The organism is Sphingomonas insulae (genome assembly GCF_010450875.1).
GTDB classification, from domain to species: Bacteria; Pseudomonadota; Alphaproteobacteria; order Sphingomonadales; family Sphingomonadaceae; genus Sphingomonas; species Sphingomonas insulae.
Genome location: NZ_CP048422.1, coordinates 365,001 through 475,996, shown reverse-complemented (window position 1 = coordinate 475,996; position 110,996 = coordinate 365,001). Strand labels below are relative to the sequence as shown.

General features: G+C 68.3%; 111 protein-coding genes and 1 pseudogene (2 of these 112 cut by a window edge). 58 read left to right on the top strand and 54 right to left on the bottom strand.

The features are described from left to right. The 6 genes from GTH33_RS03785 to GTH33_RS03760 form a co-directional block, all read left to right on the top strand. Positions 1–394: the 3' end of a S41 family peptidase gene (locus GTH33_RS03785; RefSeq protein WP_163957158.1), read on the top strand. 941 nt of this gene lie to the left of the window's left edge; 394 of the gene's 1,335 nt are visible here — the last part of the coding sequence; the start codon falls outside the window, past its left edge; the stop codon is at positions 392–394. Continuing rightward, positions 391–885, top strand: coding sequence for a disulfide bond formation protein B (locus GTH33_RS03780; protein ID WP_163957157.1), 495 nt, complete (start codon positions 391–393; stop codon positions 883–885). Before GTH33_RS03785 ends, GTH33_RS03780 begins: the two co-directional genes overlap by 4 nt. Positions 886–909: 24 nt before the next feature. Beyond that, positions 910–1,446, top strand: coding sequence for a demethoxyubiquinone hydroxylase family protein (locus GTH33_RS03775; RefSeq protein ID WP_163957156.1), 537 nt, complete (start codon positions 910–912; stop codon positions 1,444–1,446). An 11-nt stretch (positions 1,447–1,457) separates the two neighbouring features. After that, positions 1,458–1,940, top strand: a complete 483-nt coding sequence (locus GTH33_RS03770) for a hypothetical protein (RefSeq protein ID WP_163957155.1) — start codon at positions 1,458–1,460, stop codon at positions 1,938–1,940. An 81-nt stretch (positions 1,941–2,021) separates the two neighbouring features. Next, positions 2,022–2,534 carry a DUF2306 domain-containing protein gene (locus tag GTH33_RS03765; RefSeq protein WP_163959576.1) on the top strand — a complete coding sequence of 171 codons (513 nt, stop codon included), beginning with the start codon at positions 2,022–2,024 and terminating at the stop codon, positions 2,532–2,534. Between the two features lie 4 nt (positions 2,535–2,538). Beyond that, entirely contained in the window at positions 2,539–3,945 is a 1,407-nt protein-coding gene (locus GTH33_RS03760; RefSeq protein ID WP_163957154.1) for a hypothetical protein, read from the top strand. Here the strand turns inward: GTH33_RS03760 and GTH33_RS03755 are convergent. Further along, positions 3,936–4,574, bottom strand: a complete 639-nt coding sequence (locus GTH33_RS03755; protein ID WP_163957153.1) for a DedA family protein — start codon at positions 4,572–4,574, stop codon at positions 3,936–3,938. The two genes, GTH33_RS03760 and GTH33_RS03755, sit on opposite strands and share 10 nt — an antisense overlap. Before the next feature lie 75 nt (positions 4,575–4,649). Here GTH33_RS03755 and GTH33_RS03750 point away from each other — a divergent pair, with 75 nt between their 5' ends. Beyond that, the gene (locus GTH33_RS03750; protein ID WP_163957152.1) at positions 4,650–5,444 is read left to right on the top strand and encodes an aldo/keto reductase; all 795 of its coding nucleotides are present in this window, start codon (positions 4,650–4,652) and stop codon (positions 5,442–5,444) included. A gap of 245 nt (positions 5,445–5,689) precedes the next feature. On the opposite strand, the gene GTH33_RS03745 is transcribed toward GTH33_RS03750, so the two are convergent. The 3 genes from GTH33_RS03745 to GTH33_RS03735 form a co-directional block, all read right to left on the bottom strand. After that, complete coding sequence (locus GTH33_RS03745) at positions 5,690–7,093, bottom strand: UdgX family uracil-DNA binding protein (RefSeq protein WP_163957151.1); 1,404 nt, start codon at positions 7,091–7,093, stop codon at positions 5,690–5,692. A 195-nt stretch (positions 7,094–7,288) separates the two neighbouring features. Next, the gene (locus GTH33_RS03740) at positions 7,289–7,774 is read right to left on the bottom strand and encodes a hemerythrin domain-containing protein (protein ID WP_163957150.1); all 486 of its coding nucleotides are present in this window, start codon (positions 7,772–7,774) and stop codon (positions 7,289–7,291) included. Between the two features lie 61 nt (positions 7,775–7,835). After that, positions 7,836–9,083 carry a putative DNA modification/repair radical SAM protein gene (locus tag GTH33_RS03735; protein ID WP_163957149.1) on the bottom strand — a complete coding sequence of 416 codons (1,248 nt, stop codon included), beginning with the start codon at positions 9,081–9,083 and terminating at the stop codon, positions 7,836–7,838. Positions 9,084–9,221: 138 nt separating this feature from the next. Between GTH33_RS03735 and GTH33_RS17990 the strand changes: the two genes are divergently transcribed. Continuing rightward, positions 9,222–9,386 carry a hypothetical protein gene (locus GTH33_RS17990; protein WP_166753233.1) on the top strand — a complete coding sequence of 55 codons (165 nt, stop codon included), beginning with the start codon at positions 9,222–9,224 and terminating at the stop codon, positions 9,384–9,386. A 3-nt stretch (positions 9,387–9,389) separates the two neighbouring features. On the opposite strand, the gene GTH33_RS03725 is transcribed toward GTH33_RS17990, so the two are convergent. The 4 genes from GTH33_RS03725 to GTH33_RS03710 form a co-directional block, all read right to left on the bottom strand. Further along, the gene (locus GTH33_RS03725) at positions 9,390–12,788 is read right to left on the bottom strand and encodes a chromosome segregation SMC family protein (RefSeq protein ID WP_163957147.1); all 3,399 of its coding nucleotides are present in this window, start codon (positions 12,786–12,788) and stop codon (positions 9,390–9,392) included. 309 nt (positions 12,789–13,097) lie between these two features. Then, positions 13,098–13,826, bottom strand: a complete 729-nt coding sequence (locus tag GTH33_RS03720) for a thioredoxin domain-containing protein (protein ID WP_163957146.1) — start codon at positions 13,824–13,826, stop codon at positions 13,098–13,100. 21 nt (positions 13,827–13,847) lie between these two features. Further along, on the bottom strand, positions 13,848–14,513 hold the full coding sequence (locus GTH33_RS03715; RefSeq protein ID WP_243848493.1) for a DsbA family protein: 666 nt from the start codon (positions 14,511–14,513) through the stop codon (positions 13,848–13,850). Then, complete coding sequence (locus GTH33_RS03710) at positions 14,513–15,025, bottom strand: DUF721 domain-containing protein (protein ID WP_243848492.1); 513 nt, start codon at positions 15,023–15,025, stop codon at positions 14,513–14,515. Before GTH33_RS03710 ends, GTH33_RS03715 begins: the two co-directional genes overlap by 1 nt. A gap of 56 nt (positions 15,026–15,081) precedes the next feature. Between GTH33_RS03710 and GTH33_RS03705 the strand changes: the two genes are divergently transcribed. From GTH33_RS03705 to nudC, 3 genes are read left to right on the top strand one after another with little or no spacing between them, the layout of a single operon-like run. Then, positions 15,082–16,122: an A/G-specific adenine glycosylase gene (locus GTH33_RS03705; RefSeq protein WP_163959575.1), complete on the top strand. Its 1,041-nt coding sequence runs from the start codon at positions 15,082–15,084 to the stop codon at positions 16,120–16,122. Continuing rightward, positions 16,119–17,471, top strand: a complete 1,353-nt coding sequence (locus GTH33_RS03700) for a serine hydrolase domain-containing protein (RefSeq protein ID WP_163957143.1) — start codon at positions 16,119–16,121, stop codon at positions 17,469–17,471. Before GTH33_RS03705 ends, GTH33_RS03700 begins: the two co-directional genes overlap by 4 nt. 11 nt (positions 17,472–17,482) lie before the next feature. Continuing rightward, positions 17,483–18,361, top strand: coding sequence for an NAD(+) diphosphatase (gene nudC / locus GTH33_RS03695; RefSeq protein ID WP_163959574.1), 879 nt, complete (start codon positions 17,483–17,485; stop codon positions 18,359–18,361). A gap of 49 nt (positions 18,362–18,410) precedes the next feature. On the opposite strand, the gene GTH33_RS03690 is transcribed toward nudC, so the two are convergent. From GTH33_RS03690 to GTH33_RS03660, 7 genes are all read right to left on the bottom strand, one after another. After that, complete coding sequence (locus GTH33_RS03690) at positions 18,411–19,721, bottom strand: glycoside hydrolase family 130 protein (RefSeq protein WP_163957142.1); 1,311 nt, start codon at positions 19,719–19,721, stop codon at positions 18,411–18,413. A gap of 95 nt (positions 19,722–19,816) precedes the next feature. Beyond that, positions 19,817–21,043: a DUF885 family protein gene (locus GTH33_RS03685; RefSeq protein ID WP_163959573.1), complete on the bottom strand. Its 1,227-nt coding sequence runs from the start codon at positions 21,041–21,043 to the stop codon at positions 19,817–19,819. A gap of 62 nt (positions 21,044–21,105) precedes the next feature. Then, a complete protein-coding gene (locus GTH33_RS03680; protein ID WP_163957141.1) occupies positions 21,106–24,876 on the bottom strand; it encodes a LamG-like jellyroll fold domain-containing protein in 3,771 nt (1,256 codons plus the stop codon). Positions 24,877–24,992: 116 nt separating this feature from the next. Next, positions 24,993–26,327 carry an MFS transporter gene (locus GTH33_RS03675; RefSeq protein ID WP_249054993.1) on the bottom strand — a complete coding sequence of 445 codons (1,335 nt, stop codon included), beginning with the start codon at positions 26,325–26,327 and terminating at the stop codon, positions 24,993–24,995. Positions 26,328–26,348: 21 nt separating this feature from the next. Beyond that, the gene (locus GTH33_RS03670) at positions 26,349–27,152 is read right to left on the bottom strand and encodes a 2-keto-4-pentenoate hydratase (protein WP_163957140.1); all 804 of its coding nucleotides are present in this window, start codon (positions 27,150–27,152) and stop codon (positions 26,349–26,351) included. A gap of 87 nt (positions 27,153–27,239) precedes the next feature. Continuing rightward, entirely contained in the window at positions 27,240–28,676 is a 1,437-nt protein-coding gene (locus GTH33_RS03665) for a mannitol dehydrogenase family protein (protein WP_249054992.1), read from the bottom strand. After that, the gene (locus tag GTH33_RS03660) at positions 28,673–30,139 is read right to left on the bottom strand and encodes a UxaA family hydrolase (RefSeq protein ID WP_163957139.1); all 1,467 of its coding nucleotides are present in this window, start codon (positions 30,137–30,139) and stop codon (positions 28,673–28,675) included. Before GTH33_RS03660 ends, GTH33_RS03665 begins: the two co-directional genes overlap by 4 nt. A 138-nt stretch (positions 30,140–30,277) precedes the next feature. On the opposite strand from GTH33_RS03660, the gene GTH33_RS03655 reads away from it, so the two are divergent. The 6 genes from GTH33_RS03655 to GTH33_RS03630 all read left to right on the top strand — a co-directional run bounded on the left by GTH33_RS03655 (position 30,278) and on the right by GTH33_RS03630 (position 37,287). Next, on the top strand, positions 30,278–31,309 hold the full coding sequence (locus tag GTH33_RS03655; protein ID WP_163957138.1) for a LacI family DNA-binding transcriptional regulator: 1,032 nt from the start codon (positions 30,278–30,280) through the stop codon (positions 31,307–31,309). 92 nt (positions 31,310–31,401) lie between these two features. After that, entirely contained in the window at positions 31,402–32,874 is a 1,473-nt protein-coding gene (gene uxaC / locus GTH33_RS03650; RefSeq protein WP_163957137.1) for a glucuronate isomerase, read from the top strand. A 9-nt stretch (positions 32,875–32,883) separates the two neighbouring features. Then, a complete protein-coding gene (kduI, locus tag GTH33_RS03645; protein WP_163957136.1) occupies positions 32,884–33,723 on the top strand; it encodes a 5-dehydro-4-deoxy-D-glucuronate isomerase in 840 nt (279 codons plus the stop codon). A gap of 149 nt (positions 33,724–33,872) precedes the next feature. Next, the gene (gene kduD, locus GTH33_RS03640) at positions 33,873–34,625 is read left to right on the top strand and encodes a 2-dehydro-3-deoxy-D-gluconate 5-dehydrogenase KduD (RefSeq protein WP_163957135.1); all 753 of its coding nucleotides are present in this window, start codon (positions 33,873–33,875) and stop codon (positions 34,623–34,625) included. Positions 34,626–34,745: 120 nt separating this feature from the next. Next, positions 34,746–35,756, top strand: a complete 1,011-nt coding sequence (locus GTH33_RS03635; protein WP_163957134.1) for a sugar kinase — start codon at positions 34,746–34,748, stop codon at positions 35,754–35,756. Continuing rightward, on the top strand, positions 35,743–37,287 hold the full coding sequence (locus tag GTH33_RS03630) for a carboxylesterase/lipase family protein (protein ID WP_163957133.1): 1,545 nt from the start codon (positions 35,743–35,745) through the stop codon (positions 37,285–37,287). The genes GTH33_RS03635 and GTH33_RS03630 overlap by 14 nt, the downstream gene beginning before the upstream one ends. 9 nt (positions 37,288–37,296) lie before the next feature. Here GTH33_RS03630 and rarD read toward each other — a convergent pair whose 3' ends face one another. Beyond that, positions 37,297–38,187, bottom strand: a complete 891-nt coding sequence (gene rarD / locus GTH33_RS03625) for an EamA family transporter RarD (protein ID WP_163957132.1) — start codon at positions 38,185–38,187, stop codon at positions 37,297–37,299. A 119-nt stretch (positions 38,188–38,306) separates the two neighbouring features. Next, a complete protein-coding gene (locus GTH33_RS03620) occupies positions 38,307–38,723 on the bottom strand; it encodes a cupin domain-containing protein (RefSeq protein ID WP_420853560.1) in 417 nt (138 codons plus the stop codon). Positions 38,724–39,009: 286 nt separating this feature from the next. On the opposite strand from GTH33_RS03620, the gene GTH33_RS03615 reads away from it, so the two are divergent. From GTH33_RS03615 to GTH33_RS03605, 3 genes are read left to right on the top strand one after another with little or no spacing between them, the layout of a single operon-like run. Next, a complete protein-coding gene (locus tag GTH33_RS03615; RefSeq protein WP_243848490.1) occupies positions 39,010–42,045 on the top strand; it encodes a TonB-dependent receptor in 3,036 nt (1,011 codons plus the stop codon). Continuing rightward, positions 42,045–43,001 (top strand): alpha/beta hydrolase, encoded by a 957-nt coding sequence (locus GTH33_RS03610; RefSeq protein ID WP_163957131.1) that lies wholly within the window; start codon positions 42,045–42,047, stop codon positions 42,999–43,001. Before GTH33_RS03615 ends, GTH33_RS03610 begins: the two co-directional genes overlap by 1 nt. 46 nt (positions 43,002–43,047) lie before the next feature. Next, entirely contained in the window at positions 43,048–43,275 is a 228-nt protein-coding gene (locus tag GTH33_RS03605; protein ID WP_163957130.1) for a hypothetical protein, read from the top strand. A 45-nt stretch (positions 43,276–43,320) separates the two neighbouring features. On the opposite strand, the gene GTH33_RS03600 is transcribed toward GTH33_RS03605, so the two are convergent. From GTH33_RS03600 to GTH33_RS03590, 3 genes are all read right to left on the bottom strand, one after another. Further along, a complete protein-coding gene (locus tag GTH33_RS03600) occupies positions 43,321–44,658 on the bottom strand; it encodes a M20/M25/M40 family metallo-hydrolase (protein ID WP_163957129.1) in 1,338 nt (445 codons plus the stop codon). Then, positions 44,658–45,173, bottom strand: a complete 516-nt coding sequence (locus GTH33_RS03595; RefSeq protein ID WP_163957128.1) for a hypothetical protein — start codon at positions 45,171–45,173, stop codon at positions 44,658–44,660. The genes GTH33_RS03600 and GTH33_RS03595 overlap by 1 nt, the downstream gene beginning before the upstream one ends. Positions 45,174–45,494: 321 nt before the next feature. Next, positions 45,495–45,899 carry a helix-turn-helix domain-containing protein gene (locus GTH33_RS03590; protein WP_243848489.1) on the bottom strand — a complete coding sequence of 135 codons (405 nt, stop codon included), beginning with the start codon at positions 45,897–45,899 and terminating at the stop codon, positions 45,495–45,497. A gap of 315 nt (positions 45,900–46,214) precedes the next feature. Here GTH33_RS03590 and GTH33_RS03585 point away from each other — a divergent pair, with 315 nt between their 5' ends. After that, the gene (locus GTH33_RS03585; RefSeq protein WP_163957127.1) at positions 46,215–46,736 is read left to right on the top strand and encodes a gamma carbonic anhydrase family protein; all 522 of its coding nucleotides are present in this window, start codon (positions 46,215–46,217) and stop codon (positions 46,734–46,736) included. On the opposite strand, the gene GTH33_RS03580 is transcribed toward GTH33_RS03585, so the two are convergent. From GTH33_RS03580 to hppD, 5 genes are all read right to left on the bottom strand, one after another. Then, entirely contained in the window at positions 46,733–47,698 is a 966-nt protein-coding gene (locus GTH33_RS03580; RefSeq protein ID WP_163957126.1) for an alpha/beta fold hydrolase, read from the bottom strand. The genes GTH33_RS03585 and GTH33_RS03580 overlap by 4 nt on opposite strands. A gap of 39 nt (positions 47,699–47,737) precedes the next feature. Continuing rightward, positions 47,738–48,094 (bottom strand): Rieske (2Fe-2S) protein, encoded by a 357-nt coding sequence (locus tag GTH33_RS03575; RefSeq protein WP_163957125.1) that lies wholly within the window; start codon positions 48,092–48,094, stop codon positions 47,738–47,740. After that, positions 48,091–48,720, bottom strand: coding sequence for a maleylacetoacetate isomerase (maiA, locus tag GTH33_RS03570; protein WP_163957124.1), 630 nt, complete (start codon positions 48,718–48,720; stop codon positions 48,091–48,093). The genes GTH33_RS03575 and maiA overlap by 4 nt, the downstream gene beginning before the upstream one ends. After that, the gene (hmgA, locus tag GTH33_RS03565) at positions 48,717–50,012 is read right to left on the bottom strand and encodes a homogentisate 1,2-dioxygenase (protein WP_163957123.1); all 1,296 of its coding nucleotides are present in this window, start codon (positions 50,010–50,012) and stop codon (positions 48,717–48,719) included. The genes maiA and hmgA overlap by 4 nt, the downstream gene beginning before the upstream one ends. An 82-nt stretch (positions 50,013–50,094) precedes the next feature. Continuing rightward, positions 50,095–51,159, bottom strand: coding sequence for a 4-hydroxyphenylpyruvate dioxygenase (gene hppD / locus GTH33_RS03560; RefSeq protein WP_163957122.1), 1,065 nt, complete (start codon positions 51,157–51,159; stop codon positions 50,095–50,097). An 80-nt stretch (positions 51,160–51,239) separates the two neighbouring features. On the opposite strand from hppD, the gene GTH33_RS03555 reads away from it, so the two are divergent. Further along, positions 51,240–51,689, top strand: coding sequence for a MarR family winged helix-turn-helix transcriptional regulator (locus GTH33_RS03555; protein ID WP_163957121.1), 450 nt, complete (start codon positions 51,240–51,242; stop codon positions 51,687–51,689). Between the two features lie 244 nt (positions 51,690–51,933). Beyond that, complete coding sequence (locus tag GTH33_RS03550; RefSeq protein WP_163957120.1) at positions 51,934–54,621, top strand: TonB-dependent receptor; 2,688 nt, start codon at positions 51,934–51,936, stop codon at positions 54,619–54,621. 173 nt (positions 54,622–54,794) lie between these two features. Here the strand turns inward: GTH33_RS03550 and GTH33_RS03545 are convergent, their stop codons facing one another. After that, positions 54,795–56,333: an ABC transporter permease/substrate-binding protein gene (locus GTH33_RS03545; RefSeq protein ID WP_163957119.1), complete on the bottom strand. Its 1,539-nt coding sequence runs from the start codon at positions 56,331–56,333 to the stop codon at positions 54,795–54,797. Next, positions 56,330–57,094, bottom strand: a complete 765-nt coding sequence (locus tag GTH33_RS03540) for an ATP-binding cassette domain-containing protein (protein WP_163957118.1) — start codon at positions 57,092–57,094, stop codon at positions 56,330–56,332. Before GTH33_RS03540 ends, GTH33_RS03545 begins: the two co-directional genes overlap by 4 nt. Before the next feature lie 61 nt (positions 57,095–57,155). Between GTH33_RS03540 and GTH33_RS03535 the strand changes: the two genes are divergently transcribed. Next, positions 57,156–57,944, top strand: a complete 789-nt coding sequence (locus tag GTH33_RS03535) for an SDR family oxidoreductase (protein ID WP_163957117.1) — start codon at positions 57,156–57,158, stop codon at positions 57,942–57,944. A gap of 1 nt (position 57,945) precedes the next feature. Here GTH33_RS03535 and GTH33_RS03530 read toward each other — a convergent pair whose 3' ends face one another. Then, a complete protein-coding gene (locus GTH33_RS03530; RefSeq protein ID WP_163957116.1) occupies positions 57,946–58,239 on the bottom strand; it encodes a 4a-hydroxytetrahydrobiopterin dehydratase in 294 nt (97 codons plus the stop codon). Between the two features lie 48 nt (positions 58,240–58,287). On the opposite strand from GTH33_RS03530, the gene GTH33_RS03525 reads away from it, so the two are divergent. The 3 genes from GTH33_RS03525 to GTH33_RS03515 are packed head-to-tail and all read left to right on the top strand — an operon-like array spanning position 58,288 to position 59,890. Beyond that, a complete protein-coding gene (locus GTH33_RS03525) occupies positions 58,288–58,698 on the top strand; it encodes a metallopeptidase family protein (protein WP_249054990.1) in 411 nt (136 codons plus the stop codon). Positions 58,699–58,703: 5 nt separating this feature from the next. Then, the gene (gene ccmA, locus GTH33_RS03520; protein WP_420853558.1) at positions 58,704–59,249 is read left to right on the top strand and encodes a heme ABC exporter ATP-binding protein CcmA; all 546 of its coding nucleotides are present in this window, start codon (positions 58,704–58,706) and stop codon (positions 59,247–59,249) included. Further along, on the top strand, positions 59,249–59,890 hold the full coding sequence (locus GTH33_RS03515) for a heme exporter protein CcmB (RefSeq protein WP_163957114.1): 642 nt from the start codon (positions 59,249–59,251) through the stop codon (positions 59,888–59,890). The genes ccmA and GTH33_RS03515 overlap by 1 nt, the downstream gene beginning before the upstream one ends. Positions 59,891–59,908: 18 nt before the next feature. On the opposite strand, the gene GTH33_RS03510 is transcribed toward GTH33_RS03515, so the two are convergent. From GTH33_RS03510 to GTH33_RS03475, 9 genes are all read right to left on the bottom strand, one after another. Continuing rightward, a complete protein-coding gene (locus GTH33_RS03510; protein ID WP_163957113.1) occupies positions 59,909–60,109 on the bottom strand; it encodes a hypothetical protein in 201 nt (66 codons plus the stop codon). Between the two features lie 135 nt (positions 60,110–60,244). Beyond that, complete coding sequence (locus GTH33_RS03505; protein ID WP_163957112.1) at positions 60,245–61,114, bottom strand: class I SAM-dependent methyltransferase; 870 nt, start codon at positions 61,112–61,114, stop codon at positions 60,245–60,247. A 4-nt stretch (positions 61,115–61,118) separates the two neighbouring features. Beyond that, positions 61,119–62,510 (bottom strand): threonine synthase, encoded by a 1,392-nt coding sequence (gene thrC, locus GTH33_RS03500; RefSeq protein ID WP_163959568.1) that lies wholly within the window; start codon positions 62,508–62,510, stop codon positions 61,119–61,121. A 480-nt stretch (positions 62,511–62,990) separates the two neighbouring features. Beyond that, a complete protein-coding gene (locus GTH33_RS03495; protein WP_163957111.1) occupies positions 62,991–63,572 on the bottom strand; it encodes an SURF1 family protein in 582 nt (193 codons plus the stop codon). Continuing rightward, entirely contained in the window at positions 63,569–63,967 is a 399-nt protein-coding gene (locus GTH33_RS03490) for a DUF983 domain-containing protein (RefSeq protein ID WP_163957110.1), read from the bottom strand. Before GTH33_RS03490 ends, GTH33_RS03495 begins: the two co-directional genes overlap by 4 nt. Next, positions 63,967–64,899, bottom strand: a complete 933-nt coding sequence (locus GTH33_RS03485) for a cytochrome c oxidase subunit 3 (RefSeq protein WP_163957109.1) — start codon at positions 64,897–64,899, stop codon at positions 63,967–63,969. Before GTH33_RS03485 ends, GTH33_RS03490 begins: the two co-directional genes overlap by 1 nt. 34 nt (positions 64,900–64,933) lie before the next feature. Continuing rightward, a complete protein-coding gene (locus GTH33_RS03480) occupies positions 64,934–65,488 on the bottom strand; it encodes a cytochrome c oxidase assembly protein (RefSeq protein WP_276508910.1) in 555 nt (184 codons plus the stop codon). Beyond that, entirely contained in the window at positions 65,485–65,619 is a 135-nt protein-coding gene (locus GTH33_RS18270; RefSeq protein WP_276508898.1) for a hypothetical protein, read from the bottom strand. Before GTH33_RS18270 ends, GTH33_RS03480 begins: the two co-directional genes overlap by 4 nt. Further along, entirely contained in the window at positions 65,616–66,530 is a 915-nt protein-coding gene (locus GTH33_RS03475) for a heme o synthase (RefSeq protein ID WP_163957108.1), read from the bottom strand. Before GTH33_RS03475 ends, GTH33_RS18270 begins: the two co-directional genes overlap by 4 nt. A 147-nt stretch (positions 66,531–66,677) precedes the next feature. On the opposite strand from GTH33_RS03475, the gene GTH33_RS03470 reads away from it, so the two are divergent. Continuing rightward, complete coding sequence (locus GTH33_RS03470) at positions 66,678–67,571, top strand: iron-containing redox enzyme family protein (protein WP_163957107.1); 894 nt, start codon at positions 66,678–66,680, stop codon at positions 67,569–67,571. 34 nt (positions 67,572–67,605) lie between these two features. Here the strand turns inward: GTH33_RS03470 and GTH33_RS03465 are convergent, their stop codons facing one another. From GTH33_RS03465 to coxB, 4 genes are all read right to left on the bottom strand, one after another. After that, positions 67,606–68,991: a DUF1501 domain-containing protein gene (locus tag GTH33_RS03465; RefSeq protein WP_163957106.1), complete on the bottom strand. Its 1,386-nt coding sequence runs from the start codon at positions 68,989–68,991 to the stop codon at positions 67,606–67,608. Between the two features lie 5 nt (positions 68,992–68,996). Further along, the gene (locus GTH33_RS03460; RefSeq protein ID WP_249054989.1) at positions 68,997–70,694 is read right to left on the bottom strand and encodes a DUF1800 domain-containing protein; all 1,698 of its coding nucleotides are present in this window, start codon (positions 70,692–70,694) and stop codon (positions 68,997–68,999) included. A gap of 464 nt (positions 70,695–71,158) precedes the next feature. After that, a complete protein-coding gene (ctaD, locus tag GTH33_RS03455; protein ID WP_163957104.1) occupies positions 71,159–72,820 on the bottom strand; it encodes a cytochrome c oxidase subunit I in 1,662 nt (553 codons plus the stop codon). Between the two features lies 1 nt (position 72,821). Further along, entirely contained in the window at positions 72,822–73,961 is a 1,140-nt protein-coding gene (gene coxB, locus GTH33_RS03450) for a cytochrome c oxidase subunit II (RefSeq protein WP_420853557.1), read from the bottom strand. 215 nt (positions 73,962–74,176) lie between these two features. On the opposite strand from coxB, the gene pyrE reads away from it, so the two are divergent. The 8 genes from pyrE to GTH33_RS03410 all read left to right on the top strand — a co-directional run bounded on the left by pyrE (position 74,177) and on the right by GTH33_RS03410 (position 81,046). Beyond that, positions 74,177–74,758: an orotate phosphoribosyltransferase gene (pyrE, locus tag GTH33_RS03445; RefSeq protein WP_163957102.1), complete on the top strand. Its 582-nt coding sequence runs from the start codon at positions 74,177–74,179 to the stop codon at positions 74,756–74,758. Continuing rightward, entirely contained in the window at positions 74,755–75,486 is a 732-nt protein-coding gene (locus tag GTH33_RS03440) for a pyridoxine 5'-phosphate synthase (protein WP_163957101.1), read from the top strand. Before pyrE ends, GTH33_RS03440 begins: the two co-directional genes overlap by 4 nt. A 297-nt stretch (positions 75,487–75,783) precedes the next feature. Then, positions 75,784–76,194, top strand: a complete 411-nt coding sequence (gene acpS / locus GTH33_RS03435) for a holo-ACP synthase (protein ID WP_163959566.1) — start codon at positions 75,784–75,786, stop codon at positions 76,192–76,194. Then, complete coding sequence (lepB, locus tag GTH33_RS03430; protein ID WP_163957100.1) at positions 76,191–77,135, top strand: signal peptidase I; 945 nt, start codon at positions 76,191–76,193, stop codon at positions 77,133–77,135. Before acpS ends, lepB begins: the two co-directional genes overlap by 4 nt. Position 77,136: 1 nt before the next feature. Then, complete coding sequence (locus GTH33_RS03425; RefSeq protein ID WP_163957099.1) at positions 77,137–78,201, top strand: AI-2E family transporter; 1,065 nt, start codon at positions 77,137–77,139, stop codon at positions 78,199–78,201. Positions 78,202–78,457: 256 nt separating this feature from the next. Continuing rightward, positions 78,458–79,318, top strand: a complete 861-nt coding sequence (locus GTH33_RS03420; RefSeq protein WP_208404236.1) for a hypothetical protein — start codon at positions 78,458–78,460, stop codon at positions 79,316–79,318. Further along, positions 79,318–79,845, top strand: coding sequence for a DUF2141 domain-containing protein (locus tag GTH33_RS03415; protein WP_163959565.1), 528 nt, complete (start codon positions 79,318–79,320; stop codon positions 79,843–79,845). Before GTH33_RS03420 ends, GTH33_RS03415 begins: the two co-directional genes overlap by 1 nt. A 13-nt stretch (positions 79,846–79,858) precedes the next feature. After that, complete coding sequence (locus GTH33_RS03410) at positions 79,859–81,046, top strand: glycosyltransferase (protein WP_163957097.1); 1,188 nt, start codon at positions 79,859–79,861, stop codon at positions 81,044–81,046. Here the strand turns inward: GTH33_RS03410 and GTH33_RS03405 are convergent. From GTH33_RS03405 to ubiG, 3 genes are all read right to left on the bottom strand, one after another. Further along, entirely contained in the window at positions 81,022–81,744 is a 723-nt protein-coding gene (locus GTH33_RS03405) for a DUF2334 domain-containing protein (protein ID WP_163957096.1), read from the bottom strand. The genes GTH33_RS03410 and GTH33_RS03405 overlap by 25 nt on opposite strands. Then, a complete protein-coding gene (locus GTH33_RS03400) occupies positions 81,744–83,207 on the bottom strand; it encodes an ArnT family glycosyltransferase (RefSeq protein WP_163957095.1) in 1,464 nt (487 codons plus the stop codon). Before GTH33_RS03400 ends, GTH33_RS03405 begins: the two co-directional genes overlap by 1 nt. A gap of 125 nt (positions 83,208–83,332) precedes the next feature. After that, a complete protein-coding gene (gene ubiG, locus GTH33_RS03395; RefSeq protein WP_243848486.1) occupies positions 83,333–84,100 on the bottom strand; it encodes a bifunctional 2-polyprenyl-6-hydroxyphenol methylase/3-demethylubiquinol 3-O-methyltransferase UbiG in 768 nt (255 codons plus the stop codon). Positions 84,101–84,158: 58 nt separating this feature from the next. On the opposite strand from ubiG, the gene GTH33_RS03390 reads away from it, so the two are divergent. The 12 genes and pseudogenes from GTH33_RS03390 to GTH33_RS03335 all read left to right on the top strand — a co-directional run bounded on the left by GTH33_RS03390 (position 84,159) and on the right by GTH33_RS03335 (position 93,667). After that, positions 84,159–85,436 (top strand): aspartate kinase, encoded by a 1,278-nt coding sequence (locus GTH33_RS03390; protein ID WP_163959564.1) that lies wholly within the window; start codon positions 84,159–84,161, stop codon positions 85,434–85,436. 50 nt (positions 85,437–85,486) lie between these two features. Beyond that, positions 85,487–86,472: pseudogene (locus GTH33_RS03385) on the top strand (NAD(P)H-dependent flavin oxidoreductase). A 121-nt stretch (positions 86,473–86,593) separates the two neighbouring features. Next, positions 86,594–87,346, top strand: a complete 753-nt coding sequence (locus GTH33_RS03380) for a hypothetical protein (protein ID WP_163957093.1) — start codon at positions 86,594–86,596, stop codon at positions 87,344–87,346. 43 nt (positions 87,347–87,389) lie between these two features. After that, positions 87,390–87,854, top strand: a complete 465-nt coding sequence (locus GTH33_RS03375) for a YbgC/FadM family acyl-CoA thioesterase (RefSeq protein WP_163957092.1) — start codon at positions 87,390–87,392, stop codon at positions 87,852–87,854. Beyond that, positions 87,851–88,543: a protein TolQ gene (gene tolQ, locus GTH33_RS03370; protein WP_163957091.1), complete on the top strand. Its 693-nt coding sequence runs from the start codon at positions 87,851–87,853 to the stop codon at positions 88,541–88,543. Before GTH33_RS03375 ends, tolQ begins: the two co-directional genes overlap by 4 nt. A gap of 58 nt (positions 88,544–88,601) precedes the next feature. Next, positions 88,602–89,045 (top strand): protein TolR, encoded by a 444-nt coding sequence (gene tolR / locus GTH33_RS03365; protein WP_163957090.1) that lies wholly within the window; start codon positions 88,602–88,604, stop codon positions 89,043–89,045. Beyond that, positions 89,045–90,031 (top strand): cell envelope biogenesis protein TolA, encoded by a 987-nt coding sequence (locus GTH33_RS03360; RefSeq protein ID WP_163957089.1) that lies wholly within the window; start codon positions 89,045–89,047, stop codon positions 90,029–90,031. Before tolR ends, GTH33_RS03360 begins: the two co-directional genes overlap by 1 nt. Before the next feature lie 180 nt (positions 90,032–90,211). Beyond that, positions 90,212–91,603, top strand: a complete 1,392-nt coding sequence (gene tolB / locus GTH33_RS03355; protein WP_163957088.1) for a Tol-Pal system beta propeller repeat protein TolB — start codon at positions 90,212–90,214, stop codon at positions 91,601–91,603. Between the two features lie 56 nt (positions 91,604–91,659). Then, positions 91,660–92,181 carry a peptidoglycan-associated lipoprotein Pal gene (pal, locus tag GTH33_RS03350; RefSeq protein WP_163957087.1) on the top strand — a complete coding sequence of 174 codons (522 nt, stop codon included), beginning with the start codon at positions 91,660–91,662 and terminating at the stop codon, positions 92,179–92,181. Between the two features lie 193 nt (positions 92,182–92,374). Then, entirely contained in the window at positions 92,375–93,205 is an 831-nt protein-coding gene (locus tag GTH33_RS03345) for an SPFH domain-containing protein (RefSeq protein ID WP_243848497.1), read from the top strand. Positions 93,206–93,215: 10 nt separating this feature from the next. Then, positions 93,216–93,422, top strand: coding sequence for a type II toxin-antitoxin system antitoxin (locus GTH33_RS03340; protein WP_163957085.1), 207 nt, complete (start codon positions 93,216–93,218; stop codon positions 93,420–93,422). Further along, on the top strand, positions 93,419–93,667 hold the full coding sequence (locus tag GTH33_RS03335) for a hypothetical protein (protein WP_163957084.1): 249 nt from the start codon (positions 93,419–93,421) through the stop codon (positions 93,665–93,667). The genes GTH33_RS03340 and GTH33_RS03335 overlap by 4 nt, the downstream gene beginning before the upstream one ends. Positions 93,668–93,684: 17 nt before the next feature. Here GTH33_RS03335 and GTH33_RS03330 read toward each other — a convergent pair whose 3' ends face one another. From GTH33_RS03330 to GTH33_RS03320, 3 genes are read right to left on the bottom strand one after another with little or no spacing between them, the layout of a single operon-like run. Continuing rightward, the gene (locus tag GTH33_RS03330) at positions 93,685–94,545 is read right to left on the bottom strand and encodes a S1/P1 nuclease (RefSeq protein WP_163957083.1); all 861 of its coding nucleotides are present in this window, start codon (positions 94,543–94,545) and stop codon (positions 93,685–93,687) included. 48 nt (positions 94,546–94,593) lie between these two features. Beyond that, complete coding sequence (locus GTH33_RS03325; protein WP_163957082.1) at positions 94,594–95,523, bottom strand: isoaspartyl peptidase/L-asparaginase family protein; 930 nt, start codon at positions 95,521–95,523, stop codon at positions 94,594–94,596. Then, on the bottom strand, positions 95,520–96,674 hold the full coding sequence (locus GTH33_RS03320) for an acyltransferase family protein (RefSeq protein ID WP_163957081.1): 1,155 nt from the start codon (positions 96,672–96,674) through the stop codon (positions 95,520–95,522). The genes GTH33_RS03325 and GTH33_RS03320 overlap by 4 nt, the downstream gene beginning before the upstream one ends. 64 nt (positions 96,675–96,738) lie before the next feature. On the opposite strand from GTH33_RS03320, the gene ispG reads away from it, so the two are divergent. Genes ispG through GTH33_RS03295 form a run of 5 tightly spaced genes read left to right on the top strand, consistent with a single transcriptional unit; the run spans position 96,739 to position 99,906 of the window. Beyond that, a complete protein-coding gene (gene ispG, locus GTH33_RS03315) occupies positions 96,739–97,881 on the top strand; it encodes a flavodoxin-dependent (E)-4-hydroxy-3-methylbut-2-enyl-diphosphate synthase (protein WP_163957080.1) in 1,143 nt (380 codons plus the stop codon). A 36-nt stretch (positions 97,882–97,917) separates the two neighbouring features. Continuing rightward, the gene (locus GTH33_RS03310; protein ID WP_163957079.1) at positions 97,918–98,163 is read left to right on the top strand and encodes an AbrB/MazE/SpoVT family DNA-binding domain-containing protein; all 246 of its coding nucleotides are present in this window, start codon (positions 97,918–97,920) and stop codon (positions 98,161–98,163) included. Beyond that, positions 98,160–98,546, top strand: coding sequence for a type II toxin-antitoxin system VapC family toxin (locus GTH33_RS03305; protein ID WP_163957078.1), 387 nt, complete (start codon positions 98,160–98,162; stop codon positions 98,544–98,546). Before GTH33_RS03310 ends, GTH33_RS03305 begins: the two co-directional genes overlap by 4 nt. Further along, positions 98,543–99,436, top strand: a complete 894-nt coding sequence (locus GTH33_RS03300; protein ID WP_163957077.1) for a DMT family transporter — start codon at positions 98,543–98,545, stop codon at positions 99,434–99,436. Before GTH33_RS03305 ends, GTH33_RS03300 begins: the two co-directional genes overlap by 4 nt. Further along, complete coding sequence (locus GTH33_RS03295; RefSeq protein ID WP_163957076.1) at positions 99,433–99,906, top strand: GNAT family N-acetyltransferase; 474 nt, start codon at positions 99,433–99,435, stop codon at positions 99,904–99,906. The genes GTH33_RS03300 and GTH33_RS03295 overlap by 4 nt, the downstream gene beginning before the upstream one ends. Here GTH33_RS03295 and GTH33_RS03290 read toward each other — a convergent pair. The 5 genes from GTH33_RS03290 to GTH33_RS03270 all read right to left on the bottom strand — a co-directional run bounded on the left by GTH33_RS03290 (position 99,903) and on the right by GTH33_RS03270 (position 103,840). Next, on the bottom strand, positions 99,903–100,307 hold the full coding sequence (locus GTH33_RS03290; RefSeq protein ID WP_163957075.1) for a putative 2OG-Fe(II) oxygenase: 405 nt from the start codon (positions 100,305–100,307) through the stop codon (positions 99,903–99,905). The genes GTH33_RS03295 and GTH33_RS03290 overlap by 4 nt on opposite strands. A 45-nt stretch (positions 100,308–100,352) precedes the next feature. Further along, the gene (locus GTH33_RS03285) at positions 100,353–100,568 is read right to left on the bottom strand and encodes a hypothetical protein (RefSeq protein ID WP_163957074.1); all 216 of its coding nucleotides are present in this window, start codon (positions 100,566–100,568) and stop codon (positions 100,353–100,355) included. 22 nt (positions 100,569–100,590) lie between these two features. Continuing rightward, positions 100,591–101,172 (bottom strand): inorganic diphosphatase, encoded by a 582-nt coding sequence (gene ppa / locus GTH33_RS03280; protein ID WP_163957073.1) that lies wholly within the window; start codon positions 101,170–101,172, stop codon positions 100,591–100,593. 35 nt (positions 101,173–101,207) lie between these two features. Continuing rightward, on the bottom strand, positions 101,208–103,124 hold the full coding sequence (locus tag GTH33_RS03275; RefSeq protein ID WP_163957072.1) for a M61 family metallopeptidase: 1,917 nt from the start codon (positions 103,122–103,124) through the stop codon (positions 101,208–101,210). Between the two features lie 65 nt (positions 103,125–103,189). Beyond that, a complete protein-coding gene (locus tag GTH33_RS03270) occupies positions 103,190–103,840 on the bottom strand; it encodes a DUF1345 domain-containing protein (protein ID WP_163957071.1) in 651 nt (216 codons plus the stop codon). Positions 103,841–103,889: 49 nt separating this feature from the next. Between GTH33_RS03270 and hisS the strand changes: the two genes are divergently transcribed. The 4 genes from hisS (at position 103,890) to GTH33_RS03250 (ending at position 108,794) form a co-directional block, all read left to right on the top strand. Then, positions 103,890–105,134, top strand: coding sequence for a histidine--tRNA ligase (hisS, locus tag GTH33_RS03265; protein WP_163957070.1), 1,245 nt, complete (start codon positions 103,890–103,892; stop codon positions 105,132–105,134). Between the two features lie 118 nt (positions 105,135–105,252). Then, positions 105,253–106,332, top strand: a complete 1,080-nt coding sequence (gene prfA, locus GTH33_RS03260; protein ID WP_163957069.1) for a peptide chain release factor 1 — start codon at positions 105,253–105,255, stop codon at positions 106,330–106,332. Positions 106,333–106,690: 358 nt separating this feature from the next. Further along, on the top strand, positions 106,691–107,515 hold the full coding sequence (gene prmC / locus GTH33_RS03255; protein WP_163957068.1) for a peptide chain release factor N(5)-glutamine methyltransferase: 825 nt from the start codon (positions 106,691–106,693) through the stop codon (positions 107,513–107,515). 280 nt (positions 107,516–107,795) lie between these two features. Further along, complete coding sequence (locus tag GTH33_RS03250; protein WP_163957067.1) at positions 107,796–108,794, top strand: DUF4167 domain-containing protein; 999 nt, start codon at positions 107,796–107,798, stop codon at positions 108,792–108,794. 76 nt (positions 108,795–108,870) lie between these two features. On the opposite strand, the gene GTH33_RS03245 is transcribed toward GTH33_RS03250, so the two are convergent. After that, positions 108,871–109,152 (bottom strand): hypothetical protein, encoded by a 282-nt coding sequence (locus GTH33_RS03245; RefSeq protein ID WP_163957066.1) that lies wholly within the window; start codon positions 109,150–109,152, stop codon positions 108,871–108,873. 87 nt (positions 109,153–109,239) lie between these two features. On the opposite strand from GTH33_RS03245, the gene GTH33_RS03240 reads away from it, so the two are divergent. Further along, the gene (locus GTH33_RS03240) at positions 109,240–109,668 is read left to right on the top strand and encodes a CBS domain-containing protein (protein WP_163957065.1); all 429 of its coding nucleotides are present in this window, start codon (positions 109,240–109,242) and stop codon (positions 109,666–109,668) included. Between the two features lie 19 nt (positions 109,669–109,687). Here GTH33_RS03240 and GTH33_RS03235 read toward each other — a convergent pair whose 3' ends face one another. Beyond that, positions 109,688–110,996, bottom strand: partial view of a lipopolysaccharide biosynthesis protein gene (locus tag GTH33_RS03235; RefSeq protein ID WP_163957064.1) — the 3' portion only. Its footprint extends 179 nt past the window's final position; the window shows 1,309 of its 1,488 coding nt (coding positions 180–1,488); its start codon lies beyond the right edge, outside the window; its stop codon occupies positions 109,688–109,690.

Here is a 110,996-nt window from a genome sequence, read left to right as displayed (position 1 = left end):
CTTCGGCAAGGGTTCGGTGCAGACGCTGCTGCAACTCGGGCCCCAGACCGCGCTGCGCCTCACCACCGCGCGATATTATACGCCGTCGGGGCGCAGCGTGCAGGAAGGCGGGATCGAGCCCGATATCCGCGTGCCGCAGATCAGCGATCCCGACTTCAAGACGCGGCCGATCTTTCGCGAGGCCGACTTGCGCCGTCACCTGATCAACGAGGTGAAGGCGGATAACAAGGTGCTCGAGGAGGACACGAAGGACGATCCGCGCTTCGCGATGACGCCCGACCAGCTCAAGAAGCAGGGCATCGATGACTTCCAGCTCTATTATGCGCTGAAGACCGTCGCGCGCCTCGGCGGTGCGGCACAGGTCGCCGCCGCAACGAAGCCGAAGGTCAAGTGAGCCGCCCGCTCACCGCCGACGAGCGTCGCGCCCGGGCGCTCGCGCTGCTGTTGCCCGCGGCATTGCTGGCGGGGGCATGGACCTCGCAGCTGATCGGCCACCTGTATCCGTGCGAGATGTGTCACTGGCAACGTTGGCCGCATTATGCCGCGCTGCCGTTCGCGCTGCTTGCCTTCCTCGTGCCGCAGCGGAGCATCGCCAAGGCGCTGGTGATCGTCGCCGCGCTGCTGATCGCCATATCCGGTGCGATCGGCATCGCGCACGCCGGCGTCGAATATCACTGGTGGAACGGCTTCACCGCCTGCACCCAGACCGTCGACCTGCGCGGGTTGGGGCCGGAGGCGCGGCTGGACGCGCTGATGCGCGCGCCGGTGGTGCGCTGCGACGTCGCGCAATGGACGCTGGCCGGTATCTCGCTCGCAGGGTTCAATGCGATCCTGTCAATCGGCGGCGCGGGTCTTATCTTGTGGTGGATGAGGACATCCCGATGAGTATTGGCCGATGAGCGCTGCCCGATGAACCGCTGGAAGCCGGGCGACCGGCGCGAACCGACACAGGCGATGATCCGGGTCGATCAGGCCGGCGAATATGGTGCGACGCGGATCTACGCCGGCCAATTGGCGGTGCTTGGCGATCGCCATCCCGCCGCGCGTGCGATCCACCATATGGCCGCGCAGGAAGAGCGTCACCGCGCCTTCTTCGACGACATGATCGTCCGGCGCGGCGTGCGCCCCACATTGTTCCAGCCGTTCTGGGACAAGGCGGGCTTCGCGCTCGGCGCGATCACCGCGGCGATCGGCCCCGACGCCGCGATGGCCTGCACCGCTGCGGTGGAAACGGAGATCGACCGGCATTATCAGGCGCAGCGGGACGAACTCGGCACCAGCGATGTCGAACTGTCGGATGCGATCGCCGACTTCCAGGCGGAAGAGCTGGAGCATCGCGATCACGCGCTTGCCGCGGGCGCCGAGAACGCGATCGGCTATCCGGTGCTCAGCGGCTTCATCCGCCTGGGCTGCAAGATCGCGATCGCGGCGGCGAAGAGGATTTGAGAGGAGTGACGATGCGTACCTTCATCACGGCCACGCTGATGCTCGCGGCCGGTCCGGCGCTGGCGCAACAGGCGCTCCCGGCCGGTCAACAGGTCAGTCAGCAGCCCGCGCTGCCGGGCGCGGCGAAGCCTGTCGTCATCAGTACGCCGGGCGAGGTCGCCAAGCGGGCACCGGTGAACGGCGTCCTCGTCCTCTACGGCAACGAACGCTGCCCGACCAACAACGATGGCGACGAGATCGTCATCTGCGAACGCCGCAGCGCCCGCGAGCAATATCGCGTGCCCAAGGAGCTTCGCGAATTCGAGGTGACGCCGCAGAACGAGAGTTGGGCGGCGCGTGCGCAGGGGACGTTGGACGCGGGTGTCGGCGCCAACAGCACCGGCAGCTGTTCGACGGTCGGCGCCGGCGGGCAGACCGGCTGCTTCCTGCAAAATGCCCGCGCGGCTCGCAAGGAGAACCAGGCGCGCAAGGTCGAGGAAGCCCGGGTTCCCTGACGCGGACGGTTGCGATCCACCGGCCGGTTTGTCTTCGCGCGCCGTTGCGGTAGCGTGCGGGCGGGACAAGGGGGCGAGATGATGGCGACAGCGATAGGAGCGGCCGGGCCGGCATCGAAGCCGCTCGCTGCGGACGGTTACGAGAAATGCCTGTCGGTCGCCGCGACGATCCTGCTTGGGGCGGTCGGCCTGGCGCTGATGCGCGGCCGACCACATTGGGGCGAGGTTCCAGGCATCGTCTGGGCGCATATCGCCACCATCCTTGTGGCGTTGGCGCTGACCCCCGTGATCCTGCTCCAGCGGCGCGGTGACCGACGCCATCGCAGGCTCGGCGCGATCTGGTCGGTGGCGATGCTGCTCACCGCCGCCCTGTCTTTCGGGGTTCGGGTCGGCCGGCCGGGCGCATTCAGCGTGATCCATATCCTGTCGGTCTGGGTGCTGATCCAAGTGCCGATCCTGTGGCGGGCGGCCCGCACCCACAACGTCGTGCGCCATCGGCGCAGCGTTCGCGGTATCGTCACCGGCGCGCTGCTGATCGCCGGCGTCTTCACCTTCCCGTTCGATCGCCTGCTGGGGCAATGGTTGTTCGGCTGACCTGATGCGAACCGTCCGTATCGTCTTGTTCGCGCTGGTCTGGTTCAGCTGCGCATGGTTCGGCTCGTGGGAGCTCAACGCCAACAACGCAACGCGCCTGTTCGCCGCTATCAGCCTGGTCGAGGACGGCGATGCGACCATCGACCAGTTCGCACCGCTGACCATCGACAAGGCGGCGTTCGACGGCCACGCCTATCTCGACAAACCGCCGGGAATGACATTGATGGCGCTGCCGGCGGTATGGCTGGCCGACACGGTGACCGGCGAACGGTCCGCGCGGTTCGGGGCCGCGCCGGCGGGGCCGGACTTCGAACGCTATCTACGGCTGCGCACGCGTCTGGCGGCGGCGATCGGCCCGGCGGTACTGACCGCGCTGTCCGCGGTGCTGCTGTTCGACATGGCGTCGGGGATGACCGGCAGCGCGGCGGCGGGCCTGTTCGCCGCACTGGGTTATGCCCTTGGCACGCCGGTGTGGGGCTGGTCGACGACGCTGCTCGGCCATGCCGTGGTCGCCGACCTTTATGTCGTGGCGCTCTGGGCGATCTGGCGAAGCACATCCGCAGGCGGCGGAGCCATGCGCTGTGCCCTGACCGCCGGGCTGGCGCTGGGCTGGGCGGCGGTGGTCGAGCATCAGGCGGTGCTCGCCGCGCTGCCGATCGTGCTCTGGGCGATGTGGCAGTCTCGCTTGCGGCCGGATCGCTGGCGACTCCTCGTCGTCGGTGCGGCGGCGGGGATGGCCGCGCTGCTGCCGCTGGGGGCCTATAACCTGATCGCATTCGGAACGCCGTTCCGCATCGGTTATTCCGGCGTCGTGGGTTGGGAAGGGATGCATCAGGGCCTGTTCGGGCTGGGCGTCCCGCGATTGCGGGCGTTGCAGGCGATCCTGTTCAGCTTTCGCCTTGGGCTGGTCTGGGTCGCCCCGATCCTCGTCCTCGCGCCGCTCGGCCTATGGTTCTGGCTGCGGGATCGACAGCGGCGTGGCCTAGCGCTGACGGCCGCCGCCACGGCGTCGATCGTGCTGCTGGTCAACGCGGCGTACGTCTATTGGGATGGCGGCAATACCACCGGGCCGCGGTTCGCGATCCCGGCGATCGGGCCACTCGCACTCGGGCTGGCAGCGGAGTGGATGCGGTCGCACGGTCGCGGCGAACGGCTGGCCATGGCGCTGGTGCTGGCGCTGTCGGTCGCGGTGAACGCGGCGATCGCATCGGCCGATATCTTCGCGCCGCCGGTGACGGCCTTTCCGGTGTGGCAATGGGTCATCGCCGGCAATTTCGCCAACGGTTACCTGCGTACCGTGCCGAGCGAATGGTTCGGCTCGTCCACCTGGGCGGGATTCTATTGGTGGGCGGCGCTGGCGCTGCCGACGATCGGCTGGCTGGCGTGGCGGGTCCGCCGACCTCAGGCGTGAGGCGTGCGCTTCAGGCCCCGGACGCGATGCCAGACGTAGAAGACGACGAGGGCGACTAGGACGATACCGATCAGCAGGTCCGCTTGATGAAAGGCGGCCTTGACGCGGGGGTCGCTGTTCCATTTGTCGCCGAGCTTCATGCCGACCCACGCGAGGCCGAAGCACCACGGCCAGCTGCCGATGAAGGTATAGACGTGGAACGGCACCAGCCGCATCCGGGCGACCCCTGCGGGAAAGGCGATGAAGCTGCGGATCACGGGCAGCAGGCGGCCGATCAGGACCGCCAGGCTGCCCCAGCGCGCGAAGAAGCGATCCGCCGCATCCAGCTCACCCGGCCCGATCAGCACGTAGCGGCCCCAGCGCTCCGCCATCGGTCGGCCGCCGCGCTTGCCGATTTCGTAGGCGACGATCGAGCCGAGGTTGCAGCCGATCGCCCCGGCAGTGGCGGCGAGATAGAGGTCGAAGCGGCCGGTCGAGACGAGATAGCCGGCAAAGGGCATGATGATCTCGGACGGGAGCGGGATACACGCGCTCTCGATCGCCATCAGGATGGCGATGCCGACATAGCCGCCGCTGGAAATCACCGAGATGGTGAAGGTGGCGAGGACGCCCAGGATCTTTTCGAACATGGGCGTGGGGCTTGGCGGATCGGCGCGCGGAAGGGAAGGGGGGAACCGACCGCCGGATGATGCGCTCATGTCGCCATGACCGATCTGACCTTCAACGATGGCCGCACCATGCCCCGGCTGGGACTCGGCACCTGGAAACTCCCCGACGGGCAGGCCGCGGCGGTGGTACGCCGCGCACTCGACGTGGGCTATCGCCTGATCGACACCGCCGCCATCTATGGCAACGAGCGGGGCGTCGGCGATGGCGCGCAGGGCAGCGAGGCGTTCGTTACCACCAAGCTGTGGAACAACCGGCAGGGTGATCCGGCAGCGGCGCTGGACGAAAGCCTGGCGCTGCTGGGGCTGGATGCGGTCGACCTGTATCTGATGCACTGGCCGGTGCCGAGCGCCGGCCGGTATGTCGATGCGTGGAAGGCGATGGTCGACCTGCGCGATGCCGGCAAGGCGCGATCGATCGGCGTTTCGAACTTTCTGCCCGAGCATCTCGACGCGATCATCGAGGCGACGGGCGTGACGCCGGTGCTGAACCAGATCGAGCTTCACCCCCGTTACCAGCGGCGCGAGGAACGCGCGTATCACGAAGCGCATGGCATCGTGACGCAGTCGTGGAGCCCGTTGGGGCAGGGCGGCGATCTGTTGCGCGATCCGGGGATCGTCGCGGTGGCGCAGAAGCATGGGCGATCCGCGGCACAGGTGGTGATCGCCTGGCACCTCGCCCACGGGTTTTCGGTCATCCCGAAGGCGGCGGACCCGGAGCATATGAGCGACAATTTCGCGGCGCTCGACCTGACGCTGGGCGAAGACGACGTTGCGGCGATCGATGCGTTGGAGCGCGGCGAGCGGATGGGCGAGGACGCGCTCGCGATGTGAGCGAAGTTGAACAACATAAACAAGTTGGACACTCGTGAGGAAACAATCGCAGTCGATTGTTTCCGAATTTGCGACCATGAGAAGGAGCAGATTCGAGCGTCGGCATTAGCAAGATGATGGCGTGTAGGACAGCGTGCCGGGATATGCCCGCTCATCCAAGGACTTACGACCCGAAGATGCCAACGGCCCGCCGCCGAATCGCTATGCATCGATGCCGCGCCGTCCCCCGTCGGCGGCACGCTGTGCTACACCAGCGCGGCCTGCGCCATCTTCAGGTCCTCGACGAATTTGGCGTATTCCTCCTGCTTCTGCGCCTCATCGGGCAACCGGAGCAGATAGCTGGGGTGGACAGTGATCCACGCTTCGCCACCATCGGGTAGCTGGACCGGGCGACCGCGTTCGCGGCCGATCGTCACCGTGCGGCCGAGCAGCGAGCGGGCGGCGGTGGCACCGAGCGCGACGGTGACCTGCGGACGCACCAGCATACGTTCCTGTTCGATCCACCAGCGACAGGCGGTGATCTCTCCGGTGTCGGGCTTGGCATGGATGCGGCGCTTGCCGCGTTGTTCGTATTTGAAATGCTTGACCGCATTGGTGACATAGACGCGGGCGCGGTCGATCTGCGCGTCTGCGATCGCGCGGTTGAACACCTGTCCCGCCGGGCCGACGAACGGGGTACCGGCGAGGTCCTCCTGATCGCCGGGCTGTTCGCCGACGAACATCATCGCGGCATCGACTGGCCCTTCGCCAAAGACGATCTGCGTCGCGTGCTTATAAAGGTGGCAGCGCGTGCAGCTTGCCGCCTCGTCGCGAAGCGCGGCCCAGGCCGCCTGCGCGTTGCCGCCCATCCCGGATTCCACTTTGTCGCGTGCGGTATCGATCATGCCACTCTCCCGTGCCTGCGCGCCCGCGATCAGTTGTCCGACCAGCGCGGTTTCCGGCATGTTCTTCCAGTATTTGCGCGGCATTTCCTTCAGCATGGCGCCGACCTTCACGCGCGCGGGATTGAAGATGCTGGCGTAATAGGTCTTCCAAACCTCTTCGGTCGGATCGCCCTCGGGCGCGTCCGCCTTGCTGGCGCCGGGACCCTCGGACAGCGCCTGCCCGTCCCAGTGCAGCGCGACCTCCGGCGTCAGGATCGACCAGCGCATGCTGGCGAAGCGGTTGACGAAGAAGGCGGCGTTGGCGCGGACGATATGGTGTTCGGGCTCGAACCACGCGACGTAGCGGCTAACCCCGTCATCGTCCTGCACCTCGCGGAACCGCAGGAATGCGCGCATCTTGTGGATGTCGCGGCGGACGTTCTTGGCGAGCACTTCCAGTCGGCGGATCAGCGGGTCGGCGTGATCTTCCACCAATTTGGGTTCGCGGCGCAGACGGAAGAGGGCGGTGTAGAGGAGGGCGAAGCGTTCCGGGTCGTCCGCCATGACGACGCTGCGGGCGAGATCGATGAAGGCGCGCGGGACGGAGAAGGGGCTGGGCGCCTGCGGTGGCGGCGTGTCGGCGGGCGCGGTGGCGAACAGGTCTTCGGGCGTGTCGCCGACCTGCCAGACGACGTCGTCGGGCGGCACCTGCTGCGCCGCGAGTGCGCGGGCGGTATCGCGCCATGCGTCGAAGTCGTCGGGGGCGGGCAGGACGGCTATGCGCATGGGTTGGGGCGTTCGTCCGATCGATGACGGTGAAAGGGTGGCTCGGGATATTCGCGTTCGTCCGGCGAAGACCGGGGTCGGTGTGGCCGACCGTATTGGTGACCGGTGTTTCTATTATCCGGGTAGCGCGCCCGACCGGGCCCCGGCCCTCGCCGGGGACAGGGCGGATTGCCTTATCGGGCGCGCCGCATGCCGTCAGTCGCGCTCGTCGCCACCCGGCGGATTGGCCTTCGCCAGCTTCAGTTCCTCGGGCTTGCGCTTTTCGTAGATGCCGGCAAGCTTGTCCTCGGTCGCATCATCCAGTTCCTCGGCCGCGGCCGGGAACATCTCTTCTTCTTCCTCGGTGATATGATGCTCGTAGCGGCGACGCATATGGAAGAACTTCTCGCTCCACGCATCCGAGCCGAATTCCTCGTCGGCCATTTCGCCGAGCAGGTCGTCGACTTCCTTGTGCTCGCTGACCGAATGGCGGGCATCGTCGCGCAATTCGGGATTGCGCAGCATCGTCGCGTACAGCGATTCCTCCTCGGCCGCGGCGTGGCTCTGGATTTCGAGGCGGAACGCTTCGAACAGCGACTGGCGTTCCTTGCCGGCGCCCTGCATGTCCGCGAGCCGTTTCAGCATATCACGCTGCTTGTCGTGGTCGCGCTTCAGGTCCACGTAAATCTCTGCCAAAGCCATGATGGTCTCCTTCGCCGCACCAACCGGCGAATGCGGCACTCGTTTCACCCGCGATTCATTCTCACGCGGCGAACAATTCGAATTGCTGCCTCCTGGGCGCGACCAGCGGCTTCAGGTCGCCGCGATCGGTGAGGGCGATCGGGCGCCAATCCTCAGCGATGATGAACGGGCGCATCTTGGCGATGCTGACGGTCAGGCGGGCGACGTCGTCGAGGCGCAGGCGACGCCAGCGCCGGCTGGCGACGATGCGATCGACCGCCTTCACCCCCAGCCCGGGAACGCGGAGCAGCATCTCGCGCGGGGCGCGGTTGACGTCGACGGGGAAGCTCTCGCGGAACTTGAGCGCCCAGGCGAGCTTGGGATCGATGTCGAGCGGCAGCATGCCGGTGGATTCGTCGGCGGCAGCCACCACTTCATGCGGGCTGTAATCGTAGAAGCGCATCAGCCAGTCGGATTGGTACAGGCGGTGTTCGCGCATCAGCGGCGGACGTTGCAGCGGCAGGACCGTGCTGGCGTCGGGGATCGGGCTGAACCCACTGTAATAGACGCGGCGCAGGCCGAAGCGGTCGTAGAGCGTCGAGGCGCGGGTGACGATCTCTCCATCCGTCGCCGCGTCGGCGCCGACGATCATCTGCGTCGACTGGCCGGCAGGAGCAAAACGGGGGGCGGATTTGTACTTTTTGCGCGCATCGCCATTGTCGGCGATCGACGCTTTCACGTCCTTCATCGCGCCTTCGATCCGGGCACCGTCCTTTTCGGGAGCGAGCCGCTTCAGGCCGCTGACGGTGGGCAGTTCGACGTTGATCGACACGCGGTCGGCATACAGCCCGGCCTGATGCACCAGCTCAGGGTCGGCATCGGGAATCGTCTTGAGGTGGATGTAACCGCGGAAATGATGGTCTTCGCGCAAGGATCGCGCAACCTCGACCATCTGTTCCATCGTGTAGTTGGACGATTTGATGATGCCCGAGGACAGGAACAGCCCCTCGATATAATTGCGCTTGTAGAAGGAAATGGTGAGGTTCACGACCTCCTGCGCCGTAAAGCGCGCGCGGCGGACATTGCTGCTCTTGCGATTGATGCAATAATGACAGTCGAAGATGCAGCTGTTGGTCAGCAGGATCTTCAAAAGGCTGATACAGCGGCCATCCGGCGCGTAGGCGTGGCAGATGCCCATGCCTTCCGTCGAACCCAGCCCCTTGCCGTCGCGGCTGTTGCGCTTGGCGGTGCCCGACGAGGCGCAGGATGCGTCGTATTTCGCGGCGTCGGCGAGGATCGCGAGCTTTTCACGGGTGTCGAGCTGCGCCATCCGTTCGATATACGTTCCATGGTGGCGAGCGGCAAGGGTGGCGCCGGATACATCATGTTGATCGACCGCAACATGGCTGCAATCCTCGGCTGGCAAAGACGATGGGACAGGGGCGACAGCGCAAGAGGATCAGCCGCCATGGACCGCAATGACACGTCGTACCTGTCCGATCGTTCGTTCGTCGAAGCGGTGCGGTCGATCCAGGCGTCGCATCCGGCCGCGGCGGCGGCGCATCACGCCATGTGCCGTGCGTATACCGAACAGGTGCTGGCGCGGCTGGCCGCAGGGCGCGCCGGGCGCTGAACCTTATTCGGCGGCGAGCAGGCTGGTCGCACCGCCGAGGTCGACCGACACCAGGCGGCTGACGCCGCGTTCCACCATGGTCACCCCGAACAGGCGATGCATGCGGCTCATGGTCACCGCATTGTGGGTGACGATCAGGTAACGGGTGTCGGTTTCCTCCGTCATCCGGTCGAGCAGGCCGCAGAAGCGGTCGATATTGGCATCGTCGAGCGGCGCGTCGACTTCGTCCAGGACGCAGATCGGCGCGGGGTTGGTGAGGAACAGGGCGAAGATCAGCGCGACCGCGGTCAGCGCCTGTTCCCCGCCCGACAGCAACGTCAGCGATTGCAGGCGCTTGCCGGGCGGTTGTGCCATGATCTCCAGGCCCGCCTCCAGAGGATCGTCGGAATCGATCAATTGCAGGTGCGCAGCGCCGCCATCGAACAGCGTGGTGAACAGGCGGCGGAAATGACCATCGACCGCCTCGAACGCCGCGAGCAGGCGCTGCCGGCCTTCGCGATTGAGCGTACCGATCGAACCGCGCAGGCGGTGCACCGCCTGGCCCAGTTCGTCGCGCTCGGCGGCGTTGCTCTTGCCGTCGGATTCGAGGTCGGCGAGCTCGCGTTCCGCGACGAGGTTGACCGGTCCGATGCGTTCGCGGTCGGCGGCGAGGCGTTCGTGGGCGTGCGCTTCGTCCGCAGGCGAGCGGACGGAGGCGACGTCAAAGCCCAAACGTTCGGGCAGCACCGGTGCGGGGCATTCGAAGCGTTCGCCGGACAGGCGGCCCATCTCGACGCGGCGCAGGTCCTGATTTTCCAGCCTGGCGGCGGCGCCGGCGCGATGTTCGCGGGCGTGGGCGAGCGCTTCGTTGGCATGGCGTTGCGCGTCCGCCGCCGCGCGAAGCGTGCGCTCGGCGTCGCGCTCCGCGTCGGCCAGCGTTTCGGCCTGCGTACGGGCGGCAGTGTGCTCGGCATCCTGCGCGGCAATGGCCGCGTCCAGCGCGGCGGGGCGGGCGGCGATGCCTTCCGCTTCCAAGGCGAGCGCGGCGTCGCGCTTGTCCATCTCGGCGATGCGCCTGGCGGCCTCACCGGCGCGGGCGCGCCAACTGCGGCCATCGGCCTGCGCGGCGGCGAGGCGTTCGCGGTTCGCCTGGACGGCGCGGCCTAGCATGGCGCGTTGTTCGCGGGCCTGGGCGACGGCGGCGCGGCACCGATCGGCCGCGTGGGAAAGCGCGGCGACCGCGGCGGCGGCGTCGCGGCCGTCCGGCAACGCATCGCGGGCAGCGCGCGCGGTGGCGAATTCGGCCTGCGCCTCGGCCAGGTCGCCGGCGATTCGGGCTGCGCGGGCGTCGAGATCGGCGCGCTGGCCGGCGAGCCGTTCGAGGGCGGCGGCGGCGCGATCCTCGGCACGTTCGGCATCGCGGCCGGCGGCTTCGGCCTGGGCGAGGGTGGCGCGCACGGTCTGGGCGGCGGCGCGAGCGACGGCGATGGCCTTGTCGACCCGCGCCCGCGTCGATTCGGCGGTGTCGACCGCGGCGGCGGCGGCGGGGCGGGCGGCGTGGAGCGTGTTCAAGCGGTTGAGCCGTTCGAGCCGTTCGGCCGCCGCCGCGCCGCTGCCGCTCGCGACGAAGCCGTCCCAGCGACGCAGCTGTCCATCGCGGGTGACGAGCCGTTGGCCGGCGGCGAGCATTTGTCCGGCGTCCGCCTCTGCGACGAGCGTTTGGGCGAGGCGGCGGGCGAGGGCGGGCGGTGCCTCGACATGGTCGGCGAGCGATATGGTGTCCGCGGGTGCTGCGGGATCGCCGGGTTGCGGTGCGGTGCCCGTCCAGGCGGCAAGTCCGACCTCGAGATCGTCGCCCAGCGCCGCGGCGAGTGCGCGTTCAAAACCGGGAGCGGGGACGAGATGATCGAGTAGCCGGTCACGGCCGGATCGGTGCGTCGCCTTGGCAAGGGCGGTGGCTTCGCTGTCGAGCGCGGCGAGTTCGGCGCGGGCGGTCGCGCGTGCGGCCTCCGCGGCGTCGCGGTCGGCGATGGCGGTGCGTTCCGCGCCATCGGCCTGGGCGAGATCGGCGCGCGCAGTGTCGGCGGTGGCGAGGGCGGCGCGGCGGCGGTCGGCAGCGGTGTCGCGGCCGGCGGCGAGCGCGGCGACATCGCCCAGCGCGGCGATCGCGTGCGCCACCTGTGCGGCATCGCGCGCGGCGCGATCGGCGCGCCCCTGCGCGGCGGCCAGGGCGGCGGTGGCGACGCGGGCGTCGGCGGCCTCGCTCGCCTGGCGGCTCAACCCCTGCGCCAAAGCGACCTCGGCATCGCGGGCGCGACGCTCGGCCTCGGCAAGCGTCGCATCCAGCCGCGGCGCCTCGTCGGCGGCGGTCAGGATCGCGTGGTCGAGTGTCTTTCCCTCATCAGTCAACGCGGCGAGCGCGGCGGCGGCATCCGCGGCCAGCGTACCTTCCCGCGCGCGGTCGTCGGCGATGCGGCGGCGGGTGTCGGCGAGGTCGGCCACGCGGCGGGCGGCGGCGGCGCGCTCGCTGCGCAACGTCGCGAGCGCGTGGCCGGCATCGCTCGCCCGGTCGCGCGCGGCGAGTGCGGCAGCGCGGGCGTTGGCGACGGCGTCCGCCGCGGCGTGTTGCGCGGTCGCCGCGGCGCGTTCGGCGGCGGTGGTGTCCGCGACACGGGCTTCGGCGACCTGCGCTTCGGCACGGGCGGCATCGGCGGCGGCGACGGCGTCGCGCCAGCGGGCGAAGATCATCCGGGCCTCGGCGATGCGGATTTGCGCGGACAGCGTGCGATAGCGTTCGGCGGCACGCGCCTGGCGGCGGAGTGCGGCGGCACGCGCGTCCTGGTCGGCGATCAGCGCGTCGAGGCGGACGAGGTTCGCCTCGGTCGCACGCAGTTTCTGTTCGGCATCCTTGCGGCGGACGTGGAGGCCGGCGATGCCGGCGGCCTCCTCCAGCATCGCGCGGCGTTCGGCGGGCTTGGCGGCGATGACCGCGCCGATGCGATTCTGGCTGACCAGGGCGGGGCTATGCGCGCCGGTGGCGGCATCGGCGAACAGCAGGGTCACGTCCTTCGCGCGCACGTCGCGGCCGTCGATCCGATACGCGCTGCCGGTGCCGCGCTCGATGCGGCGGACGACCTCGCGTTCGTCGGGATTGGCCGCATCGCCGGTGTCGAGCAGGATCGACACTTCGGCAAAGGCGCGCGGCGGGCGGGTGGCGGTGCCGGCGAAGATCACATCGTCCATGCCGGCGCCGCGCAGCGACTTCGCGCTGTTTTCGCCCATCGTCCAGCGAAGCGCTTCCAGCAGGTTGGACTTGCCGCAGCCGTTGGGGCCGACGACGCCGGTCAGCCCCGGCTCGATACGCAGATCGGCAGGGTCGACGAAGCTCTTGAAGCCGGCGATGCGGAGCCGCTTGATCTGCACTGTCAGGGCGTGCCGGGTTGCGGGTGGGGTTTCAAGCTCTGAGCGTGGCGGAGCGCGTCGGGAAGAAGGTGGGTTCGCGCGGAGACACAGAGATGCGGAGAAGAAGAAGGCGCCAGCGGCGCTGTCGTCCCTCCTGTGCGATCTTTGCGCGCCAATGGTGTCACGCGAAGGCGCGAAGGAATCAGGTCCCTTCGCGGAAGCGGGGGAGATGCCACGGGTGGAGCACCTCCGCGTCTCTGCGTCTCCGCGCGAACCCCTTCTTCTCTTCGCGGCTTCGCGGCTTCGCGGCTTCGCGTGATCCAGACCTGATTAGGCGCCCGCCGCTTTCAGCAATGGCTCGAGCTGGCCCCAGGTCACCGCGTCGGCCTTCTTGCCGTTCAGGATCAGCGTCGGCGTGCCGCTGACGGTACCGTCGGCGCTCTTGTCCTGCGTCTGCTTGGTCCAGCGATCGATCTGGGTCATGTCGGCCAAACAGGCGCGCGCCTTGGCCTCGGGGATGCCGCGCTGCTTGGCGAAATCGACCAGGCCCATCTGTTCGGCCATGATGCGGATCGCGTCGACCGGCTTGGCGGCCTGCAATTGCGCCTGCATCGGCTGCGGCATCGCCTGCAGCTTGGTGTTGAAGCCGTCCTGCGCCTGATACATCTGGTCGAGGATCGGGAAGAACGCCGCAGGCTCCGTGCAATTGCCCAGCAGCGCCGGCGGCAGGTCGGGTGCGCCGTGAACGAGGAATTCACGATATTCGAAGCTGACCTTGCCCGATTTGACATAGGTGTTCATCAGCGGACCGAAGCTTTCGCGTGCCAGCGCCCCGCAGGTCGGGCACAGGCGCGAACCGTATTCGACCAGCTTGATCGGCGCGTTCGGATTGCCGACGATCGTACCCTGCTCGGTGCGCGACACGGTGTCGGTCCAGTTCTGCCCCGCCGGTGCACTGACCGCCGCGACGGGCGATGCCGGCGCGCTGGGCGTGCCGGTTTCCTTGGAACAGCCGGCGAGCGCCAGCGGCAGGACGAGGAGGGATGCGAGCAACTTCATGACATTACGCTCCATATACGATCACTTGGCCCCTTTGGCGCGCAGCACCGGTTCCAGCTGCGCCCAGGTCGATGGCGGCTGCAATTCGCCGTTGAGGTAGAAGGTCGGCGTGCTGCGCACCTCGATCGGTGCATCACCGGTCATCGCGGTGATGCGATCGATCGCCGCCTTGTCGGCGAAACACGCCTTGACCGCTGCCGGCGTCAGGCCGCGCGCGCGCATCGCCGCGACCAGTCCCGATGCGTCGGCATAGGTGCGCGCCTGCGCGACCAGCGGTTGCTGGTCGATCGCCGGATGCGCCTGCTGATAGGCGACGATCTTGTCCAGCCAGGTTTTCTGGGTCGCAAAGATCATCGCGTGGGCCGCAGCGAAGCCGCGCGGACCGGCGCAGCGTGCCAGGATCGCCGCGCCCAGATCGGCGGAATCGCGGATCAGGTGACGATATTCCAGGCTGAGCTTGCCCGATTTCACCATCTGCCCCTTCAGCACGGCCGCGCTTTCGTTGGCGAAGTCGGCGCAATGCGAACAGGTGTAGCTGCCGTATTCGATCAGCTTCACCGGTGCGGCGGGGTTGCCGAAGACATAGGCGCCCTTCGCGGTCGGTCGGACGACCTGACTCCAGTCTGTCGCAGGCGCGGCGGCGACCAGCGTGACGGCGATGGCAAGGGGAGCGAGCAGACGCATCATCAACTGACCTTGGGAAGGCCGCGGGTGGCATGGACCCCGGCGGCGAGCGATTCGAGGACGGCGCGCAATTCGGGATCGCCGATGACCTTCAGGCCCTCGCCGATCTCGGCCGGTGCGGGTTTCAGCGACGGCGGCGCGGCGCGCGGCACCGGCTTTGCCACCTCGCCCTGCCGGATCGTCAGCCGGGCGACCGCGGCATAGCCGAAGAAGCGGTTGACCCGTTCGACGATTTCGGGCGCGATATGCTGCATCATCGGCGCATGCGCGCCACGCACGACGATGGTGAGCACGCCGTCGGCCTTCTTGCCGGGCGGGAAGCGCAACGATTCGGGGTTCGAGGCGGCGGCCCATCGCGTCCCCACGATCTCTGGCCAACGAGTGACCAACGCACTCTGGACGAAGCCGAATCGCTTGAAGGCGGCGCCGTGGATCGCGGGCAGCAGTTCGCTGACCGCGCGGGCGCGGTTCTGGCGGGGGACTTCGACAGTGGGGGCGCCGGCGCGCTTGCTCATTGGCCGACCCATGCCATAGCCGGCGCGTGGACGCTACACGCTCTTGCCCCGATCCGATGACCAATCCGCAGGCGGTCGCACCGCTGCTGCTCGCCTGGTACGACCGGCATCGCCGCGCGCTGCCGTGGCGGGCGTTGCCCGGGACGACGGCGGATCCGTATCGCGTCTGGCTGTCGGAGGTGATGCTCCAGCAGACGACCGTCGCGGCGGTGAAACCGCGGTTCGAGGCATGGGTGGCGCGCTGGCCCGATTTCGCCAGCCTGGCCGCGGCGGACGATGCCGACGTGATGGCGACATGGGCGGGGCTGGGCTACTACGCCCGCGCGCGCAATCTGGTCGCCGCGGCGAAGGCCGTCGTCGCCGATCACGGCGGCGCGTTTCCCACGGACGAGGCGACGTTGCGGACGCTGCCGGGCCTCGGCGCCTATACCGCGGCGGCGGTCGCCGCGATCGCCTTTGGCCGGCGCGCGGTGGTGGTCGACGCCAACGTCGAACGCGTGGTGGCGCGGCTGTTCGCGATCCGCGATCCGTTGCCGGGGGCGCGGGTGGCGATCCGCGCCGCGACGGACCGGGTGACGCCGGATGCGCGGGCGGGCGACTTCGCGCAGGCGATGATGGACCTGGGGTCGGGCATCTGCACGCCCAGGGCGCCATCGTGCCTGCTGTGTCCGCTCAATGCGGAATGCGCCGGGTATCGGCAAGGCGCGCCCGAACGGTTGCCGGCGAAGGCGACAAAAAAGGCGAAGCCGCGGCGATATGGCACGATCTTCTGGGTGCAGCGCGGTGATGACGTGCTGCTGGTGCGCCGGCCGGACAAGGGGCTGCTCGGCGGCATGCGCGCGTTGCCGACCGGACCGTGGGTCGAGGTCGCGCCGGCGCTGGACGGGGCGCCGGTCGATGCCGAATGGGCGATGCGCAACGTAGCGGTGAGCCACGGTTTTACGCATTTCGACATCGAACTGACGCTTGCCGTCGCAATGGGGCAGGCGCATCACGCGGTAGACGGCGAATGGTGGCCGATCGCGGACCTGGATCGTGCGGGCCTGCCGACCCTGTTCGCCAAGGCCGCGGCCGCGATACTGAGGAGGGACGCATGAAGCGGGTGTACGGGATCATCGGGCTGGGTCTTGCAGGGTTGATCGCGACGGCGGCGGTCGGCGGGCAGGCATTGCGGCAGGACGCGCCGGCGCCGGTATCGGCAACCGCCGACACGCTCGGGCGAATGGTCCTGCCGACGACGCAGGCTCTGCTCGACGGCTACGTCCGCGACGGCAAGATGCCGGGGATCGTCGCGGCCTTCGGCGTCGGCGACCGGCCGACGTGGTTCGTGTCTGCCGGCAAGCTCGCCACTGATCCCGGCGCCGCGCAGGCGACGCCCGACAGCCTGTGGCGGGTGTATTCCATGACCAAGCCGGTGACGGCGATGGCGGCGATGATGCTGATCGAGGAGGGGAAGATCGGCCTCGACGATCCGGTGTCGAAATACATCCCCGCCTTCAAGACGATGAAGGTCGCGACCAGCCCGGAAACCAGCCTCGCCAGCGTGCCGGCAAAGACGCCGATCACGATCCGCATGCTGCTCACCCATACATCGGGCCTAACCTACAACATCATCGCCAAGGGTGCGCTGCTGAAGGAATATGAGCGGCTCGGCATCCTGCCGGCGCAGGTCAGCATGTCGATCGAGCCGATGATGCGGCGGACCCGCCCGGCGACGCTGGCGGAATTCGCGAACCGCGTCGCCCAGGCGCCGCTGATCGCGCAGCCCGGCACGGCCTGGAATTATTCGGTCGGGCTCGACGTGATGGGCCGGGTGATCGAGGTGGCTTCGGGGCAGCCGTTCGATACGTTCGTCAACACCCGAATCTTCGCGCCGCTGAAGATGACGTCGAGCTACTGGACCGTGCCGCGGAACGAGGCTGGGCGGCTGGCGACCAATTACGCCTGGACCGCCGATGTGCTGGCGCCGCTCGATCCCGCCGCGACGTCGGTCTATCTGCAACCGCCCAGCTTTCCCTATGGCGGCGCCGGGCTGGTGGCGTCGGCGCGCGATTACGACCGGTTCCTGCACATGCTGGCCGACGAGGGTACGCTGGACGGCGTGCGGATCATGAAGCCCGAGACGGTGCGGCTGGCGATGTCCAACCTGTTGCCGGCCGGCGTTACCTTCGGCGGCGTCGGCGGCGCGACGGGCGGGGCGGCCACCAACGCGACGCCGATGGGCTATGGCGCGGGCGGGTCGGTGTATCTGGCGGACGGGCCGGGCGGCATGCCGTCCAAGGGAACCTATGGCTGGGGCGGCGCGGCGGGAACCATCGCCTTCGTCGATCCGGTGAAGAAGGTGCGCGGCACGATCATGGTCAATTACTTCCCCGCCGATCGCTGGCCGGTGCGGCAGGAGGTGGTGCGCGCGATGGCCGCCGACCTGTCGCGGTTCAAGCGATGACGCCGATGCCCATGCCGATCCCGGGCTTTACCGGCGGCCTGCTCGATCGTGCCGACGCGCTGCGCCACGATCCCGTCGCGCTGTCGGCGAAGCTGGACTGGCGCGCACGGCTGCTGAAGCTCGACGGACTGGTGCCGGACGTCGAGGATGGCCGGCTGGCGTGGACCAGCATCGCCGACCTGCCGGAGGAGGCGGAGGTGATCCTGCTCGGCCTCGATGCGCAGGACCGGGCACATGTCGCCGCGCTGCTGCCGGCGAGCGGCGAAGGCACGACGCCGGCGATGCGGTCCCCGGCGCTGATGACGATGCTGGCGACGCTGGAGCCGGGCGAGGCGGCGACCTATGCCGCGGCGCGCAGCGTGCTCGACTGGCATGCGCGGCACCGGTTCTGCGCACGCTGCGGATCGACGACGCACCTGTTCCGTGCCGGCTGGGGCCGGCAGTGCGACGCCTGCTACACCGAACATTTTCCGCGCGTCGACCCGGTGGTCATCATGATCGCCGAACACGACGGCCGCGCGCTGCTGGGCCGCGGCAAGGGTTGGCCGGACGGGCGCTATTCGGCACTCGCCGGCTTTCTGGAACCGGGCGAATCGGTCGAGGAGGCGGTGGCGCGCGAGATCCACGAAGAGGCGGGCGTGCGGGTGTCGAACGTGCGCTACGTCGCGAGCCAGCCGTGGCCGTTCCCGTCGTCGCTGATGATCGCCTGCACCGGTGTGGCGGAAGACGATGCGATCACGCTCGATACTAACGAACTGGAGGATGCGATGTGGGTGCCGCGCGACCTGGTCCGCGCCGTGCTGGCGGGGGAGCCGGGACCGTTCGTCGCGCCGCCACCCTATGCGATCGCCCATACGCTGCTGTCCGTATGGGCGGCCGAGGGACGATGACCGCGCAACAGCACACGAACGCCAGCACGGTTCGTTCGCGCGGCCCCGTTCACCGCATCGCGGCGAGCAGGTCGTCCAGCGGCGCGGTGGCGAAGGTCGTCATGTCGTCGGCCAGCGCATAAGGGAGCAGGAGGGTACGTCCCCGCACCAGCCCGCCGCACGAATAGACGACGTTCGGCACGTAGCCGTCCCAGGTTTCGCCGTCCGGCTGGATCAACGGTTCGGGCAATCGCTTCAGCACCTTGGTCGGATCGTCCCGGTCGAGCAGGGCCGCACCCAGGCAATAGCTGCGGACGATGCCGACGCCGTGGGTGATGACCAGCCAGCCCTCATCGATCTCGATCGGCGACCCGCAATTGCCGATCTGGACGAATTCCCACGGAAATTCGGGCGTCATGATGCGGACCGGATCGTTCCACTCCAGCGGCGTGTCGCTCTTGGCGAACCACAGGTTCTCGTTGTCGTGGCGGAACAATGCGGCAAACTGGCCGTCGATCTTGCGCGGGAACAGCGCCATGCCCTTGCCGCCAGCGACCGGTCCGCCGACCGGATGCATGTGGAACAGGCGAAAATCGTCGGTCTGCAACAGCTCCTGCCGCGCACCCTCGCTGCCGACGGCGGTGTAGCTGCCGATGTAGGTTTCGCGCCCGTCGTCCTCGCGGAAACGGACCAGCCGCAAATCCTCGATACCGCGGTTCTGGCTTTCGATCACCGGGAACAGCACGGTTTCGGAAATCTCGCGCGCATCGCCGCAATTGAGCTGGATCAGCGCGTCGGCACCGATCTGGCGGACGAGTTCGGGGTCGGGCTGTTCGATCAGCGGCGGCACGCCCTGATGGCTCGGCGCATCGATGACGAGGTCGTCGTCGTCCGGCCCCCAGGTGCCGGTGCGGAACGTCACCGACGAGAGATGCCCTTCGCCGATCCCGCGCAGCGACAGGACGAAGCGGATTCCGCCCTCCGGACAGACGCTCTGGTCGGGATGCGCCACGATGCTGGGGTTGAACAATGCCGCGGCCTCGAACGAATATTCCGCACTGAAATAACCGCCGATCAGCATCTTGCGCTGGTCGGACACGTCGCTGTCCAGCTTCAGCTGACCCGCGACCTCGTCGAACCGGCGCAGCAGGAGTGCCGGCACCTCGCGATGGCGGCTGCCCAGCCCGTCGATGATGATCTCGACCAGCGCCTGCACCTCGTCGTCGGACATGGCCAGTGTCCGCGCGACGATCCGGTCGCCGCGCGGCTTGCCCTCGACGCGGAACGGATCGGGGTCGCCGGGCAGGAACGGGCGGATCACGGTGCGTTTGGGATCGGGAAGGAGCGTCGGTTCGAGATGACGGACGAAGGAAGCAGCCACATTACCCTCCGGGATGCGCAAAGCCTGATTGCGCATGCGTGGCCATCAGACGCGCGAAAGGCGTGGCGGGTCCCGGCAACGGGCGGATTAGCGCGTTAGGAAATGTTGCCGATCGCATCGCTGCGCATGCGGCCATGACGCAGCAGCCGCTGGTGTACCGCGATGCGGGCGGCCCCGCGCCGCCCGCCGACGGCATCGGCGATCGCCAGCCACGCCATCGCCTCTGCCACGCGTGCGGCGGGTTCGGCGGCGATGCGCGGCAATTCGGTGGCGAAGGGCGCGAAATAGGCGGGCTCGCCCTGCCATTCGACCAGCCGCGCCCGGGCCGCGTCGAGCGACCAGCCGTCGAGATGGATGCCGAGGTCGACGAGCGCGCGCGCGACGCGAAAGATCAGCCAGTGGAGATGGCCGAGCATCACGCGCGGATCGGCGAAGGCGCCGTCCTGCGCGGCGAGCGCTTCGGCATATATGCCCCAGCCCTCGACGAAGCTTGCGGCATAGTCGATACGCAGCGGATGCGGGGGGACGATGCCCTCCAGCCCGAGCTGGATCATGTGGCCGGGCAGCAATTCGTGCGCGACGACGCTGGGCAGCGTCCACGCCGGGCGGCGGCGCAACTGCTTCAGGTCGACGATATAGACGCCCTGGCGGGCCGGCGTCGGTGCCAGGCGATAGCCGTTGCGGCCGGCGGCGATCTCCTGCGGCGACAGGCTGCGGACGGCGACGTCGGTGCACCAGGCGGGAACGGGACCGATCGTCAGGGGAATGCGCATGCGGGCGGCGCCAAGCGACCGCGCCATGTCTGCGACCGCGACGTCGGGGTCCGCATAAAGGAAGCGGTCGTCCTGCCACAGCCGCGTGTAGCGTTCGCCGATGCTGCCGGCGGTAAGGCCCAGTGCGGTGAACTGCGCGGCGGCGCGGGCGTGGAGGCCGGCGAGTGCGCTGGTCAGTCGCGCGCGCGCGGCCTGCGGCGTGATCGGCCCGAGCGGACGGGCGAGCAGCAGCGCATAATGCGCGGGCGTGATCGGTGCGGCGACCGGGCGATAGCCCTGCTGGCGACCGCGCGTGCCGGGCAGCGCAGCGAGCTGTGCGTCGATCGCCAGCCCGGCGCGGGCGGTGATCAGGTCCAGTCGCTGCGACGGGTGCAGCGCGCGCGCATCGAAGACGGCGATCCGGGCGAGCGCTTCGCGAGGTGGCATTTGCGCGGCGTCGTCGAGCGCGACGCGAAGGGTCATATCCGGTTGCTGTAGATCGCGCGTGCAGGCCGCGAGCATCGCCGCGCCGACGCCAGCGATGACCGCCCGGCGATGGGGTGCGTCCATCCGCCGGCCGGTGTTCCCCGACTGCGCCGCGGCCTTCGCCGGGGAACTGGGTAACGGCAATGTCACCGTGCCACGACCGGCACGGCATTGTTGAGCAGCGTCACTTCCGGCGCATCCCCCGCAAGGGCGACGCGCGCGGTCAGGCCGGTCGCGTCGCCCGGTGCGGTCAGCCGCACGGATATCGTGCGCGGCTTGAGATCGTTGGGCGCCTCCAGCGGCGGGATCGCCGCGCGCGCGACGACGCGGCCGTCCGCGGCGACCAGCGTCGCCACGCCGGGACCGGACGGCACCGACCCAAGGCCGTGCACGGTCAGTGTCACGTTGCGGCCCTTCACGACGATATCGTCCGTGCCGATGCCGATGTCCGGGCGCCCCTCCACCGGCATCGCCGGCTGGACCAACGTCGCCTCGATCACCGTCGTCGTATGCGGGGCGAAGGTCACGGCGGTGCCCAGGCTGCGTTCCAGCGGTACCGCCACCGGCGTGCCGGCGGGGACCAACGTCCTGCCCTCGTCGCTGCTGGTGCTGGTGCGCAGCCGCCAGGTGCCGGCGGTGACGTTCCACGTCGACATCGTCGCTTGCTGCGCGACGTCGCTGGTGTTGTAGGCGATCACCTTGAACGCCTCACGCGTCGCGCCGGGAACCAGGATCGCGACCTGCTCCGCCGCGCCCGGCGTCGCGAACCGCCAGCTGACGGTATTGCCCGGCCAGGTCTGGTTACGCCGCAGGGCGATGCCGCCCAGCCGTTCGCGCTGCAGGATGTCGTTGGGCTGGTCGACGCGATCGGACCACCAATGCCCCTCGGTATACATATATTGATGCTGCGCCTTGTCGGTCCAGGCATCGGCATGCAGCGCAGCCAGGATTCCGGTGTCGCCGGTTGCCGTCCAGGCGGCGTAGCGCGCGAACGGGTCGTTGCCCGTCGCCTTGGCCAGCTTCGTGCGCAACGCCGCGCCGCCCGGCATCAGATCGAACGCGTTTTCGTTAAATTCGGACAGCCCGCTGCCCGATTTGCCGACCCGCGCCATGACCGGGCGCAGATATTTGTCGTCCCCGGTGAAACGCCATGCCGCCCACGCGCTCTGCAACGGCGTCGACACGCCGCCGCCATCGCCGACGCGCGTGGCGTCGGTGTCCCAGTTGATCTCGTTGGGATAGCTCCAGCTGCCATCGGCGGCCTGCTTGCCGTGCGCCATCCAGCCGTCGATCACGCCGGTGACCAGTCCGCGTGCCGCCGGGCTGCCGTTGTACAGGCCCAGCAGGACCGGGCCGTGCAGCACGGTGAAGCTATAGGGCTTCTGCCACGCGAACGCGCCCTGGCGGTACATCTTGCGGCCGCCGTACCAATTGGTGGCGAAATGCATGTGGCCGGCCGGATTCTTCAGGACGACGCCCTGCAAGGCGCGCGTCGTGTCCATGATCCGCTCGACCGCCTTCGGCTCGCCCCAGTTGAGGTACAATCGCTGCGCGTCCGAATTGAGGCCTTCTTCATAGGCGTGCAGTTCGTCGGTGGTGATGTAGCCGAGGCCGTTCACCCGCATGCCGTTCTTGAACACCGCATCGGACACCGCGCGGAGCGAGGCGTTCACCTTGTCCGGCTCGACGCCCATCAGCGCAAGGCCGGGCCATTGCTGCGTCAGGTCGGTGTCATCCGAAATGCCGCCGCCGAAATCCCCGTACGGCACCTGGCGATGGTCGATCCACCACGTCACGAAATCGCGCGTGATCTTCAGGTCGTCGAGCTGTCGTGCCGCCCAGGCGGGAACGCCGGCGGGGATCGGCGGTAGAGCCACGGCGGGCATGTTCTCGGGCCGGTAATTGATGTCCGCCCAATAGGCGCGGCCCTGCACATGGTCGGGATCGACACGCAACAGGTCGCCGATGTCGGCGAACAGCCGCCGGTACAGCCCCTCGCGCTTCGATGCGGTGTGTTCCTCCACCAGGAAGCCCCAATTGTCGCGGACCTGGTTGAAGCGGTCGGCGACATGCTCCCTGATCGCCTCGGCACGCGGCTTGAAGACGAGGCGGATTTTCGCGCCGTTCAGGCTCTGCGCGTCGAAGTCGGGCGCGGCGGAGGCGACCGTCAGGTACAAGCTGTCGCTGGACAGGATGCGATCGCGCAGGTCCAGCCACAGCGTCCGGGCCTCGCCGGGGCGGACGGATACCGACAGGTCGATCATCGCGCGGCCGGGCCAGATCGGATCGGCGATGCGAATGTTGAGCGGGATCAGCCCGCGCGCATCGGGCCTGACGGCCATCGCGGGCAGATCGATGGCGATACCATCGAGGCCGTCGTGGATGTTCTGCCAGCCAAAATCCCATGCCCGGGCGAGCGGCTTGTCCGGATAGGCGTCGCCGAAGCTCGCCGGGATTAGAACATGGACGATCGGCTTGCCCGGCGCGCGCCGTGTTGCGCCGTCGCCCGCGCCCGCCGCGCCGGCACCGACTGCGACCTTCATCCCCGATGACGGCATCGCCAGCACGGTCGCGCGCTCGTCCGCGGGATAGCGTCCGGCGATATAGGCGTTCAGATCGTCGAGGATCGCCATTCTGGGCGAAGCGGCGGCATCCACGGTGTAGCTGAGCTTGAAGCTGCCCGCGGGTTCGGGCGCGGTGCCGACGTCATAGGCCCAAAGCTCCTGGATCGGCTGTTCCTGCATGACGTTGGTGAAGCTCAGCACGCCGCCGGTGCGCGGCGCGATCGCATCGACGCTGCGCACGACGCCCCTGGCGCGGGTGGTCAGGCGGGTGCCGTTCCAGCTCAGCGTGCCATAGGCTGCGCCGCGCAATTCGATGCGGTTGAACCGCTGGCCCTCCGGCACCGTCAGGTCGTAGCGCTTGCCGCCCTCGACATAGGTGTTCCAGTCGGGCAGTTCGAAATAATCGTCGCGGCCGGGCAGCCTCGACCGATTGTAGACGCCGGGCCAAGTCGTCTCGGCGATGCCGTCGACGCCCTTGTACATCCATTCCTTCAGGTCCTTGGCATCGGCGAATTCGATGCGGCGGACGCTGGTGACCGGGTCGGACAGCAGCGGCGGCGCGCCCTTGTCCCAGCCATAGCGGTGCAGCCAGGCGGTGCGCTGCGCGGCGGTGTCGACCGGCGCCAGCGTCGGCTCGCGCTTGGCGGCGAGCGCGGCGACATCGGCACCGGCCAGCATCCGGTCATAGACGCGGATTTCGTCCAGATCGCTGCCGCGCATGAAATTGTAGCGGCTTTGCACCTGATGCGGGCTGATGACGCGGCCCGCCATGCCGAACTGGTCGAGACCGGAATCGAGGTCGGCCTGCTGCGCCAGTCTGGCGACTTCGCGGCCATCGACGAACAGGCGCACGCCGACGGTCTCGTCCCAGGCGAAGGCGATATGCTCCCATTGCTCGGGGCCAGGCGGCGTCGGCATCCGCCACGACACGCGCAGCCGCGACAAATTGGCATCGGTGACGAAGGCGTCGAAGCCGTGGCCGTTCCAGTCGATGCGCAGGAACGCCATGTCCCAGCTGGTGTGGTCGGCGAAACCGGCGCGAAAGATCACGAACGGGGCGTCGGTAACGGGTTCGCGCGCGCGCCAGAAGAAGGCGAGCGTGCCGCGCTGGGCGATCATGTTTCCCGGTGCCTTCCACGCGACATAGCCTTCGTCCGCCCAGCGCGCCGCGCCGCCGATCGCGCCATCGGGGGTGACGGTGACGGCGCTGCGGAAGTTGGGGACGGGATCGCCGCCAGCGGTGTCGGCGGTGAGGTCCTTGTCCGCCGAGACGCGGAACAGCAGGCCATCCTGCGCGGCGGCCGGGGTGGCGAGCAGCGCGGTGGCGATGGCGAGTAACGAGGTGGGGTTCATGCAGCCTCTCCGGGGGCAATTCACCCTCACCCTGCGCCGTTTTCGGCGTCTATCCCTCTCCCGGGGGGAGAGGGCGGGAGGCGCGCAGCGCCGGAAGGGTGAGGGTGATGTACGTGCTAGGCAGCATCCACCCGCGCCAGCCGCGGGCTGAGCAGGTGGATGACGATCACCGCGATCAGATACGTCGATCCGGCCACCGCGAAGATCGGGGTGTAGCTGTGCGTCGTCTCGAGGATGTAGCCGGTGAACTTCGACATCATCATGCCGCCGATCGCCCCGACGGTGCCGCCGATGCCGATCACCGATCCCACCGCGCCGCGGGGAAACATGTCCGACGGCAGCGTGTAGAGGTTCGCCGAGAACGCCTGGTGCGCGGCGGTGGCGAGGCCGACGATCGCGACCGCGATCCAGACGCTGCTGGCGTATTGCGCGAAGAAGATCGGCATCACCAGGATCGCGCAGACCAGCATCGTGATCTTGCGTGCCGCATTGGCGGTGAAGCCGCGCTTCATCAGTCGCGACGACGACCAGCCGCCCGCCACCGAGCCGATGTCGGAGATCAGGTAGATCGCGACCAGCGGTGGCCCGAAGCTCTTGAGGTCGAGATTGTAGGTCTTGGCGAGGAAGTCCGGCGTCCAGAACAGGAACAGCCACCACACCGGATCGATCAGGAACTTGCCGAGTGCGAACGCCCAGGTTTCCTTGTAGCGGATGAGGCGCCCCCACGAGATCGGCTCGACCGGATCGGCAGGATCGCTTTCGATATAGGCGAGCTCGTCGGCGCTGACCTTGGTGCTTTCGCGCGGGCGGCGGTACAGCGCGATCCACGCGACCAGCCAGCTGAGGCTGGCGATGCCGGTGATGACGAATGCCATGCGCCAGCCAAGGCCCAGGTCGATGACGATCCACGGCACCACCAGCGGCGTGACGATCGCGCCGATATTGGCGCCGGCGTTGAACACGCCGGTCGCCAGCGCGCGCTCCTTGGCGGGAAACCATTCTGTCACCGCCTTGATCCCGGCGGGGAAGTTGCCGCTCTCGCCGATGCCCAGCACCATGCGCGCCAGCGAGAACTGGAACGCCGAATTGACGAAGCCGCACAGGATGTGACCCGCGGTCCAGATCACAAAGGCGAGCGAATAGCCGATGCGGGCGCCGACCACGTCGACGATCTTGCCGAAGCTCAGATAACCGATCGCATAGGCGGCCTGGAACCAGAAGATCACGTCGGCATAGGTCGTTTCCGACCAGCCGAGTTCGGCCGAGATCGTCGGCTTCAGCACCCCGATCATCTGGCGATCGACGTAGTTGATCGCGGTCGCCGCGAACAGCAGCGCGCAGATCACCCAGCGATAGCGGCCGATGGTGGTCGCGGCGGCGGCGATCTGCGCCTCCCGATCCCGTGCAAAACCTCGCTCGTTCGTCCCCGTCATATCGTTCTGGGCCATCATCTCTCTCCGGTGTCGGGCCTCTTAGCGGGCCTTGATCGTGCAGCCGACCGTGTAGCGGCCGTCGAAGGTGGCGGTGACGCTATCGCCGACCGCGACCGGGTGTACGCCGGTGACCGCCCCGCTCGATATCCACTGGCCGGGCGTCAGCTGGATGCCGCGCGCCGCCATGTGTTCGAACAGGAAGCGGGCGGCGCCGATCGGCCCGTCCAGCATCGCCGCGGCAGTCGCGGCGCCGATGCGCGCGCCGTTGATGTCGAGCGTGATCGGCCATTGGTTGAGGTCCTGCGACCGCCAGTCGGGGATCGCATCGCCGACGACCAACCCGTAATTGTTGCCGAAGTCGGAGATGGTGACCGTCGCCCCGTACGCGTTGATGCCGGGGAAGGGCGAACTCGCGATCTCGATCCCGACATGCACCGCATCGATCAGGTCGCGCGCTTCGTCCATGGTATAGCTGGTCTTGGCGGGATCGGGTGCGGTGCCGATGCGGATCAGGAATTCCGCTTCCGCAGCGCCGAAGCCGTCGGCGAAGATCGGCATCGCCAGGCTGTCGTCGCCCGCCTCGACCACGGTATCGGCAAAGATCGGGCCGCTCAGCCGGTCGATGCCGTCCACCGGCGGGTTGATCCGTCCGACCTTCCAGCCGACGACCTGGCCTGTGGCAAGGTCCAGCGCGGCATCCTGCACGCGATACGCGGTGGCGAGATCGGCGGGGATGTCGCCCGGATAGTCGGGCAGCGCGCGGCCGTCGCGGCGGGCATCGACGAAGGCGCGGGCGATATCGTGGACGGGATCGCGTTCGATCTGGGTGTCGGTCTGCTGCATCGGCTCGGGCTTGCGCCCCCCTCTCTCGCTATTTTTGATCGTTGCGTGATGGGTATGGGAAACCGGTGTCAATGACAAGCGTGCGGTTCAGCGGAACAGGACGTCCCACCGCTTTTCATGCGCGGCGACGGCGGCGCGTTCGATCGCCGCGAGCAGTGGTGGATCGCCGGCGATCTGCGACGGCAGGCCCAGCCCGGATTCGGTCAGGCGGCGGACCAGCGTCACCGGATCGGCGCCCTGCGCGGCAGCGGTCAGGCGATCCCCCGCCGGATCGACGATCGCCTGTCCCCGCGCGGTGCGCGCGATCAGGAAGGCGATCCAGCCGCCCAGCGCCGCGACCACGTGCGTCGGCATCCGGCCATTGGCGCGGTTCGCCGCCAGCGTATCACCCAGGCGATAGGGCAGCTTCTGCGAACCGTCCTGTGAGATCTGGTCGAGCCGGTGGACGATCGCCGGATTGCGGAACCGTCCCATCACCTGCTGCCGGTATTCGTCGAGGTCGAGGCCCGGCACCGCGGGCAGCATCGGCATGATGTCCTGCCGGACCATCGCATCGACGAAGCTGGCCAGTTCGGCATCGCCCATCGCCTCTGCCACACTCGCATGACCGCGCAGCAGGCCGAGATAGGCGAGCGTCGAATGCGCGCCGTTGAGGATGCGCAGCTTGGCCTTCTCATACGCTGCGACATCGCCCGTGACGGTCGCGCCCGCACCCGCCAGGTCGGGGCCGACCGGCACGCCGATGTCCTCGATCACCCATTGTGCGAAGCGTTCGCGCTGGACCGCGGCGCGATCCTCCAGCCCGGTCGCGTCCGCTACCGCGGCGTACAGCGCCTCGTCGGAGGCGGGCGTGATCGAATCGACCATCGTCGATGGCACCCGCACCTCGCCGGCGATCCAGTCGGCGAGTGCGCCGTCGTGCACGCGGGCGAAGGCGACGAGCGCTGCGTGCAGCTTGGCGCCGTTGCTGGCGAGGTTGTCGCACGGCATCGGCACGAACGGCGCCACGCCGGCGGCACGCCGCGCGCCGAGGCCGGCGACGATCCAGCCGACCACGCTCTGCGGCACCGCCGCGCCGCCCAGATCGTGGACGATGTCCGGATGGCCCATGTCGAGCGTGCCGTCGCGTGCCAGGCAATAGCCCTTTTCGGTGACCGTCGTCGTCACCAGCGCCGCCGCGGGATCGGCGAGCAAGGCATGTGTCGCCGCCGCCGCGTCCGGCGCGAGAAAGCGGCGATGCGCCCCGATCACGCGCATCGCCGGGTCGGCATCGCGGATCGCCAGCGTGTAGAGCCCGTCCTGTTGCTCCAGCGCCTCCACCGTACCGCGGGACCGCATCGACACGGCGGCGATGCCCCAGCGGGGATCGTGCTGCAGCACCGTGTCGATATAGGCCGCCTGGTGCGCGCGATGGAATGCGCCGGGGCCGAAATGGACGATGCCGACCTGCGGATCGGGCCGGCCGCGCGGGCTGGGGATCGTGGCGGGCAGCTGGTCGAGCGTCGCGGCGGTCAGTCGGATCACAGCGTCACACCCCGTTTCCAGATCGCGATCTCGCGTTCGTCGTTCCGTTCGGCCGCGGTCGGCGCGCCCGAGGCTATCGCGCAGATGCGCGCGATCAACGCGGCCTCTGCCGCCTCGAACCCCTCCGCCAGCACGGCGCCGGCGTCGAAATCGATCCACCCGGGCTTGCGTGCCGCGAGGTCGGAATTGGACGCGATCTTCACCGTCGGCACCGGAAAGCCCAGCGGCGTGCCGCGGCCGGTGGTGAACAGGATCGCGGTCGCGCCCGCCGCGGCAAGCGCGGTGGAGGACACCGCATCGTTGCCCGGCGCTTCCAGCAGCGTCAGGCCGTCGCGGTGGATACGCTCGCCGTAACCGATCACGTCGGTGACGGTGGTGCGTCCCGCCTTCTGCACCGCGCCGAGCGATTTTTCCTCCAGCGTGGTGATGCCACCCGCGACGTTGCCGGGGGAGGGGTTTTCACTGATCGGTTCGCCGTGATCGATGAAATACTGGCGAAAGCCGTTGATGACGCCGACCATCCGGTCGAACACCCCCGCATCGGCGGCGCGGTCCATCAGCATCTGTTCGGCGCCGAACATCTCCGGAATCTCGGTGAAGACGACGCGGCCGCCGGCTTCGGCGACGCGGTCGCTGATCCGCCCGACCAGCGGATTGGCGGTAAGGCCCGACAGGCCGTCCGAGCCGCCGCACTTCACGCCCAGCACCAGTCGATCGAGCCCGACCACCTGCCGCGGCATCGCCGCCTGCGCCGCCAGTTCGGCCACCAAGGCGCAGCCTTCCTCGACCTCATCGGTGCTGAACTGCGCGGTGAGGTAGCGGATCGCCCCCCGCCGCTCCTCGGGGATCGCGGCGAGCAGGGCATCGACCTGGTTCTCCTCGCAGCCCAGCCCGACCAGCAGCACGCCGCCGGCATTGGGATGACAGGCAAGGCTCGCGAGGATGGCGCGGACGCCGTCGAGGTCCTGGCCTAGCTGCGAACACCCATGCGGATGCGTAAAGGCATGGACGCCGTCGATCTGCCCCGCCAGCGCGGCGCCGGCCTGTTTGGCGATCCGTTCGGCGGTGCGCGCGACGCAGCCGACCGTCGGCAGGATCCAGATCTCGTTGCGCGTCCCCACCCGGCCATCGGCACGGACATAGCCTTCGAACGTCGCGTCTGTCAGTGCATCGGCAACCGGTACCGGCTTGGGATCGTAGACATAGCTGCCGGTGCCGGACAGGCCGGTCGCCAAATTGTCGCTGTGGACGTGTTCGCCGGGCGCGATCGCGCGGCGCGCCACCCCGATCGGGAAGCCGAACTTGATGACCGGATCGCCCGCCGCGATCGGCACCAGCGCGACCTTGTGACCCCGCGGCACGGCGGCGCTCAGCGCCACGTCGCCGATGCGGTCGCCCGCCCCGGCATCGTCCAGCATCGTCGCCACGCTGTCACCCGCTGCGATCGTCAGCGCCTTGGTCATCGATCCTCTCATTCTTGCCGGGATACCGGTGTCATCGTCATGGCGCAGCAATCGCCGCGGCGCAAGTTGGCGGGGCCGGCGGGATGGGCCGGCGGGATGGGCTGGCGGGATGCCACACCCGCAGCTAACGTAGCGGCCATGCGCAAGACCGGCCAGCCTACGATCAACGACGTGGCCCGGATCGCGGGCGTCTCGAAGAAAACCGTCAGCCGCGTCATCAACCGCTCGCCGCTGCTCAACGACGACACGCGCAAGCGGGTCGAGGATGTGATCGGCGACCTGGGCTATATCCCCAACCCGCAGGCCCGCGCGCTGGCGCTGCGCCGCAACTTCCTGATCGGGCTGGTCCACGACAATCCCAATGCGCAGACCGTGATGAACGTCCAGCAGGGTATGCTGGAAGCGTTGCACGATACCGAATTCGAGATGGTGGTGCGCCCGGTCGATCGCGGATCGGCGACGATGCTGGAGGACCTGCGCCACTTCCTCGAGCGCCAGCGCCTGTTCGGCGTGCTGCTGATGCCGCCGATCAGCGAGAACGACAGCGTCGCCAGGCTATGCGTCGATATCGGCTGCCGCTATGTGCGGATGGGGTCGGCGGCGCTCGACGGACCATCGCACATGGTCGCCTCCAACGATCGCGAGGCGGTGCATGCGGCGACCGACTATCTCCTGGCGCAGGGGCACCGGCGGATCGGCTTCGTCGGCGGCCCGCACGGCTTCCGATCGGCGCGCGAACGGCGCGCGGGGTTCGAGGAGGCGCTGGCCGCCGCCGGCATCGCCTTGCCGCGCAGCATGATCGCCGATGGCAATTACACCTTCGAATCGGGGCTGGTCGCCGCCGAACGCCTGCTCGACGTGATCCCGCGCCCCACCGCGATCTTTTCGAGCAACGATGAAATGGCGGCGGGCGTCATCCATGCGGCGCGGCAGCGCGGGCTCGACATCCCGCGCGACCTCTCGATCGTCGGGTTCGACGACACGCCGATCGCCGCGCACGTCTGGCCGCCGCTGACGACGGTCCGCTGGCCGATCGCGTCGATGGCGCGATCGGCGGCGCTGAAGCTGATCGCCGGCGAACAGGAAGGCGAGGCGGATGTCGAGGAGCCCTCGCTGTTCCTGTCGACGCTGATCCGACGCGGCTCGGTCGCATCGCCACCGCATGGCTGACCTGGCATGGGTAGGCGGATGACGGTTGCATGGTCACCTGACACCGGTTACCAGACTGGCGATCGTGGAACACGACGGAGAGGAAATCGGCTGTGACCCGGCGCCTGAACTTGCATCCCGATCGGCTGTTGCCCGCCGATCCGACCACCCGCGACATTGCGCGGACGCTGTATGCCGATGTCGCCGACCTGCCGATCGTCAGCCCTCACGGCCATACCGATCCGACGTGGTTTGCCGACAATGCCAATTGGACAGATGCGACAACGCTGCTGCTTGCGCCGGACCATTATCTGTATCGCATGCTGTACAGCCAGGGTGTCGACCTCGACGCGCTGGCGATCCCGCGCCGCGACGGCGTTCCGGCGACCGATACCCGCGCCGCCTGGCGTGTGCTGGCGGACCATTATCACCTGTTCCGCGGCACGCCGTCGCGGATGTGGCTCGACCATGTGTTCAGCGAGGTCTTCGGACTCGACGTCGCCTTCGAACCTGCCACGGCCGACCATTATTTCGATGCGATCGGCGAAAAGCTGGCGACGGAGGCATTCCGCCCGCGCGCGCTGTTCGACCGCTTCCGCATCGATTTCCTCGCCACGACCGAGGGCGCGCACGACAGCCTCGACGCGCACCGCCGCATTCGGACGAGTGGCTGGCAGGGGCGCGTCGTTACCACCTATCGCCCCGACGGCGTCATCGATGTCGAGCATGAACAGTTCGCCGGCGCGATGCGGCGTTTCGCCGACCTGACCGGCGAGGACGTCTACAGCTGGCAGGGCTATCTCGCCGCGCATCGCAAGCGCCGCGCCGACTTTCGCGCCGCCGGTGCGACCGCGACCGATCACGGCCACCCGACCGCGGCGACCGCGAACCTGTCGACCCCCGAATGCGAGGCGCTGTTCGCGCGCATCAACGGTCCCGACTGGACGCCCGCCGATGCCGAGCTGTTCCGCGCGCAGATGCTCACCGAAATGGCGGGGATGAGCGTCGAGGACGGCATGGTGATGCAGATCCATCCCGGCAGCGTGCGCAACCACAATGCCGGGCTGTTCGCCAGTCACGGCCGCGACAAGGGCGCCGACATTCCGGGCCGGACCGATTACGTCCATGGCTTGAAGCCGCTGCTCGACCGGTTCGGCACCTCGACCGACCTGTCGATCATCCTCTTCACGCTGGACGAGAGCGTCTACGCGCGCGAACTGGCACCGCTGGCCGGTCATTATCCCTGCCTGAAGCTGGGGCCGAGCTGGTGGTTCCACGACAGCCCCGAGGGCATGCGCCGGTTCCGCGAGATGACGACCGAGACCGCCGGCTTCTACAACACCGTCGGCTTCAATGACGATACCCGTGCATTCCTGTCGATCCCGGCGCGCCACGACGTCGCGCGGCGGATCGACTGCGGCTTCCTCGCCCGCCTCGTCGCCGAACACCGGCTGGAGGATTGGGAGGCGGCGGAGCTTGCCCAAGAGCTGACCAGCGGCCTCGTCCGCCGCGCCTATCGCATCGACGAGAGCGGTGATAAAGGCGTGGGAAGCCATTCCACTATTTGCAACAGCGTCGCCGCTTAAGGAGCCTTCATGTTCGACCGTACCTATTACGCCACCCATCCCGACATGATGGAGTGCGTGTCCAACGACGAACTGCGCGACCGTTACCTGATCCAGGGCCTGTTCCGCGCCGGTGAATGCGTGCTCAACTACACCCACGCCGACCGCTTCGTGATCGGCGGCGTGGCGGTGGAGAGCGGCTCGGTCGCGTTGCCCGCGCAGGAGGAGCCGGCATCGGCAAAGGGCCATCCCTTCCTCGAGCGCCGCGAGCTGGCGGTGGTCAACGTCAGCAACGTCGAAGGCACCGTGACCGTCGATGGCGAGACGTTCACGCTCGGCAACAAGGACTGCCTGTACGTCACGATGGGTGCGAAGGACGTCCAGTTCTCCGGCGACGGCGCGCGCTTCTACCTCGCCTCGTGCCCGGCGCATAAGGCGTTCACCACGCGCAAGCTGTCGATCGCCGACGCCAATGCGCTGGAGCGCGGCAGCCTCGAGGAATCGAACGAGCGCACGATCTTCCAGCTCGTCATTCCCGGCATATGCGACAGCGCGCAGCTGGTCATGGGCCTCACCGTGCTGAAGCCGGGTTCGGTGTGGAACACGATGCCCCCGCACATCCACGAGCGCCGCAGCGAAATCTATTTCTACTTCGAGCTCGACGGCCCGAACGACCGCGTCATGCATTTCATGGGCGAGGGTGAGGCGATGCGCCACATCGTGATGGCGAACGAGGAAGCGGTGATCTCGCCGCCGTGGTCGATCCACATGGGGTCGGGTACCAAGGCCTATGCCTTCATCTGGGCGATGGCGGGCGAGAACCAGGACTACACCGACATGAGCGTGCTGGATATCTGCCAGCTGGCGTAACGCCGTCAAAGCCCCCCTCCCTCGCAAGGGGAGGGGCCGGGGGTGGGTCGTGTCCGGGTGGTGCGGCGACCCCGAGCGTCCGGCGCACCGCCGCGCGATCATGCCACCCACGCCCAGCCCCTCCCGCGCGGGACGGGAAGGAGACCAGAATGAATCCCTTCGATCTGTCCGGCAAAGTCGCCGTCGTCACCGGTGCCAACACCGGCATCGGCCAGGCGATCGCCGTCGCCCTCGCCACTGCCGGGGCGGATGTCGCCTGCGTCGGCCGCACGCCCGCCGAGGACACCGTCGCCCGCATTCGCGACCTCGGCCGCAAGGCGGAGATCGTGTCCGCGGACCTGTCCTCGATCGAGCCGGTCGGCCGCGTCGTCGACGAGACGGTGGCAAAGCTCGGCGGGCTCGACATCCTCGTCAACAACGCCGGCATCATCCGCCGCGCCGATGCGGTGGATTTCACCGAAGAGGATTGGGATGCGGTCGTCGACACCAATCTGAAATCCGTGTTCTTCCTCTGCCAGGCGGCGGGGCGGCACATGATCGCCAACGGTGGCGGCAAGATCATCAACATCGCCTCGATGCTGACCTTCCAGGGCGGCATCCGCGTGCCGAGCTACACCGCGTCGAAAAGCGGGATCGGCGGCCTCACCAAGCTGCTCGCCAACGAATGGGCAGCCCGCGGCATCAACGTCAACGCGATCGCGCCGGGCTATATCGCCACCAACAACACCGCGGCGCTGCAGGCGGACGAGACGCGCAACAAGGCGATCCTCGATCGCATTCCGGCGGGCAAGTGGGGCGATGCCGACGACCTCGGCGGCGCGGCGGTGTTCCTCGCGAGCCGTGCGGCGGATTATGTACAGGGGCATATCCTGGCGGTCGACGGCGGCTGGCTGGCACGGTGATACGATAACAGACGGACCTCGCCCCTCGCCGCCTTCGGCGTCTTTTCCCTCTCCCCACGGGACAGGGAGGGAGGCGCGAAGCGCCGGAAGGGCGAGGGCAGCGCAAATGGGAGAGACACGGTGGCCAAGTTCCTGGCGTTCGGCGAGATCATGTTGCGGTTGTCGCCGCCCGGGCGCGAACTGCTGCTCCAGACGCCGAAGTTCGACGTATGGGTCGCCGGTGCGGAAGCGAACGTCGCCACCGCGCTCGCCAGGCTCGGCCATGACGTCGGCTTCGCCAGCATGGTGCCGGACAACGACCTCGGCCGCTCCGCCATTGCGACGTTGCGCGGCCATGGCGTCGATACCGCCGCGATCCAGCTCGGCGGCGACCGGATGGGTCTGTATTTCGTCACCTCCGGCGCCGGCATGCGCGCGACCGAGGTGATCTACGACCGCGCCTGGTCGTCCTTCGCGCAAGCGCCGGTCGCGGCCTGGAACTGGGACGCGTTGCTCGATGGCGTCGACTGGTTCCACCTGTCCGGCATCACCCCCGCACTCGGCCCGGTCCCGGCGGAAAGCGCGATCGCCGCCGCCAGGGCCGCCGCGGCGCGCGGCATCCCGATCTCGTTCGATGGCAATTACCGCGCCAAGCTGTGGGAGCGGTGGGACAGCGACCCGCGCGGCATCCTGACCCAATTGGTCGAGCTGGCCGACCTGATGTTCGGCAACCACCGCGATATCGCGCTGCTGCTCGACACGGACTTCGGCGAGCATGACGGCGAAGACCGCCGCCGCGACGCCGCCGAGGCCGCCTTTGCCGCCTTCCCGAAGCTTAAGACGATCGCCTCGACCGCGCGCCACGTCGAGAACGTCGACCTGCACCGGGTGTCCGCCCGCATCGACACGCGCGACGGCCATGCCCAGACCGAAGAGGTGGTGCTCGCCGGGATCGTCGATCGCATCGGTGGCGGCGACGCCTTCGCCAGCGGCGTGCTGCACGCGCTGCGTTCCGGTGGCGACATCGGCGCGGCGGCGGCGACCGGCCTCGCACTCACCGCGCTCAAGCATTCGCTGCCGGGCGATGCCTCGCTGTTCCGGCAGGCGGATGTCGATGCCTACCTGGCCGGCGGGCTCGATGTCCGCCGCTGATGGCCTCACCCGGCGCGGCGCGATCGGTGTCGCGGCGGCGACGTTGCTGACCGCCGGCGCGCGGGCGCAGACGCCGGCGGTCGTGCGCGCACCCGCCGGCGATTTCGTCGGGACCATCGACGGCGGCGTCCATGCGTTTCGCGGCATCCGCTACGGCCGCGCCGAACGCTTCCGCGCACCGCGGCCGGTGGTGTCGCCGGGGCAGACGGTCCGCGCGCAGGCCTTTGGGGCGGTGTGCCCGCAAAAGGGGTCCTACGGTCCGCAGTCGGAAGATTGCCTGTTCCTCAACGTCTGGACCGCGGAGCCCCGCCGGACGGCCGCCAGGCCGGTAATGCTCTACATCCATGGCGGGGCCTATTCGAACGGCAGCGTCACCGATCCGCTCAACGACGGCCAACGCCTGGCCGCGCGCGGCGACGTGGTCGTGGTCACCGTCAACCATCGGCTCAACGCTTTCGGCTATCTCTACCTCGCACGGCTCGACCCGCGCTTTCCGGACAGCGGCAATGCCGGTCAGCTCGACCTGATCCTCGCCCTCCGCTGGGTCCGCGACAATATCGCGAGTTTCGGCGGCGATCCGGACCGCGTCATGGTCTTCGGCCAGTCCGGCGGCGGGGCCAAGATCGCGACGATGATGGCGATGCCCGCTGCCAGGGGGCTGTTCCACCGTGCCGCGACGATGAGCGGGCAACAGGTCACCGCCTCCGGCCCCCTCAACGCGACCATGCGGGCAAAGGCGTATCTGGCGAAGCTCGGCGGCGGCGATGTCGCGACGATGCCGACCGCAGCGCTGGTCGATGCGCTGGATGCGACCGATCCGATCCTGGGCGGCGGTGTCTATTTCGGTCCCGTGCTCGACATGACGTGGCTGACGCGCCACCCCTTCTGGCCCGATGCCGCGCCGCAGGGGCTGCGCATCCCGATGATGCTCGGCAACACCCATGACGAAACGCGCGCGTTCATCGCGCTCGGTTCGGCAAAGGTGCAGGGGCTGACCTGGGACAACGTCGCCGCGCGGATGGCACCCGAATTGCGGATCGACATCCTGCCCGAATGGGTCGTCGCCCAATATCGCGCGCACTTTCCGACGTGGACGCCGCTGGACGTCTTCTACGGCGCGACCACCGCGGGACGCAGCTGGCGCGGGCAGGTGATCGAGGCGGAGGAACGCGCAAGGGCGGGTGCACCCGCGCATGTCTATCAGGTCGATTTCGCCTCGCGCGTCGATCCCCGCCGCGGCGCATTCCACACGATGGACATCCCGCTGGTCTTCGGCACGCTGGATGCCAAGGGGTCGGACACCGGCACCGGCGCGGATGCCCGCACCGCGAGCCAGGCGATGCAGGACAGCTTCGTCGCCTTCGCAAGGACCGGCGATCCCAATCATGCCGGGCTGCCGCGCTGGCCCGCTTATGCGCTCGATACGCGTGCGACGATGATTTTCGATGCCCGTTCGCGGGTGGAAAACGATCCGCGCCGCTGGGAACGGGAATTGTTCGCCCGCGTGCCCTACATTCAGCCCGGTACGTGAGGCGGCGAATCAGGCGGCCGTGACCCGCCGCGCCGCCGCCACGCTGCTCCACGCATACAGGCCGCACCCGATCCAGATCAGCGCGAACGTCGCCAACTGCGCCGGCCGGATCGGCTCGTGATACACCAGCACCGCCTCCAGGAACTGGAGCGTCGGTGCGATGAACTGCAGCAGCCCCATCGTCGTATAGCGCAGGCGTTTGGCCCCCGCGGCGAACATCAGCAGCGGCGCCGCCGTCACCGGACCGGCCAGGATCAGCAGCATGTCCATCGTGCCGTCGCGACCGAAGGCACCGGTGCCGTTGCCGCCCGCATACAGCAACACGCCGAGCGCCAGCGGCGCCAGGATTGCGGTCTCCACCGTCAACCCGCCCAGCGCGTCGATCGCGGCGACCTTGCGGATCAGGCCATAGAAGCCGAAGCTGAGCGCCAGACTCAGCGAAATCCAGATCGCCCCACCACCGCTCAGCGCCAGGATGAGCACGCCGATCCCTGCCAGCCCGATCGCGGCGCCTTGCAACCGGTCGAGCCGCTCGCCGAGCAGCAGCATCCCGAGCGCGACGTTGACCAGCGGGTTGATGAAATAGCCAAGGCTCGCTTCGACCAGATGGGCGTTGTCGACCGCCCAGATGTACACGAACCAGTTCACCGCGATCAGCGCCGCGCTTGCCGCCAGCATCGCCAGCACCCGCCCGCGCGCGACGGCCAGCAGCGGCCGCAACCGCCTGGACGCCAGGATCACGGCGGCGAGCAGCAGCAGCGACCACAGCACCCGATGCGACAGCACCTGGGCGGGCGGCACGTCCTTCAACAGGTGCAGGTAGAGCGGCAATACGCCCCACAGCGTATAGGCGCCGATGCCATAGAACAGCCCGGCGCGGGTGTGCGTGGTGTCTCCCATCGCCGCGCTGTGGCCGGTCCGGTGCGGCAACGCAACGCGGTGGTCGCTTGCGGCTGCGCCCTGCCGGGTGGCGCACCGGAACCGGTCGGCCGGCCCGGCAACCGGCGTCGTACGCGGGGTCAGCGTGCGACGACGACCGGATAGGCGACGATCAGCGTCAACGGCATCTTACCCACCTGTCGGATGCCGACCGTCGCGCCGGTGTACAGATACGCCGCCATGCCCGCCTTCAACGGCTGGCGCTCATTCCCGGATGACACCGATCCTTCGCCCGACAGGACGTAATAGACCTCGTCATGGGCCAGCGGATGCGGCCCGATCGCGGCGCCGAGGTGCAGCACGCGCTTGCGGAATTCCATCGTCCGGCCCGGCACCGAATCGCTGATCCGATAGGCCGTGCTCATGCCCATGCTGCCGTGCGGCGTCGGCTCGTCGCGCATCACCGACGCCTCGTCGATCACGACCATCGGCCGCACGGGCGAGGCGGTCGTGGGCGCCGGGGCGGGCGCTGCCGCTGGTGCAGGGACCGCCTGCATGGCCGCGATCATCGTCGCGGCGAGGATCATTGTCATCATGGTCTCCATCTTTGCGGTTTGCGGGATGTTGACATGCGTCCATTGGCGCAGCATGCTTGTGACACCGGTTACCTAGCGGATGCAAGGGCTGGGGCGAGACCATCAAGAGATGGCCGTCATGGGGAGGATGGGCAGCTAAGTCACTGCCAAGGCGCCACTCTCTCCAAGAACAAGTCGACGGCGACCGATCCGGTCGACGTCCGCGAGGAACGAAGGCCGTACAGGGCCGCATGGGGAGTGATAGAAGATGATTGGACGTTCGACGGTTGCCCGCCGCGGTGCAGGCCGCATGGTTGGCGTGTCGACCGGCGCGTTGATCCTGGGGATGTTGCTGCCCGCCGCCGCCTTTGCGCAGGCGGCCACCATCCCCGCGACGCCCGACCAGCCCGGCAGCCCGCCGCACACCGATCCGGCACCGGCGCAGACCGCCGTCGTTCCCGCTGGCGGCGCCGACGAACCCGGTGCCGACGTCCAGGCGCAGACCACCGCGCCCGACGGCACCGAAAGCGGTGCGGACATCGTCGTCACCGGCTTCCGCCGCAGCCTCGATGCCGCGCTCAACGTCAAGCGTGAATCGGTGTCGTCGGTCGATGCGATCGTCGCCGAGGACATCGCAAAGTTTCCCGATCAGAACCTCGCCGAATCGCTGCAGCGCATTCCCGGCATCTCGATCCAGCGCGACGCCGGCGAAGGCCGCGCGATCACCGTGCGCGGTCTTGGCGCGCAATTCACCCGCGTGCGCGTAAACGGGCTGGAAACCGTCGCGACGTCGACCGACGGCGCCTCGTCCAACCGCGATCGCGCCTTCGATTTCAACGTCTTCGCTTCCGAACTGTTCAATTCGATCGTCGTCCACAAGACGGCGGAAGCAAGCCTGGACGAAGGATCGCTGGGCGCGGTGGTCGACCTCAACACCGGCAATCCGCTGGGCGGCAAGACCGGCTTCACCGGCGTATTGTCGGCGCAGGCGAGCTATAACGACCTCTCCAAGAATTTCGGCCCACGCCTTGCCGGGCTGCTGTCGTTCAAGAACGATGCCGGCACCTTCGGCGTCTCGGTCTCGGCGGCCTATCAAAAGACCAACAACTTCGAATTGGGCAACAACACCGTGCGCTGGGCGCAGGGCGTGTTCGATTCGGTCGGCGGCACGCCGTGCTTCACCGCACCCAACCGTGGCGGCGCCTATACCAACAATGCGACCTGCGATCGGGTCGCGCTTGCCTTCCACCCGCGCATTCCCCGCTACGGCTCCGTGCGCCACGATCGCGAACGGCTGGGTATCACCGGCAGCGTGCAATGGTCGCCCAGCGATTCGACCAAGGTGTCGATCGACGGCCTCTATTCGCGCTTCAAGGAAACGCGGGAGGAAAAGTGGGGCGAGGTGCTGCTGCGCTCGAACGAGCGGCAGATGGACATCAGCAACTACACGATCGATTCGAACAACAACCTGATCGCCGCGACGATCAACGATGCGTGGGTCCGCACCGAACATTATCTGCGCCGGTCGCAGACCGAATTCTACCAGATCGGCGGCAGCTGGGATCAGGACGTGACGGACCGGTTCCGCTTCACGCTGCTCGGCGGCTATTCGAAATCCGATGCGACGATCCCGGTCGAAACCACCTTCGTGTTCGACGACCGCGACGCGCAGGGCTTCACCTACGACTATACCAACTCGCGCAGTCCGCTCATCAGCTTCGGCACCAGCGTCACCGACGCCGCCAACTTCCAGCTGGCCGAAATCCGCGACCGCCCGTCCGAAACGGTCAACGACTTCCGCACAGCGCAACTGCGCACCGAATGGGACGTCACCGAAGGCTTCCAGATCAAGGCGGGCGGGCTGTATCGGCGTTTCGCGTTCGATACCAAGGGCTTCTCACGCGATGCGGTCGTCTGTCCGACCGCGGGCGGACGCGACGTCGTGCTCGGCACGATCACCTGCACCGCCAGCTCCAATATCGGGCCGACCGGCGTCTATGGCTTCCCGGCAACCAACCTTGGCGAGCTGTTCAACCTGGGCAAGGCCGGCCAGCCGAGCGGCGCGACCTCGCAGTTCCTGATTCCGAACATCGCGGCGGCGGCACAATATACCGGCCTGTACAATCGGACGGCATCGGTGCTGGTCGGCGACACCCGCAGCGTGTCCGAAGAGGTGACCGGCGGCTATGCCGAATTCGACGTGAAGGGCGATATGCTCGGCCTGCGCTATGCCGCCAATGCGGGCATGCGCTACGTCCACACGGCGCAGAAATCGACGGGTCTGTCGTCGTCGACGGTCAATGGCGCGACGGTCAACACGCCCGCCACGGTCGAGCGGAGCTATGACGACTGGCTGCCCGCGATCAACGTCGCGCTGTTCCCGACCGACCAGGTCATCGTGCGCGGTGCGATCAGCAAGGTCATCACCCGCCCCTCGCTCGGCAGCCTGACGCCGGGCGGCTCGGTCGACGGGTTTAACTACCGCGTCACCTTCGGCAATCCGCAGCTGGAACCGTTCCGCGCGACCGCGTTCGATCTGTCGGCGGAATATTACTTCGCCCCGCAATCGATCCTGTCGGTCGCGTTGTTCAAGAAGAACATCGAAAGCTTCACCGTCTCGCAACCGCGCAGCGGCACGTTCGCATCGACCGGATTGCCGCTGTCGGTCATCCCGGCAAGCTCGCCGGCCGCACAGAATCCGGAAGGCCAGCTGTGGACGATCACCCAGCCGATCAACGGCACCGGTGCGTCGCTGAAGGGGATGGAGATCGCGCTGCAATCGACCTTCCGCTTCCTGCCGGGCTTCCTGCGGAACTTCGGCTTCCTGGCGAACGCGACCTTCGTCGGCTCGTCGGCCGGCTATACGCAGGGCGGACCGGCGACGACGGTGTCGCGCGGCGTCGTCAACCCGGCGACCGGCGCCGTGGTGACCGCGGGCGGCGTCCTTGGCGCCCTGCCCAACGTGACGCAGCGTGCGACCCTGTTCGGCCTGTCGAAGCGCGCCTACAACGGCACGCTGTATTACGAGGACGCCAAATTTTCGGCGCGCGGTTCGATCAGCTATCGCAGCCCGTATATCGATGCGGCGTCCGCGACCGGCAATCTGTTCGAGGGCTATAACAAGACGATCAACGTCGATGCGTCGCTGCGCTACAAGCTGACCCCGAACATCGAAGTGTCGCTGGAAGGGACCAATCTCACCGACCAGTATCGCGATCGCTACGTCGATCTTCAGGCGAACCGCAACTACGAATACAATCACTTCGGGCGCACCTTCCTGGCCGGCGCCCGGATCAAGATGTGATGATCGACCGGCGGCAGGCGCTGCTCGGCACGCTTGCCGCCGGCATTGCGGCGGGCGCGCCGGCGGCGGCCCTGCCCGATCCCGGCGAAACCATCGATCTGTGGCCGGGCGTTCCGCCGGGCATGCCCGCGGTACCGCCGGCCGAAGCGGTGATCAAACGCAGCACCGATCCGGCGCGCGCCGACCGTGCGATGGTCCATATCGCCCGGCCACGGCTGGCGGTGTTCCGGCCCGCACGCGCCAACGGGTCGGCGCTGCTGGTCGCGCCCGGCGGCGGCTACGCGCGGGTGGTGATCGACAAGGAGGGGTTCGAGGTCGGACGCTGGCTCGGTGCGCGCGGCTGGACGGTGTTCGTGCTCTTCTATCGTCTGCCCGGCGATGGCTGGGCGGCGGGACCCGATGTCGCATTGTCCGATGCGCAGCGGGCGATGCGGCTGATCCGGTCCCGCGCCCGCGATTACGGCATCCGGACCGATCGCGTCGCGGCGATGGGCTTTTCCGCCGGCGGCCATGTCTGCGGTGATCTCGCCACGCGCCATGCAGTGCGGACCTATACGCCTCTGGATGCCGCCGACCGGCTCGATGCACGGCCGGATCTCTTCGCACCCATCTATGCGGTCCAGTCGATGACCCGTCCGCTCGCCCATGCCGGGTCGCGCGACCTGTTGCTCGGCACCGCGGCGTCACCGGCGCTGGAAGCGGCGCACAGCCCCGCCCGCAACGTCTCCGTGCGTACGCCGCCCTGCTTCCTGGTCCATGCCGAGGATGATCCGGCGGTCAATGTCGGCAACACGCTCGAATGGCGCGCCGCGCTCAGGCGCGCGGGCGTGTCGGTCGACACGCATCTGTTCGCGACCGGTGGCCACGGGTTCGGCCTGCGCGGCGTCGCCGGCAAGCCTGCCGCGGCGTGGCCGACCCTGTTCGAAGGCTGGGCGCGAAGCCACGGCCTGGGCTGACGGGCCGCGCTTTCCTCCACCGGCGCCGATCGTTAAGGGCGGCGCGATGACCAGCGGCGAACTTCAAGACCTGTTTCTGTCCACGCTCGTCCGCCGCGCCGGCGGCAACCGGCGACGCTGGCGGCTCGTATTGGGCGATATCAAGGTCTACGACACCGCCACCCATCCGCATTGCAACTGGTCGCTGACCCCGACCGGGTCCGCCGGCGAGAACGATACCGTAGAACGCCTCGCCGACGAACTGCGCGTCAGCCACCCGATCGTCCGGCGCTGACGCCCGCGCGCTGCGGAACGGCGGCGCTGCACATTGTCGTGGAGATCAATGCGCCGCGCGCGACCCTGCCGAGCGGCGCTCGGCGCTCAGGCGCGACATCAGGATCGCGGCGCGCTTGGCCTGGCGGCGGATCGAGGCGAGGTCGACGACCTCGTCCGGCGTATGATCGCCCCGGCTGGCGGTGCCGAGCCCGACCAGCCCGTCGACGTCGGCGGCGACCCACGAAATGTCGCCGGCACCCCGCTTCAACGGATCGAGCGCCGGCATCTCCGCCAGCCCCAGGTCGCGATTGACCCCGTTCAGCCGCGCCAGCAGCGCCTGGTTCCCGGCGGTCGGTGCCATCGCCGGATAACCGCTCTTGAACGTGATGGTCGCATCGGTGCCGGGTGCATGGTCCGCGACGATGGCGGTCATCTTCGTCCGCACGCGCTGCGTCTGCTCCTCGCTCAGCGTGCGGAAATCCCCGCTCGCGATCGCCTGCGCGGGGATGATGTTGCTCTTGCCCTGCGCGGTCGCCTTCGATCCGCCGGTATCGATCGCGGCGGTGACGCCCGCGGCGAGCAGGCCGGTGTTGAACGTGAGATTGGGTTCGGGCAGCTGCGTGCGGAACGCGGCCAGGATGCGCGCCGCCTCGTTCGCCGCTCCATCGCCGAACGCCTCGCTGAAGATCCGCGAACTGTGGCCGCTCTTGCCGGTGACCGCCAGCGTCCAGTCGTTGACGGATCGTCGCGCGATCGACCCCATGTCGCGGCCATCCTCCACCGCCAGCCCCTCGAAATCCAGCGCGACGTCGGCGCGCTTGCCCGCGGCGATCAGGTCGGCTCGGGCGATCGCGACCGGATCGCCCGAATCCTCTTCGTCGCCGGTCAGGACGATCTCGATATTGGCCGTCTTCAGCGTGCCGGCGGCCTGCATCGCGCGCAACGCGGCGAGCATCACGACCATGCCACCCTTGTCGTCGCCCGCACCGGGGCCGCTCGCCTCCTCGCCATGGCGGACGAAACGCTGGAAGGGCGAATCCGCTTCGAACACCGTGTCCAGATGGCCGATCAGCAACAACCGCTTGGTGCCGCCCTTGCCGGCATGCACGGCGATGACGTGGCCGGCACGGCCGGTCTGCGGCAACGGCTTCCACGTCACCGTAAAGCCCAGCCCGCGCAGCTGCTCGGTCATCATCGCGCCGACCTTCGCCACGCCCGGCAGGTTCATCGTGCCGCTGTTCTGGTTGACCAGCCGCTCGAGCAGCGCGACCGACCGCTCGTATTCGGCGTCGACCGTCGCCGCCATCCGCGCTTCCGATGTCGTCAGGCGCGGCGCCGGATCTGCGGCAACGGGGGCAGGGGCAGGCGCAGCCAGAAGCAAAGGCAGGAGCAGCGCCAGCATCAACGCGCTACCGTCGCCACCATCAACGGCAATGCCCGCGTCTTGCTACCGCTGACCTGGAGCAGGTAGCGACCGGGCGTGAGGTCGAAATCGACCATCTTGCGGATCGGCGAACAGGCGGGGCCATGATCGTGCGCGACGGATATCAGCGCGCGGTCGCCCTGCACGACGTCGATCCATGCCCCGCCGCCCAGCGCCACCCGATATCGGCCGGCCCGTGCGACGGTAAAGGCGAACAGGCCGCCGAAGCTGCCCGGTGCTGCGGCCTTGTCCGGGGCGTGCGCATAACGAAGCGTGTTGGTCGCGACGAGCGTCGCGCGTGCACCGCCGCCGATGGTGAGCATCGGCGCGCCGGCCGCGCCGGTTCCCGCCGCCACGGCAACGCCCGGCTCCCAGCCGGCAAGCGCCGCCGGCAATGGCGGCGGGGTGCAGGGCGTCGCCGCCCCGGCCTGCATCGGCGGCGCCAGCGCGAGGCTCGCGATCCACCCTGCCATCGTCAGCCCAGCCATCGTCATGGTCGCATGTCCTTGTCGTCAGGACGACACGATAGCGGATCGGCGCGCGCTGTCACGGCCGGCGCGCACGATCGTCGCGCTACGGGAACGGCCAGGGCGACAAATGGGTGATACCATGCCGACGTCCGAAAAGGGGCGTGATCCTCGGTGCCGGGCGCCGTCGGCCACGATCGACGGCTATCGGCTTCACGTGCGACGCCGCGATGCGAAGCGCCCTGCGCGTGCCGGTCTACGCGCGGTCTCCGGGGTGTTCGCCGGTCGTCGACGCAGCGGGGCAAGTCGCCACCTTACCGTCGATCGCCTTGCGGCGCTGCTGCCCGATCAGCGATCCTGCATGTCGGGCCGGGCGAGCGGCAGTGCGACGATCTCGTCCAGCCACGTGCGGATCGTGCTGCGGCCATGCGCGCTCAATGCCAGCATCGTGACGCGGCGGTCGCTGATGTCGTCGCTGCCGTTCACCAGCCCGCGATCCTGCAGCAGCTTGATCCAGCGCAGCGCCGTGGTGCGCGGTACGCCGGCGGCGGCACAGCAGGCGTTGGTGGTCACCGTCGCGCCGTTCAGCCCCTCGGCAAACAGGAACAACATGATGTCGAGACCGGGATTGGCGAACAGCGACGCTTCCAGGTGGGTACCCAGCTTGCGCCGGGCGGATGCGATGCTGCGGGCGAGCTGCGCCAGCGTCGCATCGCGCTCGCCCTGTCCCTCGACCATGGGCGATGCGGCCATGGCGGCGATCGTGTTGCCACCGGTTTCCCTGCCGTGCTGACCAGCGACAGTCTGTTGGCGTAGTCCGGCATCCATGTCGTCGTCGCTCCCGTAAAACGCAGCACGGCATAACCGGACATAGTCCGAAATCAAGCCGTGACGTTTGGTACCGTTCCGGCCGGCGGCTGCCTTACGGCAGATGCGGACGAACGATTCCGTTACGCTAGCGGCGATGTGTCCCGCTGTCACGGGCCACGTCGTCTGGCGGTTGCGACGCAGGATATTCGACTGGCGGCGCGGTTCGCGATAAGCCGCCGGATCATCAGGAGAAACGCCATGACCTGCTATGCGCTGGACGGGGTCGCACCCCTGTTGGAGGACGACGTGTACATCGCGCCCGGCGCGCATGTGATCGGCCGCGTCCTGTTACGGCACCGCGCATCGGTGTGGTTCGGCGCGGTACTGCGCGGCGACAATGATCCGATCGTGATCGGCGCGGACAGCAATGTGCAGGACGGCGCGATGATCCATGCCGACCCCGGCGTGCCGACGTCGATCGGTAGTGGTGTCACGATCGGCCACCATGCCATCGTCCATGGCGCGACCATCGGCGACAACAGCCTGATCGGCATGGGGGCGACCATCCTTAATAATGCGGTGATCGGCGCCGACAGCATCGTGGGCGCGAACGCGCTGGTGACCGAAGGCAAGACCTTCCCCGACGGATCGCTGATCGTCGGCGCGCCGGCGCGCGTGCTGCGTGCGCTGACCGATGCGGAGATCGCGGGCCTGCGCCTGTCTGCGGCCACCTACGTCGCCAATGCGCGGCGCTTCGCGACGGGCCTGAAGCCCGTCTAGGCGCATCGCGCGGAGGCATCGGCGACGAAGCGTATCGTCGCCTCGGGTGCGGTCACCGGAATCATGTGACCGCCGGGAATGATCGTGATCCGGGCGGCGGGGATCATGGCGGCGGTGGTCTCGCCGTGCAGCGATGCGGACAGAATGGCATCGTCGCGACCGAACAGGATGGCGGTCGGGACGGCCAGCGTCGCATAGCGCGCGGCGAGCGCGCCCATGTCGGCATGCGCCGCCGCCAGGTCGGCCGCCGCCGCCGCGATCGCATCGGGCCGCTGCGCCAGCGCACCGCCGCCACGCGTGGCGAAATCGGCCGGCGGTGTCTCCGGCGCGAACACCGCCTGCAGCGTGCGCTCCGCGGTCAGGCGGCTCATCGGCGTCCCCAGCGTCCGCGCCATCAGCCGGCGCATCGTCGGCGGGATGGCGGCAAGGCCCTTGAACGCCTCCGGCACGTCGTCCTGCGGCTGGCTCAGCGGCGCGATCAGGGCCAGCCCGCGGACGAGGTCCGGCCGGTCCAGCGCCAGCGCCAGCGCCACCGCGCCGCCGAGCGAGTGGCCGACCAGCAATGGCCGATCCAGCCCCAGCGTCTCGATGAAGCGCGCGATGATCGCGGCCTGTTCGACGATGTTCGGCTCGCCATCGTCGTCGGCGGTCGAATAGCCGGAACCGGGCCGGTCGACCAGCAGCACGCGATGGTCGCGGGCGAGCGGTTCCAGCATCGCATAGCTGAAGTTGCGCAGCTGTCCTGCCAGGCCGTGGATCATTACGATCGCCGGTCCGCTGCCACGATCGACATAGTGCAGCCGGGCGCCGTCGACCTGCACGTGGCGGCCATCCTGCGGCACCAGCCGCTCCGCCTCGCGGGCGATGCGGTCGGAATAGAACGACAGGCCCAGCCCGCCCGCGGCGGTCAGTGCGGCACTGCCCAGCAACGTTCCCAGGGTCCACCGCGTGCCGCTCTGCATGTCCTGCCTCCCTCGCCAAAGAGCAGCAGGTGTATCACGTCAGGCGGTGGTGACGATCCCGTTCGTGACGGTCACCGGCCATGCCGTCAGATGCTGGCCCGCGCATGGCCCGCCGACGCACAGCCCGTCGTCGATGCGGAACAACGCGCCATGCCAGCTGCATGCGATCAGGTCGCCGCCGGGGCTGAGGTAATCGTCCAGCTGCTGCGCCAGCGGGACGCCGGCATGCGGACAGCGATCGACATAGCCGACCGCCGCGTCCCCCTGCCGCACCACGAAGCCGTGGAACCGCCCGGCCCGCATCTGGAGGACGAAGTTGCGCGCCTTGCCGTCGGCGATGTCGGTCAGCGGCGCCAGCGCGACCCCCGCCGGCGTCGCGGTCAGCCGTTCGCTCACCGGTCGGCGTCGGGCTGGCGGGTGGGGTGCGCGGCTTCGGCCAGGTTTGCGGTCCGCGCACCGGCCGCGACCAGCCGCGGATAAGGTGCGGTATCGACCCCGAATCGCTCCGCCGAATAGAGCGCCGGCACGACGACGCAATCGGCCAGCGTCGGCGTCGCGCCATAGGCGAAGCCATCGCCATGCCGCGCGATCAGCGTTTCCAGCGCGGCGAACCCGTCGGTCATCCAGCGCGCCATCCAGGCATTCATCTGGTCTTCGGACGCGCCGATATCCTGCCGCAGCGCCTTCAGCGTGCGCAGGTTGTGGAGCGGATGTACGTCGGTGACGATCGCCTGCACCATGCTGCGCACGATCGCGCGCCCATCGGCGTCCGGGGGCAGCAGCGCAGGCTCGGGGAACCGGTCTTCGAGCCATTCGAGGATCGCGACGCTCTGCGTCAGCACCAGCCCGTCCACCTCCAGCGCCGGCACCAGCCGCTGCGGGTTGAGCGCGGCATAGGCCGGGTCGGCCTGTCCGCCGGTGCGCAGGTCATGGTTGACCTGCTCGTACGCCAGCGCCTTCAGCGTCAGGGCGATCCGCACGCGATACGCCGCGCCCGACCGCCAATAGCCGTGCAGGATCACGGCAACCTCGCCTTGGGGAAGTCCGCCCACACCGCATCGTAGTCGAGCTGGCTGTGCTCCAGTGCGTAGCGGGTCGGCCTGTACGGCCAGCAGCTTTCCAGCATGAACGCCATCGTCCCCTCGATCTTGTGCGGCTTCAGGTCGGCCGCGGACGCGCCCTGCCAGCTGGCGAGGTCGGGACCATGACCCGCCATCAGATTGTGCAGCGAGATCCCGCCGGGCGCGAAGCCTTCGGCCTTGGCGTCATAGGCGCCGGTGATGAGGCCCATCGCCTCGCTCATGATGTTGCGGTGGAACCACGGCGGCCGGAACGTTCCCTCCGCCACCATCCAGCGCGGCGGAAAGATGACGAAATCGGCGTTGGCGCGTCCGGCCACGTCGCTGGGCGAGGTCAGCAGCGTAAAGATCGATGGATCGGGATGGTCGAAGCTGACGGTGTTGATCGTGTTGAACCGTGACAGGTCGTACCGCCATGGCGCCAGGTTGCCGTGCCACGCCACCACGTCGAGCGGACTGTGGTCGAGCGTCGTCGTCCACAGCGATCCCATGAACTTCTGGACGACTTCGGTCTTGTTGTCGCGATCCTCGAACCATGCCACCGGCGTTTCGAAATCGCGCGGGTTGGCGAGGCCGTTGGCGCCGATCGGCCCCAGGTCGGGCAAGCGGAACAGGCTGCCGTGGTTCTCGCAGACATAGCCCTTCGCCGCACCGTCCGGCAGCAGCGCGCGAAAGCGCACCCCGCGCGGCACCAGCGCGATCTGGCCGGGCGATACCATGATCCGGCCCAATTCGGTCAGCAGCTCCAACCGCCCCGCCTGCGGCACGAACAGCAATTCGCCATCCGCATCGATGAAGACGCGGTCGACCATGTCGGCACTGGCCGCATAGACGTGGAGCGCAACGCCCTCCAGATCGGCGGGGTCGCGGTTGGCGAGCATCGTCGTCATGCCGTCGATCAGGTCGACGCCGGGCGCAGCGTCCGCGATCGGATCCCACCGCAGCCGGTTGGGGGCGAGCGGCGCATCGCTGGTGCCGGGCGCGAACCGTTCGGCGCCTGCGTAGCGGGTATAGGGCGGATGCTCCGCGGTCGGCCGCATCCGGTACAGCCACGACCGCCGGTTCTCATGCCGCGGCGCGGTGAAGGCGGTGCCGCTCAATTGCTCGGCATACAAGCCGAACGCCGGCCGCTGCGGCGAATTGCGCCCGATCGGCAGCGCACCCGCCACCGCCTCGGTCGAGACATGGTTGCCGAAGCCGGGGATATAGGCGCTGTGGGGGTGGTGGTCGGTCATTGTTCTGGCGTCCTCTCCTGTTCCACCACCCCTGAAACCCCCCTCCCGTCGGGAGCGGGGAAGCTCGCGCAGCGCTCCCTGATTACGCGTCGACCGTAATCACCCCGCGCCGGATCTGATCCAGTTCGATCGATTCGTACAACGCCTGAAAATTGCCGTTGCCGAATCCCTCGTTGCCCTTGCGCTGGATGATCTCGAAAAAGATCGGTCCGACCATCGTTTCGGTGAAGATCTGCAGCAGCAGGCCCTCTTCGCCGACGTTGCCGTCGATCAGGATGCGGTTCTGGCGCAGCCGCTCCAGATCCTCGCCATGGTTCGGCACGCGCTTGTCGACCAGTTCGTAATAGGTCTCGATCGTGTCCTGCAGCCTGACGCCGCGGGCGCGCAGCTTTTCCACCGTCGTGTAGATGTCGTCGGTGGTCAGCGCGAGGTGCTGGATGCCTTCGCCGTTATAGTCGCGGATGAATTCCTCGATCTGGCTCTTGTCGTCCTGGCTCTCGTTCAGCGGGATGCGGATGGCGCGGTCCGGCGCGATCATCGCCTGGCTGAACAGGCCGGTCGCCTTGCCCTTGATGTCGAAATACTTCTGCTCCTCGAAGCCGAAGATCTGGCCGTAGAACGCCGACCACGTCCGCATCTGGCCGCGCCGCACGTTGTGGGTCAGGTGATCGAGCAGATCGAGGCCGACATTGTTCTCGGCCTCCGCCTCGGCGGCGCCGGGCGTCTGGTCCCAATCGTCGTACACGCTGCCTGCCGATCCGTGACGGTCGACCAGATACAGCAGCGACCCGCCGATCCCCTCCAGCGCCGGAATACCCTCCAGCGCCGCACCCGCGGGGGCGGGCCTGGCACCGCGCGCGATCGCCGCGTCATAGGCGGCCTGCGCATCCTGCACGCGGAACGCCATCGCACTCGCGGACGGGCCGTGTGCGGCGCGGAAGTCGGCGGCGTGGCCCGCCGCCTCGCGATTGAGCAGCAGGTTGATGCGCCCCTGCTTGTAGCGGGTCAGCGCCTTCGTCGGATGCGTCGCGGCGACGACGAAGCCCAGCGCCTCGAACTGCGCGGCGAGCGCGTCGGGGTCGGGCGACGTGAATTCGCAGAATTCGAACCCGTTCAGCCCCATCGGGTTGACGTCCATATGTTCCATCGTGCGCACTCCGATTGGTATCATTCGTTACCAACCATGTGCGTTATTGCCAAACTGGTGTCAACTGATACGACGTTGCGATGGAGCCCAAGCGCCTCTCCCTCGACGACTTCATTCCCTATCGCCTGTCGATCACCTCGAACCTCGTCAGCGATTCGATCGCGCGGGCCTATGAATCGCTGTTCGGCCTGACGATCCCCGAATGGCGGCTGGTCGCGGTGATCGCCGAAACCGGCGGCATCACCCAGCAGGCGATCGGCGCCAAGACGCTGATGGACAAGGTCACGGTGTCGCGCGCGGCGATCGCACTGGTCGACCGCGGCCTGCTCGCGCGCCAGGCGAATCCGGAGGACCGCCGCTCGCACCTGCTCGAACTGACCGACGCCGGCCGCGACCTCTACGCCGCGGTCGCGCCCAAGGCGCTCGACCTCGAAAGCCGCATCTTCGCCGCCTTCGACCCGGCGGACGTCACGCAATTCATGGACATGCTCCGCCGTATCGAGGCGGTGACGCTCACGATCGGGCGGTAGGGCGGATCGGCCGAAACGGGGGTTCAAGGGCTCCGTCACCCCGGACTCGTTCCGGGGTCCATTGTGCCGCAAGCGGATGACGCGATACTCCAGCCGCACACCTCGCCGCGGGGTGGAACCCGAACGAATCCGGGGTGACGACGCCTTTGCGGAAACACGTGTCACGCCATTGCCGATCATCCGGCACATTTGTGCGACATTTGCCGTTTAGAGGCCCCGACACGGTACGAACAAGGGGCAGTCTATGCGTTGGTTGGCGGGAATGATGATCGCGGCGAGTTGGCCGGCGATGGCGGCGGCGCAGCAGATGCCCGCCCCGGACACCCAGCCCGCACCCGCACCCGCACCCGCTACCGAAACCGGCACCGCGCCGCAGGACCAGCCCGCCGCGGTCGCCGCCGATTCCGCGGTTCCCGCCGCCGCCGCGGCGCAGGCGCCCTCGACCCCGCAACCCACCGCGGCACAGTCCGACGCCGACGAGGGCGACGAGAACGAGATCGTCGTCACCGGCCGCCGGCCGCCCGGGGCGGTGGTGGGCGACATTCCCGCCGAACAGATCCTCAGCCCGGCCGACATCCGCAGCTATGGCGTCAGCAGCGTCTCGGACCTGCTCACCGAGCTCGCACCGCAGACGCGCAGCGGCGCGGGTGGCCCGCCGGTGGTGCTGCTCGACGGCAAACGCATCTCGGGCTTCCAGGAAATCCGCGACATCCCGACCGAAGCGATCCTGCGCGTCGATATCCTGCCCGAAGAGGTCGCGCTGAAATACGGCTATACCGCCGATCAGAAGGTGGTGAACTTCGTCCTGCGCCGCCGCTTCCGCTCGACCACCGTCGAACTCGCCGATCGTCAGGCGACCGACGGTGGCCGCAACACGCCACAGGGCGAACTCGACCTGCTCACCATCCGCAGCGGCGCGCGGCTCAACATCCACAGCAAATACCAGCAAAGCTCGGGCCTGACCGAATCGGAACGCGACATCGCGCTCGCCACCACCGAAGGCGCCGCCACCGGCTTCGACCAGCGGCCGTATCGCACCCTGCTGCCGTTCGCGCGCAGCTTCGGCACCAACGCCACCTATGCGCGTCCGCTCGGCGACGTCACCGCCTCGCTCAACGGCGAACTCACCGCGACGCAAAGCGTCGGCCGCTTCGGCCTGCCGCTCGATGCCGCCGGCGCGCCGCTCGGCGACAATGCCCTCGAACAGCGCAATAACGGCGTCACCGGCCATGTCGGGACCAGCCTGAACGGCCGTCTAAGCCCGCGCTGGATGTGGACCGTCACCGGCGCATACGACCGCGCCGACAATCGCACCGTCACCGAAACCGGGATCGGCACCGCCAACCGCGCCCGCTCGATCTCCAACACGGCAGAGGTGGAGGCGCTGGTCAACGGCCCGCTGTTCACGCTGCCCGCCGGCGACGTGTCGACCGCGATCCGCGTCGGTGCCGACACCAGCGACTTCAGCAGCCGGTCGGTACGCGGCCTGACGACGACGACCGGTGACATTTCCCGCGACAGCGTCGATGGCCGCATCAACATCGACGTGCCGATCGCCAGCCGCAGCCGCGCGGTACTCGGCTTCCTCGGCAATCTGTCGGTGAACGGCAATGTCGCGGTCAACCGCCTGTCGGATTTCGGTACGCTCACCGCCTACGGCTATGGCCTCAACTGGGGCCCGGTAGAGGGCGTGCGGGTGATCGGTTCGATCAACCAGCAGGATATCGCGCCCAGCGCCGCACAGCTCGGCAACCCGATCGTCACCACGCCCAACGTCCGCGTGTTCGACTTCGTGCAGGGGCAGACGGTGACGGTGACGACGGTGACCGGCGGCAACCCCGGCCTGGCGTCCAGCGACCGGCGCGTCACCCGCCTCGCGCTCAACCTGAAACCATGGAGCGACAAGGACCTGACGCTCACCGCCAATTACACCAAGCAGGACGTGCGCAATCCGATCCAGGCGCTGACCTCGCCGACCGCGGCGTTCGAGGCCGCGTTCCCGGATCGCTTCATCCGCGACGGCGATGGCAATCTGGTGCGCGTCGATCGCCGCTCGATCAACTTCGCCCGTTCGGAAAGCGAACAGATCCGCTGGGGGATCAATTTTTCGAAGCCGATCAAGTCGAAGATCCAGAAACAGATCGAGGCGTTCCGCGCCGGCACCGGCCCCAATCCGTTCGCCGGCTTGCGCTTTCCCGGCGCCAACGGTCGCCCCGGTGAAGGCGGACCGGGCGGCGGGCCCGACCGCGCGCGTGAGGGCGGATCACGCGACGGCACGCCGCCGGCCGACGCGCCACCCGCGGGTGGTCCGCCGCCCGCGGCCGATGGCCAGCAAGCCGCCGCGACGCCGGGTGAGGGCGGGCGGCGTGGCCCCGGTGGCGGCGGGGGCCGCGGCTTCGGCGGTGGCGGCTTCGGTGGCGGGCGGGGTGGTCAGGGCGGTGGCCGCATCCAGTTCGCGCTCTATCACACCTGGCACCTGACCGAACGTGTGACCGTCGCCAACGGCGGACCGGTGCTCGACGCACTCAATGGCGACATCATCGGATCGTCGACCAGCGACGGCCAGTCGCGCCATGAATTCGAAGGGCAGGCGGGCTATTCGAACAACGGTATCGGCGTGCGGCTGTCGGCGAACTATGCCACCGGCACGCGTGTCAACGGCGGCACCGCGGCGAACCCGCAGCCGCTGCGCTTCGAAGGGCTGGCCACCGCCGACCTCCGCCTCTTCGCCGATCTGGGGCAGCAACTCGAGCTGGTGAAGGCGCACCCCTGGGTCCGGGGCGCGCGGGTGACGCTGTCGGTCGACAACGTCTTCAACACGCGCCAGCAGGTGCGCGATGCGACCGGCGTGACCCCGATCACCTACCAGCCCGACTATCGCGATCCTTTGGGGCGCACGGTGCGGCTGAGCCTGCGCAAGCTGTTCTTCTAGGGTGCGAAGAAGGTTGGTCCACGCGGAGGCGCGGAGGCGCGGAGAAGAAGGATGGTTACGCGGCGCAGCCGCTGTCATTCCCTCATGACCGCGAGGGGAGAATGCCTGCGGCGCTTCGCTCTGCTTCCACAGGCCCTCTCTTCTCTCCGCGCCTCCGCGCGAACCAACGTTCTTCAAAGCCCGATGCGCGTCGCCAGCCAGTCCGCCGCCTGTTCCGGCGTCCGTTTGTCGGTGTCGCGGTCGACCTGATAATTCGCCTCGCGCATCGCGCCCACCGCAATGCGTCCGACCAGCGGCGCCAGCGCGGCGGCGAACCGCGCATCCTTCGCCCGCTTCGGCGCGATCATCAGCAGCGCGTCATAGCTCGGGATCGCATGGCGCGGATCGGCGAGCACCGTCAGCCGGTCCGCCGCGATCCGCCCGTCGGACGAAAAGGCGGAGATGACATCCGCCTCGCCGCTCGCCAGCGCCCGGTACATGAAGGTCGGCGCATAAGGCGTCATCGCCTTGAACCGCAACGGATAGGCCTTGCGCACCGCCGCCCATTCCGGCCGCTCCAGGAACTCCAGGTCGCTGCCCAGCGTCAGCCCCGGCGATGCGCCGACCAGATCGGTCAGGCTGGCGATCCCGCGCCGCTTCGCGTCATCGCCGCGCATCGCGAAGGCATAAGCGTTCTCGAACCCCAGTGACCCGATCAGCCGTACGCCGCTCGTCGCCTGCGCCCACCGCCCGACTTCGGCCACCATCGCCTTGGGGTCGGGAACGTCGGTGCGCCGCATCGGTCCGGTCCACAGCGTACCGGCATATTCGACATAGACGTCGACGTCGCCGCCGCTCAGCGCGCCATAGATCACCGCCGACCCCAGGCCGTCGCGATAGCGGACCGTATAGCCCGCCCGCTCCAGCCGGTCGCCGATCAGCCGGGCGAGGATATATTGCTCGGAGAAGTTCTTGGCGCCGATCGTCACCACCGACCCGCTGTCGGCGCGATGCCACAGCGGCGCGGTGGCGAACAGCAGCCCGGCGATCAGCGCGGCGCAGGCCCCGATCCACAACGGCCGCCGGCGGCGGGCGATGCCGCGCTCGATCAGTCCGATCAGCGCATCGGTCGCCAGCGCCAGCCCCGCTGCCGCGAAGCAGCCTGCCAGCACCAGCGCCCAGTTCTGCGTCTGAAGACCGGCAAAGATCATGTCGCCCAGGCTCGGTTGCCCGACGGTGGTCGACAGCGTCGCCGCCCCGATCGTCCACACCGCCGCGGTGCGGATGCCGGCGATCAGGACGGGCGCGACCAGTGGTGCCTCGACCAGGCGCAGCGTCTGGGCCGGCGTCATCCCCACCGCCTGCGCCGCCTGCCGCACCGCGGGGTCGATGCCGGTCAGTCCGGCGACGCCGTTGCGGATGATCGGCAGCAGCGCATACAGCGTCAGCGCGATCAGCGACGGCAGGAACCCCAGCGCCGGTATGCCGCCGCCGACCAGCGCCGACAGCCACAGCAGCAGCGGATAGAAGAGCGCCAGCAGGGCGAGGCTGGGTATGGTCTGCACCAGGCTGGCGAACCCCAGGATGACGCTGCCCGCGCGCGGTCGCCGACCCGCGACGATGGCGAGCGGCAGGCTGATGACGATCCCCAGCAGCAGCGCGGCGGCCGACAGCAGCACGTGCTGCGCCAGCAACGGCGGGACCCGGCCCAGCGCGTCGACGAACGCGTTCATGCCGTCCGCTCCTGCGCCAGCGTCCGCAGCCGGTCGGCCTGATGCCGCGGCACCGCGACCAGCGCCTGCGCCGCCTCGCCCCCGCCGCCGTTCAGCAATGCGGCCGGCGTCGCGTCGGCGACGATCCGCCCCGCCTGCATCACCAGCACCCGGTCGGCCAGCAACAGCGCCTCGGCCATGTCATGCGTGACGAGGATGGTGGTCAGCTCCAACCGGTCGTGCAGCGCGCGGATTTCGGTGCCGAGCGCGTCGCGCGTCACCGGATCGAGCGCCCCGAACGCCTCGTCGAGCAGCAACAGCTTCGCTCCCGGCGCCAGCGCCCGCGCGATCGCGACACGCTGGCGCTGGCCGCCGGACAGCGCCTCGGGCATGCGGGTGGCGATTTCGCGCGGCAGGTCGACCAGATCGAGCAGCCGGGCCACGTTGGCGGGGGGATCGCCGGCGATACGGGGTCCGATGCCGATATTCTCGGCGACGCTCATGTGCGGGAACAGGCCGATGCTCTGGAAGACATAGCCGATCCGCCGTCGCAATGCCGGTGCCGGCCCGTCCGCGACGTCGACGCCGTCGATCAGCACGCGCCCGGCGGTGGGTGCGATCAGCCGGTTGATCGTCTTGAGCAAGGTCGATTTGCCCGATCCGGACGCGCCCACCAACGCGACGAAGCTGCCGGCGGCGATGCTGAGGTCGACGCCGTCGACCGCCAGCGTCTCGCCATAGGCCTTGCTGACGGCGTCGAAACGGAGCGATTGTGCTGGCATCGGCCGCGACGATGCGGGATGCCTTCGCCAAAGTCCAACGATTGGACGACAGGAGAGACGGATGAACGAAGTGCGTGCGATCTTCATCACCGGTGGCGGGTCGGGCATCGGCCGTGCCGTCGCCCGGCTGTTCGCGGCTCGCGGCTGGCGGGTCGGGATCGCCGACGTCAACGAAACCGGGCTTGCCGAGACCGCGGCGATGCTGCCCAAGGGCATGATCGAACACTACCTCATGGACGTCCGCGACCGCCACGCCTGGACCGCGAACCTCGATGCCTTCACCCGGACGAGCGGCGGCCGGCTCGACGTCTTGTTCAACAATGCCGGGATCGGCACCGGCGGGCCGCTGGCGGACGCAAGCTTCGATGACATCGATCGCACGGTCGCGATCAACTTCACCGGCGTGTTGAACGGCGCCCGTATCGGCCATGCCTATCTGGCGAAGACGCCGGGGTCGGTGCTGCTCAACACCTCGTCGGCATCGGGCATCTACGGATCGTCGGGCCTCGCCACCTATTCGGCGACCAAATTCGCGGTGCGGGGGTTGAGCGAGGCGCTGGATGGAGAATGGTTCCGCGAGGGCATCAAGGTCCGCTGCCTGTTGCCGAGCTTCATCGAAACCCCGCTGCTCGACGGCGTCGCGGGCGGCACCAACCGTTCGATCCGCGAGGCGGTGACCGGCGCCGGCCTGGAACTGACCCCGGTCGACGCGGTCGCCGAAGCGGCATGGAAGGCCGTACACGGCGATGCCGTCCACACCTATGTCGGAAAGACCGCCGACCGCCTGCGCTTCGCCGCCCGCTGGATGCCCGGCGTGTTGCGCAAGCGGATGCGCCGGTCGCTACGCTGATCTATTCGTCGACGATCGCGTCGATCGCCTCGGCCATCTCTACGTCGCGTCCTGACAGGCCGCCGGCGTCGTGCGTGGTCAGGAGGATTTCGACGCGATTGTAGACGTTGCGCCATTCGGGATGGTGGTTCGCCTTTTCCGCCATCAGCGCCACTTGCGTCATGAATCCGAACGCTTCGACGAAATCGGCGAAGACGAGGCTGCGGGTGATCGCGTCGCGGGCCTCGTCATAGTCCCATTCCGGCAGGCCATCGAGCGCATCGGCGCGTTCGGCTTCGCTCAAGGGTTCGATCATGCGCGTGTTCCTTGCTGGACGGGTCGGGGACGGGGTATGGCGACACGCATGAGCGGGCAAGATGCTAATGGACCGGCGCCGGACGCGATGCGGATCGAAGATATCGCACGCGACACGATCGCACGGCTGCCACAGGCGTTCTTGGCACATTTGAAGGACGTGCTGCTGCTGGTCGAAGAAGAGGCCGACGATTCCACGCTCGCCGCACTGGGACTGGAGCATCCGCTGGACCTGACCGGCCTGTACCACGGTCGGCCGCTGGGCGAGAAATCGTCGATGGATTCGGGCACGATGCCCGATCGCATCCACCTGTACCGCCAGGCGATCCTGGCGGAATGGGTCGAGACGGGCGTACGGCTCGACGACCTCGTCCGCCACGTCACCATACACGAGATCGGCCACCACTTCGGTCTGTCCGACGACGATATGCACGCGTTGGAAGATGCGGTGACGGATTGAGCGGATTGGCGTTGGCCGATGTCGCCTGCATCCGTGGCGGGCGGCTGCTGTTCGAGCGGCTGGGTTTCGCCCTTGCGTCCGGTGAGGCGGCGCTGGTGACCGGACCGAACGGCGTCGGCAAATCGAGTTTGTTGCGGATCGCGGCGGGGCTGCTGGCGCCGTCGGCGGGAGAGGTCGTCCGCGATGGCGCGGTGGCGTGGCTGGGGGAGGCGCATGCGCTCGACATGGAGCGACCCCTTGGCGCCGCACTGGCGTTCTGGGTCGGTGCGCAGGCGGAGCCGGCCCTGGCAGCTGTCGGGCTTGGCCATCTGGTCGACGTGCCGGTGCGCGTGCTGTCGACGGGGCAGCGGCGGCGGGCCGGACTGGCGCGGGTAATCGGGATGCGGGCGCCGATCTGGCTGCTCGACGAGCCGGGCAACGGGCTGGATGGCGACGGCGTCGGCCGGCTGGAGGCCGCGATCGCCGCGCATCGTGCCGGAGGCGGTATCGCGGTCGTCGCGACGCATCAGCCGATCGCATTGCCCGGTGCGATGCCGGTGCGGCTCGGCTGATGCGGCTGCGCAGCCTGATCGGGCGGGACGTGCGCCGGGCATGGCAGGGTGGCGGCGCCGCCTGGCCGGTCGGATTCTTCCTGCTCGTCGCCTGCCTGTTTCCCTTCGCCGTCGGGCCGGATGCCGCGCTGCTGGCGCGGATCGGCGGCGGGGTGATCTGGGCGGCGGCATTGCTTGCCGCATTGCTGCCGATCGAGCGGCTGGTCGGCCCGGATGTCGAGGCGGGGGTGATCGACCAGCTGACGGTCCGCGGCATGCCGCTGGCGATGATCGGGCTGGCCAAGACGATCGCGCACTGGCTGGGCTTCGCGCCGCCGCTGATGGTGGCCGCGATCGTGGCGGCGGGTCTGTTCGACCTGTCCGCCGCGACGCTGTGGCGGGTCGAACTGGGACTGCTGATCGGCACGCCGGGGCTTGCCGCACTGGCGGTGGCGACATCGGCGCTGGTCGCCGGGTTGCGTGGCAGCGGTGCGGTGGCGGGGCTGGTGATGCTGCCACTGGCGATCCCGCTGCTGATCTTCGGTGCGGGATCGCTGGACGGCGGGCTGGGGGCGGTGAAGTTGCTGGCGGCGGTCAGCCTGTTGCTGACGGCGGGTGCGCCCTGGATCGTCGCCGCAGCGATCCGGGCCGGCATGGATTAACGGGCCGGGCAGTTCACATCACGACCGATGATCCGAAGCATAGACCATGGCGGCGGCAGTTCCGGTCGCGGGTTTCAGGCGAAACCATTCGGGACGATCGATCGCGGTAAGAAATGCGAGCACAGTAAGGCCGAACATCAGTAGCGCAAGTCTGCCCCACAACGGGTTGAGGGGCTGATCGTCATGGGCGGTATTAGAACGGTCGTCGTTGGTCTGCATCGCTGCGCCTCCTTGGGGATGGGCAACACCATATGCGCATCAGAATTCTTCTACACCGCGAGCGTTCCGTAACGAATTCTTGCTGCGATGCAGCAGGTGACGGGAACGCGACGAATCCCCTCGACGGCCGGCGGGCTAGCGGCTCCAGCGCGCCCAGATGGCGGTCGGCAGCGCCAGTCCGCGCGATTCCTCGCGGACGCCCAGTTCGCCCGCCTCGACCGTGCCCGGCAGGTCGGCGAACAGCTGGCTGAGCAATTCGCCGATCGCCAGCGCCGACATGCGCACGGCATAGACGGTGAGGAACAGGAAGCGGCTGTCGGCGTCGATCAGCTTGCGGCAGTCGGCGATCAGGCGGGGCAGATCCTCCTCCAGCCGCCATATCTCGCCTTCCGGTCCGCGACCGTATTTCGGCGGATCGAGCAGGATGCCGTCATAGCGGCGGCCCCGGCGGACTTCGCGCGCGATGAATTTCGCTGCGTCGTCGATGATCCAGCGTACCGGCGCGTCCTGCAGGCCGGACAGGGCCGCATTGGCCCTCGCCGCCTCGACCGATTTCTTGGAGGCATCGACATGGACCATTTTGGCGCCCGCGCTCGCCATCGCGAGGGTGCCGACGCCCGTATAGCCGAACAGGTTCATGCATTCCGCACCGGGCTTGTCGGCGACGCGTTCGCGCATCCAGTTCCACACCGGCGCCATGTCGGGGAAGAAGCCGAGGTGACGGAACGGCGTCGTCTGCGCGGTGAAGCGAACCTCGTTCCACTTCAGCGGCCAGCCGTCGCGCGGCACGGGTTCGGCAAAGACCCAGCGGCCGCCGCCATCCTCGTCGCTGGCGGGGACGAATTCACCCTTCGCCCGCCAGTCCGCGGTCGCTGGCGCCCACATCGCCTGCGGTTCCGGGCGGACGAAGCGGAAGCGGCCATAGCGTTCCAGCTTCTTGCCATGCCCCGAATCGATCAGACCGTAATCCGCCCAGGGTTCGCCGATCAGCGTGTCGAGCCTCATCGCGTCAGCCCCGCGGTACCGCGCGTTCGGCGATATAGGCGGTGACGGCCTCGAACGTGGCGGGCAGGCTGGCGAACCGCTCCTCGCGGTCGAACAGGTCGCCGATGCGGCCGGGCAGTGCGGGGCGCTGGCCGGTGGCACGTTCCACCGCGTCGCGGAACTTGGCGGGATGCGCGGTGGCGAGCGTCACGACCGGCACGTCGCTGGCATGGCGGCGTGCGGCGGCCAGCGCGATGGCGGTGTGGGGGTCGATGACTTGCCCGGCCTGTTCATGCGCCCAGCGCATCGCCAGCGTCATGTCGTCGAGGTCGACGCGGTCGCTGGCGAACAGGTCGGCCCCGGTGTGCTGCGCATTGGTCAGCCGCATCGCACCGGAGGATTCGAAGCCCTGCATCTGCGTCGCCAGCGCAGCGCCGTCGCGGGCGCCGAGATCGAACAGCAGGCGTTCGAAATTCGAGCTGACCTGAATGTCCATCGACGGCGTCGGCGTTTGCTGGACGACGCCCTTGCTGTAGTCGCCGGCGCTGATCGCACGGTGGAGGATGTCGTTGACGTTGGTCGCGACGATCAGCTTCGACACCGGCAGGCCCATCTTCGCCGCGACGTACCCGGCGAAGACGTCGCCGAAATTGCCCGTCGGCACCGAAAAGGCGACGGCGCGATCGGGTGCGCCGAGGCGGACGGCAGCGTAGAAATAATAGACCACCTGCGCCATCAGCCGCGCCCAGTTGATCGAGTTCACCGCCGACAGCGTGAAGCGGCCCGAGAAATCCGCATCGTTGAACATGCGCTTCACCAGCGCCTGCGCAGTGTCGAAGTCGCCGTCGATCGCGATGTTGTGGACGTTGGGCGCGAGCACCGTCGTCATCTGGCGGCGCTGCACGTCCGACACCCGGCCGGCGGGGTGGAGCATGAAGATGTCGACGCCCTGCCGCCCGGCGAGCGCATCGATCGCCGCCGACCCGGTGTCGCCGCTGGTCGCGCCAACGATGGTGAGGTGGGTGTCGGTGCCGGTCAGGAACCGTTCGAACAGCAGGCCGAGCAGCTGGAGCGCGACGTCCTTGAACGCCAGCGTCGGGCCGTGAAACAGTTCGAGCAGCCACTGATCGTGGTCGAGCTGGACCAGCGGCGTCACCGCAGCGTGGCTGAAGCGGCCATAGGCCCGGGTGCAGAGGTCCTTCAGCTCTGCCGCGGTGAGCGCGTCGCCGACGAAGGGGGTCATCACCGCCACCGCGGTATCGACGTAGGACAGATTGGCGAGGCCGGCGATCTGATCGCGGGTCAGGCTCGGCCACGTCTCCGGCAGATAGAGGCCGCCGTCGGAGGCCAGCCCGGCGAGGGTGACGTCACGGAAATCGAGGGCGGGCGCGGCCCCGCGGGTGCTGACATAGCGCATCGCGGCTGGGTAGCGGGCGCGGGCGCAGGGGGCAATCGCGCGATTCTTGCCCGGGGCCATGGTCGGGCTATCGCACCGGCGCCGCGGCGGATGCGCCACGTGCCGATTCGGACCTGCGGAAGTTGCCGAAGTTGACGGTACGTCCGGCTCGAAAACGCCATCCGCCCCGGTGCCGGAGGGCATGCGGGCGGATGGGTGGTGGTGGCCGGACATAAGGGGAACGTATCCTGCTGGCGGCGTGTAGGACAGCGCGGATATTCTGTGCGTCTCAGGCGCGCGCGATCATCGGGTTTGGCGCGACGCAGGCTGAAAATTCCCCCGTCACCCCGGACTGGTTCCGGGGTCCACGGTGCCGCGCAGGCAGCGCTTGAGCCGCCCGCCGTTTGCCTCGCCGCAGGGTGGACCCCGGAACCAGTCCGGGGTGGCGGGGGATATTGGCCTGCGTAACCTGATGGCGATCCATCGCTTCAGCGACGGCGGCTATCGCCGCCGCCGGACCGCCAGGACGTAGATCACCACGGCGATGGCCGCGAACAGGAACCATTGCACGGCATAGGACAGATGGTTGTTCGGCACCGACGACAGATCGGGCCTGCCATTCGCGCCGAGGCCGGGGGCAGGGGTGTCGGCGACCAGCATCAGCCGCTGCGGGCTGTGATCGAACAGCGAACCGATCAGCGAACGCGCATCGGGCGCGTGGCTGATGAAGCCGGTGACCGCGCCGCCGTTCCACCGGCCCTTGAACATCGGATCGGGGGTGGTGCCGAGCTGGACGATGAGGCCATTGCCGCAATCGGCGATCAGCCGGAACCCGGCGGCACCCGCGCCGGCAAGGCGCTGGCGGTCGGGGCGCGTGCAGGTGGCGTAGGTACGGCGGAACAGCAGCGTCTCGTCGGGTGCGTTCGGAAAGGCGATCGCCGGGCGGGACGGGTTGGCGGCCAGCTGGGCGAGATAGGCCTCTTTCCGGGGTGCCCGGTCGAGCAGCTGCCACAGGCCGAGGGCGATCATCGCGGCGACGGCGAGGCCGACGACGATCGTGGAGACGATCGGAAAGCGCTTCATGCCTCGGGGTCGGCTCCGGTGTCGATCCGCCCTTCGCGCGCGGCATTGCGATATTCGGCGGCGATCAGCGCGCCCTTGGCGAGGCGCAGCGACCCGACGACGCCGGCGAGCGTCACCGGTATCCAGATCAGCATGTGGAGCCAGAGCGGCGGGTGCAGCGTCAGTTCCAGCGCGATCGCACCGGCGACGACGATGGTACCGAGGATGAGGGTGAGGAACGCCGCGGGGCCGTCACCGACGTTGAAGCGGCCGTAATCGAGCCCGCAGGCGCGGCACCGGTCGGCGAACCTGATCCAGCCGGCGAACAGGGTGGGCTGTGCACATCGCGGGCACAGCCCCTTCAGCGCGACCTCGACGATAGCCGGCGTGGTGGCCGGTGAGGTCGCGTCGGCCATCAGCCGCCGTGGACCGGCGCGCCCCAGCCACCCCAGACATAGACGGTGACGAACAGGAACAGCCACACCACGTCGACGAAATGCCAGTACCAGGCTGCGGCTTCGAAGCCGAAGTGCTGGCGAGGCGTGAAGTCGCCCTTGTAGGCGCGGATCAGGCAGACGATCAGGAAGATCGTGCCGATCAGGACGTGGAAACCATGGAAGCCGGTCGCCATGAAGAAGGCCGCGCCATAGTTCAGCCCCTTGAAGGGGAAGGGCGCGTGCATATATTCATACGCCTGGATCGAGCTGAACAGCGCCCCGAGCACGACCGTCAGCCACAGCCCCTTGAGCACGCCGTCGCGGTTGCCGACGCCGAGCATGCCCCACAGGCCGGTCTTTTCACCGCCGCGTTGATTGTGGATCAGCGCATGGTGCGCCCAGGTGACGGTGGTGCCGCTGGTCAGCAGGATCAGCGTGTTGAGCAGCGGCAGTTCGAAGGCGTCGATGACCTCCAGCCCCTTGGGCGGCCATTGTGCGGCGATCGCCGTCGCGCCCTCTGCCGCGCGTTCGACCTGGCCGTCGACGAAGCTCATCGCGGTCGGGAACAGGCTGAAATCGAAGAAGGCCCAGAACCAGCCGACGAAGAACATGACTTCGGAAGCGATGAACAGGATCATACCGTAGCGGAAGTGCAGCTGGACGACCGGGGTATGGTCGCCGTGATGCGCCTCCCTCACCACTTCGGCCCACCAGCTGTACATGGTGAACAGCACGCCGGCGAGGCCGATCAGGAACATCCAGCCGCCGCCGTTCGCCTTTTCGGCGGACAGGTGGCCGCCATGCATCCACATGATCGCGCCGGACGCCATCACCAGCGCCGACAGCGACCCGAACAGCGGCCAGATGCTGGGGGGCAGGATGTGGTAATCGTGGTTCTTGGCGCCTGCCATGTCGTTTCCCTGTTCTTATCCTCTTGACGCTGCTCTAGCCCGCCGTTTTCGCGGAATCCACCGGGTAAAATGTGTAGGAGAGCGTGATCGTCTCGACATCCCTGGCGTCGGGATCGTCCATGATCTTGGGATCGACGAAGAAGATGACCGGCATCCGCTGCGTCTCGCCGGGCTGCAGCGTCTGCTGGGTGAAGCAGAAACACTGGATCTTGGTGAAATATTTGCCCGCCTGGCTGGGCGTGACGTTGAACGTCGCGGTGCCGGTGATCGGCTTCGCATCGGTGTTGGTCGCGGTGAAGAACGCCATGTCGCGCGCGCCGATCCTGACCGTCTCCGATCCCGCTTCGGGGCGGAAGCGCCATTTCATGCCCGGCGCGACATTGGTGTCGAAATCGATGCGGATCAGCTTGTTGACCGCGCCCGGTGCTTCCTGCCCGCGCTGGGTGGTGCCGTTGAGGCCGGTGACCTGGCAGAACATGCGGTACAGCGGGATGCTGGCCCAGGCGACGCCGGTCATCAGACAGATGCCGATGACCGCGAACATCGCGGTGCGCAGCTGGCGGCGGGTGCTGTCCGTGGTGTCGGTCACATCATGCCTTCACGGATTTTCACGATCGCGACCGCGAAGATCAGCATGACGAACGCACCAAGCAGTAGCGCCATGACGATCGCGCGCGATTTCTGGCGGCGGCGGATGAGGTCCTGTTCGTCGGGGGTCATGCGAACACCCACCGATCGACGACGAGCGCGCCGAACACCACGAAGAGGTAGAGGATGGAATAGCTGAACAAGCGCTTCTCCGGTTTCATGGTGTCGTCGGCACCGGTGGTGCGCGTCGCCACGATCAGCGCCAGCACACCGAACAGGATGGTGGTGGCGGTGGCGATGCCGCCATAGATCGGCCCGGTCAGGCCGAGCGGCCAGGGCGCGACGGCGGCGATCGCCATCGGGATGGTGTAGAGGCCGATGTGGGTCCTCGTCACCCGTTCGCCCGCGACGACGGGCAGCATCGGCACGCCGGCATTGGCGTAATCGGTCTTCACGAACAGCGCGAGCGCCCAGAAGTGCGGCGGCGTCCACAGGAAGACGAGGCCGAACAGCAGCAGCGGCAGCAGCGCGACGTCGCCGGTCGCGGCGGCCCAGCCGATCAGCGGCGGGAACGCCCCGGCCGCGCCGCCGATGACGATGTTCTGCGGCGTCCGCCGCTTCAGCCAGACGGTGTAGATGAGGACGTAGAACAGGATCGACACGGTCAGGATCGCCGCCGCGGCGACGTTCACCGCGACGAACATCAAGATGACCGAAAAGGCCGCGAGGCCGACGCCGAAGTGCAGCGCCGCCTGCCGGTCCATCCGCCCGTCGGGCAGCGGCCGCTTTTGCGTCCGGCGCATCTTGGCGTCCAGATCCGCCTCGTACCATTGGTTGAGCGCGCCCGCCGCGCCGGCACCCAGCGCGATGCACAGGATCGCAGTAAAGGCGATGATCGGGTGGATGGTGTGGCCATTGACGGGCGGTGCCGCCAGCATGCCGCACAGGCCGGTGAAGACGACGAGGGTCATCACCCGCGGCTTGGTCAGCGCCAGGAAGTCGCGCCAGTCGGCGGGGGGAAGAAGGGGCGTCGCGGCCGTCATATACCGCCCGCTATACGCACGGCGGGGGCGGGGGGAAGGGCGCGACGATCACCGCAACGATCGTGCTGATCCAGGTCAACCGACTCGGACAGGCGTGGAACGATCGGTGGTTCAGGCGGTTAGCCAGCCCCACCAGGGGAGATGACGATGGCAACCCGTATCGCCGACGCAGGCAGTTCCGCGTCGCAGTTTCTGACGGACAGTTTCCAGCGCGGACTGGCGCACTGGAACCGCGAACGGCTGGAGCCGGCATTCCCCACCGACGACTGGCAGCGCGTGCTGGATCGCGACGTGCGCATGCAGCGGCTGGAAGGCGGGTTCCTCGAGGAATTGCGCGAGGAGGTGCAGGCCGAGGCGGCCGCGGCGCCGACCGACGTCGAGGGCTTCATCGCGTGGTTCGAGGCGTTGAAGCAGGATGGTCCGGGCCAGTACGACCCCTTGTTCCCCTGGCTTGCCGAAGAGGCGAACCTCGACCAGCTGCGCTGGTTCTTCGAGCAGGAAGCGGCGGGCGAGGCGGGGTTCGACGACCTGGTCGCGATGACGCAGGTCAAGCTGCCGACGCTGCCCAAGCTGGAGCTGGCGCGCAACTATTGGGACGAGATGGGCCGCGGCAACGCCAAGGGCATGCACGGGCCGATGCTGGATGCGCTGGTGGACACGCTGGCGGTGAACCCGGTGATAGAGAACACCTTGTGGCAGAGCCTGTGCCTGGCCAATGCGATGACGGCGATGGCGACCAGCCGCCGTTATGCGTGGCATTCGGTCGGCGCGCTGGGCGTGATCGAGCTGACCGCGCCGGACCGGTCGGCAGCGACAGCCAAGGGCCTGCGACGCATGGGCTTTTCCGACAAGGAACGCCGGTATTTCGACCTGCATGCGGTGCTCGACATCAAGCATAGCGAGGACTGGAACCGCGAGGCGATCCGCCCCGCGGTCAGCGAGGATCCGCGCCGCGCGACGGCGATGGCCGAGGGTGCGCTGATCCGGCTGAAGTGCGGCCAACGCTGTTTCGAGGCCTATCGCGCCGTGTTGATGGGCTGATCGCCGACCGCCTCCCCAGGGTCGGGCGGCGGCATCACACGAAGCCGAGGTTCCAGCTGGACGGGTTGTAATTGCCCATGTTGGGCAGCACGGTCGTCAGGTCGCCGTTGCCGACGCCGAACCAGCTGGCGAGCGTAGCGGCATATTGATCGACGCTGGTCGTCGGCAACAAGCGGCCCTGGCCGACGTCATCGGCGGTGCCGTTGCCGATCGCCGGGGGCGTGCCATAGAAGCGCCGGCCCTTCACCGCGCCGCCCATCACGATATGATGGCTGCCCCAGCCATGGTCGGACCCGTCGTCGTTCGACTGCAGCGTCCGGCCGAAGTCGGAGGCGGTGAAGCTCGTCACCTTGTCCGCCACGCCCAGTGCGACCGTCGTATCGTAGAAGGCGCGCATGGCGTCGGCGACCTTGCCGATCAGGCCGGGGTGTTGCGCGACGAGGTTGTCGTGAAGGTCGAACCCGCCGATCGAGACGAAGAACACCTGCCGCCTGGCCCCCAGTTCCGACGATACGGAGATCAGCCGCGCGACCATCTTGAGCTGGTCGGCGAGCGCGTTGCCGGTCGGGAACAGCGTGAACCCCGACGCCGGGGCGCCGGCCAGCGCGCCGCTGACCTGTGCATAGGTGTCGAGCGCGCGCTTGCTGACGCGGGCGTGTTCGGTGGCGAGCATGTGCGGGTTGCTGCCGGTCATCAGGTTGCGCAGCGTCGCCGCCGCCGTCGTCGATCCGTAGAGCGAGGAGGCATTGTTGATGAGCGGGATCGGGCCGCCGGTACCGACCGCATATTGCACCGCCGATTTGCCGGTCAGATAGACCGCGTTGCCGCTGGCGTTGATGCAGGTCAGCGTCGCCGCGCCGTTGCCGGACTGGAACAGGTCACCGATCTGCCCGCCCCAGCCGCTGGTCGCGCCTTCGGGGTTGGAGGCCTGGAAATAGCTCTGCTGGTCGTTGTGGCTGAACAGCTTGGGCGGCAGCTTGACCGTGTTCTGCTGATATTGCGCCTTCGTCGTCGGCTGGACGAGCGTGCCGACGTTGAGCGTCACCGCCAGCTTGCCGGCATCGAACAGCGGCAGCAGCGATCCCATCGTCGGTGCCAGCGCATATTGGCGCCCGCCGGGCAGGCCGATCGTCGGGTTCAGCATCGTCGCCGCCAGCGAATCGCGGTTGTGGGCGATGTTGGCGCGCGCCGCCTGATATTGCGCATAGCCGGCAGCATCATAGGGCGGCAGCGTGTTGGCGTAATCGTTGCCGCCGTACAGGAAGATGCAGACCATCGCCTTGTAGTCGGTTGCCGTCGCCGCGGCCGCTTCGCCGATCGCAGCGAGGCTGGTGACGAACGGCGTCGCCACGCCGGCGACGCCGAGCGCGGCGGAGCGTTTGAGGAAGGCGCGGCGCGAGGCATCGTGATGGAAGGACATGGGACTCACCGCAGCGTGAGGAATTCGGGGGAGGCGAGCGTCAGCAGCAGCGCGATGCCGACCCGGTTGATCGGGCCGTTGGTCGCGGTGGCGGCGATGCTGTCGACCGCGGCGCGGATCGCCGTGACGGTGGCCGCACCCAGCTGACCGGCGGCGAGGACCAGATTGACCTCGTCGACCAGCGCGGCGCTGTCGGACGCCCTGGCGACGAGGTCGGTATAGTCCGGCTTGGTGTCGCCGGCGCCATTGGCGACGAGCCCCTGCATGTAGTTGACGTAGGCGACGACGCTTTGTTCGTTGGTGATCTGGAATTCCGGCGCGACCAGCCCGGCGCTGCTGATGCCGGTCGCGGGCGGCGCATAGGCCGGGCGGAAGAAGTTGAAGACGGTGGCGCTGCGTCCCATCGACTGGCCGAGCCGGGACGACTGGCTGGACGTATCGCCGAACGCCCACAGGTTGCCGGGCGAGGCGACCTTTGCAAAGCGTGCCCAGCCCGTCAGCCGCATGACCGGTTCGCGCAGCTTGCCCGCGGTGGTGCTGGCGAGGGCGGCATCGCTGCGCGCATCGGTATCCAGCAGGATCGCCTTGATGACCGCCTTCATGTCGCCGCGCACCCCGGCGCCATTGTCGGCGAACACCGCCGCGACGCGGCCGACATAGGCGGGGGCGGGATTGCTGGTGACGAGGCGCTGGATCAGCTGTTTCGACACGAACGGGGGCAGATTGGGATGCGCGAAGATCGTGTCGAGCGCCTGTTTGACCGCGGCCATGCCGCCGCCGCTGGTCGATGTGCCGAGGAAGCTGGCGCCCCCCGTTTCGTTCAACGCGGCGTTCATCACCAGCGGCTGGCGATACCGGTCGGGCGTGGTGCTGACGGTGGTCGCGAGGCTCAATCCGGTGAACACGCGGGCGAGGCCGGCGACGTCCGCCGGCGTATAGGTTTCGAGGGGTGCGCCGCCGCTGCTCTTGACGCTGCCATCCGGGTTGAGCTGATAGAGCCCGAGCGTGAACAGCTGCATCAGTTCGCGCGCGTAATTCTCATCCGGTTGCGCGCCGGTGGTGGCATTCGCCTTGCGGTTGCCGAGGAAGGTGAGGAACGAGCCCATCGCCGCATTGGTGGTGATCGCATCGAGGATGGTGCGATAATTGCCGAACGCATTGTCGAGCAGCAGGTCGACATAGGCGGCGGTGGCGAATTGTTTCCAGTTGAGATTGACGCCGCCGATGCCGACGACGAGCAGATCGAGCAGCGCCATGCCGACGCGTTGGCGCAGCTGGTCGGGCTCGACGATCATCTGTCGCCATAGCGTCACGTCGAAACCCGTTTCGGCGTTGATGTTGGTCGCGGCGGCATAGCCGTTGGCGACCAGCCAGTCCCAATGCGATATCGCGCGGGGTAGCGCGAACTGGTCGTCGATCCACCCTTCGTAGCGGCGCGCGACCACGGTATCGATCATCGGACGGGTCGCGCCCATCGTCGCCTGCGCCAGGAAGCGGCTGGCCTGGGTCGCGGTGATGGTGGCGGGCGCGACGACGACGGGCGCACTGGGCGGCGGGGTCGCGGTCGTGCCACCGCCGCCGCTGCCACAGGCCGCGAGCAACAGGGCAGGGGCGATGGCGCCGCCCAGCCTGAGCGGATCGGTGGCGCCGTCCGCGTCTTCGACACGTGGGGCGAACGCGTCCGCCTGTTCACTATCCAGCACTGATGCAGATCCCCCGACCCGTCCGCCCGCGATCCTCCCCGGGGCGAAGGTGCATCGTATCAGACATCCCATGCGCCGACGATTTACGAAGATGCTTAATCCGGATCGGTTCGGCGTGATCCGCCGTGGGTTGGTCGCGGGCGTAACGATCGATCGGCGATCTCAATTGTCACCGTCACTGCATCGTCACGCCGGACCGGTTCCGGGGCCACTGACCGGCGAGGAGAATGGCCGGGGGCTTATGCAGTCCGCCCTGTGGACCGTGGGCCGCGGGTATGGGGCAGGATTGACGATCGCTACGAAAAAGCCCCGGCGGTGAGGCCGGGGCTTGTCGGTCGTAGTCCGGAGAGGCCCGTCATGGGAGTGAATCCCATGACGTCGATCGCGGCATGGCCGCGTCGGCCGGGCCGGTGCGTGCGGCTTGGCCGCATCGGCGCGTAGCCTTGGCTACGCGCCTCGCACCGTCAATCGACGCGCGGCAGGGTTTCGAACTGGTGATACGGCGGCGGCGAGGACAAGGTCCATTCCAGCGTCGTGGCACCTTCGCCCCAGGGATTGTCGGGCGCCTTCGGTCCCGCGATCAGCGAATAGATCACGTTGACGAAGAAGATCACCATGCCCGCGGCCATGATCTCATAACCGTGGCTGGCGAGCGCGTTCCACGTCGCATAGGCGTCCGGATAGTCCGGATAGCGACGCGGCATGCCCTGAAGCCCCAGGAAGTGCATCGGGAAGAACAGCACGTTCACGCCGACGAAGAATACCCAGAAGTGCGCCTGGCCGAGGAACTCGTTGTACATCTTCCCGAACATCTTCGGGAACCAGTAATAGAAGCCGGCGAACAGACCGAACACCGCGCCGAGGCTGAGCACGTAGTGGAAGTGCGCCACGACGTAATAGGTGTCCTGCATGTAATCGTCGATGCCGCCGTTGGCGAGCACGACGCCGGTGACGCCGCCGACCGTGAACATGAAGATGAAGCCGATCGCCCAGACCATCGGCGTCTTAAACGACAGCGAACCGCCCCACATCGTCGCGATCCAGCTGAAGATCTTGATGCCGGTCGGCACCGCGATCACCATCGTCGCCGCGGTGAAGTACATCTTCACGTTCACCGACAGGCCGGTGACGAACATGTGGTGCGCCCAGACGACGAAGCCGACGACGCCGATCGCGACCATGGCATAGGCCATGCCGAGATAGCCGAAGACGGGCTTGCGGCTGAACGTCGCGATGATCTGGCTGACGATGCCGAAGCCCGGCAGGATCATGATGTACACTTCGGGATGGCCGAAGAACCAGAACAGATGCTGGTACAGGATCGGGTCGCCGCCACCGGCGGGATCGAAGAAGGTGGTGCCGAAGTTGCGGTCGGTCAGCAGCATCGTGATCGCCGCGGCGAGTACCGGCAGCGCGAGCAGCAGCAGGAAGGCGGTGACGAGCACCGACCACACGAACAGCGGCATCTTGTGCAGCGTCATGCCCGGCGCGCGCATGTTGAAGATGGTGGTGATGAAGTTGATCGCGCCGAGGATCGACGAGGCGCCGGCGAGATGGAGCGACAGGATCGCCATGTCCACCGACGGTCCGGGCTCGCCATAGGTCGACAGCGGGGCGTACACCGTCCAGCCGGTGCCGGCGCCGCCGAAGAACGGCGAGGCGAGCAGCAGCGAGAAGGCGGGGATGAGCAGCCAGAAGCTGACGTTGTTCATCCGCGGGAACGCCATGTCGGGCGCGCCGATCATGATCGGCACGAACCAGTTGCCAAAGCCGCCGATCATCGCCGGCATCACCATGAAGAACACCATGATGAGGCCGTGCGCGGTGATGAGTACGTTCCACAGGTGGAGCGCATGGTCGAGGCCGCCGTCGCCGCCGGGCAGGAAGTTCGCCCAGCCGACCAGATACTGGATGCCCGGCTGCGCGAGTTCGGCGCGCATGAGCCCCGAGATCGCGCCACCGATGATCCCCGCGACGATCGCGAAGATCAGGTACAGCGTCCCGATGTCCTTGTGGTTGGTCGACATGAACCAGCGGGCGAAGAAGCCCGGCTTATGGTCCGCATCGTGATGCGCATGATCGTCGTGCGCGACGAATGCGGATGGGTTGAGTGCGGTATCGGTCATCTTACTGTCCCGCGTTGCCGGTGGCCGGATTGCCGGTCGCACCCTGCGAAGAGGTTGGAGCGGTGGTGGTGGCGTTCTCGACCGGGCCAGTGGCGGCGTCGGCCGCATTGCCCTGCGCCTCCTTCGCCGCGGAGCCCTCGGCGCCGGGCTGCGGGATCACCTTGTCGCTCGGCTGGCCGGGCGTCGGCATCGTGCCGCCCTTGGCGCGGACCCAGGCGGCGAACTGTGCCGGCGCGACTGCCTCGACCGCGATCGGCATGAAGGCGTGGCGCGCGCCGCACAATTCGGAACACTGGCCGAAGTACAGGCCCGGCTTCTTGATGGTGAAGCTGGTCTCGTTGAGGCGACCCGGCACCGCATCGAGCTTGATCCAGAAGGCGGGGACCGCCCAGCTGTGGATCACGTCCTGCGATGTGGTGATGAGGCGGATCGGCACGCCGACCGGCAGCACGATGCGGTTGTCGGCGGCGAGCAGGCGCGGGCCGTCGGCGTCGGTGCGGAACCGCTCGCCCTTGGCGACCTGGTCCTTTTCCTTCAGCATGTTGGCGGTGATCTCGAACCCGCCGTTATCGGGATATTGATACGACCAATACCATTGGTTGCCGATCGCCTTCAGCGTCACCGCGCCGGCCGGCGCGGGCTTGAACTGCGCCTGGAGCAATCCGATCGACGGCACCGCGATCATCACCAGGATGACGACCGGCGCCAGCGTCCAGATGATCTCGATCGCGGTGTTGTGGCTGGTCTTCGATGGCACCGGGTTCGCCGCCTTGCGGAAGCGGATGACGACGTAGATCAGCAGCAGCAGCACGAACACGCTGATGACGGTGATCAGCGGGAACAGGATCGAATCGTGAAACCAGTGGGCGAATTCGCCATTGGTGGTCACCTGCGGCTGGATGCCGATGCGGCCGTCGACCGGGTGGCCGACGCCGGGTTCGATGGTGGTCGCGGGTGCGCCGTCCTGCGCCAGCAGCGGCGAATTCGGCGCGGCGGGTGCCGTCGCGTTGGCGGTGGTGGGGGCGATGTTTGATACGCCGGCCGGCGCGGCGGCACCCTGCGGCGCGGGCGCGGCGTGCGACGCGGCTCCCAAGCCTGCGAGCGCCAGCCCGGTGGCCAGTGCGATCCCCTTGAACCTCATGCGCATGCGTGTCGTCACCCCGTCCAGATTCCCTCGCCCGCCCGGCGAACGGGCCGTTATGGGCGCAAGACTGCGCCCCTTTTGCCATGGCCTATACGCGGCGGTGTCGTCCGCCTCAAGCGCTGCCCATATGTTTATGACTCCACGCTGCTTGGCCTCGGCGCGGCGACCACCTATGAGCGGCCGATACCGACGTATTCCTTGCGAGACCGCCGATGACCGACGACGACGTGCTGGCCGAATTCCGTGCCGCCGATGCCCTGCTGGAGGGGCATTTCATCCTGTCGTCGGGCCTGCACAGTTCGCGCTACCTGCAATGCGCCCGCGTGCTGATGGACCCGCGCCGGGCCGCGCGCCTGTGCGAGGCGCTGGTCGCGCGTATCCCGGGCGAGATCAAGGCGCGGATCAGTGCCGTCGTTTCGCCCGCGATGGGCGGCGTGATCGTGGGGCACGAGATGGCGCGGGCGCTGGGGGTGGAGGCGATGTTCGTCGAGCGGCCGACCGGCACGTTCGAATTGCGCCGCGGATTCCGGCTGGAACCGGGGCAGGAGGTGCTGATGATGGAGGACGTCGTCACCACCGGGCTGTCGAGCCGCGAGGCGATCGTGGCGATCGAGGCGGCGGGCGGGCGGGTGATCGCCGGCGCGTCGCTGGTCGACCGGTCGGGCGGCACCGTCGATCTGGGCGTGCCGTTCCACCCGCTGGTCCGGCTCGACGTGCCGACCTATGCCGCCGATGCGCTGCCGGCCGACCTCGCGGCCATTCCCGCGGCCAAGCCGGGCAGCCGGGCGGCGTGAGCGGGCCGCTGCGCCTCGGCGTCAACATCGACCACGTCGCCACCGTGCGCAATGCGCGTGGCGCTGGCTATCCCGATCCGGTGCGCGCCGCCCTGCTGGCGGCGGAGGCGGGGGCGGACGGCATCACCGCGCATCTGCGCGAGGATCGCCGGCACATCACCGACGACGACATCGCGCGGCTGTCGGCGAAACTGACCGTGCCGCTCAACCTCGAGATGGCGGCGACCGACGAGATGCTCGCGATCGCCCTGCGCCATCGCCCCCATGCGGCGTGCATCGTGCCGGAAAAGCGCGAGGAGCGGACGACCGAGGGCGGCATCGATGCTGCCGGACAGCACGACCGCTTGGCGCCGCTGGTCAGCGAACTGGGCGCGGCGCGCATCCGCGTGTCGCTGTTCATCGAACCCGACGCGCGGCAGATCGACGCGGCGATCCGGCTGGGTGCGCCGGTGGTCGAGCTGCATACCGGTCGCTACGCCGAGCTGGACGGCGCGGCGCGGACCGAGGAGCTGCGCCGGCTGTCGGACGCGGCGGCGCTGGCGGCCAAGAACGGGATCGAGGTGCATGCGGGCCACGGCCTGACCTTCGACAACGTCGGCCCGATCGCGGCGATCCCGCAGGTGCGCGAGCTCAACATCGGCCATTTCCTGGTTGGCGAGGCGCTGTTCGCCGGGCTCGGCGAGAGCGTGCGGCGGATGCGCGAGGAGATGGATGCGGCGCGTGGCTGATGGTCGTTCCTCGAACTTCGGGGAAGGGGTAATTCACGCGAAGCCGCGAAGCCGCGAAGGAGGAACGATGGTTCGCGCGGAGGCGCGGAGGCGCGGAGTAGAGGGTGAGCCGATGCACCGGGACGGGCCGCGGCTGCCGGCATGCAGGGCGCCCGCGGCGCAGCATGTGTGGTGCGCCAGGGCTCCGGCCCGATCGCCCTCCCTTTCGTCTCCGCGCCTCCGCGCCTCCGCGCGAACCCAATCTTCGCGTCTTCGCGTCTTCGCGCGAACCCCTCTTATTCTCTCAGGACCCGCCGCGTGATCGTCGGCCTCGGCTCCGACCTGTGCAACATCGAGCGTATCCAGCAGTCGCTCGACCGGTTCGGCGACCGCTTCGAACACCGCGTCTTCACCGATCACGAGCGCGCCAAAGCGGCGCGGCGACCGTTCACCAAGGCGGGGACGCTGGCCAAAAGGTTCGCCGCCAAGGAGGCGTTTTCCAAGGCGGTCGGCACCGGTTTCAAGGCCGGCGTGTTCATGAAGGACATCGGCGTCGTCAACGCCTCCGGCGGCGCGCCGACACTGGTGCTGACCGGCGGGGCCAAGCAACGGCTTGACGCGTTGATCCCACACGGCCACGTCGCGGCCGTACATTTGACCCTGACCGACGATCATCCCTGGGCGCAGGCCTTTGTGATAATCGAGGCGATAGCGGATCCCAAGGCATGAAGGAAGCGGTGTTGGACGGCAATCAGCCCACCGAGGTGGCGACCAATCCGCCGGCGGAGGCCGCGCCGAAGAAGACGACCGACTGGTGGGGTGAGATCAAGGGCATCTTCTGGCTGATCCTGATCGTATTGGGTTTCCACAGCTTCATCGCCAAGCCGTTCTACATCCCCTCGGAATCGATGCTACCGGGCCTGCGCATCGGCGACCGGCTGGTGGTGTCCAAGTTCGCCTATGGCTGGTCGTTCGTCTCGCCGACGATCCCCAACCCCGTCGCGATCTTCAAGAGCGTGGTGCTGCGCCAGCCCGAGGAAAGCTGGAGCGTCGGCCTGCCGTTCGTCCACGGCCGCCTGTTCGGCAGCCTGCCGCAGCGCGGCGACGTCGTCATCGTCACGCCGCCGGGAACGCGGAACGATTATATCAAGCGCGTCATCGGCCTGCCGGGCGACACGCTGGCGGTGCAGGGCGGCACGGTGATCCTCAACGGCAAGCCGATCGCGCGCGGTCCGATGCATTACGTCGACCTGCCCGTGGACACCAACAGCCCGTGCAGCGACAGCGAATATTACGGCGCGCGGCGCCCCGCGCCCGGCGGCGGCTATGTCTGCCACATGCCGATCGTCACCGAAACGCTGCCCAATGGCCGCCATTACGACACCGTCGACATGGAGCCGGACAGCCCGGGGGACAATTTCGCGACGGTGACGATCCCGGCGAACCACGTCTTCCTGATGGGCGACAATCGCGACCGGTCGGCGGACAGCCGCTTTCCGCTGTCGCAGCTGGGGCTGGGCGGGCCGGTGCCGTATGAGAATCTGGGTGGCCGGGCGGAATTCCTGACCTTCAGCCTGGATGGCGATGCGACGTTCAACCCGCTGACCTGGTGGGGATCGCTGCGCTCCGGCCGCGCCGGCGTCTCGCTCCATCCTGCCGAAGGACGATAACATGGCCGACGTGCCGCGCGTGCAGGACGCCAGCCCCAACGAGCTGCGCGACCCGTTCATCCGCCAGGAATTGAAGCGGGCGAGCGTGTGGCTGGGCCTCGCCGGTGGAATCGCGCTGGCGGTCATCCTGGTCCAGCCGCTGCTCATCATCTTTGCCGGACTGGTCTTCGCCGCGTTGCTGGACGGCGGCGTACGCCTGCTCGGCAAGGTGCTGCCGATCGGGCGCGGCTGGCGGTTGCTGATCGTGGTGCTGCTGACGATCGCGTTCCTGATCGGCACCTTCTATCTCACCGGGGTGCAGGTCGCCGACCAGTTCGGCCAGTTGCGCACCACGCTGGAGGCGCAGGCCAATCGCGCGGCGGGCTGGCTCAGTTCGCAAGGGCTGATGCCCGGCGCCTCCGACGTCAGCGGCATCGCGCGACAGGCGTTGAGTTCGGTCGGGCGGATCACATCCTGGGTCGGGACCGCCTTCGGTGCGCTGACGACGATGTTCATGATCGTCGTCATCGGCCTGTTCGTCGCGATGGATCCCGGCACCTACAGCCGCGGGCTGGAATGGATGGTCCCGCGCAGCAATCGCGCGGAATTCGCGGTCGTCCTGCAACGCATGGGCAAGACGCTGCGCCGCCTGCTCGCCGGACGCCTGCTCGGCATGGCGGCGGAGGGCGTGCTGACCTGGATCGCATTGTCGATCGGCGGCGTGCCGATGGCGATGATCCTCGGCATCCTCACCGGCCTGCTCGCCTTCATCCCCAACATCGGCGCGTTCATCAGCGGCGCCCTGATGATCGCGGTCGGCTTTTCCGCGGGCAGCGATGTCGGGTTCTGGGCGATCGGCACCTATGTCATCGTGCAGGGCTTCGACGGCTATGTCCTGTTGCCGATCGTCGCTAAGAAGACGGTCGACCTGCCGCCGGCGCTGACGCTGGGCGCGCAGATCATGGCGAGCGCGCTGTTTGGCATCCTCGGCCTAGCGCTGGCCGATCCGATGACCGCGATGGTCAAGACGGCGCTGGAACGCAGCGCGGAACGTGAGTCCGAAATGGATAATTCCGAGCCGGCATGACCGCGGCGGGCATCGCGCCAAGTCTTTGCCCGCCAATGGCTTACCGTCCAGAACGCCGGAATGGACCCGGGCCGAGGCCGTGTAACGGCCCCGCGTGACACCCCAATGAAGCCGAATTCATGTGCGCCGACCATCGATTGAGGGTAAGTCGCGGCACCTTTATCGTTCGGATCAACGGGTGCAGATCGACCACAGTGCAGGCCGCCCTCGCACCCAAATCGTGCCGGCGTCCCCCGACATCGCGGGACTACAACCCTTGAAGACCATCAAGAGTCGATGGCCGGCGATCATCGGCGCAATCGTGACGCTGGCGATGCTGGCGGGCCTCGGCCATGAGCTGCTGAGTTCGGGGCTGGCCGGCCTCAGCCGCGCGACGCCCCGCAACCCGTTGTTCTACGCGGCCTTCGCGGCGCTCTATTTCGTGCCGCCGCTCGCCGATTACCTGATCTTTCGCCGCCTGTGGCGGATTCCGGCGTCCGGCCTCGTCGCGCTCATCAAGAAGCGGATCGCGAACGACGTGGTCATGGGCTATTCGGGCGAAGCGTATTTCTACGCCTGGGCGCGGGCCCGGACGCAGCTGGTCGCGGCGCCGTTCGGGGCGGTCAAGGACGTGTCGATCCTGTCGGCGATCGCCGGCAATGCGGTGACGCTGGCGATGATCGCGGTGGCGCTGCCGGTCGGCCGCGACCTGATCTCGCCCGACATGATGCGGCTGGTCTATGGCTCGCTGGCGGTGATCTTCGGCACGTCGCTGCCGTTCCTGATCTTTTCGCGCAAGGTGTTCTCGCTGCCCCGCGCCGACCTGTGGATGGTGTTCGGCATGCATTGCGTGCGGCTGATCCTCAGCACGCTGCTGCTGGCGATCGCATGGGCATTGGCGATGCCCAGCGCGGCGATCGGCACCTGGCTGTTCCTGTCGGCGGGACGGCTGCTGTTCTCGCGCCTGCCGCTGCTGCCCAACAAGGACCTGCTGTTCGCCAATTTCGCGATCCTGATGATCGGGCAGGATCAGGCGCTGTCGGAACTGATCGCCTTCACCGCGGCGGCGGTGCTGCTGGTCCATGCGGTGCTGATCCTGGGGTTCGGCGTGCTCCATCTTGCCAGGAGGACATCGTGATGAAGCTGTTGCCGACGGCGGCTGCGCTGCTGCTGTTCGCCACGTCGGTGCCGGGGCCGGCGCATGCGCAGGTGCTGGGCAGCGATGCGGCGGCTTGCAGCCCCGGCGGCGGACCGGCGATCCTGATCGAGGCGGTGGGACTGAAGGACCGCAAGGGCCGGATGAAGCTGGAACTGTATCCCGCCAACGAGACGGATTTCCTGGAGGACGACGACAAGCTGATCGCCGCAGGCAAGACGTTCCGCCGGGTGTGGACGGGCATTCCCGCCGCCGGGCCGGTCGCGATCTGCATCCGCGTGCCGCGACCCGGTCGCTATGCGGTGCTCGCCACCCACGACCGCGACGGCAAGAACAAGTTCAACTTCTTTTCCGACGGGGCCGGGTTCCCGGGCGACGGCAAGCTCGGCATGTCGCGGCCCAAGGTCGATCGCGCGATCGTCGAGGTCGGCACGGGCACCGCCGAGCGTGTCGTACGCATGCAATATCTGCGTGGTCTCGGCGGGTTCGCGCCGATCAAGGACGACTGATGCAGGTCCGGTCATGAGAATCGTCGACGTCAACGAAATCTATTCGCCGACCGGCGGCGGCGTGCGCACCTATATCGATCGCAAGATCGAGGTGCTGGCGGCGATGGGACACGAACTGATCGTGCTCGCCCCCGGTCGCGAGGACCGCATCGAGGAGCGGCCCGGCGGCGGCGCGGTCCATTATATCAAGGCGATGGGCATGCCCTTCGACGCCAATTACGGGCTGTTCTGGGACGCCGAACCGCTACGCCGGCGGCTCGACGCGCTCGACCCGGACGTGGTGGAGAATTGTTCGCCGTGGCGCAGCGCCTGGGTCGTCGCCGGGTGGGAGGGGCGGGCGATCCGCTCGTTCTTCATGCACAACGACAATCTCGAGGCCTATGCCAAGCGCTGGTTCAAGCCGGTCGCATCGAGCGGCCGGATCGAACGGGCGTTCGCCTGGTACGACCGCTACCTCGGCCGTTGCCTGGCCGGCTACGACACGGTGGTGACCAATGGCCCGTCGCTGACCCGGAAGCTGGCGGGACGCGGCGTGCGCGTCGATGCGACGATGCCGCTGGGGATCGAACGCGGCCATTTCTCGCCGACGTTGCGCGACGAGGGGCTGCGCGCGGCACTGCTCCAGCAATGCGGCCTGCCGGCGGAGGCGCAATTGCTGCTCGGCGTCGGGCGGCATCATCCCGAAAAGCGCTGGCCGACGGTGATCGATGCGGTGCGCCGGGTCGGCACGCAGGCGCCGGTGGGCCTCGTCATCCTGGGACAGGGCATGGATACCAGGACGCTCGAAAAACATATCGCCGACAATCCGCACATCCGCCTGTTCCGGCCGGTCTACGATCGCCGCCGCCTGGCGACGATCATGGCGAGCGCCGACGCCTATATCCATGGTTGCGGCACCGAGACGTTCGGGCTGGTCCCCGCCGAGGCACTGGCGAGCGGCACGCCGTTGATCGTTCCCGACGGCGGCGGCACCGCAGAAATCGCCCATCCCCGCTTCGCCGAAGTCTACGAACCGCGCGACGCGCATTCCTGCGCCGATGCGATCCTGCGCATGCTGGGCCGCGACCGCGCCATTGTCCGCCGCGCCGCGGCGGTGGCGGCGACGCGGGTGCGCAGCGACGAACAGCATGCCGCCGATCTGGTCGCGCATTACGCCGCGGTCATCGCGGCGAAGGATCAGCCGTTCAGAAGGTCCGCATAGGCCGACGGACGGTGCCGCCGGAACGCGGCGAAGGTTGCGGTGATGCTGGCGAGCAGCGCCGGGACGGTCGTGTCGCCGGGATGCACCGCGATCCGTACGTTGCATGTCGGCTGGAGCGCGTGGCGCAGCGCCCCGGCGGCGGCGAGCGAACTCCACTGCCGCATCCGCGTGCGGCTGGCCCAGGTGATGACCGGGCCGCGGGCGACGACCGCACCGCCGGGTCGCCAGACGCGAGCGTGATCCTCCGCCAGCGCGAACCCGGCATCCGCCAGCGCCGCGCGGGCACCCTCCGAATACAGCCACGCCGGCGCGATGAAGCCCGTCGCCGCACGCCCGGTGACATCCTCGACCAGCGCCTTGCCGCGGCGCATGCGTTGCAGTGCTTCGGCGTGGCCGAGGCCGAGGAACTCGCCCTCGCCCGCGGTCATGTGCCTTGCCTTGAAGCCGGCGGCGGCCCCGGCGTGGCGGCTGTCGTCGCGATGCGTCCAGCCGTGGACGAACATCTCGATCCCCTCATCCGCCCACGATCGCAGGCGGCGGGCGAAGGCGGGGGTGATCGGCGCGCTGTTCCAATGATCCGGCACCACCAGCATCGCCAGCCGCCGACCGACATGCGGGGCGAGATGGTCGAGCAGGCGGTCGACCTCGCCTTCGAAGCGGGGCGATACGTCGTGGATCGAGGCGAACAGGCGTTTCATCAGCGCCGATGATAGATGCGGATCGCCTCGTTGCCCATCGGCAGCGTCGCGGCCAGGCGATAATCGCGTGCCATCGCGGCCATGACGAGACGGTGCGCAGCCGGGCGTTCGCCCTTGTAGGGCGGGCGGATCACGACGACCGCGGGATGCGCGGCGAGGATGCGGCGGATCTCGCCGTCCTGATCGACGCCGGTCGCCCCCGCTTCGCGCGCGCGGATCAGGTGGGCGGGGATGAGGTAGCGCGACAGGATGCAGCGCCCGGTCGAGGCGTAGAGCATGGTCGTTCCCGAATAGACGTAGAGGCAGCCGGGATCGCGGCCGACGGCCTGCGCCCCGACGGCTCTTGTCCCGACGGCTTGCGTCAGCGCCGCCAGTTCGCGCGCATCGCCGCGACCGCGATGCTGGAAGGCGAGCACGATCTGCCCGGCGAGTGCCGCGGTCAGCAGCATTGCGGGCGTGTAGCGCCGTTGCCAGGTCGCGCGTCCGAGCACGCCGGCCGCCGCCGCGCAGCCGGGCAGCAGGATCGGCAGGGCGTAATGATCGAACCACGGCCGGAACACGGCGACGCTGCCGATCGCCACGGCCAGCCAAAGCGCGACGAAGCGCCGCTCGCGTCGATGGGCTTCGGTGGCGGCCGCGCGGATCAGCGCGACCATCGCCAGGGCGACGACCGGCGAGACGATCAGCGCCAGCCTTGCGATATTGCCGACGAGCAGCCCCGCCGGGTCAGGAACCCGCTGGAAGATCGATACGAGGTTCGCGTAGACGAACGCGTCCCAGTGGCCGACGGACAGGTAATAGCCCGCCGCCGCCGCGGTCGGCAGCAGCGCGACCGCGACGAGGGCGATGCCATAGCCGACGAACGATCCCGGCCGGCGGACCAGCCGCCAGTCATCGGCGAGCAGCCACAGGCCGAAGGCGATGCCCTCGAACACCAGCGACGTCTTGATCTGCAGGCCGATGCCGACCAGCGCCATCGCCAGCAGCCCCAGCGACCGGCGGCGCGGGCTTGCGGCCGACGCGAGCAGCAGGAGCGCGGCCGCAATCGTCAGCAGATTGTAGAAGACCGGCGTCTGCCCGCCCTGTCCGCCGAGCAGGTCGAGCCACAGGATGTAGGCGAGGGCGGCGGCGGTCGCGCCGCGCCCGAAGCCGCTACGCTCCGCCAGCCGCGCGATCAGCCAGGCGGTGGCGACCGTGCTGGCGAGCGCGAGCAGTTGATATGCCCAGATGCCTGCCGGAAACCCCAGCGCGCCGGGAATCGCATAGAGCAGGAACAGCCCGACCGGCTTGCGGTCCCAGATGTCGACGAAGGGCAGCGCGCCCTGCCACATCCGGCTGCCGGTGACGAAATAGAATTCCTCGTCGACATGGACCAGCGGGTTGCCGAAGGTCAGCCAGCGCGCGGCGATCGCCACCAGCAGCAGGATCGGCAGCCGCAGGCGCGGGTTGGTGAGCGCAGGCATGGCGGGCGGGTAGCGGGATGTCGCAGCCGGCTCAATCCTGCGCGCCGCGGCTAGGGGGCAGGCGGCATCGTGCGCAGCCACCCCTCCGCCATCGTTATGCGGGCGCCGCCCCGTGCCGGGAGGATCTACAGGCGCTTTGCGGTCACGAAATAATCGAGCTGCGTCGAGTCGGTCAGCGTGAACCCGGTCGCGGGCGAGAAGCCCAGGCCGCGGACGTCGGTCACCGTCAGGCCGGCGCGTTCGATCAGGTCGGTCAGCGCGTCGGGCGTCAGGAATTTATCCCAATCGTGCGTGCCGCGCGGGATACGCCCCGTCCCCTCTGCTAGCGTGATGAGTGCGAGGCGCGACAGCGGCGTGCGGTTGGGGGTCGACATCACCAGCAGGCCATCGTCCGCCAGTGCCTCCGCCAGCCCGCGCACGAAGCCGGCGGGATCGTTGACGTGCTCGATCACCTCCAGGCTGGTGACGAGGTCGAAGCGCCCGGTCATCGCCTCCACGCCCACCGCGCGATAGTCGATGGTGAGGCCGCTCTGTACCGCATGAACCTGTGCCACCGCGATATTCTCGGGCGCGGCGTCGATGCCGGTGACGGCCGCGCCCAGTCGCGCCAATGGTTCGCACAGCAACCCCGCGCCGCAGCCGACGTCGAGCGCGGTCCTGCCCGCCAGCGGCGTGAAGCTGGTGTCGTCGCCGTCCCAGTGCAGATCGACCGCCGCGCGGATGTAGCCGAGCCGCGCCGGGTTCAGCTTGTGCAGCATCGCCGACGACCCCTTGGGGTTCCACCAATCCTGCGCCATCGTGCCGAAGTGCCGCGCCTCGTGCGGGTTGATCGTGCTCCCGCCCGGGGTGTCGATCGGGCCGATGCCCGCGGGGTCGATCGTGCTGCTTGCCATCACCATGACCGCTACCTATCAGGACGACCCCTCTACCCCAAGGAGTTTGGCGACGCAGATGGCGCGGATCGTGATGAAGTTCGGCGGCACGTCGATGGCCGGGATCGAGCGCATCCGGAGCGTCGCCGCGCGCGTCAAACGCGAGGTGGAGGCGGGCAACCAGGTTGCCGTCGTCGTATCGGCGATGGCGGGCGAGACCGACCGGCTGGTCGGCTTTTGCCGCGAGGCATCGTCGCTGTACGATCCGCGCGAATATGACGTCGTCGTATCGGCGGGAGAACAGATCACCAGCGGGCTGCTCGCCATCGCCTTGCAGGCGGCGGGCGTAAAGGCGCGGTCGTGGATGGGATGGCAGTTGCCGATCCATACCGACGACGCCTTCGCCAAGGCGCGGATCGGCACCATCGACACCGCGGCGCTGGACGCCAGCCTGAACGCGGGCGAGGTGGCGGTGATCCCGGGTTTCCAGGGCATCGCCGACGATGCCCACGGTGGCAGGGGCCGCGTGACGACGCTGGGCCGCGGCGGATCGGACACGTCGGCGGTCGCGGTGGCGGCGGCGATGAAGGCGGACCGCTGCGACATCTACACCGATGTCGACGGCGTCTACACGACCGATCCCCGCATCGTGCCGCGCGCCCGCAAGCTCGCCAAGGTGACGTACGAAGAGATGCTGGAACTCGCCAGCGTCGGCGCGAAGGTGTTGCAGACCCGGTCGGTCGGCCTCGCCATGAAGGAACAGGTCCGCGTCCAGGTGCTCTCGTCCTTCACCGGCGAGGATGCGCCGATGGCGGACACATTGCCCGGCACGATGATCGTCGGCGAAGAGGAGATTGAAGACGTGGAACGCCAGCTCATCACCGGCATCGCGCACGACAAGAACGAGGCGAAGATCACGCTGATCAGCGTGCCGGACAAGCCCGGTGCGGTCGCCGCGATCTTCGAACCGCTCGCGGCGGCGAACATCAACGTCGACATGATCATCCAGAATATCGCGCACAACCACGGTTCGACCGACGTCACCTTCACGGTGCCGTCGGCGGACCTCGCGCGGTCGCTGGAATCGCTCAATCAGGGCCGCGAGGCGATCGGGTTCAGCGAGCTGGTCCACGACACGCGCGTCGCCAAGATCTCGGTCGTCGGCGTCGGCATGCGCAGCCATGCGGGCGTCGCCAGCACGATGTTCACGACGCTCGGCGCACGCGGCATCAACATCCAGGCGATCTCGACCAGCGAGATCAAGGTGTCGGTGCTGATCCACGAGGACGAGACCGAACTCGCCGTCCGCGTCCTCCACACCGCTTATGGCCTCGATGCCGTGGACGCCGCCGCGTGAGCGAGGATATGGGCGGCATGACGGTCGGTCAGGAGCGGCTGCAGCGCCGGATGGCGCGCGGCGCGGCGTTCCTCGGCAGCGAGGTCGCGATCATGGCGGGCGCGATGTCGTGGGTCAGCGAGCGCAACCTCGTCAGCGCGATGTCGAACGCCGGTGGTTTCGGCGTGATCGCCTGCGGGGCAATGACCCCGAACTGCTGGATACGGAGATCGCCGCGACGAAGGCGGTGACGGACAGGCCGTTCGGCGTGAACCTCATCACCATGCATCCCGCCCTGTTCGACCTGATCGCGGTCTGCGCAAAGCATCGCGTCGGGCATGTCGTGCTTGCCGGCGGACTGCCGCCCAAGGGCAGCCTCGAGGCGATCAAGGAGAGCAGTGCCAAGGTCATCTGCTTCGCGCCGACGCTGGCGCTCGCCAAAAAGTTGATCCGCTCGGGCGTGGACGCGCTGGTGATCGAGGGGATGGAGGCGGGCGGCCACATCGGTCCCGTATCGACCAGCGTGCTGGCGCAGGAGATGCTGCCCGAGATTGCCGACATGGTCCCGGTGTTCGTCGCCGGCGGGATCGGCCGCGGCGAGGCGATCGCGGGCTATCTGGACATGGGCGCCGCTGGCGTCCAGCTCGGCACGCGGTTCGTGTGCGCGACCGAATCGATCGCGCACGCCAATTTCAAGAAGGCGTTCATCCGCGCCTCCGCCCGCGACGCGATCGCCAGCGTGCAGATCGATCCGCGCCTGCCGGTGATCCCGGTGCGCGCGCTGAAGAACGCGGCGGGCGAGCTGTTCGGGGCGAAGCAGCGTGAGGTCGCGCTGCTGCTGGATGGCGGCAAGGTCGAGATGCTCGAGGCGCAATTGCAGATCGAGCATTATTGGGCGGGTGCGCTGCGCCGCGCGGTGATCGACGGCGATATCGAGCATGGCAGCGTGATGGCGGGCCAGTCGGTCGGCATGGTGACGAAGGAAGAGCCGATCGCCGAGATCATCGGCGCGCTGATGGCGGAGGCGGCGTCGGCGCTGGAGAAGCGGGCGGCCTGACGCCGTCCCCGCTCTGCACGATCGCCGCGGATTGCGACGAACCACGCGTCGTCCTTACTTCGCGTTAACCACTTCTCCGCCACAACCGTGCCTGCCGGGGGGCAGGAAGGACGAGTTGGCGATGCGCCGTTATGTTGCTCTCACTGCCGTCGGGCTGGCGCTGCTTGCCGGTTGCGCGACGCGCAAGCCGGTTGTCGCGGTGGCGCCGCCCCAGCCTGCACCCGCCGCGCCGCCGCCGCTGGCGATGCCCAAGGGCGCGCATGTGGGCATGCAGATCCCGGCGCTGATGAACGATGGCCGCTACGTCACGCCGAATCGCAACCTGTCCGCCGACGGCGCGGTATGGCACCTGCGTGCCGCGCTCAACGTCGCCGCGCTCGCCTGCCGCGGACCGGACGAAGCGACGATCGTCGCCGGCTACAACGCGCTGCTGACCAGTCAGAAAGCGACGCTGAACGGCGCGCAGAGCCGGCTGGTGGCGGAATACAAGGCATCCGGCGGCGACTGGCAGGATCGCTACGACGACCAGATGACGCGCCTCTACAATTTCTTCTCGCAGGCGCAGGCACGCGACGCATTCTGCAACGCCGCGGTCGCGACGCTGGCCGACAGCGCGACCGTCGCCCCCGCCGACCTGCCGTCCTTCGCCGCCGGTCGCCTGGCAGTGCTGGAAAAGCCGTTCACCGATTTCTACGCGGCCTATGACGCCTGGCGCGCCGAACGGGCGGCCGCCAGCCGCATGGCGATGGCGAATACCGTGCAGCCGACGCCGCGTGTCGTACAGGCGATCCCGGTGGCGGTCCCCGCCGCGCGGCCGCGACTGGAACTCGATCCCAGCGTCTTTGCCGAGGCGAGCCCGACCGTCACCGACTGATCGGGGTTCCCCCTGCACGCCGGTTCGGTTAACGGGCGGCAGGATGAGTGATGACGGTGTGGACCAACCACAGGGAGGACGCTTCGAGGGCCGCGAGCACCGCTATCCGGTGCGCGTGTTCTTCGAGGACACCGACCTGTCCGGCGTCGTCTATCACGCCAATTACCTGAGATACATGGAACGCGCGCGGTCCGACATGCTGCGCCTCGCCGGCATCGACCAGCGCGGCGTGCACGATGCGGGCGAGGGCGCCTATGCCGTCGCCGACCTTGCCATCCGCTATCGGGCGCCCGCGGGGCTGGACGATGCCCTGCTCGTCGCCAGCCGCATCGTCGCGGTGCGCGCTGCCAGCGTCGCCATTCATCACACAGTCAGGCGCGGTTCGCTTGTCTTGGCCGAGGCCGATGTCACGGCGGCGCTGGTCGCGCCATCGGGGCGGCCGACGCGTCAACCGGCCGCCTGGCTCGACATCTACCAACGCCTGATCTGGCAGGGGACCAATTCATGAATCCGGTGTTCAACATGGATGCGGCGACGATGTCGCCCGTCGCGCTCTTCATTCAGGCGGACTGGGTGGTGAAGTTCGTGATGGGCGGCCTGCTGCTCGCCAGCATCTGGACCTGGGCGCTCATCATCGCCTTCTGGCGACGGCTCGGCCGCATCCGCAAGGGGATGACCGGGTTCGAACGCGATTTCTGGAAGGCGGAGGATATCGACGCCTTCTACAAGGCCGAGGCGGACAAGGACCTGCCGTCGGCGCGGGTGTTCGCCGCCGGGGTGAAGGAATGGCGCCGTTCGACCGCGGGCGGATCGATCGACAAGCACGGCACGCGCGAACGGCTGGCGACCGCGATGGGCGCGGCGGCGGCGTTGGAGATCGACCGGATCAGCGATCGGCTCAACATCCTGGCGACGATCGGCTCGGTCGCGCCGTTCGTCGGGTTGTTCGGCACCGTCTGGGGGATCATGCGCAGCTTCACGGGCATCGCGCAGGCGCAGAATTCGTCGCTGGCGGTGGTCGCACCGGGCATCGCGGAGGCGCTGTTCGCGACCGCGATCGGCCTGTTCGCAGCGATCCCCGCGGTCATTGCCTACAATCGCTTCAGCCATGGCGTGAACCGGATCGAGGCGGCGCTGAACCGCTTCGCCGACGGTTTCCACACGACGCTGTCGCGCCAGCTGGACGGTGGCCGATGAGCGCGGGCCTGCAATTCCCCCATCCGGGCCTCCTCCTGCGAGCCGAAGGGGTGTTGAGATGGCGATGAACCTTCCCTCGCAGCGCGGCCGGGGTCGGCGCGCGCCGGTCGCCGACATCAACGTCACGCCGCTGGTCGACGTGATGCTGGTGCTGCTCATCATCTTCATGGTCACCGCGCCGCTGCTCACGGCGGGCGTGCCGGTCAACCTGCCCGACAGCCGGGCGAAGGCGCTCGATCAGGACCAGAAACCGGTGCAGCTGTCGCTCGATGCCGCCGGCAAGCTGTTCATCGACGATGAGGAGATCGCCGAGACCAGCCTGCCGCAGCGGCTGGAACGGATCGCGCAGGTGCAGGCCGGTGGCGAGCCGCCGCAGGTGTTCCTGCGCGCCGACCGTGCGCTCGACTATGGTCGGGTGATGCGCGTGATGGGCGAACTGAACCGCGCGGGGCTGAACCGCGTGTCGCTGCTCACCGTAGAGGGCGGGTCGGCAGCGCAGTGATGGATCGGGCGGAAAAGGTCGGACTGGGCGTTGCGGTCGTCGGGCATCTGGTGCTCTTCGGCCTGCTGTCGGTCGGTTTCCTGTCGACGCCCAATCCCGAAAAGTTGCAGCAGACCCCGATGGAGGTCAGCCTGGTCAAGGACGTCGGGCTGGAAGCGACCGCGCCGCAGGCGGTGACGCCGCCTGCGCAATCGGTCGCGCCCGATCAGGGGGAGCCGGAAGACGCCGCCCCGCCGGCGGAGACGATCGCGGAGCCGGAGCCCGAACCGGAACCCGCGCCGCCCCAGCCGCAGCCGAAGCCGGCCCCGCCAAAGCCGGTCCCGCCAAAACCGGAGCCTGCACCCGCGCCGAAGCCCAAGCCCGTACCGGCCAAGCCACAACCGAAGCCGAGGCCGAAACCGGCGGAGGCGCCGGCCAAGCCCGCCGCCAAGCCGGCACCGGCGAAGCCCACCGCCAGGCCCGCACCCGCCGCTCCTGCGAAATCCGCGTCGAAGGCGCCGTCTGCCCCATCGAAGCCGGCGGCGGCGAAGGGCACCGGCAGCAAGCCCGAATCCACGGCGGCGAAGCCGCGCGGATCGCGGCTCGGCGCCAATTTCCTCGAAGGGCTGACCAGCGAACCCTCGACCAGCAAATCGACAGCGCCGCGTGCCGCCAAGGTCGATGCGCGAGCGATGGCGTCGATCGTCCAGGCGATCGCCCGCCAGATCCAGCCGTGCGCGGATCGTCAGGTGAACCCCGGGCCGGGCGCGAACGAGATCGTGACGACGCTCAACCTGCGTCTCAACGAGGACGGCACGCTCGCCGCGACGCCGCGCATGGTGCGCCAGTCGGGCGTCACCGACGAAAACGATCGCTACCGGCAGCGCGTCGTCGACCTGGGCGTCGCCGCGTTCAAGGGCTGTTCGCCGTTGAAGCTGCCGGCCGAATATTATGCGACACCGTCGGGGGGCTGGAACAACATCAACTTCCAGTGGAAGCTGCAGTGATGCGTAGTTCCATATCCTCCATCGCCCCGGGCCCGTTCCGGGATACGCCGAGCGGCAACGCAATCGCTCTCGGCTCCGGCCTTTTCCCGGCGGCAACGTGGGACCCGGAACGAATCCGGGGCGACGACGGAAATGTGGCAGGCGGCATCGCCGCTCGCGCGCGAAAGGATGTTTGAGGGAATGCGTATGATCCGGTCGTTGCTCGTCGCGCTCAGTGTCACCGTCGCCGTTCCGGCGTTGGCGCAGGTCGCCCCCGCGCCCGCTCCGCAGGGGCAGGCGCCCGTAGCGCAGGGCCCCGCCGGGCAGGAAGCCGCGCCGCTCGAGGTATCGGTCACCGGCGGCGTCTCCGCGCCGATGCCGATCGCCATCCCCGCGATGCCGACCGCGCAGGTGGTCTCCACCCCCGCCGGGTCGACCGACGTGCTCGGACGCCAGATGGCCGACATCATCGCCAACGACCTGCGCAATTCCGGGCTGTTCACACCGCTGGGCAGCAACCAGCTGCGCCCCGTCGCCTTTCCGGAGGTCAACGCGCCGCAGTTCGATTATTGGGGCGGCACGGGCGCGCAGGCGCTGGTGCAAGGCTTCGTCCGCGCCAATGGCGACGGCAACCTGACGATCGGCTGCTATCTCTACGACGTGTTCTCGAAGGTCGAGCTGACCCGGTCGGGCTTCGTCGTGTCGCCGGGCGACTGGCGCCGCGCCGGGCATAAATGCGCCGACATGGTCTATGCGCGCCTGACCGGCGAAGGCCCCTATTTCGACAGCCGCGTCGTCTACGTCTCGGAAACGGGGCCGAAGGGCAAGCGCATCAAGCGGCTGGCGATCATGGACCAGGATGGCGCCAACCACCGCTTCCTGACCAACGGCCAGTCGATCGTGCTGACCCCGCGCTTCGCGCCGAACCAGCAGTCGATCGTCTACATGAGCTACGAGAACGACCGGCCGTCGATCTATGTCTATGATCTCGGCTCGGGGCGGCCGCGCCGGGTGGTGCAGAACGTCAGCCTCACCTTCGCGCCGCGCTTCTCGCCCGATGGCCGCTATATCCTGTTCTCCATGGCGCAGAACGGCAACACCGACATCTATCGCGTATCGAGCCAGGGCGGCACGCCGCAGCGGCTGACCAATTCGCCGGGCATCGACACCGGCGGCAGCTATTCGCCCGACGGGTCCCGCATCGCGTTCGAAAGCGACCGGTCCGGCGGCCAGCAGATCTATGTGATGAACGCCGACGGATCGAACCAGCAGCGGATCAGCTTTGGCGGGGGGCGCTATGCGACCCCGGTGTGGAGCCCGCGCGGCGACCTGATCGCCTTCACCAAACTGGGCGGCAGCTTCCGCATCGGCATGATGTCGCCGTCGGGCGGGGGCGAGAAGATCCTCACCAACGGGCAGGACGAAGGGCCGAGCTGGTCGCCGAACGGCCGCGTCATCACCTTCTACCGTTCCGGGTCGGGCAGCGGCGGCAAGGCCGACCTGTGGATGGTCGACCTGACCGGACAGGTGGAACGCAAGATACCGACGCCGCTCGACGGCTCCGACCCCGCCTGGGGACCCTTGCGCCCGTAAAGCGTTAGAACAGGGTGGATTTCGGGGGCGAAACGATCACCACGGGAGATATCATCATGGCCAAGCTCACCAACACGCTGCTGACCGCAGCCGCACTCGCGTCGCTGGCGGCCTGCGCCAGCAAGCCCAAGCAGCTGCCGCCGCCGCCGGTCGACAACACCGCCGGCATGAATACGCCGCCGCCCGCGACCGGCAACGTCGATGGCGCCGTTGTGCCGGGATCGGACGCGGATTTCCGCCGGTCGGTGAGTTCCAACACCATCCTGTTCGGCCTCGACCAGACCGATATCGATCCGCAGGCGCGTGCCATCCTCGACAGCCAGGCCTCGTGGCTGCAGCGCTTTCCGCAGGTCCGCGCGACGATCGAGGGTCATGCCGACGAACGCGGCACGCGCGAATACAACCTCGGCCTCGGCGATCGCCGCGCCAACGCCGCCAAGAACTATCTGGTCGCCCGCGGCATCGATCCGTCGCGGCTGACCACGATCAGCTATGGCAAGGAACGCCCGGTCGCGCTGGGTTCGGACGAATCGAGTTGGGCGCAGAACCGCCGTGCGGTGACCATCGTCCTCAACTGATCGCTGCAAACCTTCCGTCACCCCGGACCCTCGCGGGTTCGGGGTGACGTGTGTCCGGCGAACCGGATTCCGCTTGCGCCGCATGAATTCCGATATAAAAGTGATATCACAATTATTGGAGGGCAAGCAGGTGGAACAGGGGAGTCTCACGCGGTCGCAGGAACGGCGGGCGAGCACGACGAGCGGCTATGCGATGCTGTGCATCGCGGCGGTGCTGGTCGTCATCGGCGCGGCCGCGATCTATCGGCTGGCGAACGAACTGTCGCCGCCGATCATGGCGCTGGTGCCGCTCGCCTGTGCGCTCGGTACGGCATTCATCGCGGCGGGCTTCTACATGCTGCAACCCAACCAGGCGGCGGCGATCACGCTGTTCGGCAGCTATGCCGGCACCGACCGGACCAGCGGGCTGCGCTGGGTGCTGCCGTGGCTGATGCGGCGCAAGGTGTCGGTGCGCGCCAACAACGTCATTTCCGAACGGATCAAGGTCAACGATCTGCGCGGCAATCCGATCGAAATGGCAGCGCAGGTCGTGTGGCGCGTCACCGATACCGCGCAAGCCCTCTTCGACGTCGACGATTACAAGGCCTTCGTCATCGTCCAGATCGAAGCGGCGGTGCGGACGATCGGCTCGCGCTATCCCTATGACGACTACGAGCATCAGGAGGTGACGCTGCGCGGCAACCACGACCAGGTCGGCAGCGAGCTGCGCACCGAATTGATCGCAAGGCTGCTGGTCGCCGGCATCACCGTTGACGAATGCGGCTTCACCCACCTCGCCTATGCGCAGGAGATCGCCGGCGCGATGCTGCGCCGGCAACAGGCGCAGGCGGTGGTCGCGGCGCGCACGACGCTGGTCGAGGGTGCCGTCGGCATGGTCGAACTGGCGCTGGCACAATTGTCGGCGAAGAACGTGGTCGAGCTGGACGACGAACGTCGCGCGGCGATGGTGTCGAACCTGATGGTCGTGCTGTGCGGCGAACGCGACACGCAGCCCGTCGTCAACGCCGGTTCGCTGTACCAGTAAGCGGCACGGCATGGCGGCGGCTCCCAAGAAGGCATTTCCCCTGCGTCTCGATCCCGCGCTCTATGCGGCGATCGAGCGGGCGGCGGCCAGCGACCTGCGCAGCGTCAATGCCGAGGTGGAATGCCTGTTGCGCGAGGCGCTGGCACGGCGCGGCGTGAAGCTGGAGACACCGGTCGCCGCGCGGCGTGGACGGCCACCGAAGGAGGAAGAGGCATGACCCGCAAGACACACGATCGCGGCGGCTGGTTCGCGCCCAAGCGCTTCGGCTATGGTGCCGGCCTGCCGATCGCATGGCAGGGCTGGGTGGTCTACGCCGCCTATGTCGCGGTGATCGCCGCTGCCTCGACAGCGGGTCGACGCTGGTCGCCGGCCATCGTCGTTCCGGCGACATTGCTGCTGATCCTGGTCTGCCGCCGGCATACGCGCGGCGGCTGGCGCTGGCGCACGGGCGCCGGCGACTGACCCTTCAGCGCGGCGACCTACCCCAGCGCCGCGTCGAGCAGCTTTGCGAGGCGCAGGCCGCCGCGCTCCACCTCCAGTCGTGCAACCGGGACGATCCGTTCGATCGTCGCTTCGTCCAGCGTCACCTTGGCGGGGGAGGGCGCGCAGGGATCGCCGCGAAGTGCGCTCGCATAGACCACGTCGTGCGCGACCTGATACGATTCGCGGCTCCAGTCCTCGACCGTCCCCGCGGCGATCCGCTGCCGCTCGGCTGCGGAATAACGCCGTACCAGCGATGGTCCGCTGGTGATCGCCCGTTCGGCCAGGGTCCCGTCCCAGATCGAGTGCAGGTTGAAGCGCTTGGGGCTGTAGCTGCCATAAGCGGCGGCGAGGTCGTTGCCGCCCTTGTCGTGCTTCTCGCCGGCATGCAGCGGCTGGTGCAGGTCGCCGACGAAGTGGATCAGGAACACCAGCGCTTGCGCCCGCGCTTTCGGGCCGGCACGGCGGTCCTTCAGGATCGCCATGTCGCGGGTGATCTGCGCCGACACGCAATTGCCGTCCCTGCATGCCTCCTCGAGGCTGAACGGCTGGCAGATATCCACGTCCTGGAAATGCCAATTGTATGCATAGCCGAAGCGCGGCTTGCCGTCCGGCCCCTTGAGCGGCTTGACGCAGTCCGCCCAGGTGCTCGCGCCCTCGATCGTCGTGGCGGGGCAGCTCGGCGTGTCGAGCCTCGGCGTCTCGGCGAGCAGCCGGCGCACGGCAGCGCGCGTGCGCGGCGCGATATTGGCATAGGCGATCCGCGCCACCGTCTGATGCCCGAATTCCCAATAGGCCGAAGCGGGTGCGGCGCACAGCAGCGCGGGCAATGCCGCGATAGCAAAACGAAACATTTTCATGACGTTACCCTTTAGCGGCTGGCCGCCAGGGCTCCAGTGAAAAGCCCGTCATTCCTCGCCATAGATCGCCACTTCGCGCAGCCCCGCCGCGGTCGCGCGGGCGCGGTACATGCCGGGCGTGGTGAAGCTCCACACCGCCGCGCCATCGGGCGCGGTGACGATCACGCCGCCGGTACCGCCCAGCGCGCGCACCTCCGCCATCACCGCATCGGCGGCGGCCTGCGGCGTGTCGCCGAGCAGGCGGATGCGCGCGGCAATCTCATGCCCCACACCGACACGGATGAAGAACTCGCCGGACCCGGTGCACGACACCGCGCTGGACCGGTCGTCGGCGTGCGTACCCGCGCCGATCAACGGCGAATCGCCGATCCGGCCCCAGCGCTTGCCCGTCACGCCGCCGGTCGAGGTGGCGGCGGCGAGGTGCCCGGCACGGTCGCGCGCCACCGCGCCGACGGTGCCGTATTTCATGTCCACGTCGAAGGCGTCGGCATTGCGGCTGAGCAGTTCGTCGAGCTGCCGCCGCCGTTCCGCTGTCTCGAACCAGCCCGGCTCCGCCTCGGCAAGCCCCTGTTCGCGCGCGAAGCATTCGGCACCGGCGCCGCTCAACAGGACGTGCGGGCTCGCCTCCATCACCCGCCGCGCAAGGCCGACCGGCGATCGCGTCGTCGTGATCCCGGCAACCGAGCCGGCGGCGCGCGTGCGCCCGTCCATGATCGCCGCGTCCAATTCGATGCTGCCGTCGCGCGCAAAGGCGGCGCCGCGGCCGGCGTTGAAATGCGGGTCTTCCTCGAGCACGCGCACCGCCGCCTCGACCGCGTCGAGGGCCGTGCCGCCGTCGGCGAGGATGGCCGTGCCGGTATCGAGCGCCAGCGCCAGCGCCGCACGGGCACCGCGGTCCTGCGCCTCTGTCAGGCGGTGGCGCTCGATCGATCCGGCGCCGCCGTGGATCACCAGCGACCAGTCGGAATTGCGGGTCATGATGCAGCCTTTGCGGAATGGGGAAGGGGGCGAAGGCCGATCAGCGGCCGCAGCACGGCGATCCGCCGGCCGGCCAGATAGAAGGCCCAGCAGCCGGCGACGGTCGCCGTGACCAGGATCGCAAACTCGGCGCCGCCGGCAAGGTTGGCGGGGATCAGCCGATAGGCGACGATGACGATGATCGTCTGGTGGACGAGGTAGAAAGGAAACACCGCCTCGGTCAGGATATGCCGTACCGGCGCGTCGCGGTTCCAGTGGCGTTCGGCGAACCCGACCAGGGCGACGATCGTGCCCCATTGCTGGATCGCATGCGCCGCGCCGTAGAGGGGATAGACCCAGCGCGGTGCATTGCCGTCCAGCCCCAGCTCCACCGCCAGGATGAAGCCATAGCCGGCGATGCCCATCGCCGCGCCCGGCCAGCGCCAGCGGACGCAGGCGGCGAGGACCGGCGCCGATCCCGCCAGCGCGAAACCGAACAGGAACGCCGGCAGGTAACTGAGGTGCGCCATCACGTCATGGGTCGGATCGTGCGTCTCATAGCCCATCGGAAACCACCATGCGTGGATGCAGACCAGCCATGCGGCGGGCAGGACCAGCAGGCCGATGCCGGCGAAGGTGCGATCGAACAGCGCCTGCGCCCGCTGCCAGCGGATCGCCAGCACGGCGAGCCCCAGCACCAGCGTGTAGAGCCACAGGTACAGCACGAACCACAGATGGTTGAGCGCAGGCAGCACGATGCCGCCGAGCGCGCCGAAGCGGAAGTAATCGCGCGTCCAGAACGTCGCGAAACCACCCGTATAGCCGTGCTGTGTCACCAGCTCGACCCAGGATTGCGGCGGGACCATCACCGTGACACCGAATGCCAGCGGGACCAACAGACGCAGCGTCCGCTGCCGGACGAAGTGGCCGACCCCCGGCGCGCGGGTCAGCAATGCGCGGCTCGCATAACCGGATACGACGAACAACAGGCTTAATCGCCAGGCATTCACCGCCAGCATCGGCAGCACCACCCAGTCCGCGCCATGCGGGCTCTTCGCATGGAAGCCCCAGGGCACGAAGACCATGCCGACATGATAGACGATCAGGATCGCAAAGGCGGCGACGCGCAGCCAGTCGAGGCCGTAGTGGCGGGGGATCGGTACGCGCGACATGAAAGCGTCTGTCGCCCTACACCACCGACTTTGAACCGCAACCCGGCTGCTGTATATAGGGGGCATGTCCTTACGTCCGTGGCGCGATATCGTCCGCCGTCCGAGCCGCCAGATCATGGTCGGCAACGTTCCCGTGGGTGGCGACGCCCCGGTCACCGTGCAGACGATGACCAACACGCCGACGCCGGATATCCGCGCGACGCTGGACCAGATCCGCCGCTGCGAAGAGGCCGGCGTCGACATCATCCGCGTATCCTGCCCCGACGTCGAATCGACCGCGGCGCTGAAGCAGATCGTCCGCGGCAGCCGGGTGCCGATCGTCGCCGACATCCATTTCCATTACAAGCGCGCGCTGGAAGCGGCCGACGCGGGCGCCGCATGCCTGCGCATCAACCCCGGCAATATCGGATCGTCGCAGCGGGTCGCCGAAGTCGTGCGCGCCGCCAAGGCCAACGGCTGTTCGATCCGCATCGGCGTCAACGGCGGCAGTCTGGAGAAGGACCTGCTGGAGAAATATGGCGAACCGTGTCCGGACGCCCTGGTCGAATCGGCGCTCGACCATATCAAGTTGCTGCAGGATCATGATTTCCACGAATATAAGGTCGCGGTGAAGGCATCCGACCTGTTCCTGGCGGTCGCCGCCTACCAGCAGCTGGCCGAGGCGGTGGACTGCCCGCTACATCTCGGCATCACCGAGGCGGGCGGGTTCGTCGGCGGCACGGTGAAATCCTCCATCGGCATCGGCAGCCTGTTGTGGTTCGGTATCGGTGACACGATCCGCGTCTCGCTGTCGGCGGAACCGGAGGACGAGGTGCGCGTCGGCTTCGAAATCCTGAAGGCGCTGGGCATCCGTAACCGCGGGGTCCGCGTGGTCAGTTGCCCCAGCTGCGCACGACAGGGCTTCGACGTCATCCGCACTGTGCAGGCGCTGGAGGAGCGGCTCCAGCATATCCGCACGCCGATGAGCCTGTCGGTGCTGGGCTGCGTCGTCAACGGTCCCGGCGAAGCGCGCGAGACCGACATCGGCATCACCGGCGGCGGCAACGGCAAGCACATGGTCTATCTGTCCGGCGTCACCGACCATCATGTCCAGGACGCCGACATGGTCGACCACATCGTCAGGCTGGTCGAGGCCAAGGCGGCCGAGATCGAGACGGCGGACGAGGCCGCGGATGCGGCGGGACCGCAGGCGGTGGCGGCGGAATAGGTCCTGTGGTACGTGTCAGGTCCTGAGGGAGCTGACATGACCTATCATGCCAAAGTCATCGCTGGTGGGAAAGTGGTGATCCCCGCCGAAATCCGCCGCGAGCTGGGCATCAAGGACGGCGATACGCTGGTGGTCGAGCGCACCGACAGCGGTGCCGTCCGCTTCATGACCTTCGAACAGGCGGTGCGCGCATCGCAGCAGAAAGCGCGCGCCATCTTCGGCGACGATTACACCGTCGATACGTTCCTGAACGAACGGCGAGCGGACTGGGGCGAGGAATGACGGCGGTCGTCGATGCGTCGGCCGTCATGGCGCTGATGCTGGGCGAGCCGGGGGCGGACGTCGTCATGCAAATCATCCGCGGCAGTCGTATGTCCGCGGTCAACATCTCCGAATGCTGCGCGCGCGGCGTCGAACGCGGCGCATGTCCTGCCGACGTCATGACGATACTGGATGCCTACGAAATCGACATCGTCGGATTCGACCTGCCGTTCGCCATCGAAGCCGCCAGATTGCGCGAACCGACCCGCCAGCAAGGGGCATCGTTGGGCGATCGCGCCTGCCTGGCGCTGGCGTCGACCCTGGGTCTGCCGGTCTACACGGGTGACCGGCGGCTGGCAGATATCGATCCTGCGCTGGGTATCGACGTCCACCTGATCCGATGACGCGACATGCCACCGCCATCCGGGCCTTCGGCGTCGCCGCGGGCGGGATCGCCGTCTATTCGGCGATGGATGCCATCATGAAGGGGCTGTCGATCGCCAGCGGGGCCTATGCCGCCGTGCTGTGGCGATCGCTCGCCGGCGTCGCGCTGCTGGCGCCGGTCTATCTCGCCCGTCGGAGGCCATGGCCGACCGCGGCGGCACTCCGGCTGCATCTCGCCCGTGGTGCGACCGGCGGAGCGTCGGTAGTGCTGTTCTTCTGGGGCCTCGTGCGCGTGCCGATGGCACAGGGCGTCGCGCTGACCTTCCTCGCGCCGCTGATCGCGCTGTTCCTCGCCGCCTTGACGCTGGGCGAGCGGATCCGGCGCGCGGCGATCGGCGGCTCGCTGGTCGCCAGCCTTGGCGTGCTGGCGATCGCCGCGGGGCAGGTGCAGGCACGCGCATCCGGGGATATGGTGCTCGGCAGCCTCGCCATCCTCGCCGCGTCGGTGCTCTATGCGGGCAGCCTGATCCTGCTGCGGCGGCAGGCGCAGGCCGCCGATCCGCTGGAGGTAGCGCTGTTCACCAGTGTCGTGCTGAGCGGCCTGTTGCTGCTGGCGGCGCCACGGTTCGGGGCGTGGCCGTCCGCGTCGCAGCTGCCTTCGATCGGCGTGGCGGCGCTGCTCGGATCGATCTCCGCCGTGGCGCTCGCCTGGGCCTATGCCCGTGCCGAGGCGCAGGTGCTGGCGCCGGTGGAATATACCGCCTTCGTCTGGTCGGCGCTGCTGGGCTGGCTGGTCTTCGACGAGCGAGTCTCGCCCTATACGGTGGCAGGTGCATGTCTCATCATCGCGGGGTGCCTGGTCGCGATCCGCGGCCCCTCGCCTGGTCCGCAAACGGAAGCAGCCTTATGATCCGCCCTGCCACGCCCGACGATGTCGCCATCATCCTCGACTTCGTCCGGGATCTCGCTACGTTCGAGCGGGAGCCGGATGCGGTCGAGGCGAGCGAGGCGATGCTGGCCGATGCCCTGTTCGGCCCTGCGCCCGCGGCGGAGGCGGTAATCGCCGAGGATGCGAGCGGACCGCTCGGGTTCGCGCTGTTCTTCCACAATTTCTCGACCTGGACCGGGCGCCGCGGCCTGTATCTCGAGGATCTGTACGTCACCCCGGCCGCGCGGGGAAAGGGCGTCGGCACGGCCCTTTTGCGCCATCTGGCCGCCATCGCGGTCGAGCGTGGCTGCGCGCGGTTCGAATGGTCGGTGCTCGACTGGAACGCCGATGCGATCGCTTTCTATCGATCGATGGGCGCGGTCGGCATGGAGGATTGGACGGTGCAGCGGGTGACGGGCGATGCGCTACGACGGCTCGCCGTATCGGGTTAGGCCTTCACGTCGATGTTCATCGCGACCGATATACGATCGCGGGCACCCTTATGCGGGCGAACGCCGTGGCGCACCCAGGCGGGGAAGACCACCAGATCGCCGGCGGCGGTCGGCAGGCGGCGTTCCACAGGCTGGGGCTGGCCATCGATCCCGAGCAGGCGAAATCCCGGCAGCCGCATCAGTGGCAAGGGAAAGCGCGGGTCTTCGAAGAACAGTTCGCCGCCGGCGTCCTCGCCGGCAGGCGGATCGCCCATGTCGACATAATAGACAGCCGCCCACAGCACGCCGGGGTGCGCGTGGCTCATGTTCAGCGCACCGGCGGGCGAGATGTTGGCCCACATCCTGACCGTCCATGCGACGCTCGCGGGGTCGCGGCCCTCGAAATGCGACAGCCGCCGCATGGTGCGGATGGCAAGGTCGGACAGCTGGACCGCCGCCGGGGCGCCCTAGGCGAGCATGTCGTTCGCGCTATGCCAGCCGCCGACGTTGGACCGGTTGAGACTGGGAGCCGCATCGGCCTGTGAGAGAATCGTCGTCCGCAGCGCCGCATTGAGCGCGGCGGCGTCGGTGACCTGTCCGTGCAGGATCGGCGTTTCGAACATGCCGATCTGCGCCGCGCGAATGCGCAGCGCATCGGTCGCAGGGCGGGGAGGGTGCGTCATGGTCCGCTCCCCGCCCGTCCGATCAGTCTTCGCGACCGGGAACGTCGTGATTGTGCGGCTCTTCGCCCTGCGCCTTGGCAGCGTCATAGCGCTCGATCGCCTCGCGCGTGATGCGACGCGCCTCGTCACGATCGCCCCAGACGCCGACCCGAACCCACTTCTTCTTTTCGAGGTCCTTGTAGTGGGTGAAGAAGTGTTCGATCTGCTCGAACACGATCTCGGGAACGTCGGCACGGCCGTCGACATTGGAATAATAAGGGAACACCTCGTCGACGGGAACGCAGACGAGCTTTTCGTCGCCGCCGGCCTCGTCCTCGAGGTTGAGCACCGCGATCGGACGAGCGCGCACGACGCAGCCGGGGATGAAGGGCGAGCGCGCGATCACCAGCGCATCGAGCGGATCGCCGTCCGGCGAGAGCGTGTGCGGCACGAAGCCGTAATTCGCCGGATAGCGCATCGGCGTGTGCAGGATGCGGTCGACGAACAATGCGCCGCTCGCCTTGTCGAACTCATACTTCACCGGCTCGCCACCGGTCGGCACCTCGATGATGACGTTAAGGTCGTCGGGCGGGCTCTTGCCGACCGGGATCAGATCGATACGCATTGCAGTCCCTTGTAATCTTGTTGCGATGCTGCCCCTCAGCGGGGCATCAGAAGCTTGTCGAGGCCGGTGTCACCGGTGCCAATCTTCTGCAGGCGCGGATAGCGGGGGCCGCCATGATAGTCGATGGCGACTTCGCGATACCGTGTTCCGTTCTTGACCAACAGTCGGATCGGATCCTTGGCGGTCTGTGCCGCGACGATCGCCGCCTTCATGACATCGCCGCTATAGCCGACGCCGTTCACTGCCTGCACGATGGTGCCGACATCCAGTCCCGCCTTGAACGCCGGGCTGTCCCAGATCACCGCGCTGATCTCACCGTCCTTGCCGATCGACAGGCCGATCGAATAATTGAGGTTGGTCGGGCCGGTCTTTTCGGCGTTGGTGAAGTATTTGGTCGGCTCGGCGGTATAGATCAGCTTGTAGCCGTTCATCGCGAAGCCGTTGACCGGCGCCGGCTGGCCCGTCTCGGTGATCCGCGTCTTGAGGAAACCGGCCCAGTCGTAGGGGACGATACCATTCAGCGTCGCGGCGACGTCGTCGAACGTGTAGGTCACCTCACCCCAGTCGCCGTCGCGGATGCCGAAGAACGCCTTGGCGAAATCATCGATCGACCTGGTCCCGCCCGACTTCTGGCGGAGCATCGCGTCGACCTCCATCCAGATCATCAGGCCTTCGTTGTAATAATCCTCGCTGCGCTGCCAGCTGGTCCAGCCCTTGGGCTTGCGCGACGAGATGACGGGATCGTTGGTCGTGTCGACCAGGCTGCGCCACTGGCGTGCGGGCGCCAGATCATAGGTGCCGGCGATCCCGGCATAGGCATCGAGCGTGTCCTGCTTGCTGACGAGGCCGGATCGCGCCTGCAGCACGTAGCCCCAGAATTGCGTCTGCCCTTCATACACCCACAACAACGATCCGCGCATCGGCGTGCGATAGTCGGGCGTCCACAGGTCGGCGCCGCGACGGAACTTGCCGTCCCAGCTGTGGGTGAATTCATGCGGCAGCAGGTTGCGGCTGCCCGGGCCCGCATCCCATTCGGTGAAATAGCCGGGCCGCACGCCGTTTTCCGAACTGCGATGATGTTCCAGCCCGATGCCGCCGAGCTGGTCGGAGATCGACAGCAGGAATTCGTAGTGATCGTAATGCTGCGCGCCGAACGTCCTTGCGGCCTGTTCGACCAGGCGCTTGTGCGCGTCGATCTGTTCGGGCCTAGCGGCAAGCTGGTCCGGGGAATCCGCGAACACGTTAAGGTCGACGCGCGGGGACAGCGGCCACACCTTGCCATAGCGGCCGGCGAGCACCGGCGAATCCACCAGGATTTCGTAATTGGTCTTGTCGTAGGTGTAGGTCGACCCGACGGCCTTGGCCGGCACGGCCCCCGCCGCGGTCCAGCCGGTGGGAAACTTCACCGTCATCTGCACCGGGATCTGGCGGGTGAAATAGCCGGCCGGGTACAGGCTGACCGAATTCGGCTGAAGGCTGATGAGGTTGGGGGTGACCGCGATGCGGCCCTGATCCGGCTTGGTCGCCGAGATGAACTGGAATTCGGCCTCCAGCGTCTTCACGCCCGCCGGTACGTCGATGTGAAAGGCGAAGACGTCGACCGGATCGCGCGTCCACGGCAGGATACGGCCGTTGCCGCGGATGACCAGGCCGGCGAGCTTTTCGATCTCGCCGCGCGGGCTGTGCGCGCCGGGCAGCCACTTGGGGAACAGCAGCGCCATCGGCCCCGATTTGGCGACCGGAATGGATTCGCGGACGCGGAAGATGCCGCGCTCCGTATCGGTCGCGTCCACGTCCAGCTTCAGCGTGCCGGGATAGGGAATGTCCCGCGCCGCCGGAATGGTGTCGACGAACGGCACCGGTTGCGGCGCGCTGTTCCCGGCGGGAACCTGCGCGAGTGCCGGCATGGCGACGGAGGCGAGGAGGAATGCGGCGGCGGGCGTGCGGATCATGACGGGCCTTCGGCAATAAACGATCCCGCCGGTGTAAGCTTCGGAAAGGTCAGCCGTCCACCCCTTTAGCCGCCACCCAACACGTTGATCGTGAATGCAAGCACGCCAAGGTTGAAGACGAAGGCGGCCAGGCTGTGGCCAAGCACCACGCGGCGGATCCGGCGGTCGGTGATCGACACGTCCGACGTCTGGAACGTCATGCCCAACGTCGCGCTGAAATACAGGAAGTCCCAATAGTCGGGCTGGTCGCAATTGGGAAATTCCAGCCCGCCCGCATCCTTGCCGTCGTCGTTCGCCAGATAGAACAGATGCGCATAATGCAGCGCATAGACCATATTGGAAAACAGCCAGGCGAGCACCAGCGTGGCGATCACCAGCGCGATGGCGGCGGCATCGTTGCGCCCCTTCAGTTCGCCCGCCACCGCAACCAGGATGACGATCATCGTCGCGGCCGTGATCGCCAGCAGCAGCGCGCGGTTGGCGTCGTTGTCGCGCGCCGCCCGCCGCATCCGGGCCGCCTCGCCATGGCGGAACAGCGTCGCCAGCGAGGCGAGGAACACAGCGGCGGCCAGGTCGAACGCCGCCATCGTACCGCGCCCCGCGCCGAGCGCCGGGATGAAGCCCGCGAGGCCGCCGGCGAACAGCGCCGCGAACAGCGCGAAGCGCGGCGGTGCGATCCGGCTGCCGATCCCCCAATAACGTTGCGAAGCGGTCATGCCGAGGTGCTAGCGCTTCCGCCCGCCCTCGCCTAGATACGCCCACCATATGGCCCGTATCGAAACGCCGCGCCGGGTGCGCGGAACCCAGGACATCTTTGGCGAGGAACAGCGCCGGTTCGCCCATGTGATCGACACGTTCGAGCGCGTGCGCCGGCTCTATTGCTTCGGCCGCGCCGACCTGCCCGTGTTCGAGGCGACCGAGGTCTTCGCCCGATCGATCGGCGAGACGACCGACGTCGTATCGAAGGAGATGTACACCTTTCCCGACCGCGGCGGCGATTCGCTCACCCTGCGCCCGGAATTCACCGCAGGGATCGCGCGCGCGTTCCTGACCGAGGGGTGGCAGCAATATGCGCCGCTGAAGGTCGCGACCAGCGGTGCGGTATTCCGCTACGAACGCCCGCAGAAGGGCCGCTATCGCCAGTTCCACCAGATCGACGCCGAGATACTTGGCGCGCCCGAGCCGGCGGCGGACGTCGAGCTGCTGGTGATGGCCGACCAACTGCTGCGCGAACTGGGCATCGCGGACGGGGTGACGTTGCAGCTCAACACGCTGGGCGATGCGGAAACGCGCGAGGCGTGGCGCGCCGGGCTGGTGGCGCATTTCGAGGCGCATCGCGGGGAATTGTCCGAGGATAGCCTGACCCGGCTCGAGAAGAACCCGATGCGCATCCTCGATTCGAAGGACCCGCGCGACCGTCCGATCGCGGACGCCGCGCCGGATATCGATGCCTATCTGACGCCGGAGGCGCGGGCGTTCTTCGACGCGGTGACCGCCGGGCTGGATGCCGCGGGGGTCGCGTGGACCCGCAACGCGCGTCTGGTGCGCGGGCTGGATTACTACCGGCATACCGCGTTCGAGTTCGTCACCGACCGGCTGGGTGCGCAGGGTACGGTGCTGGCCGGCGGGCGCTATGACGGGCTGGTGGAGTCGCTGGGCGGCGCGCCGACCGCGGGCGTCGGCTGGGCGGCGGGCATCGAGCGGCTGGCAATGTTGCTGGAGGAGCCGGCGGCGGAAACGCCCCAGGTCATCATGGCACTGGAAGACGACCGATTGGCTGGCCTCGCATTTCGGGCGCTCAAGGCTCTTCGCAACGCGGGTGTTTCCGCTGACCTGATCGCCACCGGTTCGCCGCGCAAGCGTTTCGACAAGGCGATGAAGATCAACGCGGGCGTTCTCGCCTCGGTTACGCGGGATCGCGAGGGGCTTCCGGCTATCAATACGCGTGCCGCGACGCCGACGGACCTGTCGATATTGGTCGAAGGCCTTCTGAACGGCGTAGAGCGATGATGCCCCCTATCATCATCCCCGCGAAGGCGGGGATCCATAGCCGCAACGGCAGCCGCGGAGACGCATCGTTCGCCAGTCTGGATTCCCGCCTGCGCGGGAATGACGGGATGTTGGGTATATGACGTCCATCTCCCGCGAACGGATCGCGCAGATCGAGGCGCGGCGCGACGAGTTGCAGGCGCTGATGGCGACCGGCGACCTGCCCAGCGACCGCTTCGTCGCGGTGTCGAAGGAATATGCCGAGCTGGAACCCGTCGCGCAGGCGGCGGGCGAGGTGCGGCGGTTGCGGCAGGAGGCGGACAGCCTCGCCTACATGGCCGAGGATACCGGCGATGAAGAGCTGCGCCAGATGGCGGCGGAGGAGCTGCGCGACAATCGCACCGCGCTCGACGCCGCCGACCGCCGGCTCGCGCTCGCGCTGCTGCCCCGCGATGCCGCCGACGAACGCGCGGCGATGCTGGAAATTCGCGCCGGCACCGGCGGCGACGAGGCGGCGCTGTTTGCCGGCGACCTGTTCCGCATGTACCAGCGCTATGCCGAGGGGCAGGGCTGGCGCGTCGAACTCATCAGCGGGTCGTCGTCGGATGCGGGCGGCTTCAAGGAGGTCGTCGCCAGCGTCACCGGCAGCGGCGTGTTCGCGAAGCTGAAGTTCGAGGCCGGCGTCCACCGCGTCCAGCGCGTGCCGGCGACCGAGGCGGGCGGGCGCATCCACACCTCCGCCGCCACCGTCGCGGTGCTGCCGGAGGCGGAGGAGGTCGACGTGCGCATCGACGAGGCGCGGGACCTGCGCATCGACGTCTATCGTTCGTCCGGCCCCGGCGGCCAGTCGGTCAACACCACCGACAGCGCGGTGCGGATTACCCACCTGCCCACCGGGCTGGTGGTGATCCAGCAGGACGAGAAGTCGCAGCACAAGAACAAGGCGAAGGCGCTGAAGGTCCTGCGTACCCGCCTGTACGAGGCGGAGCGCGAACGGCTGGCGAGCGAACGGTCGGGGACGCGCAAGGCGATGGTCGGTTCGGGCGATCGATCGGAGCGCATCCGCACCTACAATTTCCCGCAGGGGCGGGTGACCGATCATCGCATCAACCTGACGCTGCATCGCCTGCCGGAAATCATGCAGGGCGAGATGGACGAACTGATCGGCGCGCTGATCGCCGAGGACGAAGCGGAGCGGCTGGCCGCGCTGGATGGCTGATGGCTGATGGCTGCCGCTTTCGTCTCCGTCACTCCGGACATGTTCCGGGGGCCACTCTGCGGCGTGATGAAACGCGTGAGGGCGGCGGGCGTCCTGCAGACAAGGGTGGTTCACGCGAAGGCGCGAAGACGCGAAGAGTGATGAAGCCGGTGTTTCACGCGGAGGCGCGGGGGCGCGGAGGTGTGTCGTTCCGGGCGGATGGCCCGCCTGAACATCCGGGTTTCCTGACCCGGATCGGCGATGAGACGGACAGCGGCTGCGCCGGGTGCAACCCTCCGCGTCCGCCGAGCCTCCGCGCGCACCAAAGCGTCTTCGCGTCTTCGCGTCTTCGCGTGATCCCAAGGCGTTTTCGAGCGGCATGACGTCCGTCTACACGGCCCTCGCCGACGCGGCCGCGCGTTTCGCCTTTTCGGACACCGCCCGGCTGGATGCCGAATTGCTGATGGCGCACGCGCTCGGCATCGACCGCAACGCGCTGTTGCTCGACATGGAGCGTCCCGTTCCCGCGTCGTTCGCGGCCTTGGTCGCGCGGCGCGAATGCCGCGAGCCGGTCGCCTACATCACCGGCAGTCGCGGATTCTGGACGATCGACCTCGCGGTCGGCCCCGGTGCGCTGGTGCCGCGCCCCGACAGCGAAACGCTGCTGATCGCCGCCGCCGGGCATTTCGGCGCGGCGGCACCCGCGACGATCCTCGACCTTGGCACCGGCCCCGGTACGCTGTTGCTGGCGGCGCTCGACGAATGGCCGGCGCGCGGACTGGGCGTCGATCGGTCCGTGCCGGCGCTCGGTTATGCCGCGATCAATGCCGCCGCGCTGGGCATGGCGGCCCGCGCCGCCTTCATGCTGGGGGACTGGGGCACGGCGATCGATGCGCGGTTCGATCTCGTGCTCGCCAACCCGCCCTATATCGGGACCGGCGAAACGCTGCCCGACGAGGTGCGCGTCCACGAACCCGCCGGTGCGCTGTTTGCCGGCAGCGATGGTCTGGACGATTATCGTATCCTCGCACACCAGCTGCCGCGGCTGATCGCACCTGGCGGCTGCGCGGCGGTGGAGATCGGCCATACCCAGGCGATCGCGGTTTCCGCGCTGTTCGCCGAACGGGGGCTCGCCAGCGCCGTGCATCGCGACCTCGGCGGGCGCGACCGGTGCCTGCTGGTCACTCCGGAGCCATCGGCTTGAAAGAAGCGAACGCGATCCTCATATTTCGCTTGTAGGATCGGTCTCCCGCCAGCTATTGGTCGGGCCGGGGAACGCACTATCAACGCAAAATGTGGTTGATCGCAGGGTGATGACCCGCATCCTTCGTCATGTTGCCGCTGTAGCCCGGTGGCCGTGACAGGCTCGAGCGTCGCTTACGGCACGCCGCGACCCGGAGGGTTGCACCGCTTATCGGGAGCAGGGCCGTAGTGGCCGAATTGGTTTTGAGGACCAGCATACACTCTGATCATGGGACAGTAGCTTGATCAACAATCGGCAGCAGAACGGCCGTCGTCGCGGTCGTGGCGGCAACAATAACGGTGGCGGTGGCAACGGCCCACGCCAGGGTGGCCAGGGTCGGCCGGACAACGGCAATCGCATCGACAGCCGCGCGCGCGGCAATGCCAACCAGCTGTTCGAGAAGTACAAGAACCTGGCGGGCGAGGCGCAGCGCCAGGGTGACCGGGTCAATACCGAATATTACCTGCAGTTCGCGGACCATTATTTCCGGGTCCTCGCGGACCAGCGCGGCCGGTTCGAGGACAATAGCCAGCCCAAGCGCCAGCAGCCGTTCGACCTGAACGACGACGACGATTACGGCGACGAGGGCGAACCGATCCGCGCCGGCGAGCAGGACGGCGAGGGTCTGCGCGACAACCAGCGCGAACATGGCCAGCGCGACAACCAGCGCGACGGGGTGCAGCGCGAGGGTCAGCAGCGCGAATACCAGCCGCGCGACGATCGCCCGCAGCGCCGCGACCGCCAGGACGGCGAGCAGCGCCAGGCCCGCAACTGGGAAGACCGCGGCAACGGCAATCGCGACGATCGCCCGCAGCGCGAAGAGCGTGCCGCGCGCGAGGATCGCCCGCAGCGCGAGGATCGCGTCCGCCGCCCGCGGCAGGACATGGCCGAGCAGCAGCCGGTAGAGGTTGCCGGCCAGCGCCGCGCCGATCCGGTGAACGAGGGCGAATCGCTCCGCGACCGCGCCGAAGCCGTGCTCGAGGCGGATTCGCCGGTGCTGGCGCCCAAGCCGCGCCGCGGTCGCCCGCGTCGCGACGCGCAGGTCGACGGTGCCCCTGCATCGACCGAGGCGATGGCGATGCCATCGGCCGTCGCTGCGCCGGAGAGCAACGGCGTCGACGCCGATCGCCTGCCGCCGTCGCTCAACATCGCGGCGGCCAATGATGCCGATGGCGAGGCGCCCAAGCCCCGCCGTCGCCGTACCGTCCGCACCCCGGTCGCCGAAGCGCCGGCGGAATAAGCGGCCACCCGTCCAAACGAACAGCCGGCTCCTCGCGGGGCCGGCTTTTTTCTTGCCCGGGTGCCGGGGAGCGCGCTCAGTCGTGCAGCCGCTCGACGTCCTCGTCATGTCCGGTACCGGAACTCAGGAATACCAGGCCCATCAGCGCGCCGGCCATGACGACCGATCCGCCGACGCCGCCAATCACCGCCAGCATCGTCACCAGCCGCAACGGTCCATATGCCCCGGCGAGCCCGACGATCGCACCCCCGCTGCACACGGCCGCCGCCAGGATCATCCACGCCATGATCGTGCGGAATCGCTGCCAGGCGTGCGCCGCCTGCTCCGGGTCGTCCAATCCTGGCGGGGCTTCACGCATGGTTTTGCCAATGACCTGCAAACGTGGTCTGCTCAATCCCGCACCGTCTTCACCGCGGAGGAAGCCGGGCGACCGAGGAGATGATGTATGACGATCGCGGCGATTCTGAAGGGCAAGGGTAGTGACGTCGTATCGCTGCCGCGCGATGCGACGGTGCGGCAGGCGGTGACGCTGCTCGCCGACAGGCGCATCGGTGCGGTGCCGGTGGTCGACGGCGATTCGGTGGTCGGTATCTTTTCCGAACGCGATGTCGTCTATTGCCTGGCTGCGCACGGCCCCGGGGCACTGGACCGTCCGGTGGCGGAGGTGATGACCCAGCCGGTGCAAAGCGTCGGCACCGACGAACCGGCGATCGGCGCCCTGTCGCTGATGACCCGCCGCCGCATTCGCCACCTGCCGGTGGTGGACGCCGGCCGGATGATCGGATTCGTCTCGATCGGCGATCTGGTGAAGTACCGGATCGACCGGATCGAAGCCGATGCGGCGGCGATGCGCGATTACATCCAGCAAACCTGACGTTCCGGCGTACCGGGGTTCAGGCGGCGATCGGCACCGGGCGCTTGCGGATCACGGCGATCAGTTCGCGCACCGTACCGCGCGCGAACATCGCCAGCCACGCCCCGTAGGTTACCGCGCCGGCCGCGACCAGGATCGCCAGCCGAATGGGCGCGGCCAGCGGCGGCAGTGCGTGATCGACCATCATGACGACGATCGCCATGCCGACCGCCGCGATTCCCGACGGGATGATCGCCAGCGCCAGATCGCGCCTGCGGGCACCGATCACTGGCAATGCCCGCCATGTCGATGCGAACAGATATAGCGGATAGGCCGCGACCCAACTCCACGCGAGGCCGATCGGTCCCCAGCGTACGCCGATCAGAAACGCAGCACCGAGCAGCAACGCCCCCACCGCACCGTTTTGCGCGCTCACCCCGGGGCGCCCCCGTGCATCGCAGGCCGGTGAATACAGCACCTGTACCGTCATGAACGGCATGGCGAGGGCGATCAGCCGCACGACCGGCGCCACTTCGACCCATTTCGCATCGAGCGCGGTCAGCACCAGCGGTTCGGCGGTCACGGCAAGGCCGAGGTAGAAGGGCATCGCCATCAGCATGATGATCCGCACCGATTGCACGAAAGCGCGCGCCACCGCATCATCGTCGTGCTGGATGCGGGCATAGGCGCTGAAGGCGACCTCGTTCAGCGGCGGCACGACCTTCGACACGAAGATCTGCGCCAGGAACAGCGCGGTCGTATAAATGCCCAGCGCGTGCGCGTCGAACGATCGGCCGCCGATCAGGACATCGACCTGGCTTTGCAGAAACCAGAAGAACTGTCCCGCCGCCATGATCCCGCCATAGCGGGCCAGATGCCCCGCACCGCGAAAGTCGAAGCTCGGCCACATCAGCGATCGGGCGCCCCAGGTCAGTATGGCGGCGCGGACGGCGTAGAGCGCGATCGGCGCCCAGACGAGCGTCCACACCCCCCAGCCAGCCAGCGCTCCGCCAAGGGCGGCGGCCGCTCCGGCCAGCGAGGCTGCGATGTTCGCCGTCGCCTGCCGTCGAAATTCCATCGCACGGCTCAGCAGCGCATACGGGAGCGCAGCGAAGGGTGTGATGACATAGATGAGTGCCTGGACACGCAGCAGCTGCGCAACCTCGGGCTGGCGATAATAAGCGGCGGCGATCGGTGCGATCGCGATCTGCCCGAGTGCCAGCAGGGCGTTGACGGCGATGAGCATGCCGAACAGCTGCCGCGTCTGTCGGCGCGTCACATCGTCGCGCTGGATCAGGCCACTTGCCAGTCCATAGCCGTTGAGCATGTTCAGGAAGACGAGGACCACG

What these genes read in the sequence shown, in the direction of transcription:
- GTH33_RS03620 (WP_420853560.1), bottom strand. Translation starts at nt 38,723, where the DNA reads ATGCAGGCGGTCCCTGCACCAGCGGCAGCGCCCGCCCCGGCGCCCACG.
- GTH33_RS03475 (WP_163957108.1), bottom strand. Translation starts at nt 66,530, where the DNA reads ATGACGGCCGCGACGCCCCTTCTTCCCCCCGCCGACTGGCGCGACTTC.
- GTH33_RS03380 (WP_163957093.1), top strand. Translation starts at nt 86,594, where the DNA reads ATGCGCCGTTATGTTGCTCTCACTGCCGTCGGGCTGGCGCTGCTTGCC.
- GTH33_RS03320 (WP_163957081.1), bottom strand. Translation starts at nt 96,674, where the DNA reads ATGTCGCGCGTACCGATCCCCCGCCACTACGGCCTCGACTGGCTGCGC.
- GTH33_RS03670 (WP_163957140.1), bottom strand. Translation starts at nt 27,152, where the DNA reads ATGCAGCAGACCGACACCCAGATCGAACGCGATCCCGTCCACGATATC.
- GTH33_RS03700 (WP_163957143.1), top strand. Translation starts at nt 16,119, where the DNA reads ATGAAGCGGGTGTACGGGATCATCGGGCTGGGTCTTGCAGGGTTGATC.
- GTH33_RS03720 (WP_163957146.1), bottom strand. Translation starts at nt 13,826, where the DNA reads ATGAAGTTGCTCGCATCCCTCCTCGTCCTGCCGCTGGCGCTCGCCGGC.
- GTH33_RS03465 (WP_163957106.1), bottom strand. Translation starts at nt 68,991, where the DNA reads ATGTCCTTCCATCACGATGCCTCGCGCCGCGCCTTCCTCAAACGCTCC.
- pal (WP_163957087.1), top strand. Translation starts at nt 91,660, where the DNA reads ATGGCCAAGCTCACCAACACGCTGCTGACCGCAGCCGCACTCGCGTCG.
- tolR (WP_163957090.1), top strand. Translation starts at nt 88,602, where the DNA reads ATGGCGATGAACCTTCCCTCGCAGCGCGGCCGGGGTCGGCGCGCGCCG.
- nudC (WP_163959574.1), top strand. Translation starts at nt 17,483, where the DNA reads ATGCCGATCCCGGGCTTTACCGGCGGCCTGCTCGATCGTGCCGACGCG.
- GTH33_RS03490 (WP_163957110.1), bottom strand. Translation starts at nt 63,967, where the DNA reads ATGGCCGACGCGACCTCACCGGCCACCACGCCGGCTATCGTCGAGGTC.
- GTH33_RS03595 (WP_163957128.1), bottom strand. Translation starts at nt 45,173, where the DNA reads ATGACGATGGCTGGGCTGACGATGGCAGGGTGGATCGCGAGCCTCGCG.
- GTH33_RS03760 (WP_163957154.1), top strand. Translation starts at nt 2,539, where the DNA reads ATGCGAACCGTCCGTATCGTCTTGTTCGCGCTGGTCTGGTTCAGCTGC.
- kduI (WP_163957136.1), top strand. Translation starts at nt 32,884, where the DNA reads ATGTTCGACCGTACCTATTACGCCACCCATCCCGACATGATGGAGTGC.
- GTH33_RS03655 (WP_163957138.1), top strand. Translation starts at nt 30,278, where the DNA reads ATGCGCAAGACCGGCCAGCCTACGATCAACGACGTGGCCCGGATCGCG.
- GTH33_RS03680 (WP_163957141.1), bottom strand. Translation starts at nt 24,876, where the DNA reads ATGAACCCCACCTCGTTACTCGCCATCGCCACCGCGCTGCTCGCCACC.
- prmC (WP_163957068.1), top strand. Translation starts at nt 106,691, where the DNA reads ATGACGTCCGTCTACACGGCCCTCGCCGACGCGGCCGCGCGTTTCGCC.
- GTH33_RS03555 (WP_163957121.1), top strand. Translation starts at nt 51,240, where the DNA reads ATGGAGCCCAAGCGCCTCTCCCTCGACGACTTCATTCCCTATCGCCTG.
- GTH33_RS03300 (WP_163957077.1), top strand. Translation starts at nt 98,543, where the DNA reads ATGACGCGACATGCCACCGCCATCCGGGCCTTCGGCGTCGCCGCGGGC.
- GTH33_RS03705 (WP_163959575.1), top strand. Translation starts at nt 15,082, where the DNA reads ATGACCAATCCGCAGGCGGTCGCACCGCTGCTGCTCGCCTGGTACGAC.
- GTH33_RS03770 (WP_163957155.1), top strand. Translation starts at nt 1,458, where the DNA reads ATGCGTACCTTCATCACGGCCACGCTGATGCTCGCGGCCGGTCCGGCG.
- hppD (WP_163957122.1), bottom strand. Translation starts at nt 51,159, where the DNA reads ATGGAACATATGGACGTCAACCCGATGGGGCTGAACGGGTTCGAATTC.
- GTH33_RS03605 (WP_163957130.1), top strand. Translation starts at nt 43,048, where the DNA reads ATGACCAGCGGCGAACTTCAAGACCTGTTTCTGTCCACGCTCGTCCGC.
- GTH33_RS03470 (WP_163957107.1), top strand. Translation starts at nt 66,678, where the DNA reads ATGGCAACCCGTATCGCCGACGCAGGCAGTTCCGCGTCGCAGTTTCTG.
- GTH33_RS03295 (WP_163957076.1), top strand. Translation starts at nt 99,433, where the DNA reads ATGATCCGCCCTGCCACGCCCGACGATGTCGCCATCATCCTCGACTTC.
- pyrE (WP_163957102.1), top strand. Translation starts at nt 74,177, where the DNA reads ATGACCGACGACGACGTGCTGGCCGAATTCCGTGCCGCCGATGCCCTG.
- GTH33_RS03715 (WP_243848493.1), bottom strand. Translation starts at nt 14,513, where the DNA reads ATGATGCGTCTGCTCGCTCCCCTTGCCATCGCCGTCACGCTGGTCGCC.
- GTH33_RS03390 (WP_163959564.1), top strand. Translation starts at nt 84,159, where the DNA reads ATGGCGCGGATCGTGATGAAGTTCGGCGGCACGTCGATGGCCGGGATC.
- GTH33_RS03585 (WP_163957127.1), top strand. Translation starts at nt 46,215, where the DNA reads ATGACCTGCTATGCGCTGGACGGGGTCGCACCCCTGTTGGAGGACGAC.
- GTH33_RS03510 (WP_163957113.1), bottom strand. Translation starts at nt 60,109, where the DNA reads ATGCAGACCAACGACGACCGTTCTAATACCGCCCATGACGATCAGCCC.
- GTH33_RS03415 (WP_163959565.1), top strand. Translation starts at nt 79,318, where the DNA reads ATGAAGCTGTTGCCGACGGCGGCTGCGCTGCTGCTGTTCGCCACGTCG.
- rarD (WP_163957132.1), bottom strand. Translation starts at nt 38,187, where the DNA reads ATGGGAGACACCACGCACACCCGCGCCGGGCTGTTCTATGGCATCGGC.
- GTH33_RS18270 (WP_276508898.1), bottom strand. Translation starts at nt 65,619, where the DNA reads ATGACCCCCGACGAACAGGACCTCATCCGCCGCCGCCAGAAATCGCGC.
- GTH33_RS03305 (WP_163957078.1), top strand. Translation starts at nt 98,160, where the DNA reads ATGACGGCGGTCGTCGATGCGTCGGCCGTCATGGCGCTGATGCTGGGC.
- tolQ (WP_163957091.1), top strand. Translation starts at nt 87,851, where the DNA reads ATGAATCCGGTGTTCAACATGGATGCGGCGACGATGTCGCCCGTCGCG.
- GTH33_RS03610 (WP_163957131.1), top strand. Translation starts at nt 42,045, where the DNA reads ATGATCGACCGGCGGCAGGCGCTGCTCGGCACGCTTGCCGCCGGCATT.
- ubiG (WP_243848486.1), bottom strand. Translation starts at nt 84,100, where the DNA reads ATGGCAAGCAGCACGATCGACCCCGCGGGCATCGGCCCGATCGACACC.
- GTH33_RS03755 (WP_163957153.1), bottom strand. Translation starts at nt 4,574, where the DNA reads ATGTTCGAAAAGATCCTGGGCGTCCTCGCCACCTTCACCATCTCGGTG.
- coxB (WP_420853557.1), bottom strand. Translation starts at nt 73,961, where the DNA reads ATGAGGTTCAAGGGGATCGCACTGGCCACCGGGCTGGCGCTCGCAGGC.
- GTH33_RS03775 (WP_163957156.1), top strand. Translation starts at nt 910, where the DNA reads ATGAACCGCTGGAAGCCGGGCGACCGGCGCGAACCGACACAGGCGATG.
- GTH33_RS03545 (WP_163957119.1), bottom strand. Translation starts at nt 56,333, where the DNA reads ATGAACGCGTTCGTCGACGCGCTGGGCCGGGTCCCGCCGTTGCTGGCG.
- GTH33_RS03660 (WP_163957139.1), bottom strand. Translation starts at nt 30,139, where the DNA reads ATGACCAAGGCGCTGACGATCGCAGCGGGTGACAGCGTGGCGACGATG.
- ctaD (WP_163957104.1), bottom strand. Translation starts at nt 72,820, where the DNA reads ATGACCGATACCGCACTCAACCCATCCGCATTCGTCGCGCACGACGAT.
- GTH33_RS03310 (WP_163957079.1), top strand. Translation starts at nt 97,918, where the DNA reads ATGACCTATCATGCCAAAGTCATCGCTGGTGGGAAAGTGGTGATCCCC.
- GTH33_RS03275 (WP_163957072.1), bottom strand. Translation starts at nt 103,124, where the DNA reads ATGATCCGCACGCCCGCCGCCGCATTCCTCCTCGCCTCCGTCGCCATG.
- GTH33_RS03550 (WP_163957120.1), top strand. Translation starts at nt 51,934, where the DNA reads ATGCGTTGGTTGGCGGGAATGATGATCGCGGCGAGTTGGCCGGCGATG.
- GTH33_RS03630 (WP_163957133.1), top strand. Translation starts at nt 35,743, where the DNA reads ATGTCCGCCGCTGATGGCCTCACCCGGCGCGGCGCGATCGGTGTCGCG.
- GTH33_RS03530 (WP_163957116.1), bottom strand. Translation starts at nt 58,239, where the DNA reads ATGATCGAACCCTTGAGCGAAGCCGAACGCGCCGATGCGCTCGATGGC.
- GTH33_RS03410 (WP_163957097.1), top strand. Translation starts at nt 79,859, where the DNA reads ATGAGAATCGTCGACGTCAACGAAATCTATTCGCCGACCGGCGGCGGC.
- GTH33_RS03740 (WP_163957150.1), bottom strand. Translation starts at nt 7,774, where the DNA reads ATGGCTTTGGCAGAGATTTACGTGGACCTGAAGCGCGACCACGACAAG.
- GTH33_RS03405 (WP_163957096.1), bottom strand. Translation starts at nt 81,744, where the DNA reads ATGAAACGCCTGTTCGCCTCGATCCACGACGTATCGCCCCGCTTCGAA.
- GTH33_RS03745 (WP_163957151.1), bottom strand. Translation starts at nt 7,093, where the DNA reads ATGCGCATAGCCGTCCTGCCCGCCCCCGACGACTTCGACGCATGGCGC.
- GTH33_RS03425 (WP_163957099.1), top strand. Translation starts at nt 77,137, where the DNA reads ATGGCCGACGTGCCGCGCGTGCAGGACGCCAGCCCCAACGAGCTGCGC.
- GTH33_RS03285 (WP_163957074.1), bottom strand. Translation starts at nt 100,568, where the DNA reads ATGACGCACCCTCCCCGCCCTGCGACCGATGCGCTGCGCATTCGCGCG.
- GTH33_RS03515 (WP_163957114.1), top strand. Translation starts at nt 59,249, where the DNA reads ATGCGGCTGCGCAGCCTGATCGGGCGGGACGTGCGCCGGGCATGGCAG.
- GTH33_RS03340 (WP_163957085.1), top strand. Translation starts at nt 93,216, where the DNA reads ATGGCGGCGGCTCCCAAGAAGGCATTTCCCCTGCGTCTCGATCCCGCG.
- GTH33_RS03765 (WP_163959576.1), top strand. Translation starts at nt 2,022, where the DNA reads ATGGCGACAGCGATAGGAGCGGCCGGGCCGGCATCGAAGCCGCTCGCT.
- GTH33_RS03590 (WP_243848489.1), bottom strand. Translation starts at nt 45,899, where the DNA reads ATGGCCGCATCGCCCATGGTCGAGGGACAGGGCGAGCGCGATGCGACG.
- GTH33_RS03485 (WP_163957109.1), bottom strand. Translation starts at nt 64,899, where the DNA reads ATGGCAGGCGCCAAGAACCACGATTACCACATCCTGCCCCCCAGCATC.
- GTH33_RS03735 (WP_163957149.1), bottom strand. Translation starts at nt 9,083, where the DNA reads ATGGCGCAGCTCGACACCCGTGAAAAGCTCGCGATCCTCGCCGACGCC.
- GTH33_RS17990 (WP_166753233.1), top strand. Translation starts at nt 9,222, where the DNA reads ATGGACCGCAATGACACGTCGTACCTGTCCGATCGTTCGTTCGTCGAA.
- GTH33_RS03710 (WP_243848492.1), bottom strand. Translation starts at nt 15,025, where the DNA reads ATGAGCAAGCGCGCCGGCGCCCCCACTGTCGAAGTCCCCCGCCAGAAC.
- GTH33_RS03615 (WP_243848490.1), top strand. Translation starts at nt 39,010, where the DNA reads ATGATTGGACGTTCGACGGTTGCCCGCCGCGGTGCAGGCCGCATGGTT.
- GTH33_RS03360 (WP_163957089.1), top strand. Translation starts at nt 89,045, where the DNA reads ATGGATCGGGCGGAAAAGGTCGGACTGGGCGTTGCGGTCGTCGGGCAT.
- GTH33_RS03535 (WP_163957117.1), top strand. Translation starts at nt 57,156, where the DNA reads ATGAACGAAGTGCGTGCGATCTTCATCACCGGTGGCGGGTCGGGCATC.
- GTH33_RS03245 (WP_163957066.1), bottom strand. Translation starts at nt 109,152, where the DNA reads ATGCGTGAAGCCCCGCCAGGATTGGACGACCCGGAGCAGGCGGCGCAC.
- lepB (WP_163957100.1), top strand. Translation starts at nt 76,191, where the DNA reads ATGAAGGAAGCGGTGTTGGACGGCAATCAGCCCACCGAGGTGGCGACC.
- GTH33_RS03540 (WP_163957118.1), bottom strand. Translation starts at nt 57,094, where the DNA reads ATGCCAGCACAATCGCTCCGTTTCGACGCCGTCAGCAAGGCCTATGGC.
- GTH33_RS03335 (WP_163957084.1), top strand. Translation starts at nt 93,419, where the DNA reads ATGACCCGCAAGACACACGATCGCGGCGGCTGGTTCGCGCCCAAGCGC.
- GTH33_RS03580 (WP_163957126.1), bottom strand. Translation starts at nt 47,698, where the DNA reads ATGCAGAGCGGCACGCGGTGGACCCTGGGAACGTTGCTGGGCAGTGCC.
- GTH33_RS03345 (WP_243848497.1), top strand. Translation starts at nt 92,375, where the DNA reads ATGCTGTGCATCGCGGCGGTGCTGGTCGTCATCGGCGCGGCCGCGATC.
- GTH33_RS03375 (WP_163957092.1), top strand. Translation starts at nt 87,390, where the DNA reads ATGAGTGATGACGGTGTGGACCAACCACAGGGAGGACGCTTCGAGGGC.
- GTH33_RS03505 (WP_163957112.1), bottom strand. Translation starts at nt 61,114, where the DNA reads ATGAGGCTCGACACGCTGATCGGCGAACCCTGGGCGGATTACGGTCTG.
- GTH33_RS03325 (WP_163957082.1), bottom strand. Translation starts at nt 95,523, where the DNA reads ATGACCCGCAATTCCGACTGGTCGCTGGTGATCCACGGCGGCGCCGGA.
- GTH33_RS03330 (WP_163957083.1), bottom strand. Translation starts at nt 94,545, where the DNA reads ATGAAAATGTTTCGTTTTGCTATCGCGGCATTGCCCGCGCTGCTGTGC.
- hmgA (WP_163957123.1), bottom strand. Translation starts at nt 50,012, where the DNA reads ATGACCGACCACCACCCCCACAGCGCCTATATCCCCGGCTTCGGCAAC.
- GTH33_RS03495 (WP_163957111.1), bottom strand. Translation starts at nt 63,572, where the DNA reads ATGAAGCGCTTTCCGATCGTCTCCACGATCGTCGTCGGCCTCGCCGTC.
- GTH33_RS03525 (WP_249054990.1), top strand. Translation starts at nt 58,288, where the DNA reads ATGAGCGGGCAAGATGCTAATGGACCGGCGCCGGACGCGATGCGGATC.
- ppa (WP_163957073.1), bottom strand. Translation starts at nt 101,172, where the DNA reads ATGCGTATCGATCTGATCCCGGTCGGCAAGAGCCCGCCCGACGACCTT.
- GTH33_RS03400 (WP_163957095.1), bottom strand. Translation starts at nt 83,207, where the DNA reads ATGCCTGCGCTCACCAACCCGCGCCTGCGGCTGCCGATCCTGCTGCTG.
- GTH33_RS03600 (WP_163957129.1), bottom strand. Translation starts at nt 44,658, where the DNA reads ATGCTGGCGCTGCTCCTGCCTTTGCTTCTGGCTGCGCCTGCCCCTGCC.
- GTH33_RS03290 (WP_163957075.1), bottom strand. Translation starts at nt 100,307, where the DNA reads ATGCGGCGGCTGTCGCATTTCGAGGGCCGCGACCCCGCGAGCGTCGCA.
- GTH33_RS03750 (WP_163957152.1), top strand. Translation starts at nt 4,650, where the DNA reads ATGACCGATCTGACCTTCAACGATGGCCGCACCATGCCCCGGCTGGGA.
- kduD (WP_163957135.1), top strand. Translation starts at nt 33,873, where the DNA reads ATGAATCCCTTCGATCTGTCCGGCAAAGTCGCCGTCGTCACCGGTGCC.
- GTH33_RS03685 (WP_163959573.1), bottom strand. Translation starts at nt 21,043, where the DNA reads ATGGACGCACCCCATCGCCGGGCGGTCATCGCTGGCGTCGGCGCGGCG.
- GTH33_RS03675 (WP_249054993.1), bottom strand. Translation starts at nt 26,327, where the DNA reads ATGATGGCCCAGAACGATATGACGGGGACGAACGAGCGAGGTTTTGCA.
- ispG (WP_163957080.1), top strand. Translation starts at nt 96,739, where the DNA reads ATGTCCTTACGTCCGTGGCGCGATATCGTCCGCCGTCCGAGCCGCCAG.
- GTH33_RS03240 (WP_163957065.1), top strand. Translation starts at nt 109,240, where the DNA reads ATGACGATCGCGGCGATTCTGAAGGGCAAGGGTAGTGACGTCGTATCG.
- thrC (WP_163959568.1), bottom strand. Translation starts at nt 62,510, where the DNA reads ATGCGCTATGTCAGCACCCGCGGGGCCGCGCCCGCCCTCGATTTCCGT.
- hisS (WP_163957070.1), top strand. Translation starts at nt 103,890, where the DNA reads ATGGCCCGTATCGAAACGCCGCGCCGGGTGCGCGGAACCCAGGACATC.
- prfA (WP_163957069.1), top strand. Translation starts at nt 105,253, where the DNA reads ATGACGTCCATCTCCCGCGAACGGATCGCGCAGATCGAGGCGCGGCGC.
- tolB (WP_163957088.1), top strand. Translation starts at nt 90,212, where the DNA reads ATGCGTATGATCCGGTCGTTGCTCGTCGCGCTCAGTGTCACCGTCGCC.
- GTH33_RS03270 (WP_163957071.1), bottom strand. Translation starts at nt 103,840, where the DNA reads ATGACCGCTTCGCAACGTTATTGGGGGATCGGCAGCCGGATCGCACCG.